Source organism: Singulisphaera rosea (genome assembly GCF_054877945.1).
The window spans coordinates 57,672-156,666 of sequence record NZ_JBTYIP020000025.1 but is presented as its reverse complement, the minus strand read 5'-3'; the positions used below and the strand labels follow the sequence as shown (position 1 = coordinate 156,666).

Sequence of the window (98,995 nt, the reverse complement as noted above, 5' to 3'; positions counted from 1 at the left end):
CCGGCTGCTGGCCCGGCTCTGCCGGACGGGATTGGTTACCCGCAGGGTTCCGATGAAAGGTTTCACATTCGCAATGATTCCCCTTTCCCGAGCTTCTTGGCGCAAGGTCAGACCTAGTTTCTAGTTTTTTCGCTTGCTTCGTATGACGTCGTGCTTCGCGAAGACCGCCCGGGTCACATGTCCTTCAGCCATAAGCTCGAAGGCCTGGTTTTCAAACCCGGCGAGGCCCGAGACCTTGGTGACGTCCGCACCAAGACGCCTCGGGAATGAGCATGGCCTTGAATCGGGTGGGAAATCGGACGGGTTGAGCGAGGTCTCTTGCGACGGGAGGCCCTGGCGTTCTCGGTGCCAGAAACCCGGCTTTGCAGAAAAGCCGGGTGTGGACTTGGGACGTCAAGTCAAGAAAAAAAAGATGGATTGTCATGACTTGTCGATCATGACCTCGGTCGACTTGACGATCGCGGTCACGCTGTCGCCGGCCTTCAGGCCGAGCTGCTCGGCCGAGGTCCGGGTGATCGCCGATACGAACTCGAGGCCCCCCGCCGACACGACCACCTCCGCCATCACCTCGCCGAGCTTGACGGATTTGACGGTCCCGGGGAACTGGTTGCGTGCGCTGATCGTCGCCGCCTCGCGATCGTGATGTGTTGAGCCGCCCTGGCTTTGCATTGAAGCGGGCCTCAACCCCCGATGATCTCGGGGAACCACGTCGAGATCAAGGGCCCTCACGCGGAGCACGAATGCCCCGCGCAGGCTCCCGACGGCATAACACCCCTGCCCCGTGCCGGTAGGCGGGACACTCCTGCCCCGCGATCAAAATGCGTCGGCGCTGACGACCTCGCCGCCGTTGCGGCTGCCGAGGGCCTGCCAGATGGGGACGCTGACGGTGTTCTTGACGAACTGGACGTGGCCGTCGCACATCAGGGCGTTGACGCCGCCGGAATGGCGGCTCCTCGTGGTGATGTTCAACGAGAGCTGGCTCCAGGTCGCGGGCGTCCGGTTGCTGTGGGGCAGCCCGCCTCGGCAATCGTAGCGCGGGTCGTTGGGGGCCCGGACGTTGTTATACAGGCTGTGGCCCGGGGCGCCGTAGTGCCAACGCACGCCACGAGTGGCCTGGAAGCCCACGGGCGTGTTCGTCAGGCAGAGCGACGCGTACTCGGCGTCGGAAGCGATCGACGGGCCGGTCGTCGAATTATCTCCCGTGATCACGAACCCGCTCAGGGGGTTCTTCTGGAAGAAGGTGAGCGAGTTCACCCCGGTGGGCGACCCGTCGGTCGATCGTAAGGTCTCCGCGACGGCGACGGTCCCCGAGGTCCCGTCGGTGATCCCCGAGATCGGCACGGCCGAGTTCTCGTACAAGACTCCGTTGGGGATGATCCCCGCGAGCGAGCTCGACGCGCTCGGGTTCTGGACGACCGAGTAGTTGGAGCCCGTGCACATCGGGTAGTTGTGCGTCGCATAATAACCGTTCGAGACCAGCACGAGCGAGGTCGGGGCCGGGTCGGACGGGCAGATCAAGGAGTTGATCGTGACCATGAACCCGGTCGAATTCGCCGCGGCCGCGGTGGTCGTGGGGTCGGTGTCGGGGGGCAGGTTGAAATTGAAGCTGTTGAAGACCGACTGCTGCTCCATCTGCGGGAGGATTTCGGCATACGCCCCCCAGCAGTTCCCCGCCTTGGAGATATACGTGTTGACCCGTCCCGGCGGCAGGACGTTCGTCGACGAGATGTAGTTGTGCAGCGCCAGGCCGATCTGCTTCAGGTTATTCACGCACTGCGCACGCCGGGCCGCCTCGCGCGCCGCCTGGACCGCCGGCAGCAACAGCGCGATCAACACCGCGATGATCGCGATCACCACGAGGAGTTCGATCAGGGTAAAGCCTCGGGAAGGCTGACGGCGCGAGTCTGACACGGTCTTGCTCCGGTTGATGAGTCAAATGGTATGAGCTTGCGATTTCAGCGAAAAGTGTATTCAGTCCTCTCGGCCAAGGCAAGGATCCGCCCGTCGAGGTGAGGTCGCTCGACACGTCTTTATGAAGGGTTGAGAGGGAGAAATCGGCCTGTCTTGGCGGTGCTTGGGACGGAGGGTTGGTGTCGAGCTCGGGAGGTTCGGCGAAGCCGTCATCCGGGTCGTGGGAATGCCGCGAAGGGCTCGCCGAAGATTCCAGGACGAGGGTGTTCAGGAGGGTGGTGGCTCGGGAGGGCGGCGGGCGAATTCCTCGTCCATGACCTCGATCATGCGGTTCCGGATCGCGAGGAAGTCGCCGATGAGTTTTCGGGCGGCGTCGCTCAGGTCGCTCCGGTTCGTCCCCTGGCCGCCGACGTGGGTTTCGACCAGGGGGGTGCCGAGGCCCTTCTCGGCCTCCTTGACACGTCCCCAAATGTGTCGATAGCTCTGCCCGAGGTCCACGGCCGCCTGCTTGATCGAGCCGCTCCGCTCCACCGCCTGGAGGATGGCGATCAGTCCGGAGCCGAAGCTGTACCCCCCCTCGGCCTCGAACCAGACCTTGATCCGCGGCGAGAGCCGGGCGGGCGTCGAGGATGTTTGCGGGGCCTTGGCTCGTGACATGCCTTCCAGGCTATCCGAGGAGTCGCCCGGCGCGAACGCGCTTGACGTCGAATCGCTGCGGGCCGTCCATCGACAAGGGCCCGGAGGGCCGCTAGCTTTGGGAGACGAGACCGAGGTCGCCGCGCGAACCCGAAGCCGTCGCCACCACTCCGATCCGTAGGTGAGGTGGCTCGATTGGCCTCGCGCGAGCCCGAGGACTCCTCCTCAACGAACGCCGCTGAAGGGATCCCGCCCATGGGACAGTCGATCGTCCAGGTTGATGCGTTCTCCGACCGCCCGTTCGCCGGAAACCCGGCGGCGGTCTGCGTCATGCCCGGCCCGAGGGACGAGCGCTGGATGCAGGACGTGGCGAGGGAGATGAACCTCTCCGAGACCGCCTTCCTCCACCGCGAAGGGGACGGCTTCCGGCTCCGCTGGTTCACCCCGACCGTCGAGGTCGACCTCTGCGGCCACGCCACGCTGGCCTCCGCCCACGCGCTCTGGGAGCAAGGGGCCCTGTCGCCGGGGGAGACCGCACGGTTCTACACCAAGAGCGGCCTCCTGACCGCGACCCGCGAGGGCGACTGGATCGAGCTCGACTTCCCCGCCAAGCCGATCGGGCCCGCTCCCGTGTCGAGCGATGAGCTCGCCCGAGCCTTGAACACTCCGGTCCGTTTCGCGGCCCTCAACGAGTTCGACTGCCTCGCCGAGGTCGAATCCGAGTCCGCCGTGCGTTCCCTCGCGCCGAACATCGCCCTGCTGGCCGCGATCCCGGTCCGCGGCGTCATCGTCACCGCCCGCGCCTCGACCTTCGAGTTCGACTTCGTCTCACGCTTCTTCGCCCCCCGCCTCGGCGTCGATGAGGACCCCGTTTGCGGCTCGGCTCACTGTTGCCTCGGCCCGTATTGGGGCAGCCTCCTGAACAAGATCGACCTCGTTGGCTACCAGGCCTCCCCCCGCGGCGGCGTCGTCCGCGTCCGCCTCCGAGGCCCCCGCGTCCACCTCGGCGGCCACGCCGTCACCGTCCTCCGCGGCGAGCTCGCGTCCTGAACAGGACGACGACGAATTCGACGATCCAACATCAGGCCAAAATCCGCCAGGGATGGAAGACGGATCAATCAGGGATCGGAAGATCTATCAACAGATAACGCAGATGGGCACAGATTGGAAAATCGGCAAATTGTCAAATTTCGGAATAAACTGTCTGTGTTAATCTGCGTCATCTGTTGATTGTTCTCTTTCTTTACTTATCCGTGTTCCATCCGTGTTTCATCCGTGGCTAAAGAATCCTTTGAGAATCGCGTTCGGCGGCCTGGCCTTCTCGGATGCGGTCTCCTCCGGGTTTGGCCCCCTGTGAGGGGGGCTTCGAATCGGATAGGGTTGTGGATGGGGCCGTTCCAACGGAGTCCTCAAGGGCTCGACGAATAAATTAAAGGATGTCGCACGGTGCCGATCGACGGCGAGTCGGATATGTCTGGGCACGACGGCCCTTGGGATCGCGGCCGGGTGGTGATCGTCGCGGTGCTATTCGAAGGGGGGCTGGCCCCGCTGGCGTTGCTGGTGGGGTGGTGCGTGGGGCTGGACCCGCTCGAGAAGATGGCGTGGGACGTGCGCGGGGCCGTGTGGGGTGTGCTGGCCACGGTGCCGATGGTCGCGATGTTCTTGGCCGGGCTCCGCTGGCCGGTCGGCCCCCTGGAGCGGATCAAACGGTTCTTCGACGAGGAGGTCGTGCCGCTCCTCGGCGGCCGGCCGGTCTCGGACCTTGCTTTGATCGCGCTGGCGGCGGGGGTCGGAGAAGAGATGCTCTTCCGAGGCGTCATTCAGGGGGCCCTGGTCGGTTGGCTCGGCACCTGGGAGGGCCTGATTCTCGCCAGCGGGGTCTTCGGCCTACTGCACCCGATCACGCGGGCCTATGCCGTGATCGCGGCGGTCCTGGGAGCCTACCTCGGCGTCCTCTGGATCGCCTCGGGCAACCTGCTCTCCTCGATGATCGCCCACGCCCTCTACGACTTCTGCGCGCTATGCGTCCTGCTTCGGGGCACCGGCTCGGACCGAGAATTGCAGGATTGAGTCGTCCAGATGGCTTTGCGAGCTTTCGCGAAGATGGCTATCCTCTGCGGACGCGGGAGCGTCCCTCGGGAACGAGGCCTTTCGCGGCAACCAAAGGATACGGTTCGGCTGGGCCTTCGACGGAAAGGACGATGGACGATGCGAGGCACGTCAAGGGAGGCGTTGCGGTGGGTCCTGCTCCTCGTCGTGGCGATCGGCGGCTCCCCCGCCTCGGCCGCGACCCTGCGCTGGAAGTTCAAGCCCGGCGAGACGCTCCATTACGAGATGAATCAGAAGACGGTGACCAGCGTCAACGCGGGGGGAGATGAGCAGAGCAAGGAAACGGTCACCATGATCACCAACATGACTTGGGCGATCAAAAGCGTCGACGCCGAGGGTAAGGCCGAGCTGACCCAGACGATCGACCGGGTCCGGATCAAGATCGAGGCCGCGCTCGGGACCTTCCAGGTCGACTCCAAAGAGACCAAGTCTCCGCTGAACCCGCTCGAGCCTTATTTCAAGGCCCTGATCGGGACCCCCTTCCCGTTCAAGATGGATGCACAAGGGGTCCTGAGCGATGTCAAGGTGCCCGAATCGGTCATCCAGTCGCTCCGGGAGCTCGGCGGAGGCGCCGCCGGCGGCAACGCGATGTTCACCGAGGACGGGCTCAAGACGATGATCACCCAGTCGAGCGTCCCCCTTCCGAAGGAGGACCTCGCCGTGGGCAAGACCTGGAGCCAGCAGGAGAAGATCCCGACCCCTCCCCTCGGGTCGATGACCCTGTCCAAGACCTTTCGCTACCAGGGCCCGGGGACGGTCGCGGGCGCCGAGCTCGAGAAGGTCGGCGTCGAGGTCGTCGCGGGCGTCGAGTCGGAGCCCGGGGTTGCCTCACAGGTCAAGATCGCGGCCCAGGACATCAAAGGGGAACTTGCCTTCGACAACACGGCCGGCCGGATCGCCCAGTCGAACCTCTCCGAGAAGATCGAGCGGGTCCTCTCGATCCTGAACGCCGACAAGAAGGTGAACATCACTCAGAAGACAGATACCACCTTGAACATGAAACTCGTCCCAGATGCCCCGGCCGACGCCGCCAAGCCGGCGAAGTGAGCCGCTTGAAACCCGATTTCTTCCGAGAAATCGGGTTTCTGAGCCGGGTGACGTTGCAAGTGCAAGTGGGCCAGCCGATGACCGCGGCAGAAACCCGGTGTTGAAGAAAGCACCGGGTTTCGGAAAGCTCGAGTTCCAGATATTCCTCAAAGCATGCCGTGCTTCTTGAGCTTGCTGCAGAGCGTGCTCCGAGGCATGCCCAGGAGCCGGGCGGCTTCGCTCTTGTTGCCGTCGGCCTCCGTGAGCGCGTCGAGGAGGCGCTGGCGTTCGAAGGCGACGAATTCGGAGTCCCAGCCGTCGTCGCCGGAGGGGGCGGCCGGCGAGGTCCAGGCCGACCCCGCTTGTGTCGCGGGGCGCGAGGAGGCCGCCGACGCGGCTTTGACCGCGATTCGAGGCCGTCGCCGACCGGGCTGTCGGATCTCGGTGGGGAGGTCGTCGGGGGTCACGGCAGGGCCGTCGGCGAGGACTACGGCACGCTCGATCGCGTTTTCCAGCTCGCGGATGTTGCCCGGCCAGTCGTACGCGACGAGCACTTCCACGGCCTCGTCTTCGAGGTGCGTCACTGTTTTGCCGATCCGGCCGGCCTGCTGGCCGAGGAAGTACAGGGCGAGCTCGAAGATGTCCTCCTTGCGCTCGCGGAGCGACGGGGTCCGCAAGGGGATCACATTGAGCCGGTAATAGAGGTCTTCCCGGAACTTCCCCGCCCGGATCAACGACTCGAGGTCCTGGTGCGTCGCGGCCAGGATCCGGACGTCGACCGAGATCGACTGCGAGCTCCCGACTCGCTCGAACGCCATCTCCTGCAGGACGCGGAGGAGCTTGGTCTGCACCTCGAGGTTGATGTCGCCGATCTCGTCGAGGAACAGAGTGCCCCCGTTCGCCTGCTCGAACCGGCCCATGCGGTCGCGGTCGGCGCCCGTGAAGGCTCCTTTGACGTGGCCGAAAAGCTCGCTCTCCAGCAACCCTTGAGACAGGGCCGCGCAATGGACCTTCACGAACGGCCTCGAAGCGCGAGGGCTCGCGGCGTGGATCGCTTCGGCCAGGAGCTCCTTGCCGGTGCCGCTCTCCCCTCGGATCAAGACGGCCGACGAGCTGGCCGCGACCTTGCGGGCGAGGTCGATCATCCGACGGACCACCTTGCCCGTCCCCTTGATCTGGTCGAAGACTTCCGGCCGCGCCGGGGAGTCGAGTCGGCGGGGGGCATCGCCACGATCCATCAACTGGTCCTGGAGGATCAGGATCCGGCGCTGCTGCTCAGCGATCTTCTCGACCTTGTCGCGCAGTTCCTGGTTGAGCTCCTCGAGCGTCTGCTGGATACCCGCCGAGTGCAAGGTCAGCGTCGCGACCGAGCTCAAGGCGCCGAGGAACGCGATCTCTTCATCCTCATAAGGCATCCCGCTCCGCTTCGGCCCCAGGATGAGCAGGCCGGCGAGCTCGCCGTCCGCGTCGAGCGCGTTGGCCGCCTCACCCCCGAGGGCGATCATCGCGTCCGTCGCCGCGTCGGAGGTCGTCGAAAGCGACATCGCGTGCGCGACCCGGATCGAAGTCGTCTTCCGAAGCCGCTCCACTAGCGGGTTGTCGGCGGCCAGGACGGTTTCGTCGGGGGTGACTCCCTGGCTTGCCATCAACCGGAGCGGGTTCCCGGGCGCCTCGCAGAGATAAATCGCCCCCCACTCGATGCGGAGCACCTCGGTGGCCGCTTCCAGCAGTCGACGTCCCAGGGTCGAGCGGTCGACCAGGCTGTCGACGGCCACCCGCATCTTCTGCATCGCCTGGTCGAACTTGTATTTCTCGCGGTAGAAGCGACGGTCGATCGCCTTCTGATACCGCTCGCGGAGGACTTCGGACAGGATCAGCACCCCGACGACCGAGATCCCCGCCGCCAGGGCGCCTCGCCAGGTCTGGTTGGCCGTGAAGAGCTGGTCACCGATCATCGCCCCGCCGAGCAGCAGGACGCATGAGTAGAGCAGCCCCGCCGAGACGCTGATCGCGAAATAGACCCCGCGCCGGTTGATGATCTCCTCGACCAGCATCAGCTTGTAGCGAGTAATGCTCCAGGCGTAGGCCAAGGTGTAGAGCAGCGAGACCCCGAACATCGGCCAGGCCGAGCTGTCCCGTCCCAGCGTGGCCGGGTCGAACCAGACGTGCCAGAGGAGGTAGGCGATCAGGAACGATGAGATCACCGAGGCCAGGAGGATCCACTGCACCTGGTTCCGCTCGGAACGCGTCCGGGCCGATCGGAAGCTCACCACCATGCAGACGATGCAGAGTCCGAAGAGGACGACCGCAAGGGCGATGTAGCCCAGCGCCAGGGCGCGGAGTAGCCGCAGGACCGTCCGGACGTGCTCGCCCCCCGCGTGGTATCCCAGGTATCGAGACCAGAGCATGCACGACCAGAGGAGGACGAGATAGGTCGTGGGGATCCCGTAAAGGGCCGCCAATACCCGCCGACGGTGCGTGACGAAGATCGGGTTGAGTTGCGGGAAGACCAGGTAGAAATGGACGCTGACGACCGGGACGAACACCGCGAAGGCCGCGAACGGATAGATCAGCGCCGGCTCGACGACGATCTCCGTCCAGTGGTATCCCCCCATGTACGCGCCGACGGTCACGATGCAGAGCCAGAAGAAAAGCCGCGCCGAATCGTCGTACGGCCGTTTCCAGAAGACGCGCGCCCCGACGGCGAAGATCAGCATTTCCTGAAGGAACCAGACGACCGACCACAAGTAGGTCGCGAAGGGCCGGTAAGAGACGCGCGCCCGACCCGCCCTTGAGGACCCGTCGAGTCGGTCCTTCCACCGGACCTCGACTGTCTCGCCCTGTCGGTTGCTCAGGTCACGCAACGAACGAATGTAGTCCGTGTAGTTCGCAATCTTCGTCGACCCGATCGCCGTGAGCACATCCCCCTTCTGAGGACGCCCCTCCGGCCACTCAAACTTCTCGGGAACCGGCTCCTTCAGGTCGACGTTGAAAACGCAGCGCAGCCCAATGTCGCCCATGTAGGCGACCTGGAAGAGTACGGCAAATGAATAGAGCAGGACAATCAGCGAAAGCCCCATCAAGAATCCGCGCTGGGGCTGACGCTGCCCGTGGAAGTTGGTTGACGAGCCCCCAACAGGAGGGACGAAGTAGCGGTCTTCGTCCCGGCCGTTCCGTCTGGAGGTTGGAGGATGGTTCATGGTGCGACATTCGGATCAGGGAGACCGCCGAGCCGTTGAAATCGGGTGTTCACTGGTTCGAGCTTAACGGATTCGTGGCGAAAGGCAAGATTTCGTTAGCGAAAACTTGTCGACGCGTCCGTTTGTCGTTAACGAACTCTTCGTTAGCGAGACAGTTTATGAAGAATAGATGAATCGGGGTGACTGCGGAAAACGGGCGAATCTTAGAGACAGATCATGGGTTTTGGGTGGTTTGGGGAATTTGGTAAAAGTCATCCCCTTTGTTGATCTCTAGATTTGTCTCCCTCCCTTCCCTATTTCGCCCTTTTCGGCGCCGAAATTTCGTCAGTTTCAAGCGGGAGCAGGTTTCGTCGTTAGCGACGAATCGGTGAGCACGCCAGCCATTCTCCCGGATTTGAGAATCGAGAGGGTCTTTCCACCTTGGGTACGGAAGCTGCCTTTCCTTTGAAGTCGTTAATCGCACCGGCGACCCTGATGTTCACCTAGTCTTTGAAGAGCCGGAGTCGAGGAGGATTCATGCGGATCGCGGCAAAGCGTCGTCAGGATTGGTTGATCTCGTCTTACGCTCATGAAGGGACGCGCCAGCAGGTCCGCCTAGGGGGCGAGTGGGTCGACGTGGTGCAGTGGGGCGAGGGGGACCCGATCGTCCTCGTGCCGGGCCTCGCCGGGGGCTGGAAGCTGGTGGCTCCCTTGGCCGCGAGCCTTGCCCGTCATCATCGGGTGATCGTGCCCGGCTTGCGCGGGGATCGCTTCCCCGGCGGCGTCGCCTGGCCTCGGGATCTGGCGGAGCATGCCCACGACCTCGCGGGCCTCATCGACATGATGGGCCTCGAGCGCCCGACGGTCATGGGGGTCTCGTTCGGCGGGGCGATCGCCCTGGAACTCGCGGTCGAGTATCCCCAGAAGCTTGGTGCGTTGGTTGTCCAGGGTGCCGCCTCTCGGTTCCGGACCAACCTCGGATCGAAGATTGCCCGGCGCGTCCTCGAGCGGTTCTCCCTGCCGAGCGACAACAGCTTCGTGAACCAGTTCTTCAACCTGCTCCACGGCGGAAAGCCGGAGTCGGCCGGTCTGGCCGAGTTCGTCGTCGAATGCTGCTGGCAGACGGACCAGAGCGTCATGGCCCAGCGGATCGGCCTCCTCGAGTCGTTCGACGTCTCCGACCGCCTCTGGCAGGTCGAAAGCCCGACCCTCGTCCTCGCCGGCTCGCGAGACGCGATCGTCCCTCATGCCCGTCAACGGGCTCTCGCCGAGTCGATCCCCGGCGCCCGTTTCCTGACGCTCGAAGGGGCCGGTCACGTCGGCTTTCTCACCCATCGCCTCGAAGTCGCCCGGCAGGTCCGCGTCCTCCTGAGCCAGATCAAGCACTCGCCCTGCTGAAGGGGAGTGGGCGTCCATGGAGCGGTCGTCCGACCTGTTGAGCCCGAGATTGGAACTCGCCCTCCGCTGGGCGGCCACCTGCCATCACGGCCAGGTCCGCAAGGGGGGCGAGATCCCCTACATCCAGCACCCGATGGCCGTCGCGATGATCCTCGACCGGCTCGGGTTCGAGGAAGACGTCGTCATCGCCGGACTGCTCCACGACGTGGTTGAGGACACGGATGCAACCCTCGACGACGTCCTCGACCGCTTCGGCGACGCCGTGGCTCGGATCGTGGCGTATTGCTCGGAGATCAAGACCGACGCCCAGGGCGCACGCCGACCCTGGATCGATCGGAAACGCGACCACATCGAGGCCCTCGTCTCGGCGCCGACCGAAGCGAGGGCGGTGATCCTCGCCGACAAGTTCCACAACCTCGCCAGCATCGAATGCGACCTCCGCCTGGGCCGGCCCGTCTGGTCGATCTTCAACGCCGGGCGGGCGGACGTGCTCTGGTATTACCGGACGACTCTCGAACGCTTCGGCGTCGGCGACCCCCGTCTCGAAGCACTCGCCGACCAATGCCGACGCGTCCTCGCGGTGATCGAGGGCATCGACGCCGCAGCCCTCCCCGAAGGGTCGGATGCTTGATGGTAAATCCTAGCCATCAGACCTGGTGGGCACTGCCCACCAAGCCGCCGAACCCCGCCGACGCATAAGGACTTACCAGAGAAATCACCAAAGTCCGGAGGAAGGTGGTTGATCCGAAGGGTCGGCACGCCTATATTGAAGTGTCGGTCGAAGGCACGCCTTTTGACCGATTACGGGTCGTACGAGCGTGGTACGACGGGCTAAAGCCCGCTCCCGTCCGAGGCTGGACTCCCACGGGACCGGGGTGGCTTAACGTAAAGGGGGTGACTGCGTGTGTAGTGATAACCAGAGGCGGCTCGCCTAACGGCAGCCGACGGGTTGCCCGTCGGGCAGCCGCATCTCTCTGCTTGATTGATTGGTCGGCCAGGTCCGATTCGGTCGGACCTGGTCGCATTTGACTCGATACGTTTCTTCTTACATTTTGGGAATCGAAGACCTTGGCTCGTCTCTCCGCATCGTATCCCAGCCTGTTTGAGTATCGTGATTGGCGGTGGTCCCCGGTGTTTACGGGGTCCATCACAGGTCACCGGGCTAGGTGCGGAGTCTAGATGTAAAGGCTCACGTTCCATCGAAGCGTCCACCGAGGCCCCGGGACCTGTTTACAACAGGTCCCGGGGTTTTTTTGTTGCTTGGGGTCGAGCGCCTGCGGTTCTTCCTTTATCCAACGGGCGTTCGGCATATCGACGGGTGATTCAGATCTTTGGGGAGGGCGGGGTACCGTGATCGTTGTCATGAAATCCGACGCGACGGCTGAGCAAGTGGATCATATGGTCAAGCACATCACCTCGCTCGGCCTGTCGCCGCAGGTGATCAAGGGGACGCACCAGACGGTGATCGCCGCGATCGGCGAGGAACGGCCGGGCCTCACCGAGGCGCTCGAGCCGGGGGCAGGAGTGGAGAAAGTCTTGCCGATCATGGCACCGTACAAGCGGGCCTCGTCGGAGTTGAAGACCGACCGCACCGTCGTCCGTGCCCGGGACCTGATCGTCGGCGGCTCGCACGTCGCGGTGATCGCGGGCCCCTGCTCCGTCGAGAACGAAAAACAGATCGTGTCCATCGCCAAGCGGCTCAAGGCGCTCGGGGCGACCGGCCTGCGAGGCGGGGCGTTCAAGCCCAGGACGAGCCCGTACAGCTTCCAGGGCCACAAGGAAGAAGGCCTGCGGATGCTCGCCGCCGCCCGGCAGGAGACCGGCCTCGCGATCGTCACCGAGGTCATGGCCCCCGAACACGTCCCGATGGTCGCCGAGTATGCCGACGTCCTCCAGATCGGCGCCCGCAACATGCAGAACTACCAGTTGCTCCAGGCGGTCGGCGACTCGGGCAAGCCGGCCCTCCTCAAGCGAGGCATGAGCGCGACGGTCGACGAGTTCTTGCTTGCTGCCGAATACATCCTCGACCGCGGCAACCCTCACGTCATGCTCTGCGAGCGAGGGATCCGGACCTACGAAGAGCACACCCGGTTCACCCTGCCGCTCGCGACTGTCCCCTACCTCAATCAGAAGAGCCACTTGCCCGTCGTGGTCGACCCCTCCCACGGCACCGGCAAGGCCCGACTCGTGCTCCCGATGTGCAAGGCCGCCGTCGCCGTCGGCGCCGACGCCTTGATCGTCGAGGTCCACGAGGACCCCGAGCACGCCATGAGCGACGGCTCGCAGACGATCACCCCCGAAGCCTTCTCCGACATGATGGCCCAGTGCCGCCGCGTCGCCGAGGCCGTCGATCGGACGATGTGAGCACGCTCCGAGGCCCGGCCCAGGTCCCTCCCTTCCGATGGCGGAGTCTCCACCTTCGAGGCTCCGCCACTCCTCGCTTGCGACCCGGCCCGGCGCCGGGTAGATCATTCCTTGCGATCCAACGGTGAGGGAAACTCATTCGCCGACGCTTCGGGCCTATGGCCGCGAGGCCTCTTTCGTTCGATGACCACTTCGAGGAGTGGTCGTGGAACGTCAAGATGAAGCATCCGCGAGGCGGGAGCGTAAAAGGCTGCGGCGTAAAGTCTGTACGCTTCGGAATGCGTCGGACACATGCGGATGAATCGCCGAATGGCTCGGATCTCGACTGAAGGGAGGACCGTCGTGCCTACAGACCGTGAGCGGACGAGCATCACCAAGAGCATCCTCGGGATCGCCGTCCTTGCGGCGATCGCGAGTGCGGGACCGGTCATCACCTCGGCCCGAGCCGGCGCGGACGAGACCCCCGCTCCGTCGCGGAACTCACCCGACGAGCCGGTGGCGAAGTCGCTCTCGTTTCAGAAGGCGGCGAGGTTCCTCGACGCCGTCTCGCAGAACTGGACCGAGACGCGGCAGTGCGGAACTTGCCACACGAATTACGCCTATCTCATCGCGCGTCCGTCGTTGCGCGAGGTCGACTCGGCGGCCATCTCGGAGATCCGGGCTTTCTTCGAGGACCGGATTGAGAACTGGGACGGGCCGGAGAAGTCGGACAAGCCGAGGTGGGACACCGAGGTCGTCGCGACCGCCTCGGCCCTGGCTCTCAATGATGCAGCCACCACCGGTAAGCTCCATCCCCTGACCCGCAAGGCCCTCGACCGGATGTGGGGCCTCCAGAAGCCGGACGGTTCCTGGGATTGGCTCAAGTGCAACTGGCCCCCCTACGAGCATGACGACTACTACGGCGTTGCCTTCGCCGCCCTCGGCGTCGGCGCAGCCCCCGATGGTTACGCCACCTCAGACACCGCCAAAGCCGGCCTCGAGCGGCTCCGCTCGTACCTGAAGACCACTCCCCCGCCCGACCTCCACCACAAGACGATCCTGCTCTGGGCCTCGACCAAGCTCGACGGCCTGATGGACTCGGCCGCTCGCTCCCAAACCATCGACGAGTTGCGATCGCTCCAACGCCCCGACGGCGGCTGGAGCCTCCCTTCGCTCGGGACCTGGAAACGTCACGGCGGCACGCCTAACGACAAGGAGGCCCCCAGCGACGGTTACGCGACCGGCCTTGTCATCTATGTGCTGCGCCAGGCCGGAGTGCCGGCCCGCGACGAGGCCCTCCAACGGGGCGTCGGCTGGCTCAGGTCCCACCAGCGCGAGTCGGGACGCTGGTTCACGCGATCCTTGAGCAACGACAAATTCCACTACATCGCCAACGCCGGCACCGGCTTCGCCGTCCTGGCGCTGAAGGCGTGCGACGTGGAAGAATGAGATCCTCACCGGGGTGATCGAAGAGGGGGAGGATTCACCACGAAGACACAAAGGATTTCAAGAGCAATTGCTGATGATTCCTTTGTTTTATTTTCCCCTTTGTGCCTTCGTGGTGAATCCTCCTCACGAATGCTCGCCGATGAGCGTGGCGAGCGTGACCTGGCAATCCGCTGCGATTCGCCGAAAGCCTTCGCTCAACGCACCCTCGTCGCCGAGTCGGGCCCAGTATTGAATCGCGAGGGTGGCCACCTCGTGCCAGATCCGGTGGTTCAGGGCCGTCGGTGGCCGCGGATGGAATCGTCGCTCAACCAAGTTGACGCCAGCCGGTGCGAAGACCATCGGCAGCATGTCGTAGACCGGCGTCGGGGTGAGCGTCAGTGTCTTGGCCTCCTCGGCGAAGAAGCTCAGGTTGCCGAAGTGTCGGTCGGTGTTGCCGATGAGGTCGCCGAAGGTATCCAGCCGGATTACGCGGTCGACGTCGGCCTGGCTCAAACTCAATGCCGGCTCATCGATGATGCGATGGCTGGCTCGGCTCCAGTTATCGGGATTGTCGCCGAGGAAATGGCAGTTGAGAGCGAATAACGAGATAACCCCGCGACGCCCCCTTCGGCCGACCCGGTCGAAGCGATCCACTTCTAGATATCGATTCCCTTCATAGTCGAACCATTCCGAATGGGGCGTTTGGACCCCGGCGGAGCGAAGCACTTCCAGAGAGAGATGCTCGGCGACGAGCAGGTCACGCCAACGGTCCGCCGAGGCGCCGTCGCCGCTGGCGAACTTGACCAACAAGTGTCGATCTCCAGCAGCCGCGATGGCGAACTTGGGGTGTTCGCCACCGGCCGACGACCCGGGCTGACCGGCGATCACGCCCGAGGCCAAGCCGGGATAGTCCGCTCTGGTGTATGACTCCACGCGCCGGGCGAGGAAGCGGTTGAGCGACTCTTCTCCGATGATGAGGTTGCCGACACAGTCCTCGCCGCGCAGAGCCAGGGCGATCAGTTGGTGGTCTTCGTTCCAATCGGTGATCCGTCCCGGCAGTCTCAACTCGGGGTAGAGGGTCGGGAAGCCGCGCCCGATGTATCCCTGCGGCCGCATGTCCTCCACGAAGGGTGGTAATTCAGGGAACGACTGACTGTCGCCCGAGGACCGCTCCAACCAGCAACCGCCCCCCGCGAGGAAGTGCAGGATCCCATGATCGTTGAGCTTGCCTTGCTCGTCGATTCGGAAGACGGACGCACGTAGCCCGAGGCCAGCGATCTCACGAGTCAAGGCATAGCGAGTCGCTACGCTCCGCCCAACCCGGATCAGGCGCGAGCCTGCCTCTTGTACGAGGCGCGACATCACCGGCTGAGAGATGCCAAGCTCGCGCTGGATCTCCTTCCCACTCAGAAATCCGCGACGCAGGACACCGAGGAGCCGATCGACCTCTCGCACAAGACGCTTCCCGAATAGCTTCCCGAATCGCTTATTTTGCCTGATATCCAATCTTAGCAACAATTTCTGAGAAGTCGATGCGGAGATCTGGAATGGCTTTCAGGATGTTCCGCGCCGTACGGATCGGTCTCTGGGTGGACTCGCCAGACTTCACCGAGTGCTTACTTACCGATGCAGAACCGCCGGAAGATCCGGTCGAGGATGTCGTCGGTCACGACGGCGCCGACGACTTTGCCGAGCTCGTCGATGGCCTGGCGGAGGTCGATGGCGACGAGCTCGTCGCCGCCGTCGAGGAGGACGGAGGACGAGGCGGAGGACAGAGCCTGGCTGGCGAGGACGAGGCTTTCTCGGCAACGGGCGCCGGTGGTGGCGGGGAGGTCGCCGTCGACGGCGGCCTGGTTGCGGAGGGCCGAGGCGATGGCCTGACGCAAAGCGTCGATGCCCTCGCCGGTCTCGGCACTGGTCGATAGGGTCGTGGTCGGGTCGTTGGAGGATCGGAGGTCGCACTTGGTTCGGACGATGAGTCGGGGGCGGTCCGGGGAGATGGGGCCGGCGGGGATCGTGTCGCTCGACCGGCACTCGAGGAGCAGGTCGGCGCGGGCGGCCTGCTCGGCGCGGAAGGCCTGGGCCTGGTCTTCGATGGATCCGGTCGCGGGCTCGAGTCCTGCCGTGTCGACGAGCTCGATGGTAAGTCCGTCGCAGTCGCAAGGGGCCGAGAGGTAGTCGCGGGTCGTCCCTGCGCGGGGGGAGACGAGGGCCCGGGCCTGGCCGAGCAAGGCGTTGAACAGCCGGCTCTTGCCTGCGTTGGGGGGGCCGACGAGGACGACGCGAGGGTGCCCTTCCGGCCGTTCACGGCTGCTCAGACGCTCGGCCAACGCGGCCATTTCGGCCGAGGCTTGATCGAGCTCTCCGGCGAGGGCTGCTCGGCCCAGGAGGTCGACGTCGGGCTCTTCGGAGAAGTCGAGGTTCGCCTCGAGGTGGGCCAGGACGTCGAGGAGCCGGTCACGCGCCTCGGAGATCGGCCCGGCGAGGCCGCCGGCGAGCTGCTGCAAGGCCGCGTCGAGCTGCGCGGGGGATCGGGCGTCGATCACGCCCAGGACCGCCTCGGCGCGGGTCAGGTCGATCCGGCCGGAGAGGAAGGCCCGGAGCGTGAACTCGCCCGGCTCGGCGTGTCGAGCGCCTCGGGTCAGGCAATCGGCCAGGACGAGATTCACAAGCGGCGGGGAGCCGACCGTGTGGATCTCGGCGAGGGGCTGACCGGTGTAGGTGCGAGGCCCCGGCCAGAGCGCGATGGAGGCGGGCAAAGTTGGACGCAGGCCGCTTACGGCAAGCTGCCCGGTCCGCCACTCGGCACGCGTGGGTAACGGGGATTCGTCGTTATCGGCGAATTTCGCGAGGGCGATCGACCAGGCGTCTGGCCCGGTCAGGCGGATCAGGCCGCGGAAACCGGGGCCGGGTGGGCTCGCGACGGCGACGATCGTGTCCGACGGGTCGAAGGTGCTCAATGCTTGCCGCCTTTTGACCTTTGACAAGCCCGAAACGCAAGCGAGTGAATCTTGCCCCAAAATATTGAGAAAGATTCACTCGCTTGCGCTTTGGGTTTGTATCGGAGGGTCGATTTCCCGCGAGCAAAGGGCTAGCGGCGTCGAGCCCATCAGAAACCCGGTTTTTTTGAGAAGAGACCGGGTTTCGAGGGAGCACTCAGCGGCGGCGGCCGGGGCGGGACTTGGGGTTCGCCTTGCCTCGTTCCTTGTCCTTCTGGGGATCCCTGGCCTTGTCGCGCTCGTCGAGGAGGTTCCGATAGGTCGGATCCTTGGTGGCCTCTTCCTGGACCCGCTTCCAGAACTGGGCGAGCTTGCCCGGGGGCTTGGGCGGGGGCGGAGGGTTTCCGCCGGGTCCACGGCCATTACCGCCGGCACCCCCCTTGCCTCCCGCGGGCGGGTTCTTGTCGTCGCCGGTTTGGTCGACCGCGACGTTCGACGTCACCTTGGGGAGCAAGAGGCGTTCGCAGATCTGCCAGGTGCTGCTGGTGATGAAGTAGAGGCCCAGGCCCGAGGGCACCTTGTAGAACATGAAGCCCATGACGACCATCATGTACTTCATCATCTTCTGCTGCATCTCGGCCTCGGGCGTGGTCGCCGGGGGCGCGAACAGCTTCGTCTGCACGATCATCAGCGAGACGACCAGGAGCGGCAGCAGGTTGAAGTACTGGCCGAGGAACGGAAGCTCCGTCGGGAACCGGAACAGCATGTCCGGCGCGGCGAGGTTCTGGATGTACAGGAACGAGGCGTGCCGCAGGTGGACGCTGTTGTTGAGCGCCTGCCAGAGGCCGACGAAGATCGGCAACTGGATGAGTGCGGGGAGGCAGCCGCCGACGGGGTTGACGCCGTGCTTCTTGTAGAGGCCAAGCGTCTCTCGGGTCTGCCGCTCCTTGTCGTCCTTGTATTTCTCCTGGAGCTCCTTCATGAGCGGCTGGAGATCCTGCATCTTCTTGGCGGCGAGCGCCTGCTTGCGCCCGAGCGGGAACATGAACATCCGGACGAGGAGCGTGAGCAGGATGATCGCGATGCCGTAATTCCCAGTCTTGCCGCCGAAGAGCTGCGAGACCTGGGCGGTCAGGGCGTAGATCCGGTCGAGCAACGGGGCGATGACGTTCATCGACAACCAGGCCGCACCCGGGATGCCGATCCACTGGTATTTGCGGTACGAAGCGAGTCCTTCGGCCCCGTAGGGGGTGAGCGACTCGATCGTTTTGGGTCCAGTGTAGATGCGATACGACTGCGAGACTGTGCGATTCGGCCCGAACTTGACCGGCTTCGAGACGATCTCGACCGAGATGTCCGCCTTCTGGGGGGCGTCGGGCCGGGCGTCGATCACGGTGGCGAACGCTTCGCGATCCCAGCGGTCCTCGTTTGTCTTCGGGGCCGGGAATGGCTCGAGGAAGGCGGCGAAGTATTGGTTCTCGACCCCCGCGAAGTGGAGCGGCAGGGTCGTGTTCTCGAACCGCTTCGCGCCGGCCTTGATGATGTCGGCGGCCGGCCTGGTGTCGATCTCGGTCCCCTTGTTCCGGACCTGCCCGAAGAAGGCGTCGCGGAAGGTGCCCGTGTACGATTCCCCTTCGATCGGGATCCCGTGCGGTCCCATCAACCGGTAAGAGAGCGACTGCTCCTTCTGGGGGCTCTCGAACCCGAGCGCCAGCTCGAAGTCGTCGCGCCCTTTCCAGATTCGGAACCGCTTCGTGAGGGTCGCCGAGCCGTTGTAGGCGGTCGTGCGGAACGTGATCTCCTGTCCCTCGAGCTTGGCGTTGGTGGCCTTGTCGAGCTCGGAGATCTCGCGCACCGCGCGTCCCTTGTCGTCGCGGACGACTTCCCAGAGGGTCGTGTCGAGGGGGATCTCTCCCGGCCCGGCCACGGCGATCGGGGCGTTATCGTCGTCGTCAGGGGCCGCCGGCCGCTCGCCGGTGAAGACGCTCATCGCCAGCGACGGGGGGGACTTCGGGTCGTACTTGAGGATCGAGAGGGGCCGCTTCACCTGCCGTCGGCCGTCCACGTCGGCGTCATATCGCGACGACAGGACCCAGGCGACGCCGGCTCCCTTCTGCTCGAGCTGGACCTCGAGTCGATACCCGTTTTCGGGCTGGTCTTTCGCCGAACCGATGACGAGCTCCGAGAGCTTGGCCAGCGCAATTTCCGGCTCGGGCGCCTTCGCGGCGTTGCCCGGCTTGGGGGGCTCGTCGGTGGCCTTCTTCGCCGCGGCGTCTTTGTCCTTGGCGGGTTCGCCCGGCTTCGCGGCGTCGGCGACCTTGGTGGCCTCGGCCTTCGGGTCGAGCTTGGCCTTGGCCAGGGCCTTGCCCCGACTCTTGGGGGGGGGCGGGTTCAGGCCCGTCACGTCCATCACGTACTGGACACCCAGAAACGAGAAGAACGTGAGGATCATGAACATCACGAGCCGCTTCTCACTACTCATCGGTGCGGGGACCTTCGGGCCGTGGCGGTGTGGCACATCGGGAGAGGGGAGGAGGTCGGTTGAAGGGGGGCCCGACGCGCGGAGGCGCCGGGGCCGCTCCGAATTATCGTCCTTGACGAAGCCGGTCGCCGAGGAACGGCTCGAGCTCGGAGATGGAGTAAATCTTCCGGATCGTGGTCTCGAAGTCGTACGCCAGGCGGCGGAAGGTGACGCGGACGGGGCCTGTCGGGACCGTCGTGTCCTCCAGGGCCGCGGACCCGTTCGACGGGGCGGGACGCCCGTCATCGAGGATCACGTAGCAGGCGCGAGGGTCGCCGTCACGAGGCTGGCCGACCGAGCCGACGTTGATCATCAGCTTACCGTCGCCCAGCGTGTATTCGTTGTCGATCTCCTCGGGCGCGTAGAACTGGTATCCTTCCGTGAAGACGCCCGGGACGTGGGTATGCCCCTGGAAGCAGTAGCGATCCACCAGTTGGAACAGCCGTCCCATCTTGCGGTGGTCGTAGATGTCTTCGGGGAAGATATATTCGCTGAGCGGGTTGCGTGGAGAGCCGTGGACGAACAGGAAGGGTTCGTCGCGGTGGGTCCTGGGCAACTCGCCCAGGAACTCCCAGCGCCGCTCGTTGTTGACACGGTCGCTGGCGCTCTCGAGTTGTTCGCGAGTCCAGAAGATGGCTCGCTCGGCGCCGATATTGAACCCATCCGGGTCGAACATCGCCCCCTGGTCGTGGTTGCCAAGGAGGGTGACCCGGCAGTTATCCATCACGCGGTCGATGCACTCGCGCGGGTTGGGGCCGTAGCCGATGATGTCGCCGAGGCAGAAGATGTCGGTGATCCCCTGCGACTTGATGTCGTCGAGGACGACCTCCAGAGCTTCGAGGTTCCCGTGAATATCACTGATCAGAGCACGACGCACCGGAAGCGACCTCCGAGGACGCCAGAGGCGGGAAACCAGGCCCTGGAAAAGTCAATCACAACCGCTCACAATCTCTCTAGGATAGAGAGTTCGGAGTCCGGGGGTCAAGGTCAAGGCCATGCCTCCATGCCCCGAATGGGAGGTTTCCCTGGCCTTTCGCCCGGGGTTGAGGGACGGGGACGGGTATGGCTTCGCGCATGAATCTCCTGGCAATCGACACCTCGACCGAACGCGCCGCCTTGGCGGTCGCCACCGCGTCGGGCGACATCCACGTCGCGACCCCCGACCCCGCCCTGCGGCATGGCCGGAGCCTCGTACCGACCCTCGCCACCCTGTTGCGTGACGCGGGGCTGGCCCTCTCCGCCCTCGACGGGCTCGTGGTCGGCCTCGGCCCAGGCTCGTACACCGGACTCCGGATCGGCCTGACCGCGGCCAAGACCCTGGCCTATGCGTCCCGCAAGCCGCTCGTCGGCCTCGACAGCCTCGAAGTCATCGCCCGGAATGCCCCCCCCGACGCCCTCCTCATCTCCGTCGTCGCCGACGCCCAACGCGGCGACGTCTACTCGGCCGACTTCGCACGCACCGGACCCTCCGCCCCTCTCCTCCGGATTTCGCCGACGAGAATCGAGCCCCGAGCCGAGTGGGCCGCCCGCCTCGCCGAAGGGACCCTGGTCCTCGGCCCAGCCCTCGACCGCAACGCCCCTCCCCTACCCCATTCCTTGCGGATCCTCGACCCCGCCCTCAACCGGCCCGACCCCGAGCATCTCGCCCACCTCGCCCTCGAAACCTGGGAGACCGGTCGTCGCGATGACCCCTTCTTCCTCGAACCCCTCTACCTCCGCCGCAGCTCGGCCGAGGAGCAGTGGGATCGGAAAGCCAAGGTGGTTTGACGGCTCGGGGTGAGTGCCTGTCTCGAAACCCGGTTTCTCTTAAAAACCGGGTTTCTGACGCACTCGATGTCGACAACTCAGCCCCGGGATGTCGTTGTCTCTCCCGCAGAAACCCGGTTGGCTCAAGATGCGAAATTAGTGCTGGATGTAGCGGGTCAAGGGTGGCACCGGTTGGAACAACCGGTGTCGCGTTAGCGACAAGAGGCCCATCGTCCGTGACATCGGCCTACCCCGCAAGGGAATGCGGTCCACAGAGGCGATCAAGCGGGCTGGGACGAGGCATAAGTCCATGCCTGGCGAGAACTTTCGATCCCGATGACTTGCCTGCGACCTCTTGTCGCTGCGCGACACCGGTTGTTCCAACCGGTGCTACCCGAATTAGGTGGGAACCACATTGCATGGTGGACACGTGTGGCAGCACCGATCTCGCTTCATGAGCCAACCCGGTTTCTGAGAAGAAACCGGGTTTCGGGACGGGCCGTTGAGAATCACACTTCCAGACATCGGGCGGAAAGCCCAGGTTTGCGGGAATCGCCGGGTTATGGGGCCAACGATTCGCGTCCTTGATCGGCCTCGAGCTCGGCGAGCATCTCAGCAGCTTTCCGGTGATTGGCTTTCAGTCGCAACGCAGTCCGGAGGTGGTCCATGGCCCGCAACTCTTCACCTTCGAGGCAGGCCAAGGCATTTCCGAGCCTGTAGTGGGATTCGGCGTCACGGGGATCGAGAGCGACGGCCCGCTCGAAGAGTTCGATGGCTCTCTCGAGGTTGTCGTCCGCCTCGGGGTTGTGGTTCCTCAATAGGCTCCGTCCATAATCTCGGACCGGCAGAGGATGGCTTGGATCCTGCCGCATCGCCTTGAGGAAGAGGGCTTCCGCCTCGGCGAACTCGCCCCAGTCCGCCAGGGCGTCGGCATAAAAAGTCAAGACCAAAGGGGAATACCTGTCGAGGACGATCCCCCGCTCGAAGGCCGCTCGCGCCTCGGCCTGCCGACCCTCTCTCGACAGGGCCAACCCGAGAAAAACATGGGCATCGAATAGCGACGGATCCAGACGAATGGCCCGGCTCAAGCGCTCGAGGGCCGAGGCGTTGGATGGGGCCGTCCCGACGCCGGAGTAGGTCAGCACGCCGAGCCGCTCCAGGGCGAATGCGTGGTCCGGGTATCGCTCGACGGCTTTGGTGAAGAGCAACACGGCGTCTTCGTGACGCTTCGCATTCTCGCGGAGCAGCCCCGTCTTGTACCCACCATTCGAGGCGACCCAGTCACATCGGAGGGTATTGATTTCCTCGGGCGTCGGCGGCCCGTGAACCGGATCAGGATGTCCTGAAGGGCGCGACCACAACTCGCGGCACCAGTACTCGGCGAAGTCCTGGGCTCGCGTTTCGTGGGCGAACTTTCGCCGCTTCGACTTGGCATACTTGTCGACGATCTGGAGGTGACCCAACTCGTGAAGGAAGACGTCATACAGCATGAACCGTCGGACGGCGAGGGTGGGCCACTGACAGCCGCGGACCGCACCGAACCGAGCGGGCGATCGACTGCGTCCCAAGGACGACGACAAGCTCACCCGAGGGGGCAAGCCACACAGGGCTATCTCATTTCTCCCCCATGTCACATAGCCGAGAAGACGTCGACCCCTTGAATGGTCGTTGAAATGGACCCTCACGAGCCGATCCCATAATCGCGTCGGGAGTCGCTCGAGGAGGAACCGGACCTCGGCCTCCGTGACGAAATGCCGACGATCGCTCCCCGGAGCGTGATGCGAGAAGGTGATCGGTCGCATGGGTTCGGCTCGACTAGATTCCGATTTGGGTCGAAGCGGTCTCACCCCACGAGAAACCACTTAGACGGGCTCTCACTCCCCGGACAGATGTCAGGATAACGAGGTTCGCACTCCTTCGGTCCTTGGCCGTCGAGATGAATCGTGTGCTGGCTCGACAGACCTTTTTCCTCCTCGCCAAACAAACCGTCGAACACCTTGGCGAAAATCACGGTCTTACTCCTCGGATGACGCGGTTCGGGCCGAGATCAATGGTCCGGCAACGGGAAGACCTGGTGTGGGCGGCGGGATGTTATGGCCACAGACCGCGAAATCTTCCTCTCCCTGGTGGACCGTCACGGAGCGGTGGCTTTGGCGATGTTGCGGCGGCTTTGTGACAATCGACATGACGCTGAGGATGTCTTCCAGGATGTCGCTGTACGGGTCTGGAAGCATCTCGGGGAACGGCCTCGGTTGAGGAACGACCGTGCCTGGTTGATGACCATCGCCTACCGCGCGTATCTCGACCACCAGTCCCGTCGTCCCCAAACGCACACTCCTCTGTTCGAACACGAGGCAATCGCAAGCTCAGGAGCGGATCGCGACCCCGTTGCCGTTGCCGAGCGGGTCGAGAGTGCCCAGCGAGTGAACGAGGCCGTCTCGACTCTCAACGCCACACTCCGGGAGGTTGTCGTGCTTCACTACACCGCGGGACTCTCGCTTCGAGACGTGGCCGCGGCCACGGGCCTTTCTGTCGGGACCGTCAAGAGCCGGCTCAACGCCGCTCTCGAACAACTCCGGAGGCGACTCCAATGAGCCGGGCTTGCGAGCTGCTGCCGGCCGACCTGACCACGGGCGGGTGGATTCGAAGGTGGCGGGCGAGGCGTCACGCGGCCCGCTGCCCTCGATGCTTTGCGGCACGAAGCCAACTCGAAGCGATCGCGGACACGCTCGCCGGGGCCATCCCGCTCGCCGACCCGGACCGCCGCCTCTGGCTGGCGGCCATCCCGGAAGCCTCGGTCGAGGTCCGTCGCCCCTCCCGGCTCGCGCCGGCGCTTGCGGGGTGTCTGGCCACCGCGCTTGTGGCCGGTCTCCTCGGCCGGTGGATGCTCCGGTCCCCGGCGCCCGGGCCAGAGAGGCCCCGGGGCGCCGAGGTCGTGATCTCGCGCGTCGAAAACCGACGCGATTCGTCCCGGGGTTTGGAGGGACTCGAAAAGGAAGTCGTCGCACTCCGGCGTGAACTCGATGACCTAACCCGGCGTGCCGATCTGCTGGACGTCCGGCGTGACGTCGCGGCGCTCGAGGCCCGTCTGCCTGTACAACGTCCGAACGACTTTTAGGTCGAATCACACTCGGGTTGCACCCGCCAAGTGGCGACCCGAACGACCCTTGACCCACCCGATGCGCGAGCGAGTGAATCTTGCTGAAAGAAATCGGGAAGAATTCACTCGCTGACGCTTCGAGCTGGTATCCGTGCGATGCGTCCCGGGTCTTAACCGCCTGACAGAGGCCGCTCCTCAGCGTGAGGAGGCTCGTTCGAGGCTCGCGCCTATCCCTCGATTTCGGAGGTCGACATGCATCTCTGGGCCCCTTTCGTGCTCCTGTTGGCGGGTCATCTGACCACCGCGTTTGCAGACGAACCGAAAACGAAGAGAGTAGGCCTAAACAAGGCTCCGGCGAACTACTCAATCTTCGAGCACACGCTGGGGGCAGCCTATTTCATCGATGACACGATCCTGAAATCGTATGATGACTTGAAGGGGCGTATCCGCAGCCTTCGCGGTCGGATCAACGACGGAGACATCGACTCGAAGCGAGCCCGACGTGAGATTACGGAACTTCAGGGGAAGCTCGAAACCCTGCTCCAAACCATCGAGAAGGCGAAGCTCTACATACCCGGCGCAGAGATTCACAGGCGGACCGAAACCACCCGCCTGGCGCTCAAGCCCGATGACCTCTTGCTGGTCGACATCGCCGAGATCGAGATCCGCGGGCACGACGGCCCCGACCTCGAATGCATCCTCGAAAAGACGGTGCTCGACGACGGCAAAGGTGGTGTGGAGGACGACTTCAAGGGGATCGAGCTCATCGCCACGAAGAGTTCGGGGAAAGAGCGATTCGGCTTCTATCGAAACGTCCGCGACGACCCGAAGTTCAAGGACGTCGAGGAGCTCCAAGGGGAGTTGCGGTCGTTCCCCTTCGCCGAATATCTCGATTGCGAGTTCCCCTATGTCTCCCTGAAAGGCCTCACTCATCAGGAAGGGAATCGCCAAATTGACATTCAGTTAACGAACGAGCAAGGCGCCGGCTCGTATGGCTCGGAATGGCGGCGACATGCCAGGCTCACATTGCTCGTGCCGAAGTGCCGGAAGGTGGCCGTGACGGGGGGGCTGGGTCGGATCAAGGTCCACGACCTGAATGCACCTTTGTCGGTGTCCGGCCAGGGAAACCGCCGGTATGAGAGTGTCTACGAGGTGGTGAATCTCGGCGGCTCGCTCGAAGCGACCAACCTCCCCTTCGAGCGCGTCGAGGGGATCCACGGGAGCGTGAAGGTCATCGCCACGGCGTTCCAGCAGGCCGGTTCGGCGAACTCCGGGCCCGGTAGTGCGGTCACCCAGCCCTCGAAGCCCTTCCCGTCGGTCTATCGCAACATCGATGGCGATTTGCAGCTTCGATACTGCAAGGGAAGTCTGACGATCGGCGACGTGGGAGGGAAGGTCGACGTCGAGAACGACTTCGGCGAGACCCTCTGGGAGCCTACCCGCGAGTTATCGCAAAAGGCCGATCACCGGATGATATCACAGGGAGGTAAGATCCAGGTGCATCTCGGGCCAAAAATCCCCGGCGCTCTCCCGCTCGAGCTGTTCACCCAATGCGGCGAGCTTCGGCGCGGGGACGGCGTGGAGAAGGGCCTAGACGCCTGGTTCGGGGACATGATGTTCAACTCCAGTTCGGGGGATACGGTACGACGCTCCTGGGTCTCCTGGACCCGTCACCCCGGCCCGAGAAACGGTCGAACCCAAAGTCACGACGACCTCTACGAGCGATCTCGACGCGTCGCCGACGCGCTCCACAACCGGCCGCGATCACCCGGGATCGATATCATCAACCGCGGGGGGACCGTGATCGTCGGCCTCCCAGAGGCCAGCCAATCTCCGGCTAAATGAGACACACCTCACCAATCTCTGTAGTGCGCCCTCAAGGCTGGGCGCTCATCGGACGAGCGTTGGCGTAGGGACCGGAGTCGAGTGCGGATGGCCCGGTCGATGGGCTGCGACAAGGGTATGCTCTGGACGTGTCGCGGTGGGCTTTGGGGACGGTCGGAGCGAGGGAGCGATCCGGGGCGGAGATGCCATGATCTACAGCGGTTGTCAACGGCATCGCACACAATTAGAGTTGGCTGCGCTTTGGATTTCGGGCGAAACCGTTCACCTCGTGCGATCTGCCTACGTCAACCGCTGTAGGGGCACGGCAAAGGTCTCCCAGCGAACGCGTTTCCGGGAGCTCTGACGTCAGGCTAGCGTTTATGGATCGGGCCGACCATTTCAATACTGATGGGGACACCGTCGATCGACTCGGGGAGGCTCGTACCGGTCGGGGCGGATTCGCTCAGGTTTACCTTTACGCCGAAGCCGCCGTCGACTCGGTTGATCCCGACGCCGACGAGCGAGGGTATGTGGCCCCAGAGTTCCTTGACCCGTTCTTTCGCCGCGCAGGCCTGTTCCAGCGAGGCGGTGCTCATGGTTGAAGGTGCCCTCCCCTTTTGATTGAAGGGGACGCGCGGTCCAGCCCCTTCGCGGCCTGGGATCATTGTAGCGGGCGGACGGCGAATCGGGACGGGTTCTCGTGGGATTGGGACATAACGGCGCACGAGTTAGCCAACGGTTCGATGATTGAATGCCGGAGTGCCTCGTTCAACTCCCTGACCGATGCGAGTTCCATGACTGCCCTCAATCGCCGGTATGCCAGTGGATGGCCGGACACCAATGTCGTTCTCATCTTAGCGGGGCCACGATCATGAGGCGAAGCCATCCTCTCAAGGCATTGGCCCGTCGTATGCACCGAAATTCGATTCCTCCGGCAGAGCGTGGATATCGAGGGAAGGACGTTGAAGACGCTTGTGGCAGGAGGCCCGGATGTTTGCCTCGCCGGAAATCCGGCTCAGAAGAAAAAATCGAGTTTCGAAATCGGGGGAAACCGGGCCTAGAGATTGGGTGGAACTACGATGGATTTGAGGGAGCCCTGCTTGGGGATTTGATTTGACAGAGGATGAGACGTCGTTTTTGAACAGAATTTTGGATTTTACAAGATTTTAGTTGAATGATGCGATTCGGCGGGTTTAACTAAATGCGCTAAATTGACGTACGCTTCTTGATTCGGCTTCGCCATTCCGACCTCGAATTTGCTCGTCACCAGCCCGGTCCGGGGCTGGTGCGTTGGGCCTGGCGGTCGTCCGCTTTCACCATCTTCGCTCCGGGGCGATGTCGCCCGCGGGAGAGTCTGTGCGCCGAGATTCTGCGGTTAAGGCCGGTCTGCGCCTGGATCGGCCGCGGCTGTCTGTCAATCACCTTCGGAGGTCGTCCCGTGGCCGTCCCGTTGCCCATCGACTCGGCGGAGCGTCGCAAGCGGATCCTGCAGGCCGGCTCGCTCCAGGCCGTGCTCGAACAACCCGACGGCCTCGCACTCCTCGAGGCTGAGGCGGCCGACCCCGACGAGTCGCAGAAGCTCCTGACCGAGGACCAACTCGCGCACCTGCGGCTCGTCCACGACGAGCAGAAGCGGCAGGGGATGCGGCTTGGTCTGTTCGCCAGCACCGATGACGTGATCATCGTCCCGGGCTTCCTGGGGAGTGCGCTCACCGACGATGTGGGGGGGAACGGCCTGATCTGGGTCGACCCTGGGCTCGTCCTGCCCGGTGGCGGGGCGCAGCTCTCGGCTTTGAGGCTTGGAGCCTTCGACAAGACGAAGCCTGACAAGGATGCCGACCCGAGTATCCGGATCGCGTCGCATGGGGCGATCCCGGTCATCTATGATTTGTTGCGGGGCGACCTCGAGATCCGCCGCTACTCGGTGCAGATCTTCCCGTTCGACTGGCGCAAGGATATCGGCCGCTCGGCGGACCTGCTCACGGACCTGATCCGCGGGCGAATCGGCCAGCGGCCCAGGCCCCTCCACATCATCGCACACTCCCAGGGGTCGCTCGTCGCGCGACGCGCCATCCAGAACCTCGGCGCCGACCAGGCGCGACGGCTGGTCAGCAACCTCGTCCTCCTCGGCCCGGCGACCTTCGGGACCTTCTCGGCGGCGCTGGCGATCTCCGGCGATCACGGGTCGATCGACACCTTGCGGCGTCTGAACGTCGACATCCCGGCCGATTTCAACGAGGTCCTCCGGTCCTGGACCGGGGCGTACCAACTCCTGCCATGGGATGAGTCGAAATTCCCTGTCGGTGGTTTCAACCCCAAGGCAATGAAAGACCCGGACTTCTGGCAGTCGAAGGTCGATAAGGACCGCCTCTCCTCGGATTTTGGCTGGGGAGGTAGCGTCGACACGGTCTTCTTCAACGACCGGACTGCGATCATCCTCGGCGACCAGGGGCCCACGTCGACGGTGGGGGCGGTCGCGTTCGCGAATGGCAAGCTCAGTGCCACCATCAATGTGCAGGGCGACGGCACCGTCCCCGACAGTCTCGCCCGATTGAAAGGCGTGCGGACCTATCGGGCCCAAGGGGCGGAGCACTCGGTCTTGCCGATGCAGCTCGCGGTGATGTCCGCGGTTCGCGCGATCCTCAGGGGCGATGCACCCGAGATCGAGAAGGTCGTCAGCCCGGGACTCGCCGCTGCCGCCGGAGGCAACAAGGCCGCGAAAGACGAGCCAGTGTCGCTGTTGAAGACGCCGGCGCCGCCCCCATCCGCCACGGCCCGGGCGGTGGCACAGGCAACTCAACCGGCACCGACACGATCGTTGGTCGGCGACGGACTTACCGCACCGGTCGAGCTTCCTCCCAGCCGGATCGAGCCGCCGACCCCGTCCTGTCGACGCCTGCGCGTGTTCTCATTCGACCCCCTGCTGGCGATCCGGCTCGAGACGCTCGAGATCGCCAAGATCACCATCGAGATCCCCTGGGAACCTGAGGGCCAACTGAATGAGGGGCCGGTGGGCGAATACCTCGAGGTGATCGACTACGACCCGGCGAGCGGCTGCTTCTATCCGCCGGTCAACCTGAGCCACGCCCGGCTCACGGCGCAGGACGGACTCCCCCCGTCCGAGTCCAACCCGCAATTCCACCAGCAGATGTGCTATGCGGTCGCGATGGCCACGATCTCGACCTTCGAAAAGGCCCTCGGCCGGGTCGCCCTCTGGGCTCCTCACCTGGAACGCGACGCGACCGGCACGGTCATCCCGGTGGCCTCGGACGAGTCGACCTACGTCCCTCGGTTGAGGATCTATCCCCACGCCCTGCGCGAGGCCAACGCGTTCTACGACCCCACCAAGCACGCCTTGCTCTTCGGCTACTTCCCCTCGCGCGAGCAGGCCGGCGGCGAGACCCTGCCCGGCGGGACGGTGTTCACGTGCCTCTCGTTCGACATCGTCGCGCACGAGACGACCCACGCCCTGCTCCATGGCCTGCATCGCTACTATCTCTATCCCAGCAACCCCGACCTCCTGGCCTTCCACGAGGCGTTCGCCGACGCCGTGGCCTTGTTCCAGCACTTCTCCCACATCGACGTCGTCCGTAGCCAGATCGCAAAGACGCGGGGCGACCTGAAGCAGGAGAACCTGCTCGGCCAACTCGCCCAGCAGTTCGGCCGAGCGATGGGAGACCATCGCGGCGCTTTGAGACGGTACCTCGACACGAAGCCCGATCCGACCCTGTACGCTTCCACCGTCGAGCCCCACGACCGCGGGGCGGTGCTCATGGCGGCCCTCTTCCTGGCGTTCCAGAATATCTACGCGCGAAGGGCCAAGGACCTCTACAGGATCGCCACCGGCGGGACCGGTAAGCTCCCCGACGGTGACATCCACCCCGACCTCGTGAACCGCCTGGCGATCGAGGCGTCCAAGTCGGCCCGCCACATCCTGAACATGTGCGTGCGGGCGCTCGACTATGTCCCTCCCATCGACCTCCGCTTCGGAGAATACCTGCGGGCGCTCATCACGGCCGACTATGACCTGGTGCGTGACGACGACCTCGACTATCGCGTCGCCGTGATCGACGCCTTCCGGAGTTGGGGGATCTATCCGCCCGACGTCAACGTCCTCGACGAGACGTCCCTCCTCTGGGGCCCGCCAACCTCCTATGAACGGGACGTGCTCCGGGGGATCGTCGCCGAGCTCGACTTCACCGATTGGACCCTCCACGCCGACCGTCGGGCCGTCTTCCTCCAGATGAATCAGGCCGAACGGCAACTCCGGTCATGGATCTATACCTACGCTCGTCAGGCGATCGGCGACGACAACCCGCTCGGGCTCTACGTCCTCGGGGACGACTTTCAGAGCATCCCCCGCAACAGGTTTGGCCGGCCCAAGTTCGAGGTCCACTCGATCCGCCCTTGCACCCGGATCGGGCCCGATGGCCAGCAGCGCGTCGACCTCGTCGCCGAGATCGTCCAACGTCGCGCCGGGTACTTCGACCCTGAAATCCAGAAAACGATCGACGATGCCAAGACCCCCTGGTTGTTCTCGATCGACGACGACAAACCCCAATCGAGTCGAACGCCCCCTCCGCAACCACCCGACTTCTGGTTCCGAGGCGGTTGCTCGCTGATCATCGAACGCGAGAGCGGCGATATCCGCTACTGCGTCCGCAAGTCGGTCCTGAACGGCGATCGCTTCGATGCCCAGCGCGAGTTCGAGCAGACCGGGGCCCTGGTCTCGGCCTCCATCACCTATTTCGGCTCGCGCGATCGCAACCCGTTTGCCCTGCTCCACACCTTGGACGATTGATCCGGCCATCCGCGACGTTGGCCCGTTGAGCCTTGAGACGCCGAACCCAAGCATCGTACCGCCCCTCTCGAGGATTCACCGATGGCGAAAAAGAAAACTGCCGCGAGAGTGCCCGAGGTGGCGGCAGGCAACAAAACGGCAACGACCAAGTCCAAGTCTCAGGCCTCGGCGGGTGCCGCAAGGGGGGCAAGTCGGAAGGGAGCGAAAACCGCCGAGGCGACTGTCGTCTCGCCGCCTGGCGTCACGATCCGAATGTACTGCCAGGGGCTGGGCGACTGCTTCCTCCTGACCTTCCGCGACAGTAAGCAGGCCAAGCCAACTCGCGTGCTGATCGACTGCGGCGTCTTCCTCAACACGCCCGGCGAGCCGGAGCGGATGCGGGCCGTGGCCCAGGACATCCTCCAGGAAACCGGCGGCACGATCGACCTCCTGATCGTGACGCATGAGCACTGGGATCATATTTCAGGATTCTCTCATGCCAATGACATTTTCGAGGGCTCGTTCACGTTCGAGCAAGTCTGGATGTCCTGGGCCGAGAACCCCGACGACGCCGACGCTCGCTCGGTGAAGGCCGAGCTCGGCAAGAAGAAGGCCAAGCTCGTGGCCGCCCTCGGTGCCGTCCGAGGCCACCTCGGGTTGGCCGACGAGGACGCACTCCCCGACGACCTGGTGTCGTCGCAGAGTGTCCTCGACTTCCTCGGCCCTAACTTCGAGGCGGCCGAAGGGCTCGGCGTGGCGGCCGCTGGGGCCGTTGCGAAGCGGATGGACCTGGGCACGACCATGGATTGGCTGCGGGAGAAAGTCGACGCCAAGAATTTCTTCAGCCCAGGCGATCGCCGATCGGTCCCCAAAACCGAGGGGGTCAACGCCTATGTCCTTGGCCCTCCGCGGAGCGCCTCGCAACTTCGCAAGATGGACCCGACGGGCGACCAGGGATATCAACTGATGGTCGCCCAGGTCTCCCTGCTCGGCGCGGTCGACGCCCTCGACGCTGAAGGGACGAAAGCTCGTCAGACGTCCCTCGGTCCGTTCGATGCCCGTTATCGACTCAGCGAGGAAGAAGCGGCCAATGACCCGTTCTTCCGCCAGCGCTACGGCTTCGCCAATGACCCTCTTTTCGACCCGGGCTCCGCGTGGCGGCGGATCGACCAGGACTGGCTCGTCGGCGGACTCAGCCGGCTGGCCTTGCAGCTCGACGTGGCGGTGAACAACACGAGCTTCGCCGTGGCATTCGAGTTGGCCGACGGCCGGACGCTGATCTTTCCCGGCGACGCCCAGATCGGCAACTGGCTTTCCTGGGGATCGCTGACCTTCAAATACAAGGATGCGGCAGGGCGCGACGTCGAGGTGACGTCGAAGGATCTGCTCAATCGTGCCGTGTTCTACAAGGTCGGGCATCACGGCAGCCACAACGCGACGATGAGGGCCGGTGGCCTTGAAGAGATGACGAGCGGCGAGCTCGTGGCGATGATCCCGACCGACCAGGCGTACGCAAGCACCAAACGGCCACCGAAGACCGGTTGGCAGATGCCGGCACACGGAGTTTACGAAGCCCTCCACGGGTTTACGAAGGGGCGAATCATCCGCGCCGACCACGGATCGCCGGAGGGGTTGGACGAGGAAGCCGACCCGTCGCTCCTCGGGTCTCGGGCCTGGACCGACTTCCGCGGCCGGGTCCGGTTCGGGGGTAAGTTCCCCGCCGATGCCGAGAAAGACCCGGATTTTCCGCTCTACGTCGAGTACACGATCCCCGCCGAGACGTGATCGAACCGAAGGAGGGCTCGGCCGTCCGGGGACAATCGGGGCCGAGGGCCGATCACGACGGTCGGGGAAGCTTGCCGTCGGGGTGGCGTTGCTGAGAGACTGTCAGGGGGGATGCACGCGGACGCATGGGAGCCGCCAAAGGATCGTTCCCCCTGCCGGAAGTGACGACGAATGACCGCCACCGACCAGACCCGGACGAAGTCGACGTATGGGCTCCAGTGGAACCGGTTCCGGATCCTCCGGCCCGAGGAGGATCGGGCGACGTTCCGGAATCGGACCGGGCTGGGGCCCGCGGAGCTGTCGGGGGCGACGGTGCTCGACGGCGGTTGCGGGATGGGGCGGTATCTGAGGATCGCGGCGGAGTCGGGGGCTCGGGTCGTCGGGCTCGACCTCAGCGAGGCGACGCTGGCGGCGCGCGAGCTGACCGCGGACTTGCCCGGGGTGTCGGTGGTCCGGGGGGACCTGCTCCGGCCGCCGTTCGCCGAGGGGAGCTTCGACCACATTTATTCCCTCGGGGTGCTCGACCACACCCCCGACCCTCGCGCGGCGTTCCTGGCGATCGCCCGGCGGCTCAAGCCGGGGGGGCGGATCGTGATCTGGGTGTATCCCAGGGAGCGGCCCATCCTCGAGCGGATCGTGGCCGTTCACCGGGCGGTCTCGACCCGGCTCCCCTTGTCGGTGCTCCTGGGCCTGAGCCGGCTCATGGCCCCCGTCGGGGGGCTGAAACGCCGGCTGATGGCGAGCCCCAATCGCCTGGTGAATCGCGCCGGGGTGGCGCTGCACCTGTCGACGATCGGGGTCTCGATGCACCCCGACCCCGAGGTCCGGGTCTGCGACACACTCGACTGGTATGCTCCGAAATACCTCTCGCGGCATACCCACGACGAGGTCGCCGGCTGGTTCGAGGAGGCGGGGCTCGTCGACGTCGTCGACCTTTCGCGCTCGCAGACGTTCTACCATGCCGGCCAGGGGCACGGGATCAACATCGCCGGACGACGGCCCTCGTGAACCCTCGTCCTCGCGCAGTGCCGCGAGGCTTGCTTGACCCTGAACCGCGACGGTCCTTAAGATCATAGTATCTTCCGAGGCACGTCCGTGCTCGATACGCCCTCATCGTTTTCGACTCGATCGGAGTCACCTCACCATGTTGCGATGGATTCTCCTGGCGGTCCTTGTGGTCGCGATCACGGCGACGGCGACGATTGTCATGCAGAGCGTGCCGGCGAATACGAAGGGGACGAAGGTCGACTTTCCGGTCCCTCCCGCATCCAAGCCGACGGGCCCATTGCCTCACGCGGTGATCGATGGGGACTTGACCTACAACTTCGGCGCAAAGGCCCAGAAGATCACCCTCGAGAGGGATTGGACCGTCCGGAATGAAGGGAAAGGAACCCTGATCGTCGAGCTGGAGGCCCCCGCCTGCTCCTGCACGGTGGCGAACTTCCAGTCGAAGGATGGGAAGGCCACCCTCAAGAAGCTCGAGATCCCGCCAGGCGGCGAACACAACGTCCACTTCACCTGGGAGACTCGGGAGAACACCGGGCATTATCGCAAGCCGGTGAACCTCCTGACCAACGACCCCGAGCATCCGAAGTTCGTCTTCGCCGCCGAGGGCGAGGTCCAGCCCGCGATCATCGTGTACCCCGACAACCGGGGCATCAGCATGCTGAACCTCTCGACCGACGTCGAGGAACACCTGGCCAAGATCGCGATCTACTCGCCCGACCGTCCCGAGATGAAGCTCACCGAGCTGACGAGCTCGAAGCCGGAGATCATCGTCCTCGCCAGCGAGCCGCTGTCGGAGGACGAACAGAAGCAGTTGAAGGCGAAGGCCGGGCACCGGGTCATCGTGAAGGTCAAGCGGGGCCTGCCGTTGGGCTCGTTCCGCGAGGACGTCATCATCAAGACCGACCACCCGAACCAGCCCGAGATCACGTTGCCGATCACCGGGAAGATGGTCGGGCCGATCACGATCATCCCCGAGAAGCTGACGATGCACGACATCTCGGCCAAGGACGGGGGCATCGGCAAGGTGACCTTGCTCTCCCGAGGGGGTCGCGAGACCGTGTTCACGATCGCGAAGAAGCCGGAGAACCTGAAGGTCGAGGTCGTGCCCGGCGAGAGCGTCAGCAAGACCCGGAAGTATGACCTCACGATCACGATCCCGCCCGGGGCGTCGCCGGGGAGGATCGAGGACGTGATCATCCTGAAGACCGACCATCCGCAGGCCCCCGAACTTCGCGTCCCGATCAACCTCTTCGTCCGGGACGCCGGCTGAACGACGCCTGACGCACGGGCGGGATTGCCGAAACCCCGAGGTTGGTCTTATCTCGGGGCCTTGGTGACGCTATAACTCTCCCCCGGCCGCCTTCGAGGGAGGCGACGGGGGATGCGTCGTCATTCAACACGTCATGTTCTTTCGGGCACGAGGCCCGGGACCTCCTCCCCTGGTTCGGAAAAGGAATGCGATGCCCCGTACCTACTACCGGCCGCCGGCCGCGCTGGCCTTGGTCGTGGCCGTCTTCGCCTACGTCGGGTGCAACTCGGGGACGTCCACGCCGACCAAGAATTCGACGGCGCCGGGGGGCCCCGCGGCCTCTTCAACGGGTGCGAAGCTGTTCGCCGACTGGCCGAAGCCGGCCGGCACGCTCCTGATCTCGGGTGAGCAGGACGGCTACCTCGAGCCTTGCGGTTGCGCGATGGGGCAGCTCGGCGGCCTTCGTCGCCGCTTCGACCTGATCAAGCGTACCGAGCAGCAGGGCTGGCCGATGGCCATGATCGACCTCGGCAGCCTGATCAAGGACCCCGCCCTGGCCCGAGGCGGACCGGAGCAGGAGAAGGCCACCTTCGAGGTTGCCCTCAAGGCCTTGTCGCTCATGAAGTACGACGCCCTCGCCCTCTCCGCCGAGGATCTCAAGGTCGGGGTCGACGAGGCGCTCGGACAGTTCCTCAACATGCCCGAACAGCCCAAGGTCCTCGCCGCGAACGTCACCGCGGCCCAGGGCTTCGAGAACACGGTCAGGAAGAGCCTGAAGACCGCGTCGGGCCCGGTCAAGATCGGCGTCACCGCCGTGATCGACCCCGAATCCCTGAACAAGCTCTCCGACCCCGCCAAGGATCTCCTCCTCCCAAGCATCACGCCCCCCGAGCAAGGGCTCGGCGAGATCCTCGCCGACCTCGAGAAAGACACGCAGACCCAGGTCCTCATGGTCCAGGGGTCGACCGAGCTCGCCAAGTCGCTCGCCGGGAAGTTCCCCGGCTTCGACATCATCGTCGCGACCTCGATCCTCGACGCCTCCGAGGACGCGGAACCGCTCAACGGCGGCAAGACCATCCTGGTGAGCGTCGGCAAGAAGGGGCAGTATGTCGGCGTCATCGGGCTCTACCCGGACGGTGTGCCGAAGTATCGCTACCAGCGAATCGCCCTGAACGACAAATACAACGGCGACGCCGAGCCGATGCGAAAGCTGATCGAGGATGACTTTCAGGAGATGCTCAAGCAGCGAGCGATCGTCGAGACCTTCCCTCGCCGCGACTTCGTCGGCGGGGCGCCGGGGGCCACGTTCGTCGGTGCCGAGACGTGCAAGTCGTGCCATCCGAAGACCTTCGAGAAATGGGCCGCGAGCAAGCACGCCCACGCCTTCGAGGACATCGTGAAGGATCCGAAGGGGCGTCGAAGCGACCACCAGTTCGACGCCGAGTGCGTCAGTTGTCACACGACGGGCTTCGAGTACAACTCGGGCTGGTTCTCGGCCGAGAAGACGGCCAACCTCAAGGGGAACCAGTGCGAGAACTGCCACGGCCCGGCGTCCAAGCACGTGGCCGAGCCGACGAACCCCGAGTTCCGCCGTGCGATCGCCCGCAAGGCCGACGAGGTGAACAAGTCCGGCTTCTGCGTCCGCTGCCACGATATGGACAACTCGCCGCACTTCAAGTTCGAGGTCTACTGGGAAAAGATCGCGCACAAGCATCTGGATTCGTACCCCGATGCCAAAATCAAGGGTGCGGCCGCGAAGGTTACTCAAGGGGCCAAGTGACCGAGACCGGCGTGTCGTAGGTCGAGACTCGAGTCGAGAGGTTGATAGCTTCCCTTCTGTTTGGAAAGGAATTCCGCGATGGGCGATCCCTCGAAGTTCGACCGGTTCGTGGAGAAGTATCGCCAGGACCACACGCACCCGGTCAACCACGTCTTGCACGTCGGGGTCGGCTGGCCGATGGTCGCGGCGGCGGTCATCCTCCTTCCGTTCAAGCCGCTATGGTCGCTCGGACTGTTCCTCGGCGGGTACGCCCTGATGTTCTTCGGGCACTTCGCCTTCGAGGGGAATCAGCCGACCGTCCTGAAGCATCCGAGCACCCCCTTCGTCATCGCCTGGGCGGTCATCCGCGGCCTCTTCGGTGGCCTCCTCCGCCTGGCGACTCCCAACCGCGGCCGATAACCCGAGGCGGGGTCAATGGCCCCGACGACCGATGGCCACCGCCACACGCAGGATCGGCCCCGCCGACCACGGTCGGCGGATGAGCCTGGACGAGTTCATCGAGTCCGAATTCGACGACGGCTGGCTCTACGAGCTCGCGCGAGGGGTCATCGACGTGACCGAGGTCCCGGGCCCGTCTCACGGGCGGATGGTGCGTCGGTTGGCTCGGACGTTCATCCTCTACGAGGAATCCCATCCGGGCGTGATCCAGTATGGCGCGGGGGGAAGCGAGTGTCGCCTCCGCCTCCCGGGGATGCAGTCCGACCGCCATCCCGACCAGGCCATCTATCTCGATCCCCAACCGCCCGGGACCAACATCTGGGCCCGCTGGGTGCCTCATCTCGTGGTCGAGGTGGTGAGTGTCGGCGGGGAGTCGCGCGACTACGTCGAGAAGCGCGACGAGTACCTTCGCGCGGGCGTCGCCGAATACTGGATCCTCGACCCGTCGCGACGCGAGATGCTTGTGCATCGACGGGTCGGCGACGTGTGGGAGGAGTCGACGGTATCGACGGCATCAACCTATCGCACCCATCGGTTGCCCGGGCTCGAGGTGCGGCCGTCCGAGTTGCTCGAAACGCCCGAAGATGACTGAGATCAAAGACGTCACAGGGCGATTGCCGGATGATCTCGGGATTGGGATGCTGGAGGCCGAGAGCGTTCCAAAGGTCGAGACGGGCCTTCCATCGTTCGGTAGAGCCGTTTGATACGGGACGCGGTCTTCCATGGAGCGTCAGGTCATGGCCACCGCCACTCGCAGGGTCGGCCCGGTCGATCACGGCCGGCGGATGAGCCTCGACGAATTCATCGAGGCCGAGTTCGAAGGGGGCTGGCTCTACGAACTCGCGCGAGGGATCATCGACGTGACCGAGGTCCCGGGCATTCACCACGGGCGGATCGTCGGGCGGATCACCGAGCTCTTCGTGGTCTACCATCTCCAGCATCCGGGGGTGATCAATTATCGGGCCAACGGCAGCGAGTGCCGACTGCGGCTGCCGGGGATGCAGTCGGATCGCCACCCCGATCAGGCGCTCTACTTGAAACCTCCCCCGCCTGGTGCCCGGCCCTGGACGAGCTGGACGCCGGAAATCGTGGTCGAGGTGGTGAGTCGTGGTGGCGAATCGCGTGATTATGTCGAAAAGCGAGAAGAGTATTTGCATGTCGGTGTGACCGAATACTGGATCCTCGATCCGGCGCGACGTGAGATGCGTGTCCACCATCGAGCGGGGGATGCCTGGGAGGAGTCGACGGTGTCGTCAACATCCAGCTATCGCACCTATTTGTTGCCCGGGCTCGAGGTCGTTCCTGGGGCCCTTTTCGGGGATCCCGGGGTCGAGTGAACGCGGGTACAGGAAACCGCTTGACAAGGCCCGAAGGCCCTGGCTAGGATGCCCAATCGCAAGCATTGAACCGGGGAACGACACGAGGATCGCCGATGTCCGAGCCGATTTTGTATGAGGATTTCGCCAAGGTTGAGCTGCGCGTCGCGAAGATCTTGGAGGCGCGACCGCACCCGAACGCCGATAAGCTGATGCTGCTCCAGATCGATGTCGGCGGGGAGACGAAGCAGATCGTCGCGGGGATCCGACAGCATTACACGCCCGAGCAACTCGTCGGGAAGCTTATCATCGTCGTGAACAACCTCGCGCCGGCGATGCTCCGCGGTGAGACGTCCAACGGGATGCTCCTGGCCGCGACCTCGGGCGAGCGCGTGATCCTCCTGACGGCCGACGACCCCGAGTGCATCCCCGGGGCGAAGATCAAGTAAGTTAGCCCCCACCGTCGGATCGCGAACCTCTTCACCGCACGCGAATCACGTTCCCGCGAGGATTCCGATGGCGTTCGCCACGATCCAGTACTTCAGCCATTCGCTGGGGAAGGCCTCGGCGTTCAATATCGTCTTCCCCGACGACCCGAAAATCCCGAGGCCCTGGGCGGTCTTCTACCTGCTCCACGGGCTGTCCGACGACCACACGATCTGGATGCGGCGGACGAGCATCGAGCGTTACGTCGCCGGGCTCCCCCTGGCGGTCGTGATGCCCGACGGCGGCCGAGGTTGGTACACGAACTCGGCCGACGGCTCGTACCCTTATGAGGACGACCTGGTCAAGGACATTATTGGGCTGGTCGACCGGACGTTCCCCGTCAAGGCGGAGCGCGGGGGCCGAGCCATCGGGGGCCTCTCGATGGGAGGCTATGGTGCGGTCAAGGTCGGGTTGAAGCACCACGACAAATTCGCCAGCATCAACTCCCACTCGGGGGCCCTGGGCTTCGTCCGACAGGATCCCGAGAACTACGCCAAGTTCGTCCCGGACGCCGTGAGGATCTTCGGGCCGAAGGGTGCCGGCGGTCCCGAGGATCCTTTCGCAATCGCGGAACGGGTCGACCACGGCCAGATCCCCCCGATGCGGATCGACTGCGGGGTCGACGACGGGCTCATCGGGCAGAATCGCGACTTCCACAAGCACCTCGAAGGTCTGCACATTCCTCACGAATACCAGGAATTCCCCGGCAAGCATGACTGGGAATACTGGGACTTGCACGTCCGCGAGGCCTTGGCGTTCCACGTCAAGAACTTGAAGCTCGAAAAGATTTCTTGATCTTCGCTTCCGATCGGCCGTTCGTCGGGCGGGCCCGTCTCGCCCGACGGAGGACGTATCCCCGGGAGCGGGCCGTGTCCATTCCGTACGCTCGCGGGGCAGGAGTGCCACCGGCCTGAACTCTCGGCGGTCGGTTTCCAGAGCATCGTCGCAAGAGTCAACCAACCAGGTCTCGTAGAAGAGTCGCTCGCGAGAGGGAGGCTCGAAGGCCGTGCTGCGCGAACTGTCGGTCCAGAACTTGGCTCTGATCGAGGATATCCGGGTCGACCTTCAAGAGGGTTACTGCGCCTGGACGGGCGAGACCGGGGCGGGTAAGAGCCTGTTGTTGACGGCGCTCGGGCTGGTCCTGGGGGGCAAGGCGTCGGCGGAGTTCGTCCGAGCCGAACGCGGCGAGGCGAGGGCGGCCGCGGTGTTCGAGATCCGCGAGGCCCGGCTCCGCGAGGCCGTCGAGTCGATCCTTGGAGGGCCGCTCGACGACGACGAGCTGATCCTGACCCGACGAATCTCGGCGCAGGGGCGAAGCTCCGCACAGGCGAACGGCCTCCCCGTCACGGTGGCCACCCTCCAGGCCCTGGGCCGTCGGCTCGTCGACATCCACGGCCAGCATGAAGGACTCGCCCTGCTCGAACCCGACTGCCAGCGAAGCCTCCTGGACGCATACGGCGGCCTCGAGGGCCTGCTCGGCGAATATCGACGCCGTCGCAAGGTCTATGACTCCCTCCGTCGCCATCGGCAGGAATTGATCCGCGACGCCCGCGAGCGCGAGCGTCAACGCGCCTTGCTCGAGTTCGAACGCGACGAGCTCGAGGGGGCCGAGCCCCGCCCCGGCGAGTTCGACGAGCTGGCTCGGGAGGCGCATGGCCTCGCCAATGCGGAGCAGATCCGTACGTCCGCGGTCGAGGGGTACGCCCAGCTCTACGAGGCCGACCACTCCGCCCGGGAGATCCTCCAGCGCGTGGCCCGGAGCCTCGAACCCGTTGCCGACGCCGTCCCCGAGTTGGCCGAGGTCTCGGCGTTACTGGAACGCCTGGCGGACGAGACCCGAGAGGCGGCCTACGTCCTCCGCAAACTCGGGCGAGACTGGGACGGCGACCCCGGTCGGCTCGACGAGATCGAGACTCGCCTGGCCCTCTACCGACGGCTTGCCGGCCGGTTCCACTGCGCCCCCGACGACCTCGCCGCCCGTCGTGACGAGGTCGAGACCCTCCTCGGCGGGATCGAGCGCGACGACGCCGACCTCCTCGGCCTCGATGAGCCGATCAGGCAGGCCTGGGGTGCGTTGAAGGAGGCTGCGGAGTCGCTCTCGCTCGCACGCCGGAAGACGTGCAAGGCGTTCGCCAAGGCGATCCAGGTCCGGCTGAAAGCCCTCGGGCTGGCCGGGGCGAGGCTCTCGGTGGAGGTGGAATCCCTCGACCCGGGCGATGACCCCTTCGTTGCAACTCCCGGGGACGATGGCATCGACCGCGTGGAGATGCTCTTCTCGGCCAACCCCGGCGAGGCCCCCCGCCCCTTGCGCAAGATCGCGTCGGGGGGCGAGCTCTCCCGGGTCACTCTCGCCATCAAGGCCGTGCTGGCGGGGGCCGACTCGGTCCCGACCCTCGTCTTCGACGAGATCGACACCGGCGTCGGCGGAAGGCTCGGGGCGGTGTTGGGCCGGACCCTGGCCGAGCTCGCCGAACACCATCAGGTCGTCTGCGTGACCCACCTGCCGCAGATGGCCAGCTTCGCCTCGCGACAGTGGGTCATCCGCAAGCACGTCGAGCGTGGGCGGACCCGGACCACGATCACGCCCCTCGCCGAGTCGGACCGAGTCGACGAGCTCGCCGCGATGCTCCGGGGCGACTCCGCCGCCGAAGGGACCCGCCAAGAGGCCCTCTCGATGCTCCTCGAGGCTCAGGCCGTCCGTTGATGTCGGGCGCGAATCGGCCCCCAGAGGCGAAGAGGCCTGGTTGGCAAGGGCGACCCTCGGCGTATGATATGCGGAGATCCTTGACACCCGCCGTTGCGGTGGGACGACACGTCGCCCCGGATCCCCATGGCCCCGATGATCATCGTACGTCGACTGCTGCTGGTCTCGTTGCTTCTCCTCGGCGTGATCCGGCTCCTCCGATATCTCGAATTCGCCTCGATGATGCTGGCGTACCCGCTCGAGTCGTATTTTCTCGAGGCGAAGATGGTCCTCCTCGCCTACCGGGTCGAGCTCGGGGAGAGCCTCTACCCCGCCTGGAGGGATTATCCACACGTCGCCAACTTCTTCGGACCTCTCTATTTCGGCCTGGTCGGGATCCTGGGCCGATGGTCGGGGGCCGACATCCCGGGCTTATTCTCGATCGGACGAGCCCTAACATTCGGCTCGGCGGTCTTGACCACGCTTCTGATCGCCTGGGTGGTCGCCCGGCGTTCCGGCTACCTTGCGGGAATCACGGCGGGCGTCTTGAGCCTCGGCGCCTCGCCGATGTACGGGTTTTCGGTGATGGTGCGCCCCGACATGCTGGCCGAGCTGCTCGGGATCGGCGGGTTCTTGCTTTCCTCGCTTCGGCATCGCTCGGGGGTGATCCTCGGGGGTCTCCTGATCGTCCTGTCGATTCTGAGCAAGCAGACGGCCGTGGTTTTCCTCGCCGCCTCGTGTCTTGCCCTGGTCGTCGAGGGGGAGCGAATCCGGGCTCGCAACCTGCTCGGGGGCGTCCTAGCCGTCCTGGCCGTCGTCTTCGGCATTGGGTCTCTGGTCGAGCCCAACTTCGTCCCCTCGCTCCTGGCCGAGGGGAAGACGCCCTGGGACCTCCTCGGGTGGGCCCTAACGCTGCGGATGATTCGCGACACCTCGCCCGACCTCCTGCTCCTGCCGATCGTGGGGCTGGGCCTGTGCCTCCGGGGCTTGAAGCGGCCGGGGAGTGCCCGGATCGCCACGATGACGATCGTGCTCCTCGTGGGGAGCCTCGGCCTTGCCGGGAAACGGGGCGCGGAGCAGAACTACTATCTCAGCCTCCGCATCGCCGAGGCCTTCGCGGTCGGCCTCCTCTTCGACGAGGCCCGGCTGATTCGAGATCGGCGCGGGGCGGTCGCCTGGGCGGGAGCCATCCTCCTCGCGATCGCCGCGATCCTGCCGGGGCTCCGGTACGCCTCCCGGCAGGCGACTCGCGCCGGCGAGCTGACGCGCGACGTCTCGGGGCCGATGGGACGGTTGGCCCTCAATACGTACGATCAAATATTTGCATTGGCCAAAGACGAGAACATGCGATTGCTGACGGATTCCGGACTGGTCGATCTCTATCAGGGGAAGCGTGCGGCCTTCGGAGACCCCTGGCTGTTCCGCATGCTCGTGGAAACGGGACGACTGGACCCTCGGACGATTCGGGAGCGGATCGATTCGCAGGACTACGACGCGATCGTCACGACCTCCGACCTGTTGGCGCCAGAGTATGTCGACAATCCTATGGGATTGCCGAAGGTCCTGGTCGAGCGGGCCCGGTTGCGTTATACCCAGGTGCGGACGCTCGGAACGTTTCGCATCTATGGCCGTAATCGGCCGCCGGCGACCGGGTCCGCTCCGGTCGTTCCACCCCGAGCCTCCTGATGCGGTGTTCTCCGATCGGTATCCTTTGCAGCCTGGCCCGGCGTGGGCCCGAGGGAACGGGCGGGCGGTCGTGTCCGACGATCGACGCGATAGAGATCGCCTTGCCAGACGGGTTCGCAGCCGTCGAGGGCGTCGGCCAACTCGGGCCAGAGGGTGAAGCCCCGCCAGTCACGTGGGATGAACCGGACGATCATCTTGGCCGACGCGAGTTGGTCCGCCTTGCGGCGGATCTCGCCCGGGAGGGCGTAGCCGGGGTCGAAATACCCGCTAATCGGGGGGGCGAAACCCGGGGTGAGCAAGGCCGCCCCGTCATGCAACGCAAGGAGGGCGGGCTCGCTCCCTCGGGTGAGCTCGAGCACCTTGGACCATTCCGCCCGTTCCTTCGGCGACGCCCACAGGTTGAGAGTCTCGGCGCTCGGACGCAACTCGGACCAACTTCGGGCGGTCTCGACGAGCTTCGAGCGATCGCTCACGAGCAGCAGCAAGGCAAGTCCCCAGGCCGCGACCGCGTGCGGCCGATTTCGCTTGGCCAGGGTCGCCAAGCCGAGGATCAGGACCGAGAAGTAGTAGGCCCAGGATCCGCGGTTCCCGAAGAAGAGCGTGACGAAGGCGACGTGCAGGAATGCGCAGGAGGCGATGAGCTCGTCGTCGAGCACGCTACTGTTCGCCTCCGAACGCGTCGAGGCCACGCGTGTCCGTCTCCAAAGGGGGGTGAGGGCACCTTCGATCAGGAGGAATGTCCCGAGGAGCCAGAAGCCCACCTCATATCGGAAGTAGTCCCGGATCCCCGCGCCGGGGAGGACCCAGAACGCCCGGCCGATCCCGTGGAAGAAGCCGTAGTGGCTTTCGCGATAGAGCTCGAGTCCGCCCGAGGGGACGAGCGTGTTGAAGAGAGGGACGGGCCCGAAGGCCAGGGCGAGCAGCGCCGACAGTCCGATCCCCGTCAGGGCTGCGGGGGCGAAGGCGCGGGCCAGGGCCACGGGGCCCTTCCGCCACGTCGCCACTCCGATGGCGATCACCAGGCCTAAGCCGTAGAAGTACGCCATCGACGGCTTCACGAATAAGCAGGCCGTCATGATGGCGATAGCCGATCGGCGTCGTCCTCGGGCGTGTTCGGACAGGGCGATGACGAGCAAGGCTTGCTCCAACGCGTGGACGAGCGTGATCGCGGCGGAGAGGAGGGTATCAGGGATCGCCAGGAGGACGAGCGCGACGCCAGCCAGCCCGAATCGCCGGGCCGCCGCGAATCGGGCGAGGCCCCAGGCCGTCGCGAGGCTGCACGCGAGCATCAACCCGCGGAAAGAGCCCGGTGAGAGGCCGAACGTCCCGTACCAAACCCGGCCGACGAGCAGGGGCAAGAGCCCGTAGACGTGGCCGAAGTCGATCGTGGGCTGTCGCCCCTGGCGCAGTTGGTCCTGCACCACGAGCTCGGCACCCGAATCCCAGAACGCGAACCGCCGGAACCGCTCCTCGGGAGTCCGGAAGGCCGCGAGTGCGAGCACTTCGACGATCACGATCACCTGGAGCACGAGCCACCACCAGGCTTTTGTCGACGCCTTGTCCGTGGCCCCCCCCTGCCCTGGCGCATCACCATTGGGCAAAGGTTCCGCGGAAGATCCCGACTCGCGTGGTCTCCCCGTCAGGTCGTCCATCATCGCGATCCGCCCGGGGTTGTCGGACGCGAGCCACCGAGCCACCAGAGGAGTCCGCAGACCACCAGCGAGTGGTCGATCCGGCCGTCCTGGATCATCGCCGGGATCTCGGCGGTGGGGACGAGCTCGACGGCCACCTCCTCGTTGTGGTCGAGCTTGGGCTCGGCCACGCGCCGGGCGTTGGTGATGAGGACGGTCGTCGACTTCGAGGTCATGATCGAGGGGTTCGACCACACGGTCCCCAGGGTGACGGGGGGATCGCCCGCGTAGCCGGTCTCCTCGAGGAGCTCGCGCGCCCCGGCCTCGGCTGCGGCTTCGCCCGCATCGATCAGGCCGCCGGGTGTCTCGAGGCTGTCCCTCCCCGACCCTGCGCGAAACTGGCGGGCGAGGACGACCTGCTGGTCGGGGGTCACCGCGATGACGTTCACGGCGTCCGCCAAGTGCATCACGTAGTAGTGATGCACCCGCCCCGAGACTCGGGAGAGGAACCGTTCGCGGCGGAGGCGGAAGAGCCAGTTCTCTTCCAGGGTCCGGTCCTCATCGACCCCCGGTTCGCGGACCCAGGAGGCTTCGGGTAGGGATTCCTGCACGACGCTTCAGACCTCCGAAAGGGACAAGGACAACCCCGGGAGCCGAGCTCGAGGGACCGGGAGAGATTCGCCGGAGGCGCTCAGTCCTCCAGGAGCGCGATCTCGTCGATCCGGAACGCGCCGGGTTGGTTGTCGGGCTGGATCCGGAATTCACTGAGATTGTCGTCGACCCAGATGGTTGTCTCCTTCCCTTCGCCGGTGGGGAAGTTCCAATTGGCGTAGCGTCGTTCGGGCGAGTCGTCGTACTGGCCGGGCCCGCGCCAGTTCATGACGAATCGAGCCGGAGCCTTCTGGTTGTTGCCGTGGCTGTACTTGATGCGGATCCCGGCGACGTGGCGAGGCTTCGCGAGCACATAGGTCAGTTGGGGGTCGACTCCCGTGAGGAGGGCCGTGTTCCCTTCCCAACGTGCCATGGAAATATGTGAGGGCATGGGCGGGATTGTCGTCGTGCGGAAGGCCGGGGATTCTCGCAGCGACTTGAACGGGCCGAAGCCGGCGTCCCGGAGCATCGGGAGGTAGACGGCGACCGCATCCTGGGCCGGGCAGAGGTACGGGGTGTATTTCCGGACGAGCCGGTAGGCCGGCATGCCGGCGGCGAGGTCGTGCGAGAGTGACGAGGCCTGGGCGGCCCCCTCGCGTCCTCGATCCAGGGCCTCCTCGGCGTTAGGCCAGGCCAGGACGCACGCGAGCACAAGCAGGACGTTGGGCACAACTCTCGCGGTTGCCGGGGGCGCGTAGAGCCGGAAGGCCAAGGCGAGCCAGCACCAGCACGGCGTCGCCATCGTCACGTATCGGGGCTGGAACCCCGCGCGATCGCCGGCCCAGCCCCGCCCCACACCGACCGCGGCGGCGAGCGCCGAGAGCCCCGCGAGGAAGGCCAGGAGGCCGAAGATGCGGGAACGCTCCTCGGGGTGCTTGCCCCAGGCCCGTAGGAGGAAGACCCCGGCTGCGACGATCAATCCGAGTGTCACGCCCCCGGACCAAGGCCAGGCCGTCGCCGATGTCATCCCGAGCCCCCCCGTCAGGAACTGGAGGGCCGTCCGGGCGATGCGGAAGGCGAAGTCGGGGACCTCGGGGTTGACGGTCCGGTGCAAGTCCTTGAAGTAGAAGGCCGTCAGGGCCACGCCTGGACCGGTCGCGAGGACGATGGCGACCGCTCGGATCCAACGGCCCGAGTGTGTTGAGCGGACCTCGGCCACGGCCGCCCCGAGCAGCCAGATTGCGAAGGCCGGGACGAAAACCAGCCCCGTCCCTCCGCAGAGCGGGAGCATGGCCATCGCCAGACCCACGACCCAGGCTTTGCCCAGGCCGGGCCAGGCGGGACGCGCGAGCATCGGGGCGAGGACGAGCGTTGCCAGGACGGTCGGGAGGACGACCGCGAACTGGATGCTCCAGAGCAGGTTCGCGGCCTGTCCCAGGCTGAGCAAGACGAGCGGAAAGAGGGCGTCGGAGGGCCGAGGCCCCCCCGGCAATCGCCCGGCGAGGGCGATCATCGCGGCGGCCAGCACCGCGAGCGCCGCGACGCTCAGGACCATCCCGGCCCGGATGTCGTCGCCCGCGAGTCGGTCGGCGCCGAGGAGGATCAACTTCGGCAAGGCGTTCCGGTGCTCATTGTTCTGCTCCCAGAGCCATCCTGTCGTGAGCGGCCGGGCGCGGACGAGCGTCGGGATGAGGTTGTAATCGTCCCAGAACGGGATCTTCGTCCCGAAGGCGGCGACGAACGCGAACGCGGCCAGGACCGTGAGGCTCCAGATCCCCCAGGCGAACGCCCGGGCCCCCGGCTCGGGAACCTCGGTCGGCCGACTGCCAGGGGCATCCTCGAATCGACTTGGCGTCATGCCCCCTCCGCTGCCCCGGGCGACCGGCGAGGGTGCCCCCCCTTTGGCGTCGTGGGTCGGGAACGGCTCCAGGAGCTCGTACTGGTTCGATCCGGCGTCGCGGTTCTCGTCGGCAACCCGGCGCTCTGCTGGCGTTGGCATGTTCGCACTCGGTCTCGCCTGTCCCTGAGGAGCCCGCGCCCGAACCCGTCGCCGACGTCCCCTCGCGAACGTCCCGGCCGGCTCCGGCGCGGCCGAGGCGCGTTCACCAGTATCGTTGACGGCGTCCGACTTCGATACCACGTTCCGGATCGAGTCCTGGCCTTCACGCGCACTCGGCAAGTTTGCGGACTCGGAGGTCGTCGGCGGGATTCCGGAAAAAACCTGGATAAGACCGCCGGTTCCGTGGCTTTACACTCTGGATAGGGTTGAGACAAGTCGACCGCGAGGGGGACGGGCTCGTGGCAGAGAATCCCAAGGGGCTTCCTCGCGGCCAGATCCGCATGCTCTTCAGCGTGGGGACGGCCGCCGGGCTGACCGACGGCCAGCTCCTGGAGCGGTTCGCGACCCGTCGCGACGAGGCGGCCGAACTCGCGTTCGCCGCCCTCGTCGAGCGGCACGGCCCGATGGTCCTGCGGGTCTGCCGCGGGATCCTCCGCGACCACCACGAGGCGATGGACGCCTTCCAGGCCACCTTCCTCGTGCTGGCACGCAAAGGAGGGTCCCTCTGGGTCCGCGACTCGATCGGCCCGTGGTTGCACCGGGTCGCGTGTCGGGCCGCCGGGCGTGCCCGGGGCGCGGCGGCACGTCGGCGGTCGGTCGAGTCGAGGGCGGCCGAGATGTGGATGAACAAGGACGACGGCAAGAACCTCGGGGAACTGGCCTCGGCCGTCCACGAGGAGATCGACCGGCTCCCGGAGCGTTATCGCGAGCCGGTCGTGCTCTGCGACCTGGAGGGGCACACCTGCGAGGAGGCCGCGAGGCACCTCGGCTGCCCGGTCGGGACGATTGGCAGTCGTCTGGCCCGGGGCCGCCAGCGCCTTCGGGACCGCCTCGGCCGTCGCGGCCTCGTCCCCGGGGCCGGTTCCGGCCCTCTTACCGGCGCCGCCGTCCCGCTGGGGCTGGGGGCCCACGAGGCCCTCTCCGCCGAACTCGTGAGCTCGACGGCACTCGCCGCCGTCCGATTCGTCTCAACCCGGGCGGCCCTCGAAGGGGTCGCCTCGTCTCTCGCCCTGGAGGTCCTCAGGACCATGGCCATGAACCGTTGGTGGAAGGCCGCATCCCTGCTCTTCGTCCTCGGCGCGTCCACGTCCGGGGTCGTCACCATCGCCGCCCGAGGCACGGCGGTCGCCGAGGCCCAGACCGCCGAGCCTCCGAAATCCTCACCCGCTGCCGGCGTCTTCGCCGAGGTCAAGCCCGGCAAGCTCGTCGTGAACGTCCAGGAGCGTGGCAACTTGGAGTCGACTCGGGTCGCGAGCGTTTTCAACAAGGTCATGGGCTCCAGCACGATCATCTCAATCCTCCCCGAAGGGAGGAGAGTCAAGGCGGGCCAGCTCGTCTGCGAGCTTGACTCGGCGCCGCTCAAGGATCGGCTGGTCCTCCAGGTGGAGCAGACCAAGAAGGCCGAGTCCGCGTATCGAATCACCCAAGGCGAGCGTGAGGTGGCCGAACTCGCGCTCAAGGAGTATGAGGACGGGATCTACCCCCAGGAGCTCCTGGCCATCAAAGGGGATGCGTCGCTGGCGCGTTTGGCGACCGTGAGAGCCGAGGAACAACTGAAGCGATCACGGGACGCACGCGAGCAACTCGAAGATGCCCGACTCGGCCAGGCTGGGAACAGGCCACCTCCCACCGTCACGACTGTGCTCGACGTTGAGGATCGCATCGCTGCCGCCGAGCAGGCCATCGAGCGAGGCCGCGTCGCGCAACAGGTCGAGCAGGCGAAGCAGGCGACCCTCGAAAAATACACCAAGGAGAAGTCTCTCAAGCAACTCCGCAACCGGCTCGAGAAGGCCCACGCGGTTGAGGCGGACGCGAGAGCGGCCTGGGACGCTGAGCGGTCGAAAGTCGCGGGCCTGGAGAAACAGATCGGCTATTGTCAGATGTTCGCCCCTGCCGACGGCGTGCTCGTCTATGCGAACGACCCGAGCCGGATCGGAACCCAGATGCAACCTCAGATCGAGGAAGGGGCGACGGTCCGCGAGCGGCAGATAATCTTCACCGTCCCCGACCTTTCCCAGATCCAGGTTAACTCCAAGATCCACGAGTCGATCGTCGATAGGCTGAAAGTCGGACTCCGGGCGCGGATCCGTGTCGACGCCTTCTCCGACAAGGAGTTTACCGGCGTGGTGAAGGACGTTGCCCCCCTGCCCGACCCGTCGAACTTCTTCAATCGCGATATCAAGGTCTATACGTGCCACGTCTCGATCGATGAGCCGATCTCCGGCCTGCGACCCGGCATGACCGCCCAGGTCGATATTTTGGTAACAGAGCTCGACAACGTCCTCAGCGTCCCAGTTCAGGCGGTGGTCAGCTACGATCGCAAGGACCATGTCGCCGTGAAGCGGCCCGACGGCGGGGTCGACTGGCGCGAGGTCACGCTGGGAATGACGAATGACAAGAGCGTCGAGGTCAAGGAGGGCGTGAAGCCTGGAGAGAGCGTCTCCCTCGAGCCCGCCTCGCTCTTGAGCGACGAAAAGAAGCGGGACGCGACCTTCTACCCGGTGATCCCAGCCCCAACCCCAACCCCCAGGGTGAAGGGTAAGACAGCCCTCGGCATTCCCAACGAGATCCGCACGAAGTTGCAGGCCCTCTCCCCCGAGGACCGCCAACAGCTCCGCGAGGCCTCACCCGAAGACGTTCATTCCATCCTCAGTCGGAAAGCCGGCCTCACCGAAGACGAAATCCAGCGCTATCTCCGAGTCCTCCGGAATCCCAGTTCCCCCCGCTGAGCATTTAGCCTTGGGGCTCGCTCCTCCCCGGACGGGATCAGAATGGCACGAGACAATACCCTCGCTTCACCACAGGCCTGATTAGTAAGCTTGTGTCGAGGGCCCCAAGGCGGCCCGGATTTGAAGGATGAGCCTTCGTGTGGATTTTCGCGGCTGGGCGTTGAGGGTCCTGACCTGGGACGCTGCCCTGCCCGCCTGCATCATGCTCATCCCGATGGGCGTCAAGTCGCTGTTTCCCGGCCGACGCGGGGCGATTGAGCTGACCGCCATCATCCTGCCGATCGTCGCCTTGCTCATCCGTTTTCGGGCGGGCAAGCGGCATATCAATGCCAACCATTGCTCACATCGGATCAAGCTCTTACAGCTCGGCGTGTTCTGCCTGGGCGTCCTTCCTCTCGTCCTCACGGATTGCTTTTTCATCCTTTCGGATCTGATGCCTGGAGGAGCCTTTGCAGCTCCAGGTGATCGCGTCATCCTCGCCAGCCTGTATTCCCTCTACCTGGTTACGATGATCGTCGCGATGTACCCGGGCCGGCCGGACCCGTCCGATGTCTTTGTGGAATCCTTCGATCCTCACGACTCTTGGGTTGAAGAGTTTGAAATGTAAAATAAATTAATCAATAAGTGTAACTCTTCTATTGGGATAATTCTCTCGAGGCCTGTGAGAGTCTTTCCGCACTCCTCTTCCGAATCGGGGATCTTGCAAACACTGGGGCAATCCTGTGGGGCCGATTGGCGCTGGGCGTGTCTCTTATTCCGGCAGTGGGGGCGTCCCGAGGAGGACGCCGACTGCGGCGAGGCAGACGAAGGCGAGCAGGACCGTCGTCCACACCTTTTCGTCGTCGCGAGGTCCCATGAACTCGCGGATCGCCGCGGCGAGCGGAATCGCCGGGGTGAACAGGACTGGCTCGATGAGATTCCCCAGGCTCTTTCCTGAGGAGGCAGTCGAGAACATCAGGACGGACCAGAGGCTGAACGGGAGCAGGAAGACCATCAAATCCACGGCATTCCAACGAACGTGATTGCCGGCGAAGTACACGATGGGGGCGGAGAGGATCACGGCGGGGATCAAGTGGAGCACCCAGATCCAGAGCAGCGCCAGCCACTCATTCGTGTCCGATTGATGAGTGGCGGCGAGCAGGATCGCCACGCCCAGGACGAGAATCGTCGTATCGGTCGTCGATGGCCGGGACATGTCGGCGACTCCAGGGGCGCGACTATCTCCTTCGATTGTTCGTCCCCTTGAGTCTGGTTGCAACCATCATGGTGGGCTCCATCCTCTCGCTCTCGTGGAGTTCGAGGACGAACCCGGGCCTATTCGGCCAGGAGCCGATCGACGAGCATGGCGACGCCGTCGTTGTCGTGGTCGCCGGTGACGTGGTCGGCGATGTCGAGGACTTCGGCGGGGGCGTGGCCCATGGCGACGCCGAGGCCAGCCCCGGCGATCATCGGGAGGTCGTTCATGTCGTCGCCGACGGCGCAGATCTCGGCCGGGTCGACGCCCCAAAGTTCGGCCAGGTGGAGGAGGGCCGACCACTTGCTGGCGTCGTGCCGGAGGACCTCGCACATCGTCCCGGAGTACTTCGGGCTCCGCTGGACGAAGGTCTGGACCCGGCCGGGGAGTCGGCCTTCCACGGCTTTCTGAAACGCGAGCATCGCCGGTTTGGTGCCGATGGCGGTGATGTGGTAGTGGACGCCGCCTTCGATCCGGTCGGCCCAGCCGGGGTCGACGTGCGCGTGGGGACGGTTCTTGGCGAGGTAGTCGTCGAAGTGTGAGCGGCCCGTCGATTCGACCGAGACGAGGAAGTCGAGCTCGTCTGGGGAGCGGTCCGTGAAGGAGACGGCCGGCTCGTCGTGGATGCGGAACAGGTCGAGGATCTCGGCGAGGAGATCGGCGCCGAAGTCGGCGCGCCAGAGCGTGCGGTGGTCGGCGGGGTCCTTGACGATCGCCCCCGAGTTGCACACGAGCGGGGCGTCGAGACCGAGCTGCTCCGCGATCGGCCTCGCCCGGCGGTAGCGTCTCCCCGTGCAGAGCACCGGCCGGATCCCCGCCCGCTCGGCCCGCGCAACCGCCTCGACGGTGCTCGGACGCAACGTCCCCTCGCGATCGAGGAGCGTCCCGTCCACGTCGAGCGCCAGGATCCGATATCGTGATGTCATCGGAGTGGTTGAAAAAGAGGATTTATCCACAGATGGCGCAGATGAACGCAAATAGAAAACTCGAATTCTTATATTTTAAGAATTCCCCATCTGCGTTCATCTGCGTCATCTGTGGATCGATTGTCTTCATCCCTGATCGATCAATGACCGGCGTAGGCGGCGCCCTTGGCGCGTCGGCCGCGGACGCTGTCGGGGAAGAGGGACTCTTGGTCGAGGAATCCGTCGCTCGAGAATGGGATCGGGGCGAAGTCGGTCTCGAGCTCGAGGTGGGGGTGGGCCTTGACCTCGTCGGCGAGCGCGGGGGAGACCCACAAGGTGCTCAGCTCGAGCGTGTTCGGGATGACGACGAGGCGGGCCTGCGAGGGCTCGATCCGCCAGCAGGTCTGGAGGGCCGAGTCGAACACGTCGCGGTCGGTGGGCAGCGTGATCGGGATCCGGGCCCGCTCGAGGCAGCACGAGGTCAGGACGTTGATCCGGAACGCGTCGATGTCGAGCTTCGAGACGAGTCGCTCCGTAGTCAGGTCGGCGAAGCCGACGCCGACGATGTTGCCGTGCGACTCTTCCGAGACGTCGAGCACCGCCATCCTCGTGACGACGGGGCGTTCGAAGTCGTTCTGGGTCTCGATCATGAGGCGGCCGGTGACGTTGGGGTCGATCCCCGCGCCAGAGTAGTTCTTGCCGAGCTCGCCGATGACCAGGACGTCGATCTGGTCGAACGGCAGGCGGGCCATCAACTCTCGTGCGCGGTTGAGGAGGCCCGGCTCGACCTCGAGGATCGTGTCGGGGTCGACGGGGACGATCTCGGCGGGGACGTCGTCGGCGTTCTCGAGGATCGCCAGGCCGAGGGCGAACTTGGTGTTCTGGATGAGGTGGCGGCCGACGGCCGGCAGGACCTCCTTCATCCCCCGGAGCCCGAGCTTGTGGACCTGCTCGGCCCCCTGGCGCTTGCCCAGGCCGATGACCATCATCTTCAGGACGCCCGACTCGAAGGTCGCGTGGAAGTCGGTGTGCGGCTTGACCCGGTTCAGCAGGACGATGCCGTCGGCTTCATAGGCGTTCTTGTCGAAGTAGATCGGCAGGCCGATCGGGCTGGTGCCGACGACGACGGTGTCCATGTCGGTGCGGACTTCGACGCCCATGGCCTCGGGCGTGACGCCGTAGCCGGCCAGGAGCTCGCGCTGGCCTTCAGGCGTGGCGCCGCCGTGGCTGCCCATCGCCGCGACGATGAACGGCTTGAAGCCCATCTCCTTGAGGGCGTCGACGGCGGCCTTGGCGACCGTCGGAATCACCGTGATCCCCCGGCTGCCGACCCCGACCGCGATCGACCCGCCCGGCTTGACCCGCTCCTTGAGCCGGCTCTCCAGGATCAGGCGGCGGACGGTCCCGGGGACGTCGGCGAGGCGAGGCTGGGGGATCGATTGGCGGACACGCGCCAGCGAGGGAAATGACATCCGACGAGATCCTCTGTACGATGACCGTGCTTCTTCGACGACCGGGTTTGAGGTCCGAGCCGGGCCCTGGCCCCCTGCCCTCAACTGTAAGAGACGCTCGGTGGGGCCGTCAATCGCATGAAGATCGCCGTATTGGTCCTCTCCACGAGCGGACTCGCCCTGGCCCGTCGGCTCCGCGACGCCCGGCCCGGCGAGATCGCCATCTTCGGCCCCTCCTGTGTTGTGGGCTCTTGCGGAGGGCCCGCCGACTCGGAGAGTGCTCCGGCGGATCGGACGCCTGGTTCCTGTTTCGAGACTCAGGAACCTGGGATCTCGGGCTGGCTCGGTCCGCTCCGCCTGGCCTTCCCGACTATCTGGGAGGGTCACGACGCGATCGTCGCCGTGATGGCCCTGGGGATCGTCGTGCGACTTGCCGGCCCGCTCGCCGTCGACAAGCGTCGCGACCCGGCCGTGGTCGTGGTCGACGACGCCGGTCGGTTCGCCATCAGCGTCCTGGGGGGGCATGGGGGCGGGGCCAACGAACTTGCCGACTCGGTCGCCGGGATCCTCGGGGCCGTCCCGGTCATCACCACCGCCAGCGAGTCGCAACGGCTTCCCGCCGTCGACCAGATCGGCCGCGAATTCGGCTGGACCCTCGAGCGCACCCAGAACCTGACCCGAGTGTCCGCGGCGGTCGTCCGTCGAGAGCCCGTGGCCGTCTGGCAAGATGCCGGCTCGACCGAGTGGTGGCGTCGCTTCGGACCCTGGCCCGACCACTTCTTCAGGCTCCGATCCTGGGCCGAGCTCGAGCTGCTCCAACCCTCGGCCACGCTCGTCATCAGCGATCGGAGCATCCCCGAAGCTCTCCCCGAGGACTCGACCCTCGTCTATCGTCCACCGACGCTCGTCGCGGGCATCGGATGCCGCCGAGGGGTGGACGTCTCCACCATCGCCGGTTGGGTCGACGAGGTCTTCGCCGCTCGAGGGTTTGCGGTCAACAGCCTGGCGGCCGTCGCGACCGTGACCCTCAAGGTCGACGAACCGGGGCTGCTCGCCTTCGCCTCGGGTCGAGGTGTCCCGCTCGTCGCGTTCCCCCCCGAGCAACTCGACGGCTTCCCTGGGATCGAGTCGCCGAGCGACCGCGTCCGCAGCAAGATCGGGATCGCGGCCGTGGCCGAGCCGGCGGCCTTGCGAGCTGCCGGGGCCTCGAGGCTCCTACTCCCGAAACAGAAAGGGCCGGGCGTGACCTTGGCCTTGGCACGCCGGCCCTCGTGATTGTGCGCTTCGAACGACGGCCCGGTACGTTACCAGCCGTAGAAGCTCGGCGGCCCGAAGCTCGGGGCATACAAGCCGACCGGGGGCAAGGTCCCTCCGACACCCGGCAAGGCGAACGTGTTGTAGTACGACGCGCCGTAGGCATAGCCGGGCGCGACGAATCCCTGACGCCAGAGGCCGACCCCGTAACGTCCCGGCAGCAGGCCGTAGGGGGCGTAGCCGTAACCGTAGCCCGCGCCGTAGGGGGACGAGAATTCGGAGTAAGTCCGCGGCATCCCGAAGCTGGCGGATCCGTAGCTCATCCCGTATTGACCCGGTGCCGCGAGGTAACCGTTCATGCGATACGGCGTCCCCACGCTGGCTACTACGGCCTGCGCACGAGCCGACGCGGGCGCGAGCGCCAAGACGGTACCGACGATCGCTACCCAAAGTCGTGGACGCATGACCTCTCTCCCGGTGATCGGACCTGGCAAGGGTGCTCCCTCGCCGTGTTGCGCTCGACGATATTCATTCTACGGCACGTTCCGGCCGGCGCTCGCGACTTGCCAAGAAAAAGGCGGAGCGGGAAGCTTTCGCTTCTCGCCCCGCCCGTCGCAACCGTCGTCGAATGGTCGAGCGTGGACGACGCTCAAGGCCGGTGGCCGAAACTCGGCATCGACAACGTGGGGGCGGACGTCATGGGAGCGGAGCCGAGATAGCCGGACGGAGAATACCCGGTCGTCCCGTAGCCACCGGCGGAACCGACGCCGATGCCTCGGCTCGCGTTCAGGGCCGGCCCATAGCCGTAGGCGGCGGCGTTCTGGGAGGAGTAATTGACACCATTGGCATACATGGTCGTACCGGGGACCGCGCCGTAGTAGTTCGGGCGATAGGTCATGGTGCCGGGGACCGCGCCATAGTATCTCGGCGCGGCGTACGTGGTCCCGCCGAGGGCCGCGTTGTAATAGTTCGGGTTGTAAGTCGGGGTGCCGGGGACCGCGCCATAGAAGCCCGAAGGATAGTACATGGTCCCGGGCCTCGGGGCATATCCAGGGGCCATGGTTGTGACCGAGGGAGCGACCTGGTATCCCCCGGGATACACGCCGTAGGTCGACCCGGTCGTGATGCCGGCCGGGAAGCCGCCGAACGAGTTGATCGACACCTGGGCCTGCGCGGATGTGATCCCGACGAAGAACAACCCCGCGAACAACGGCCCGACAATGCGACGCATGGCTTCCTCCCTGTGGTCAATCGAAGGGTGAATGGAAAGACGGGGGAACCATCATTCCCCCGTCATGTCTGCATGCGTTGGCGAGCGGCGGTACCTCACCAGCCCCGCAGGCCGCGGCGACCGGCCCAATAGCCTCGGGGGCGGATCACGGCGGCCGGATAGCCGTAGGCCGGGGCATAAACCGCCGGGCTGTAAACCGCCGGGCCATAATACCTCGGGGCGTAGCCGATCCCATAGGCCCCCGGTCCTACATAGGCCGGCGAGTACCCGACCGCGGCCGGGCCGACCATCCCCGTGTAACCCGAGCTGTAGCTCGTCCCGACCAGCGGCGAACCGTAGTACGACGAGTACATCGAGTAGCTCGAGTACGGGGCCCCCAGCCCAAGGCCCATGCCCAACGGTTGGCCGACCGAGATCCCGATCTGGGCCTTCGCGTCCGACGTCGTCCCCAGGAACATCCCGCCGGCGAGCAGCAATCCGAGCAGTGAATGACGCATAAGTTCTCCTCGACTTCCAGAATCCATCGATGACACGCCAATCCTTGCGGAGACTCGACAGGACGTCTCCGCTCCCGAGCATTCTACAATGCAGGTCGTGTGCCGATCCCTTTGATATCGACGGAATCTTGCCAATTTTTGGTCGTCCTAAATTGTGATGAATATCCGGTCGAAAAAGAATTGCGGTGGTTCCAAATGGGGAATAAGATGGTTTCGACGAGCGAGCGTTGCGAAGAGACGGGAGGAGTCATTCCTCCGGAACCGTGCGACGGGGATGGGATTCGGCCCGGGAAGGATTGAGGCTCATGTCATCGGAGATCGAGGTTGGCGGGGGGCGGCGATCGCTCGAGGAGGTCCATCGATCGGTCTCGGTGACGCAGAGTAATCCGTTGAAGCGGCTCTTCGCGTTCATGGGCCCGGCCTACCTCGTGAGCGTGGGCTACATGGATCCGGGGAATTGGGCCACGGATCTGGAGGGGGGCGCCCGCTTCGGCTACGCCCTCGTCTGGGTCCTGTTGATGTCGAATCTCATGGCGGTCCTCCTCCAGTCGCTCTCGGCGAGACTGGGAGTGGTGACGGGGCATGATCTGGCGCAGGGGTGTCGCGCCGAGTACTCGCGCGGGGTCAACGCGGTGCTCTGGCTGCTCGCCGAGGTCGCGATCGCCGCGACCGACCTGGCCGAGGTGCTCGGGACGATCATCGCGCTGAAGCTGCTGTTCGGCATGCCCCTGCTCTGGGGGTGCCTGGTCACCGCGTTCGACACGTTCGTGCTCCTCTGGCTCCAGCGCTGGGGGATGCGGACGATGGAGGCGATGATCCTCGCGCTGGTGGCGACGATCGGGGGGTGCTTCCTGCTCCAGATCTTCATGGCGAAGCCGGACGTCGTCGGGATCCTCCACGGGTTCCGGCCGAGCCTGCCGCCCGGGGCCCTGTTCGTGGCGATCGGCATCCTTGGCGCAACCGTGATGCCGCACAACTTATATTTGCATTCGGCGCTGGTGCAGTCGCGACGGATCGGCGGCGACCTCGCGAGCAAGGCGAGGGCGTGCCGTTACAACCTCATCGACTCGGTGATTGCGCTGAACGCGGCCTTCTTCGTGAACGCGGCGATCCTGGTGCTGAGCGCGGCGGTGTTCAACCGCAGGGGGGTCGCGGTCGCGAGCATCGAGGAGGCGCATCGGCTCCTCCCCGCGGTTCTCGGATCGGCGGCGCCGGTGCTGTTCGGGATCGCCCTGCTGTGCGCGGGCCAGAGCTCCACGCTGACCGGCACGCTCGCGGGGCAGATTGTGATGGAGGGCTACCTCCACCTGAAAATCGCCCCCTGGCTCCGCCGCCTGGCGACCCGTTCGATCGCACTCGTCCCGGCGGTCCTGGTCATCTACTTCGTCGGCGACGGGGCGACGCAGGAGCTGCTGGTCTTGAGCCAGGTGATCCTGAGCTTGCAGCTCTCGTTCGCGGTGATCCCGCTGATCCACTTCACCTCGAACCGGAAGAACATGGGGACGCTCGCGTCGCCTCGGTGGGTCCAGGCTTTGGCCTGGATCTCGGCGGCGATCATCGTCGCGCTCAACGGCAAGCTCGTCTTCGACAAGATCGGCGAGTGGGTGGCGATGTCGCAGGGGTCGGGATTGGCGCTCGGGCCGATCCCCGTCTCCTGGCTCGTGGCGGGTTCGCTCTACGGACTGACTGGTGCGGTCGCGGGGCTCCTGTTCTGGGTGACCTTGAAGCCCTGGTTCCGCCCCGCCCCGCCGTGGACCCCCGCGCCGAGCGTCGAGCTCGACTGGAACGACATGCTCCGCCCCCGGACGATCTCGACGATCGGCGTGGCCCTCGAGCACGACCATGGTGACGGCGAGATCCTCAACCGGGCCCTCAGCCTGGCGAGGTCCGGGGAGACCACGCTGGTCCTGCTCCACGTGGTCGACACGCCGATGACCCAACTCTACGGCGACGAGACCGCCGATCGCGAGACGGGGGCCGACAGCCGCTACCTCGACGAGGTCGTGGCGGCGCTCGTCGCGATGGGATACCCCGCGCGATCGGTCTTGCTCTACGGGCCCGACCGGGCCGGGCAACTCGTCCGGCAACTCAGGCGCGATCCCGTCGACCTGCTCGTCGTCGGGTCGCACGGCCACGGACTCATCCGCGACCTTCTTTATGGCCAGACCGTGGACAAGGTCCGACACGGCCTGGACATCCCGATGCTGATCGCCAGGCCCGATCGGGGGGCGTCCTCCCCCGACTCGTCGAACGCAACCCCCTCGGCGAGTCCCCTGGCGTGACCGACGAGAATCCGACACCGTCCCGAGGCGTGCCCCTCGGGACGCCACCCGGCGGACCCGCCTGACGCGGCCGCCGTATCGTCGTCGAGGTGGTCGGTCCAGAGACCCGGCCGTTGAGGCTCCGGACTCGGTGAGGGGACGGGCCTCCGTCACATCGACAGGGCCCAGACGATGATGACAATGATCAGGACGACGCCCAACGCCACCGACAGGGCGATGAGGGCGCGGACCCTGTCCTGGAGTGCTTTCACATCGTTGGCGTTGAGGTAGCCCGTGTCGCTGCTCTTTTGACTGCGACTACTCGAGTGGCTTGATTTCGATTTACGGCTTTTTCGCGAGGAGCCTTCTTTACGCCTGTCGACCCAGCGCTGGTAGGACTCGCCACATTGCGCACAGATGCTTAATCGAGGCCGATCGGCGTGGAGTGGCCCGGATTCGATAAGAATAAGCGACGGCTCGTCCGTGACCGATTCGCCGCAACGATCGCATATATCTTTGCTTTCGTTCATCGGATCCATGGGTTACAAGGGGTGGGCGAGATTGTGCGTCGACCACGATGGTTTAGTCGGCATACACGGGGCGCCAGGGCGAGGTCGATCGCGGGGATTTCGCAAGGGGGACGACGTCGCCCCTGGGGATTTCTCCCGCCGTGGATGACGTTGAATTTCAAGGAAATACCCCGACCGTGGGCACACCTTGGGACGCCCATTTCTAAATCGACCCTACGCCAAGAATCCCGTTGTCGAAAAGGAATTAGCGACAGAAGGGACGCGACCGGCACACTCCCGCGCGAGGTCTCGGTCGAATCGGGAGGGATCCGCCAAGACGTGAGCCTTCGCCGGAGCCGAGGAGCGGTCCGTCCGGCAAGCCGCCAACCCCATGAGAGGCAGTACGTAAACACTTCGGGACTGTGACAAAATCGCGGACCAGGCCGGTGCCGATGGCCTGGTTGAGGCGGGCAATGGAGAATCCTGCCGGTTTGGAGCGTTGACCGAGGGGCGAAACCTCTCTTAGAATGGGTCGAAGGGCTCCGGCGATAAGAATGTCCGGAGCGGGCCGCCTTCGAACCGTATCAGACGCGATGGCGATCACGTATTACAAGCGGTTCCGGATGGAGATCGATCTCGACGGCGCGCCGGCCCCGGCCGAGCTGCCGCCGAGATTTGCCTGGATCTCTTGGGAGGAGTCGCTCGTCGATCAGCACGCCGAGGTCAAATACCTGAGCTTCCGCGGTGAGATCGACGCGTGTGTCTTCCCTTGCCTGGGCGACCGACACGGATGCCAGCGCCTGATGCGCGAGATCCGACGCAAGCCGGGGTTCCTCTCGGCGGCGACCTGGCTCATCGGGGGGCCCGAGGGCTACGTCGGCACCGTCCAGGGGGTCATGGATCGGGGGCCGATCGGCGCAATCCAGAATCTCGGCGTCCTCCCCGACTATCGCGGCTTCGGCCTTGGTCGGGCCCTGGTCCGGCAGGCCCTCGCCGGATTCTACCGAGCGGGACTACGCCGGGCCTACCTCGAGGTCACCGCCGAGAACTCGGGCGCCGTCCGGCTCTACCGCGACGTCGGATTCCGACGCGCCAAGACGCTTTACAAGGCGGTAGACGGCTGAGCCTTCTGACTCGCAACCCGTTTTTTCTTGAAACCGGTTGGCTCGTCGTGCGAAGTCGGTACTGAGCTCCTGGCAGGGAGGGCACTGCCCACCAGCATTTCGGGAGGCCCGGTAGACGTCAACAGGCATCAAATTGCGCCCGGAGAGCGTCGATGACGTTCCTCCCCTTGATCGTCACCCGGTAAAGACAGGTGGGCTATGCCCACCCTATGGGATGACTTCGGCATCGATCTCGCCGCATGGGCCGACCCGCTTTTTTTGAAGAATCGGGATTTGAGACAGGTTTTGAGCGATCGGGCCGGATGCCTGCCGGTCCGAAGCCGACCGTTCAGGAAGCTTCATCTCGATCTCGATCCCAATCTCGGTTATGGATAGGGATTCCAAAACGGCCCCCGACTACCGGCCCCTAGCTGCCCCGAGGTCCCCGTGCCCGACGCCCCGCTGATCGCCCAACACGAGTATCCGAACGGCCTGGTGCTGGTCGCCGAGTCGATGCCCGGCGTCCAGTCGGCGGCGTTCACGCTGCTCCTGCCCGCCGGGGCGGCGTACGAGGCCGCCGACCGCGCGGGGGCCGCGACGATGCTCTCGGAGTGGATCACCCGAGGCGCCGGCGACCGCGACAGCCGAGAGCTCCTCTCGGCCCTGGACAACCTCGGAGTCAGCCACGGCGAGAGCGCCCAGACGCTCCACACCAGCCTCGCCGCCGCGACTCTGGGCCGCAACCTCGTCCCGGCGCTCGAGATCTTCGCCGACGTCGTGCTCCGGCCCCGCCTCGATGACGAAGAGGTCGAGCCGATCCGCGCCCTGGCGCTCCAGAACTTGCGGAGTCTGGAGGACGACCCCGGGACCAAGGTCATCTACGAGCTCCGTCGCCGCCATTTCCCCGACCCCTGGGGACGCCCGTCGCCCGGCACTCCCGAAGGCCTGACGGCCCTGACCCCCGACGACCTCCGCGCCTTCCGGCAGGCCGCCTACCGGCCGAACGGCGCGATCCTCGGCGTCGCCGGGGCGATCGACTGGCCCTCCTTGCGCGACACGGTCGGCCAACTGTTCGAGGGCTGGGAATCCCGACCGGCGCCGACCGTCGTCGAACGCCCGACCGGCCCGGCACGCGACCACATCCTCCGCGAGACGCAGCAGATCCAGATCGCCCTGGCTTATCCCTCCGCCACGGTCTCCAACCCCGACTACTACCGCGCCCGGGCCGCCGCGGCGATCCTTGGCGGGTACTCCTCGGCGCGACTCTTCACCGAGGTCCGCGAGAAGCGCGGGCTCTGCTACTCGGTGTACGCCAGTTACGAGAGCCAGCTCGACCGCGCGGCGATCCTCTGCTACGCGGGGACCTCCGCCGACCGCGCCCAGCAGACCCTGGACGTCACGCTCGCCGAGATCGAGCGATTGGCCAAGGCGGGCGTGGAACTCGAGGAGCTCGAGACCATGCGGGCCGGCCTGAAGAGCTCGCTCATCATGGCCCAGGAGTCGAGCATGAGCCGCTCCTCCTCCCTCGCCTCCGACTGGTTCCACCTCGGCCGCGTCCGCTCCATCGACGAGATCTCCTCGGCCCTCGACGCCCTGACCCCCGAGTCCGTCAGCAGCTACGCCGCCACCCAGGGCGCCCGCGACATGACCATCCTGACCCTCGGCCCGAATGCCTTGACGTTCCCGTCGGCGTGAGGTCGATCAGGGGATTTCCTTCACCACTAAGGCACAAAGACACAAAGGGAAGAATTGGATGATTTCTGAATAAATAAAATATTTTTGTTCCTTTGTGTCTTTGTGCCTATGTGGTGAATACCGATTTCGTTCCCCGCACCCTTGCTTGAGGATATCCCTGAGATGCGCTTCCACCAGACGGTCCTGGACAATGGCCTGCAGGTCATCGCCGAGCTCAATGACCGGGCGCACTCGGTCGCGTCGGGGTTCTTCGTCAAGGCGGGGAGCCGGGACGAGGCGGCGGAGGTGGCGGGGGTCTCGCACTTCCTCGAGCACATGATCTTCAAGGGGACCCCGAGGCGCGACGCCCTGGCGGTCAACCGCGACTTCGACCGCGTCGGGGCCAAGCACAACGCGCAGACCTCGGAAGAGGACACGTTCTACCACTTCACGTGCCTGCCGGAGTACCTCCCCAAGGCGTTCGAGGTCCTCTCCGACATCCTCCGCCCGACGCTCGCCGAGGCCGACTTCGACACCGAGAAACAGGTCATCATCGAAGAAATTCGAATGTATCTGGATAATCCGATGTCGGTCGCCTACGAGGCGGCCAAGGCCGCCCACTTCGGCCCGCACCCGCTCGGCCAGAGCATCCTCGGCACGGTCGAGTCCATCACGGCGCTCCGCGTCGAGAAGATGCGCGAGTACTTCGCCCGACGGTATAGCCCGTCGAACATCGTCCTCGCATTCGCGGGCAAGACCGACTGGGACCACGTCGTCGAGCTGGCCAAGGCCCATTGCTCGGACTGGCAGGGCGAGGATGCGACCCGGCAGGCCGTGGCGCCGAAGGGGACGGGCTCGTTCCAGGCGTTGCTCCGCGCCGACGACCAGCAGCAGACCGTCATCGGGGTCGCCGACGGCCCGCCGCTCGAGAGCGCCGACCGCTACGCCGCGCAGCTCCTCGCGACCGTCCTCGGCGACCACACCGGGTCGCGCCTGTACTGGACGCTGATCGACCCCGGCTACGCCGACGGCGTCGACGTCTCGTACCAGGACTACAACCAGGCGGGGGCCTTCTTCACCTTCCTGAGCTGCGAGCCGGACTACACCCAGGAGAACCTCGAGCGGGTCGCCGAGGTCTTCCGCGAGGCCATGGGCGAAGGGATTACCGAGGAAGAGCTGACCCAGGCGAAGAACAAGGTCCTCGCCCGCTCCGTCCTCCGGAGCGAGCGGCCGATGGGCCGGCTCGCCTCGCTCGGGTTCCACTGGACCTACCGACGCGAATACCTCTCGGTCGCCGATGAGCTCGAGGCCTTCTCCCGCGTCACCCTCGACGACCTGCGCCGGGTCCTCGACCGCTGGCCGCTCCTGCCGATGACGCTTGTGTCGGTCGGGCCGACGACCGACGTGCATCCCCCGAAGTGATCGGGCGGGGCAGGTAAGAGCGTGTGCCAGCCCCGAAACCTGTTTTTTCTTAAAAAACGGGTTTCTGACGCACTCGACGTTGGTAACCCGTCCCGGGATGCCGTCATTCACTCCTGCAGAAACCCGTTTTTTAAGAAAATAACAGGTTTCGGGATTGGATTCTGAGCGTGGTCGATGGGGGAGGCATGAGCACAACGACTCGGATCACCCTGGGGCAATTCGACGAGATGATCCGCCAGGGCATCTTCTTACCCCGAGAAGACCATCGCGTCGAATTGATTCACGGCGAGATCTCCCCCATGAGCCCGATCGGCCCTCCCCACGACTCGGCCGTCGACCGGTTGACGGAGTGGAGCTTCGAGTCACTCCCCCGAGGCGCCGCCTGGGTCCGCGTGCAGGGGTCGTTCGGCATCCCCCTCCTCGATAGTGCCCCGCAGCCGGATGTGGCGTGGTTGCGTCGGAATGACTATTCGTCCCGACGCCCAACACCCGAAGACGTCTTCCTCGTGATCGAGGTCGCCGACAGCAGCCTCGAGAAAGATCGGGGCGAAAAGGCCAGGCTTTATGCAGCGGCCGGGAGTCGGGAATACTGGCTCGTGAATCTGCCGGGCCGCAGCCTCGAAGTCCGGCGCAATCCCCAGGCTTTGTCCTATCATAGTCTCGAGGTCCTCCGCCCTGGGCAGGAGGCCCGTCCCTTGGCGTTCCCACAGGTCGTCCTCGACGTCTCGAGGCTTTTCCCCGGATGAAGGGGCTCGTCACGGAATGCGTATCGTCAGCCTGCTCCCGTCCTTGACGGAACTCGTCTGTGACCTGGGTTGTCGGTCTGAGCTCGTGGGGGTGACGCACGAGTGCGACTTCCCGCCGGGCATCGAGGGATTGCCCCAACTGACGCGTAGTCGGATCCCGACGTCGGCGTCGAGTGGCAAGATCGACGCCATGGTCACCGAGCAAGGGGGGAGCCTCTACGACCTCGACGGCGATTGGCTCGCCTCGCTCAAGCCCGACCTGATCCTGACCCAGGAGCAATGCGACGTCTGCGCCGTCAACGAGATGACGGTACGGCAGGTCGCCGCGGCCTTGCCCGGCCAGCCTCGGGTCGAGAGCGTCAATCCGACCGACCTGGCGGGGGTCCACGCGATGTTCCGCCACGTGGGCAAGCTCTGCGGTGCCCCCGAGATGGCCGAGGCGCTCATCGCCGAGTTCCAGGAGACGGCCGCGAAGATCACGCGTTGGCGACGGGACAAGCCTCGGCCTCGAGTGCTCGTGCTCGAATGGTTCGACCCCCCCTTCTCCGCCGGACACTGGAACCCCGAGCTCGTCTCGCTGGCCGGCGGGACCGACGTCCTCGGCGTCGCCGGGGAACGATCGCGCCGGCTGTCCTGGGACGAGGTCGCCGCGGCCGATCCCGAGGTCATCGTGCTCTCGCCGTGCGGGTTCACCCTCGAACGTTCCGAGATCGAGTGGGCCGGGCTCAAGGCTCGTCCGGAGTGGACGCGACTCTCCGCGGTGCGCTCCGGGAGGGTGGTCTTGGTCGACGGCTCCGCGTTCTTCTCAAGGCCGGGACCTCGGCTCGAAGCCAGCTTGCGGATCGCCGCCGCGGCAATCGACCCGGACACCTGCGACGACCTCGCCCCGGCAACAGGCTGGCGGCGCGTACCCGGACTCGGATAGGCTCTGCGACGTCGAGCGGGTTTGCTCGGCAGGACGATCGTCGAGTCGGGGGTGACTCCATGGCACAAGGTCCGGGCTCGGGACATTGGCTCGTGGTCCAGGAGCTGCTCCAGCGCGGCGACCCCACGTTCGTGGACGAGATCCGCCGGGTCAGCGACGGCGATGCGCTGGCCGCGTTCGCCGAGCGTTGGTATACCGACCGGCGATCGGCGTCGCGTCGACTCCTGCTCGAGTATCTCGACCGCCCCCTGAACGCCTATCGCCATGAAGGCCTGGTCAAACGCCTGTTCAAGCTCGCCGAGGCGTCCGGCGACGACCAGGTCATGGCCCGATTCCTCGTCCTCTTCGACCGATCGATTCGGCGGATCTGGGGGCGGAAGCGCCACCAGGAACGGCGTGAGGTGAAGGGACGAGACCAGGCCATGGCACTCGCGGCCGACTGGCAGGCCCAAGGGTTCCAACAGGTCAACACCTGGGTGGCTCGTGGCGGGATCTTCCACATCTGGGGGACCTGGACCGAGCCGGTCATTCGGCTCCCTCGCTTCACGACGATGCCCCGAGGCAAGGCGCTCGAACGGTACGACAATTGGGCAGCCGGCCGACGGACCCGTCCCGACTGGGTTTATCGGCTCAATCTTGACCCGAGGGAATATCGGGTTGAGGCGCAACTCACGGACGCGATTCGCGAAAAGCTCGGGCGATTCCGGCTCTTCTCGATCCACACCCGCCACTACCTCCGCCGCCGTGCCTGGCGGTATTTCCGAAGACTCGGCAAGCAGTCTCCCGAGCGATATGTTGCCGCCGTCTCCGAGGCCTTGCTGCGATACGATGACGCGGATGTCGCCGACGGGCTCGCGCTCCTGGACAACTGGGGACTGGTTCACATCCTCTTCCACGGGAGCGCGACGATCGTCGCCAAGGTGACGGGGTGGGTACCGGCGGAGGGCCGGGCCGTTGGGGAGATCCAGGTCGCGCCGATCTTCGAGCCCCTCTGGGCCGCCGCCCCCCGGAGCCTGTTCCGCCTCCTCCTCGAAGGGCGGAGCCGGACGGTGCGCCGCTGGGCCTCGGTGATGATGCGGCGCTACGCCCCCGCGGTCGCACCCGTCGTGGGGCTCGAGGACTGGCTCGCCCTGCTTTCGCACGAGGACTCCGAGGTCGTTGCCCTTGCGTCGGATGCGCTCCGAGAATTGCCGGGGTTCGGTGAGCTCGCGCCGGAACGTTGGCTGACCCTCCTGGCGACGGTCAACCCCGACGCCCTGGAGCTCGTGGCCGAATTGATGCACCGGAACCTCCGGCGCGATCGGCTCGACTATGCGACGATCGTCCGGCTCGCGGCGAGTCGTCCCCTACCTGTTGCGAAGCTCGGCCTCAATTGGCTTCGCACCCGGCCCCCGGTGGACGCGGATGAGTGCCGGCTGCTGCTCGGGCTGGTGGAGGCCGAGGCCGAGCCGCTCCGGAGCGAGATCGTCGCGTGGGCGCGAGGGGCCTTGAGCGTGTCACCCGAGTTCCGCCCCGAGTGGGCCCTCGAGTATCTCGACAGCCGACATGGGGACGTTCGCGCCGAGGGGTGGCGATGGTTCCTCGAAGACTCGAGGACGAGAGACGATGTCGAGCTCTGGCATCGTCTGCTCGAGTCTCCTTATGACGACATCCAACTCGCCCTGGTCGCCGAGCTCGAGCGCCGCGAGGCGGCCCGCGGTGACGGTGCGACAGTGCGTGTGGGGCTCGACCCGGAGCTTCTCCGCTCACTTTGGGCGTCGGTTCTCCTGAACGTCCGGCGAGGGAGCCGGGCCAAGCCCAAGGTCGTCGACCAGTTGGTACGCCGGATCGAGGCGAGGCCGAAGGACGCTCCGAGCCTCCTGCCGCTCCTGGCGGTCGCCCTGCGGTCGACTCGAGGGACGGAGTGGCGGGCGGGCCTCTCGGCGGTCGTCCGGCTCGCGGGGCGAGGGCCCGAGGCGGCGAGCCTGGTCCGGGCGTCCTTCCCGGAGTTGCAATGGGCGTGAGGATGTGAGAGCATCCGTTGGATCCGACCCCGGGGGCGGCCAGGTCGCTACCCGAGACTACCTTGCTGCGGCGTTCCGCCGCGGTCGACCTCGCCCCGGAGATTGCGTCCCCAAGGCCGTTGTTCTTTTGGCCCACGGCGATGGTTGTCGCGGGCCTGAGTCGACGTGGTCCTCCGCGACAACCATCGCCGTGGGCCATCGTGAACGACCTTGGTCGTCGCCTCGAAGTCGGGGCGGCCTGGCCGCCCCCGTGGTCGGATCATGCGCGAAGGCGGAGGTGCCAGTACGCAGGAAGCGGACCCTGGCCCATCGCGGCCGAAGCGTTGCAAGACAATGTGAGGATGTGAGAGTATTCCGTTGGATCCGACCCCGGGGGCGGCCAGGTCGCTACCCGAGACTACCTTGCTGCGGCGTTCCGCCGCGGTCGACCTCGCCCCGGAGATTGCGTCCCCAAGGCCGTTGTTCTTTTGGTCCCCGAGGCCTTCTCTCGCGGGACTGAGTCGACGTGGTCCTCCACGAGAGAAGGCCTCGGGGACCATCGTGAACGACCTTGGTCGTCGCCTCGAAGTCGGGGCGGCCTGGCCGCCCCCGTGGTCGGATCGTGCTCGAAGGCGGAGGAGCAAGGGCGCATGAACCTGACCCTGGCCTATCGCGGCCAAAGCGCGGTCGTCTCCGGGCCCTCCGGCCTGGCCATCTCCCTCGCCCCGAATCTCCGACGCGACCGCGTCGCCTTCGACGGCACGCTCCGCCACCCCCTCCGCTTCCGCGAGGCCGTCGCGGCCCTTCACGACGTCGTCGTCAGCGACCTCCGCTACAAGCCCAAGGACCGGTCGGCCTACGAAGCCTACATCGCCGAACAAAAACGGCGCAATGCCGAGCTCCGCCAGGCCGTCACCGCCGAGGCGAGGAAGTCGATCCACGAGTCTTTGCCGATCCTTTCGAAGTCCGAAGTTCGGGAGCTGGAACAACGTTACAAGGGCATGCGGACGCTCTATTGGAACGCCCGGCTGAAGTACTCGAACTACCTCATGACCCACGACCCGCAGCTCTGGCGGATGCTCGTCCCGTGCGATCCCGTGGTCACCGTGGCGCCCGAGTGCCTCTTCTTCGAGTGCTTCAGCGTCGATGAGAGCAGCTACGGCTGCCTGACCGTCGACCGCGACGCCTTCGCGCACGAGCGCGACGCCGCCCTCGGGACGACGAACGTCGACTACTCGTGGGCCCTCTACGAGCACTTCCAGAAGCTCCGGAGTTATCGAGAGACCCGGTTCCTGGTCGACCCCTCGGGCTTCGAGGTCAAGACCGGGCACGACCCCGCCTATCGCGAAGAAAAGATCGACCTCCCGCCGAGCTGGCTCCGCGGGTTCATGCAGCTCCAGGCGGCGATGAGCCTGCCGATGCGGCGAGTCTCGATCAGTCGCGAGGGGCTCTATGGCATCCTCGCCTTCCTCAAGCGACACCGGGCGGCGCGAAGCCCTCGGGCAGTCAGATTCGAGCTCGAACCCGGCCAGCCCGTGACGATCGTTCTGGAACCCTGGGAGCGCCGGATCGTCCTCCACTCCACGCCTTACGACGGCTCGAGGTCCGAGACGATCCGCGTCTGGGGCCGCGATCGACTCCATGTCCTGGCCCGGCTCTTGCCCCTCTTGGACGAGGCCGAGGTCTACCTGCTGGGGTCGGGACTTCCTAGCTTCTGGTCGATCCGGATGGGCGAGATGCGGCTCCTCCTCGGGCTCTCGGGCTGGACGGCCAACGACTGGTCAGGAGGCTCGGCTCTCGACCAGATCGCCCCTCCGGCCGTCCCCAGCGACGAGCTCCTCGGCGACATCGCCGCGTCCTTCCGAGAATCCCCCGCGCAGACCTTCGAGCAGGTCCGCCAGCGCACCGGCGCGGCCCCGGCCTACGTCGCCGCCGGCCTGAATCGGCTCGCCCTCCTCGGCCAGATCATCCACGACCTCCACGCCGGGCTCTACCGCTGGCGGTCGCTCTTGCCCGTCTCCCTGTCGCTCGACCAGATCGGCCCCGAGTCTCCCGAGACCGTCGCCGCCCAGCAACTCGTGGCCCAGCACAAGGTCCGCGTCTCCTCGAACCAGGCGAGGCCGGACGGCCTCCGGATCCTCGAAGGCGAGGTCTTCAACCAGACCGTGTCCCTCCTCCTCGACGCCGACGGTCGGATGCTCCGGGGCAAATGCAACTGCTCGCACCACTTCCGAGGCGGCCTCCGCAAAGGCCCCTGCCGCCACCTCCAGGCCCTCCGCACCGCCGCCATCTCCCAGCCCGCTCCCTCGAGCCTCGAAGCCTGGTTTAAAGCCGCCCGAGACTGGTGCCAGCCCTGACCGCTAGAACCTCGGTGCTCTCATGCTGCAGGACTATGCTCACGATTTGGCGTTCGCGCCCAATCGCATTGTCGCAGGTTGGCTGAGGTGTCGGTCCGTGTGTCCGTAGGTGACAGCAGCGACCGAGGCGGACCTATCGACGTTCGCTTGCGCGAATGGCCGCAAGGGACTTCGCCCGGCTGCCCGATCGTTGGCGCCGGAGCGCCGTCGTCGAACGAAGCCCAGATCAGGATGACCCATCGGGCTTGTCGAGCTTGGACAGCGCCCGGACCTCGTCGTCGGTCAGCAACCTTGGGATCACTCGGACGTGCGATGCTCGCCCTTGCATCGTCGTTCCCGTGAGCCTCGACCCGATCACGAATGGCTGCCTGACCCGAATCGAATGCGACAGGTTGTCGATGTGCTTGAGCAAATCGGCTTGCGGCTCGCCATCGACGTAGATCTTCACGCCGGATGCCTTCGCACTGCCGTCATAGGTCATGAAGATGTGATGCCAGCCCGTCAGATGGCTCGGCGTGGTCTGCACGTCGATAGCGATCTTCGGGTCACGGTCCCAATCGTGGATCAAGAGGACCTCGAAGCGTTCGCCGTCGTAGCTTAGCTCGTAACCCCGATGCGGACCGGACGGATACATCTTTGAGAGGAACACCTCATTGCGCCACGGCATCCAGTTGTACCAGCCGCCGGCCGAGAAGGGCTCATTGGCCTCGAAATCGCCGGCCGATCCGCAGGCGATTCCACCCAATCCGCGAATCCTCGCCACGCGGCCCGGGCCTTCGGCGACGATCACCGAATGCCCCTCGTACAACTCGGGCCTCGCCAGGTGTCCCCCGCTGGCGTCGCGAAACGCGGCCTCGCCACGCCCTTCGAACGTCCAGGCGGCGGCAAGTCCAGCTTTGAGGTTTGGGGTGAGCGAGAGGTCGGCACTGCGACCCCTCGCGAACCAGGCGGCCACCTCGTCGGGCCCTAGCGCCCGGCGGTAGACGAAGATGTCGTCCAACTCCCCGGTGAGCGGATCCCTGCCGATCCTGGAGCCGATGACGAAGGGCCCGCCGGTTTTCGTCGTTTCGGTTAAGCCGTCGGGTCCGTCGTCGTGGGGCGTCTCGACGCTGTTGACGTAGATTTTGACCCCACGCGCCGATGACGAACCATCATAGGTGCTGACGACGTGATGCCAGGTGTCGTTAGGGTAGGTCGATCGGGTCCTGGTGCGGATCGCGTTGTCGCCGTCGTGGGCGAGGTGGGTCAAGAAGCCGACCTCGGTGCCGAGGTCGAAACCCCGGCTCCGGGGGCCGTTGGTCGCGAGCAAGGTGTTGAAGCCAGAACCTTGCGGCTTGACCCAAAGGCCCAGCGAGTACGCGTCGGTGCGGTCGAAGTCGACGAGTGGGCCGCAGTTGAGATAGCCGTTGCCGGTGAACCGAGCCGCGTGCCCCCCTTCGCTCACGACGATCGTGGGAGTCCCCTCGTCGGCGACCGGGTGGCTGTCGTGCCCCTGGCCGCTCCGATCGCGGAATGGCTCGGCGCCCGACCCCTCGAAGGTCCAATATACCGTCAGTCCTTCGTTCAGGGGCGATCCGGGTTTGGGAGCGAGCCCCGATCGATTGAGGTCATAAAGCTCGAAGATCTCGTCGGCCGAGAGTGCCCGATTGTACGCCCGCGCCTCGTCAATCCGGGCCACGGTATGGTCGCGACGCTCGCGACTACCGATCATGAACGGGACGTCGTTGCGAATCGAGCCGTGGAGCCGGTCATAGATGATCTGCGTGGTCGCGGGGCCGCCGTCCTGAAAGAGCTTCAACCCGTCGGCGCGGCTCGACCCGTCGTAAGTCACCGCGATCTGGTGCCAACTCCCGGCCTCGAGTGGCTCGAGCGAGGTGACGCGCATCCCGTTTTGATCGTCGGTCGAAATCATATGGGCTTGCAAGGCGCCATCGAGGAAGCTCAGATCGGTGCCCTTGTAGTTATAAGTCATTTTTGAAAAGAAGGCGCCTTGACTCGCGGGACCTCGCTCGACCCAGCCGACTATCGTGAACGGGTCGCTGCGGTCGCCATCGAGTACGCCGGGGCAAGCGAGGGTCGCGCGGTTCATGTCGAGGGCGTTGCCGATGATTCCCCCTTCGACGCTCCTCGGCGACGAGAGATGCCCTTCATGCTTCCCTTCGCCGAGGTCGGCCAGGCTCGCCGGGTCGGCATCGTCGAGCGGCCAGTGTGATTCGGCCACCGTTTCCTTGCGAATGGGGAGCGCCGCGACGATCTCTCGGATCGGGTTGAAGGCGATCGCCAGGACTAGCCGGGTCGGCTCCGGGGCGTTGTTGCCGATTGTTACGGTCGCAAGTTGATTGTCCCCCCCTGACTGGGAGTCGAACGCGATCCGACCGCTATCGTGCGGCTTGCCTACCCCGGCGCTTGCCGATAGGACGTGGACCTGCGTCACTCGCCTTCCCAGGGCGATTGGCAACTCGGCGACCTCTTCCCCTTGAGTGGTCCGGGATCGGAATCGTGACAGATCGGGATACCAAGGGTGACCATCGACAAGCAGATAACGACCGCGATCATCGTTCATGCCCGGCGCTTCCCCGTCGGCGGGCAAAAGGCCGATCCCTTTCGGTGTGACTTGGAATTTGATCGACTTGCGCAAGACCGTCTCGATCACGATCGGCCTGGCGATCTCGTCGCGGCCGATTGGCCGGTCGTAGCTCGGGGCGAGGGGTAACGGGGTGTCGACCACCTCGAAGGCCCCCTCGATCGGCGGCATTTCTTTGCCGCCCCGGCTGGCGATCAGTTCGTAGGTAATGCTCATCCTCGTCTCTCTGGCGGCCCGGACCTCGATCCGGTCGGCGGTCGATAGGGCGGTCGACCGCCCACTGCCGTAGGTAACGGTCGGGAGGGAAACCTTCTCGGCCTCGGCGGCAAGACGCTCGCCTCCGAGCATCGTCGCGACCCATGTTCTGTCGTCCTTCACGAGAGACGCGATCCGCGACCAGGCCAGTTCACGAGAGCCGAAGGCGAGGGAGCCCTCGGGCAATCTGGCCTGGACCTTGCCGCGACCCTTGTGGATCACCAAGGTCATATCGGGCGGGGCGACGCCTGGCGGGGCGGGCTCTGCCTCGAAGGCAAAGCGATCAGCCTGGTCCTGACGGTCGGCCTTAAACGTCCGGCGGTCGTCGTCCGTCGACGAGAAGGCCGCCTCGATGGTTAGGTCGTCGAGCCCCTTGCGGTCGAACGAGTATGCCTCGATTTCGAATCGGAGTTTCCGATCGCGATCACCATATCCGATCCTGGGGACGCGCAGGATCAAGGCAGGGCGGGCGAGGAAGTCGCGGAGGCGACCGGCGGGAATAGCGAAGCCGATTCGTGTCCCCGGGAGGCCACGGACGACAATACCGACGATCTCGCCGCGGTTGTCGACCAAAGGGCCCCCTGAATTGCCAGGGTTCACCGCGGCGTCGATCTGGAGCGCCGAGAGCACGCCGTCCTTGTTGCGCAACGCCGCGATCGCACCGCGGTTGACGCTCACCGCGGGGTGCTTTGCGCCTTCGGCGAGCATCCGGCCGAACGGAAAACCGAAGGCCGTGATCGGCATCGTCTCGAAGAGCGCCTCGTCGGCACCAATCGACAGAGGGACGAGGCCCTTGGGGGCGTCTGCCTTGAGCAGCGCGAGATCGATTTCGGGGTCGATCTTAACGAGCACGGCGTCGAGGGTTCGTTCGGTCTTCAGGCTCGGGTCGAGGATGAGTCGAACCTTGTCGCCGGGCTTCTTCGTCGCGACGACGTGTTGGTTGGTGACGAAGAACCCTCCGGCCGAGATGTAGGCCGCCGACCCGGTGCCGCGCCCGATCAACTCGACCAGCGCCGTCGCTGACTTGCAACGCTTGACGACGACCTCGCCCAGCCCCCTGGATTCAGCACCCTCGTCCTGGTAGGCCTCGGCCGTCGACCCGAACGCGACGCTTGCCGCGATGAACAGGACGCCCAAGCAAACGCCGAAGCTAGGCCCTCGAACGCCGTCCCGCATCGGTCGATCTCTCCCGGAAGTTCACGTGAAGTGGCCCCGATCGTCGGCAATTCACGAGGTCCTCCGCAAGGACTCGTCGCATCTGACCGTAGCATAGGTTATCATGCAAGCGTTCGGGACCGCCACTACCCCTACCCCGACCTCCACAAGTACGGCGCCTTGGGTTGTCGCCGTTGCGGACCTACGCCGGAGCGAATCTCCGACCCATGAACACGCGAATCGGGCAACATTCCAAATGGATCCGCGGTTTCGTCGTCGCGGCAATGATTGCGACGCTGGCCGGTGCCGGTACCCCCGAGTTCCGCAAGCTCATCGACGACGCGGAATACGCCCGCCTGGCCGCCCCACATGCCGACGCCCTGAAGAAGGGCGTCCGTGAAGCCGCGACGAAAACTCCCGATCACGGACTAAAAGTGAGCGGGGTGCTCGCGCCGACCCCGCTAGAAGCACGCGGCGTAGGGCGCGACGACATCGTGGTCGCTGCAGACGGCAAGAACCTCTGGGGACGCCAGATCGACGCAGAGAAACCCGAATCGGTCCGCCTCCGCGTCTACTCATCGGCGCAAGACCGTACCCGGGAGCTTCGCCTGACGACCTCGCTGCAAACCGCCTTCTCGATCGTCCGGCGACCCGAGCTGGTCCATCTCCGGAGCAAGAATCGGAATGCCGCCTATGACCTGGATGTCTTCATCGCCCTAACCACCGCGACCACCGCCCCCGACTTCGCCGAGACCGCCTGGAGCCGCGCCCTCAAGGCAGGCTACCCTCGGAACCGCCTCGTTGAGGCCTCCGGCTCCGAGATTGCTTTGGCGCAGGGGCGCGCGGCGGATGCGCTCGACTTTTGGCAACGTGCCACGGATGCGAAAGGGTCCGAACCGCTCGATCCGTTGCTCGCCTACCGCGTGTTCCTCGCCAACGGCGAGTGGGGGCGGATCAAGACGCTTGCGTCCGAGAATCCCAGGATGCTGGCGGGGGTCACCGCCACCGCGGACGCGCTGATCGCCATTCGTCAAGCCTTGCCGCAGAAAGAACGCGACCTCCCCGCGCCCAGCGTTCGGCTTGCCGCTTTCCACCCACAGGACGCCAGAGGGGACTGCTTCGGCGCCGACGGGCATTCCGAGAACGAATTCCTCGATCGCTTGACGCGCGGCGAGTTCGTCAGTTTATCCACGCCGACCGACCACTTCGTTTACCTCGAAATCGTTCACCGTCCTGGTCTGGCCGATTTCGACTTCCAACTCGCGCTGACCCTGAAGCCGACCGACGATCATCGCTCCAACTTCGTCAAGCTCGCCCGGCTCCAGCTCACCGGGGTCGTCTCGACCGACGACCCCAAGATTACGATCCCGACGCGGCTCTCCCAGGTCGAAATAGAGGTTCCCAGCGGCTTCGCGATCGCGAATGCCGATGCCGAACCGATGATCTATCTACCCGACAGACAGGTCATCGCCGATGGTCGTCGCAAGAATTCAGTCCGATTTCTCAGGCTCGGCGGGTTCCTCGAAGTCTTCGTCAACGGCCGCCGGGCCGTCTATCGCCCGGTCGATCCTACCTTCCGCCTTCACTTCATCAAACTTCAGACGATCGGCCTAACGGCCGAGGTTGATGAATTTGATCTTGATGATTTGATTTTGAAATATTGATTGTTATTGAATGGTAAATTGGGGATTCGGGCCGGAGTCTTTTCGTGAACCGATCTTGAAAACAGATGTATTGTCCACGAGCGGAGAGAATTCGTTCCCGGTTTGGAATCCGCTCCTTGGTATTGTTTCGACAAAAATAAATAATGTATTTATATTTTTTAGTACGAAAAATTATATATTGTTTCGTGAGATGATAGATCTGGGGCGTGATCAGTTCGAAACGGGGCGGCCTCCACTTCCTCTCGAGCGGTTAACTCGCCGAAGCCCAATCCCCCTCGTGAGGCGACAATGCCGGGGTTAGAAAGGCCCGGAAGTCGTCGATACGAACTCCCAAGTCGAGGATACGACCAAGACGCCGAGTTGAAACGCCGAAGGGCTCGCACGCGAACTTCTCATCCGAACTCACCCAGCCCTGCCCAGGGGCCTAGGAAGTCCTCCATGAAGTCCCACCTACGAACTGGCCTCCTGTTCGCAACGATCGTCTTCGCTGTTTCAACTGCAACAGGTGCATCGGCCGACGAGCCGCGCTGGGATGTGATGTCCGACTCCTGGATCGCGACCGACGGACTCGGCCGGAGGACGCCGGGGTTCGACGAGGTTGGGCCGCCTCGGGCAAACAAGACGGTCGGGATCTTCTACTTCCTCTGGAGCGAGGGGCAGAACCCGGTCTACGACCTCTCGAAGATCCTGGCGGGAGGCCCGGAAGACCCGAAATTCGGCCCCGTCGGTGCGTTCCACCACTGGGGACAACCCCTGTTCGGCTATTATCGCGACGATGATCCGTACGTCATCCGTAAGCATGTCCAGATGCTCACGGACGCCGGCGTGGACGTTTGGTTCTTCGACGTCACCAACGCCCTGACCTACGACTCGGTCCGGGACGCGATCCTCAAGGTTCTCGACGACGTGAAGGCGTCCGGCCAAAGGACACCTCGCATCGCCTTCCTGGCGAACTCCGTCCACGTGAGAACGGTCACGCATCTTTATGAGACCTTCTACAAGCCGGGCAAGGGGCGCGACCACTGGTTCCTCTGGGACGGCAAGCCGTTGATCCTGACCCCGCCGGATCGATTGAGCGACGAGATCAAGGGTTTCTTCACCATCCGTCACTCCTGGGCCTGGACGAAGGGGCAAGCCTGGTTCGGCGACGGCCGCGACCGCTGGCCCTGGCTCGACCACACGCCCCAAACCCCCGGCTGGCACGCATCGCCCGACAAGCCCGAGCAAATCACCGTCGCCACGGCCGAGCATCCGATCAGCGACATCGGTCGCAGCTTCCACGACGGCCGCGAGCCGAAGCCCGAAGAGCAGCGCCCCGAGCAGGGCCTCTTCTTCGCCGAGCAATGGAAGCGGGCCCGCGAGGTCGACCCGCCGTTCGTGTTCGTTACCGGTTGGAACGAATGGGTCGCCCAGAGGTTCATCCATACCGAAGGCCCGGCGGCGATGGGGGGCGTGCCGGTGAAGCCGGGCGGCACGTTCTTCGTCGATCAGTATTCGCCCGAATACAGCCGAGACATCGAGCCCATGAAGGGGGGCTTCGGCGACGCGTACTACTATCAGTTGGCCTCGGAAATCCGCCGCTACAAGGGCGTCCGCCAGCCGATCGACGTCGCCAAGATGAAGGTCCGCGTCGACGGCTCGTTCGACGACTGGAGGGCCGCGGCGCCCGAGTTCCGCGACACCCTGGGCGACCCCGCGCGTCGGCGACACCCCGGCTGGCAGGGTGAACCCGAGTTTGTCAATGGAACCGGTCGCAACGACCTGATGACGGCCAAGGTCGCGCCCGGGGGCGAGTTCGTCGACTTCTACATCAAGACCCGCGAGCCCCTGACGTCCCCGGCCGAACGCTGGATGACCCTGCTGATCGACGTCGACGCCGACGCCCGCACCGGCTGGCTCGGCTACGACCTCGTCGTCAACCGCGAGAAGCCGGCCGAAGGCATGGCCACGATCGAACGTCTCAAATCTGATGGCTCCCGCGAAGCAACGGAGACCCCGGCGGCCGTCGCCTTCTCCGGAAGCGAGTTGGAACTCGCCGTGCCGCGATCGGTGTTGGGAGCGGTCGGCCGTAATCGCATCGTGCTGGACTTCAAATGGGTCGACGGCATCGAAATTGGCGGCGAATCATGGGTCCTGACGACGGATGGAGACGCCGCACCAAACGACCGATTCAACTTCCACGCCGCCTGGGACGAGTGAGTCGAGACCTTATCACCGCGGGGACGCGACCCTAGCGAAGACGGCCAGGTACGGCTCTCGGTGCGGGTGCAGGACGGCACGGTTTGGCTGTCGCAGCGCTACCCACGACAGCAAGGTCACCCAGACACTCGCCGAGGAGCACGCCCAAGACGAGTTAGGCAAGTTCGAGGCCGAACGCCTCCGGATCGAGGCAAGTCAACCCACCCGTGACCTCGACCGGGCCGTCGAAGGGTCGAGCGCCTCGAGAAGGAGCAGAAGGGCGCCAAATCGACTCCCCCAAGACATCGAAGCGAAAGGCCCCAGGCGGAGGGGAGTAAATGAACGATGATTTGAAATATGCGTTGGTCGAGTCGACCGCACGTCGGCTTGCTATCCTCGGTCGGTCGGCTTATGTTTGAGAATTGACAAACGAGGAGCCGACGGCCTGGCGCCCGAACGCCCCTATCGCGGAGCCAGGCAAGGACGATTGGATATGTCAGTCAGCCGTCGGCCGCTCGGATATTGCACCAACGTGCATCCCGCACAATCCCTGGCGGAGCTCTTGACCGGCCTCGATCGCTACACCGTTCCTATTGGTCAACAGGTCGGCCGGCCCCTGGCCGCCGGGCTCTGGCTCGCGCAATCGGTGGTCGATGAGGTCCTCGCCGCCCCCGACGGGATCCGCCGGCTGGCCGAGGAACTGGCGTCGCGGTCGCTCACAACCTACTCCCTGAACGCCTTCCCCTACGGCGACTTCCACGCCAATCGCGTCAAGGAGCAGGTCTACCTCCCCGACTGGACCACTCCCGAGCGGTCGGCATACACGGAGCGTTGCGCCCGGATCCTCTCGGGGTTGTTGCCCGAGGGAGAAGAGGGCTCGATCTCAACGCTGCCGATCGGGTTCAAGCGGGCCATCCCGCTCGCCTCTCTTGAGGCGGCGGCGGAGCAATTCGTGGCCTGTGCGCTCGCGTACTCGCGCCTGGCCGTCGAGACCGGCCGCACCATCCGCCTGGCCATCGAGCCCGAGCCGTTCTGCCTGATCGAGACGACCGACGAGGCGATCGGCTTCTTCCAACTCCTCTGGGGCGTCGCCGCCGGGCACAAGGCCGAGGCCGCGGTCCGTGAGCATATCGGCGTTTGCTACGACGTCTGCCACCAGGCGGTCGAGTTCGAGGATCCCGCCACCTCGGTCGAGGAACTCGATCGGGCCGGGGTGCGGGTCGTGAAGGTGCAGGTCAGTTGCGCGATCGAGCTCGAACGGCCCGCGGAGAACCCCGAAGGGATCGCCGCCCTCCGGAACTACGTCGAGCCTCGATACTTGCACCAGGTCTTCGGACGCCTGCCGGACGGCCGCAAGGCGGGTGTCTCCGACCTCTCGGCCGAGACGCTGGCGAACCCGGGCCCCGACCTCCTGGCCGCCGAATCTTGGCGGATCCACTTCCACGTGCCAGTCGACGTCGAGCGTCTCGGCCCCCTCGGCACTACGCGCCCCGCGATCCTGCCCGCCCTGGAGGCCGTGGCTCGGCTGGGTTATGCCCCGGACGTCGAGGTGGAGACCTACACCTGGAACGTCCTCCCCGGAGCAGAGACGCCCGACCTGGTCTCCGGCCTGGCTCGCGAGGTCGCCGCGACTCAGGAGCTCCTCGATGAGGCCTCGGCCGTTAGCACTTCGCGTTGAGGGGTGTCGACGTCGCTCGTTCGACAATCGCGCTGGGTAAAGTGGGGAAATCTGGACTCGCGGAAAAACGCAAACGGAATAAGATACCGAGCCTTAGGAGGAGCCAGACTCGCGACGGAGGGCGAGGCGATGTGCGCCGAACGATCATCGGAACGCCCGCAAAGCCCCTGGCTTATCCTGTTCGCGGCGGCCCTGGTCGGTACTCCGGCCCCGTGCGAGGCCCAGCAGCCCAGCACCAACGCCGCTGCCGGGCCTCGACTCGTCCGCCTGGTGCCGGGGGGCTCGGTCAAGGATGGGCCTCCGGTGGGGTGGAGCCATCGGATCATCCGCTCGGTCCCGCGGCTCGCGTCGGGGGACCTCTCGAGCCTGCCCCGCTCGGCGTCGACCACGGCGAGCCTCTTTCGGACCGTCATCGTCGCCGATGTCGTTGCGAGGGGCGGGGCGTACGAGCTTTCCAAAGTCGGGATCGGGAACGCCGTGCCCGTGGGGCGTCGCGAGCTCGTCGTGACGCCGGACGGCCCTCCGGAGGCCCTCGACACGCTCGGTATGGTCGACAAAGTCGTGCTGAAGAAGGCCGAGGCCGAAGTCGACCAGGGGAGGCTCGTCGCGAGCACGACGACGTTTGCTTTGCTCAAGGCCACGGCAACCATGGTCGTCGCCGGCAAGCATCAGCCGGTCGACGTCTACTACGCGATGCTCGTCGACCCTCGGACCGGCTCCCTGACGACGTACACCTGGACCTTGCCCGCCGGCAAACGCATGGTCCCCACCCAGGTCGTCGAGCTGCCCCAGGACGTGACCTTCAACGTCGCCCTCGACGCCAGGGCCACCAAGTGGCTGGGGCCCATCGCCCTGTCCTGGTCGTTCGCGATGTCGACCCTCCCTCCCGGCCGTCGCGTCCCCGTCCCCGCCCCGTTCGCCCGGGCGATCGCCGAGGCCCAGGCCACCGCCGACCCGAGCTTGTTCGAGAACGCCTTGCGCGTCCTCCCGAGTCTAGTGGAACGGCGCTGAGCGACACGCCCGCTCGAGGTGCGTGTCCCGCGGACTTGGGGGGCTCGACCTACCCGATTTTCGCGGCGACCGACCTCGATGGGATGGACTCATGCCCCGGGTTTTCGACCCCGTTCTTCGGGAAGCACGATTATGATGTGGATATAAGTATAAAAGCGGATCTGAATCTCGAGCAAGAAGGGGCGGGACTTCGTCCATTCGCCTCGGCGGAGGGACAACCTCTCAAACGGGCTTCGCCGGCCTACCGGTTTCGGCCGTTCTTGCTGGATGTCAGTCGCAACCAATTGGTTCGATATTGGTGGAAGGCCGTTCGGCCGGCTTCGGTGAGTCGATACTCGGTCAGTGGCTTGCGATCGACGATCCGTTTCGCTTCCTCGACGTATCCGGCCGCGATCAGCTTGCTCGCGTGGGTTGAGAGATTCCCTCGCGTCAGCCCGGTGGTGCCGAGCACGAAGTTGAAGCTGGCCGAGGCGCATTCGCTGAGCACAGACATGATCGTCAGCCTCGCGGGTTCGTGGATGACCGGATCGAGCAGGAGCGGCGATTCAGGCTCGGTCACGACGCCACCTCCTCGCCTGTCCGCTCGCTCGCCGACTCGCCCAGCGAACCCGACCAAACTTCCCAGCGATGATACAGCGAAGCTGTGCCAACGATCACAAAGGCCAAGGACAGGAAGCTCAATCCTGTGACCGGCCCGGGCGGGAGGAAAATCGGCATGTATGCCAGCGCGATGCACATCGCGAAGAGGCAATCCTCCCAGAATGCGTACCTCACGACGCGGTGGACGAAATAGCCGATGCCCATCAGCGGGAAAATCGCCAGGCTCGCGAGGATGGAAGTTTTTGACATGTGCTCGTATGATATCGGCCATGCGATGCGGCATAGCGCTTGCCACGTCATGATCCCAAAGATGTAGAGGGCGGCCTTGAGGGGGTTGGCGGCGACTTTGAGGATCAGCTCGTCGCCACGATCGGTCACCTTGACGAGGCTCTTGAGGCGTGGCCCCCTGATGCGCCGGAGCGCCCAGAACAGGCACCCGAGATAGCCGAAAAGCAAACCGGCCGCGACGAAAGGCGCATTCGTCCCGAGGCGGTGTGTCACGACCAAAGTCGTTCCAGACAAACAAACGAAGAGCGCGAGATGGCCCGTGACGAGTGCGCGTGACGCCTCGCGCATCCGGACGGCCTGCCACGTGGCCCGATTCGCTTCGTTGAACGCCCGCATCTCAGCGGGCATCGGCGCCTCACTCGATTCTTCAATCATGAAACCAGCCTCCGGTCCCGAAGGGTTGCAAACCTGTTTGTCGCAAAAACAAGTCTACGAAGCAGGCTGGAGGGCGTCAAGCCAGGGCGAGGGCATTCAGTTTCTGGGCAAATGAAGTCTCGGAAATAGAGATTATGAATTGTTTATATTTATAGTTTTGAAGAATTAATTGTGTGATAAAAGAATGTTTTTACGATTCCTGTATTTCCTGGGATTTGGTGCATTCTGACGGTCGCCCCTGGCGTGGGGCTGGCGGGCCGATGGCGTTGTCCATGGCCTAGCAGCACGATTCCTCGAAGTGGCACGGCCACTCCGGTGGCCCGCCCTTGGCGTTCGTGGCCGCGAGCCGCCGACCCCCTCCAGGGAGAACTCCGGCCGTCTCGGGGCGGGGCAAGGCATTGCATTCGCGGCGTCGGGGCTTACCATCGAGTGAGGCGTGGCTCGAGTCTGGGGCGTTGGGCCAGGAGAGGTGATCATTTATGCGATCGGTGTTCTCTCGCAACTCGCGACGGCTGCTGGGGTTCCTGCTCGTCTGCGCGATCCCGGCCGTCGGATCCTCGGCCGAACCCGAGTGGATCGACCTCTCGACGCTCGACGGCTGGAAGGCCCCGGCCGGCGATTGGAAGGTCGTCGGGGGCGTCGCGCCGGGGCCCAAGAACCCGAGGTTTTTGGTCTCGGAACCCGGTTCGGGCATCCTCGTCAATGGGCCGATCGGGCGGACGATCAACCTCTTCAGCAAGGAAGACTTCGGCGACGTCGAGGCCCATTTCGAGTTCATGATCCCCAAGGGGTCGAACTCGGGGGTCAAGTTCGAGGGCCTGTATGAGATCCAGATCTTCGACAGCTTCGGGGTCAAGGAGCCGGATCTGAAAGGGAGCGACAACGGCGGGGTCTACCCCAGGGCCGAGCTCCTGCCGATCTACCACCACATCGACGACGGCCACGCCCCGAAGACGAACGCGTCGAAGCCCTTCGGCGAGTGGCAGACCCTCGACGTCGTGTTCCGGGCCCCCCGGTTCGACGCCTCGGGCAAGAAGGTCGCCAACGCCAAGTTCGAGAAGGTCGTCCTCAACGGCCAGGTCGTCCACGAAGGGCTCGACGCCGAATATCCCACCGGGAATGCCTGGCGGCTCAAGAAAGAGATGCCGACGGGGCCGATCATGATCCAGGCCGACCACGGACCGGTGGGGTTGAGGAACATGAGGGCGAGGCACTTGAAGGAAGGGACGGCTCGTTGAAAGGGTTTGGGGATCCTTTCAGCCACGGATGGAACACGGATGGGAGATTGATCAACAGATGACGCAGATTTACGCGGATTGGAAAAACTGATCGTTGCCTGAAAATTTAATTTGTTTTATTTATGTAAATCTTTGTTGTATGCTGATCGGTCTCCTGCTTTGACGGGAAATCGGCGTACTCCAGGAGATCAGGCGCTCTATGGGTTTCTTCGGACGAGTCTTGCGCTGGTTCCTGGGAGTTCCTCGACTCGAGGAGGTGGTGAACCGCGTCGATCCGGTGGAACTCGCCGACGAGGTTCCGTCGGTGGGCGGGCCGATCCTGGCGCCCGAGGTCGCGGTGTCGGAGGATCCGTACTTCGCGCCGGAGGCCGTCAAGAAACAGGCGGCGATCGGGAAAGTGCCCGAGTTGGACACGGGGGATTTCCTGCCGATCTCCCGGGCGGAGCTCAAGGAGGGGATTGGCGGGAGGAATCCGCGGGCGAATAACCCCTGGTTTGGGCGCCAGGACCAGATCCCCCCGGCGTCCGACGAGCGGACGAAGCTCATCGACCGCGCGATGGTGACGCAGGGGCTGCTCACGCCCGAGCAACTTGTCGAGATTCACAGCGTCGGTTCGGAGATGGATCGGCTCCAGCCGACGCTCCAGATGATCGAACTCGAGGCGACTCTCGAAGGGGCCGCCGCGGTCCAGGCCCGGGCGGATGAGAAGGCCAGGCTCAAGGCGAGGAAGAAGGAAGAGGCCGCCGCGCGCAAGCGGAGCCGCGACGAGGCGATTGCGCGCCGACACGCCACCGACATCACCTTCCTCGGTCGGGGGGTCTCGGGACGGCTGGGCGATCGCCGGTGTCGCGTCGACGCACTCGAGGCCGCCGGACTCCCCGTGCTGAGCACGCCCGCCGAGCTCGCCCAGGCGCTCGGGCTCTCGGTGCCCAGGCTCCGCTGGCTCGCGTATCACAACGAGGTCGCGACCCGGATCCACTACGTCCAGTTCTCGGTCCCGAAGAAGAGCGGCGGGACGAGGACGCTGAGCGCCCCGCATCGGACCCTGGCCGAAGCCCAGCGCTGGATCTTCGAGCGGATCGTCTCGACCCTCCCCGTCGAGCCCGCCGCGCACGGGTTCGTCGCCGGGAAGAGCATCCTCTCGAACGCCTCGGCCCACGTCGGCCGGGCGTTCGTCGTGAACATGGACCTCGAAGGGTTCTTCCCCAGCATTGGCTTCGCCCGAGTCCGGGGCGTCTTCCAACGCCTGGGCTATTCGCCCGCGATCGCGACGATCCTCGCCCTGCTCTGCACCGAGTGCCCCCGCCGCCTCGTCCAGTACGACGGCGCCACCTATCACGTCGCGACGGGGCCCCGAGGCCTGCCGCAGGGGGCGTGTACCAGCCCCGCCCTCTCGAACCAGGTCGCCCGACGCCTCGACCGTCGCCTCCAGGGGCTCGCGAACAAGCTCGAGCTGATCTATACGCGCTATGCGGATGACCTGACGTTCTCGGGTGACGATTCCATGAAGGATCGCGTCGGCTACCTCATGGCCAGGATCCGCCACCTCGCCCAGGATGAAGGCTTCGCCGTCAACGAGCCCAAGAGCCGAGTCCTCCGTCGCAACACCGCGCAACTCGTCACCGGCTTGGTCGTCAACGATCGGCCGGGTGTTCCTCGCGACGAGATCCGGCGCCTCCGGGCGATCCTTCACCGTGCCCGGACCGAGGGTCTGGAGAGTCAGAACCGCGAGCAGCACTCGAACTTCCCCGCCTGGCTCCGCGGCAAGATCGCCTATGTCGCCATGTCCCGCCCCGAAGTTGGCGCACGCCTCCTCGCGGAGCTCAACGCCCTCAACGGCCCGGCCTGATCCCCTAATTCGCTTGTCGGGGAAGTCTGAAGCGGGTAGCTTGAGAATTGTTAAACGTGGAGCCGTCACATAGCGAGTCGGTGTCTGGAGACTTGGCGAACGATGCGGACGACGTTGCCGTGGGCGGTCGCGGGTAGCCTGATCGCGGGGATTGGCGGGTTGCGGACGGTCGCCGACGACCGGCCGGCGGCTCGCATGCCGAGCGAAGCGTCGGTCGAGGCCCGCTTCCGAGGCGAGGTCCGGCCGTTCCTCGAAGCCCATTGCCTCCAGTGCCACGGTAAGGACAATCCGAAGGGCGACCTGGACTTGAGCGGGTTCACGACCGCCGAGTCGGTCGCGAAGGACTTGCCTCGCTGGGAGCTGGTGCGGGAGCAGCTCGACGCGGGCTCGATGCCCCCCGAGGCGTCGAAGGTGCAGCCCTCGGACGAGGCCCGTGAGGCGATGATCGCCTGGGTCGGCGCGGTCCGGGCGCTCGAGGCGGCCCGGAACGCGGGCGACCCGGGGCCGGTGCCGCCTCGGAGGCTGAGCAACGCCGAGTATGACAACTCGATCCGGGACCTGACCGGAGTGGACCTGCGGCCGACGCGGACGTTCCCGGTCGACCCGGCGAACAAGGCCGGGTTCGACAACTCGGCCGAGTCGCTCGCGATGTCGCCGGCCCTGGTGAAGAAGTACCTCGAGGCCGCACGCGGGGTCGCCGACCACCTCGTGCTCAAGCCGGACGGCCTCGCCTTCGCCTCCCACCCGATGATCGCCGTCACCGACCGCGACAAATACGGCGTCAAGGCCATCATCGACTTCTACAAGCGGCAACGGACCGACCTCGCCGACTACTTCCTCGCGGCCTGGCGGTTCCGCCAACGGGCTGCGCTCGCGACTCCGGGACGCACCCTCGACGACTTCGCCGACGAGTTGAGGATCAGCCGCAAATACCTCGCGACGATCTGGTCGACACTCGAGGACGGCTCCGAGGAGGTCGGCCCGATCGCCGCGCTTCGTGCCCTCTGGCGGGAGTTGCCGACGCCCGGACCCGGGCAGGCCGACGCGGCGAAGGACGGCTGCAATCGGATGAGGGATGTGGTGATCCTGCTCCGTCGCCCGTTGGTGCCGGAGGTCAAGAACCTCGCGGCCAAGGGGGTCGACGAGGGGTCGCAACCGTTCGTGCTCTGGAAGAACCGCGAGCTCGCGGCGAATCGGAGGCGTTACGCCGGCGGCTCGGCGAAGATTGCGATCGACACGCTCGGCCTGTCGGGAGCGGCACTTCAGGCGCTCGAGCCGCCAAAGGGCTCGGAAGAGAACGCACATTACGAGGCGGGTTTCGAACGCTTCTGCCGGACCTTTCCCGATGCTTTCCTGGTCTCGGAGCGGGCCCGGATCTACCTCAATTCGGATGAAGATAAGAACAATACTGGGCGGCTGCTGAGCGCCGGGTTCCACAGCATGACCGGCTACTTCCGCGACGATGGCCCGCTCTATGACCTCGTACTCGACGAGTCGGGACAGCGGGAGCTCGATCGGCTCTGGCGCGAGTTCCAGTTCATCACCGACGCCCCGAGCCGGCAGTACTCGAGCTACCTCTGGTACGAGCGGGCCGAGTCCCGATTCCTGAAGGACGAGCCCGACTTCGACTTCGTCAGGGCCGAGGACAAGGACGCGACGTCCGAGGCCAAGATGGGTCGGTTCGAGTCGGCCTACCTCGCGAAGGCCCGCCGGCTCAAGGCGAGCGACGAGGCCCTGCGGGCCATCGAGGATCATTTCACGAACATCGCCCGGGACATCCGGCAGGTCGAGCGGGATCGCGTCGAGGCCGAGCCTCGCCAACTCGAGGCCCTTCAACGCCTGGCCGAACGGGCCTACCGTCGCCCCCTATCGGACTCGGAACGCCGGGGGATCGTCGACTTCTACAAGGCTCTGCGCGAGCAGGACGGGATCGGCCATGAGGAGGCGGTCCGCGACTCGGTTGTCGGCATCCTGATGTCCCCCCACTTCTGTTTCCGGGTCGACCTGCCCGGCGAGGGTGTCGGGACGGTCCGCCCCTTGTCGGGCTACGACCTCGCGAGCCGCTTGAGCTATTTCCTCTGGTCGGGCCCGCCGGATGACGAACTACTCGCCTGTGCCAAGGCGGGCGAGTTGCACTCGCCCGAGGCGCTGGCGCGGCAAGCTCGGCGGATGCTTCGCGACGACAGGGTGCGAGGGCTCGCGACGGAGTTCGCCGGCAACTGGCTCGACGTCCGCCGGTTCGAGGAGCACAACAGCGTCGATCGGGGCAAGTTCCCTACGTTCGACGACACGTTGCGAAGATCGATGCTCGAAGAACCGATTCGGTTCTTCCTCGATGTCGTGCGGAATGATCGCCCGGTCTCCGAATTCCTCGAAGGTCGTCATACGTTCGTCAATGCCCCCCTGGCCCGCCACTACGGGATGCCCGTACCAAGGTCTGGTCCCGACACCTGGGTACGCATCGATGATGCGGATCAGTTCGGCCGAGGCGGTTTGCTGCCGATGGCCGTCTTCCTGACGAAGAACTCCCCAGGGTTGCGGACAAGCCCGGTCAAGCGCGGGTATTGGGTGGTCAAGCGCCTCCTCGGCGAGAACATCCCCGCCCCGCCGCCCAACGTCCCCGACCTGCCCGACGACGAGTCGACGCTCGGCGACCTCACCTTGCGCGAGGCCCTGGCCCGACACCGCGCCGACAAGGCCTGCGCCGGCTGCCACGAACGGTTCGACGGGATCGGGCTGGCGTTTGAAGGGTACGGTCCCGTGGGAGAGGCCCGGACGCTCGACCTGGGCGGCCGGCCGATCGACACCAAAGCGAGCCTCCCCGGCGGCCGCGAAGGGGTCGGCGTCGAAGGGCTCAGGGCCTATCTGACCTCCACACGCCGCGACGAGTTCGTCGACAACCTCGCCCGGAAGCTCCTCGCGTTCGGGCTGGGGAGGAGCCTGATCCCCTCCGACGATACCACGGTCGAGGCCATGCGCAAGAGGCTCGAGAGCGACGGGGGACGCTTCGGCGCGTTGGTCGAGGCGGTCGTCACGAGCCCCCAATTCCGAAACAAACGTATCGAAGTCGCCGAGGCGGAGAAACCGCGATGACTCAGGGAGCTTTGCCGGGTTCTGAGCGAGAGTCGGGCCGTCCCGGGGCGACTCGCCGGGCGTTCCTCCGAGGCGCCGGAGTGACCCTGGGGCTCCCCTGGCTCGAGTCGCTCTCCGCCTTCGGCGCGTCGGCCTCGACCAGTGGCGCGGCGTTGGCGTTCCCCAAGCGCTATGCCGCACTGTTCATGGGATGCGGCGTGAATCCCGAGCATTGGTGGGCCAAGGGGTCGGGGGCCGAGATGGAGCTCGGGCGTTGCCTCGAGCCGCTCGCTCCCCTCCGCGCGAAGATCAACGTCATCAACGGGCTTTACAACAAGCACGCCAACGGCGTCGGCATCCACCCCGGCCAGACCGGGAATATCCTCTCGGGGGCCGCCTTGCAGAAGGGGGCCGAGCTCAAGGGGGGGATCAGCATCGACCAGGTGCTTGCCAACCACCTGGGCGAGCAGACCGTCCAGCCGAGCATGGTCCTGGGCTGCGAGCAGCCGATCACGGGCTACCACGAGACGAACTTCTCGATGGCGTACAGCTCCCACATCTCGTGGCAGAGCGCGACGTCCCCCGTTCCGATGGAAGTCTATCCGTCCCTGGCCTTCGACGCCCTGTTCGAAAACCGGGGCAACCGGCGCAACCAGAGCATCCTCGACCGCGTCCGCGAGGAGGCCGCGGGCCTGAGCCGGAAGGTCGGCGCCGGCGACCGGGCCAAGCTCGACGAGTACCTGACGAGCGTCCGCGAAGTCGAGCGCCGGATCGTCCCCATCCGCAAGGAGAAGGAAGCGGGTGACGCCCGTGCGGCCGATAAGGGTCGCCCGGCGTTGACGATGCCCCGCCCCGAGAACGGCCTCCCCGAGGACATCCGCCAGCACATGCGGCTGATGTGCGACCTCGTCGCCCTCGGCTTCCAGACCGACAAGACGCGGGTTTCCACCCTCCTGCTCTGCCGGGATATCTCGGGCCTCTTCTACCCGTTCCTCAACGTCAGCGCCGCCCACCACGGGGCCTCGCACGACGACCGATCCGAGGCCTACGAGCGGGTCACCCGGTTCTACGTCGAGCAGTTCGCCTACCTCGCCACGCGACTCGACGCGATGCCCGAGGGCGAGGGGACCGTGCTCGACAACACCTGCCTCCAGTTCGTCAACAGCATGTTCTCCGGCTCGAAGCACGAGGCGGGCCGGCTCCCCCTCGTCCTCGCCGGCGGGCTCGGCGGGACGATCGCGACCGGCCGTGCCCTCGACTACAAGGGCAAGGGCGACGACCGCCGCAAGCTCTGCAGCTTGTACCTCGGGATCATGGATCGCATGGGAGTCCACCTCGACGAGTTCGGGGATGCCCGCGAGCGCCTCGCAGGTTTCTGACCGGCCGCGAGGGACCCTGTTCAAGCCGGTCGTGGGCGTGCGGGTGCCACGGGCTCGTCTTCGACCCCGTGTCCGCCCCGACCGCGAGACTTGGCTCACGGGTTCGAGGACAAGCCGCGTGACACCTCGGCGACCTCGGTGGACGGCGTGTAATTTCCGGCTTTGGTCTTGAATGGCGGGTGGGGCTTTCGCATAATCGCTCGATGCGCGGTCCGCAGGGCCGCATTTTTCGATTTTCGGGAAGATTCCGGTGCGTCGAGCAGGGGGATCGGATTTCCCTCGAGCGAACCCCCGGCCCTTCGGATTCTCCAGAGGACCTCGTGGCGGGGTCAGGCAAAGGCGACTTATGGCGGACGCGGTGAAGATTGCGGTCGAAGCGCGTGACCCCCAGAAGAACAAGGGGACGGGTTCCCGAGTGTCCCGCAAATTGCGGGCCCGCGGGCGGATCCCGGCGATCATCTACGGTCACAAGCAGGCCCCGGTGCCGATCTCGCTGACGCGAGACTCCGTGTGGGAGATGGTCAAGAAGTCGACCCACCTCGCCGAGCTCAGCTTGGACGGGGGGGCGACCGAGATGGTCATCGTCCGGGAATTGCAGTGGGATCACCTCGGCAAGGAAATCATCCACCTCGACTTCGCACGCGTCAGTGCTGAGGAGTCGATCGAGACCGAAGTCCGGCTCGACCTGCGGGGCACCTCGCCCGGCGTGGCCGAGGGGGGGATCCTCGAGCAGCCGATCCACACCCTCTCGGTGACCTGCCGCGCCAACGCGATCCCCGACTCGATCCGGATCGACGTGAGCAACCTGCACCTGAACCAGACGATCCACGTCCGCGAGTTGATCCTCCCCGAAGGCGTGAAGGCCAACGTCGAAGGCGACCTCGTGGTCGTCCACGTCGTTTCCCAAGCGGCCGAGTCGGCGACGACCGGCGAAGAGGGCTCCGTGACGCAGCCCGAGGTCATCAAGCCCGAGCGGAAGGACAAGGACGAGTGATCCCGGCCGCCGCGACCACGTCGGGGGCCTAGGGGATGTGGAAACTGGTCGTCGGGCTGGGCAACCCCGGGAGCAAGTACCAGGGGACCCGGCACAACATCGGCTTCGATGCGGTCGACCGGATCGCCGAAGGAGGGACGGGGGCGACCTTCACCCGGAAATTCGACGGCCTGCTTGCCGAGGCCGAGATCGACTTCCGGCGGGTCCTGCTCCTGAAGCCCGAGACGTTCATGAATCTGAGCGGACGATCGGTCGCCCAGGCCATGCGGTTCTACAAGCTGGACCTGGCCGACCTGCTGGTCGTCTGCGACGACCTGAACCTCCCCCTGGGGAAGTTGCGGATTCGCGGCGGGGGCTCCGACGGCGGTCAGAAGGGGCTCCGCGACATCTCGGCCCAACTCGGTGCGGACCAGTACGCCCGGCTCCGGATCGGGATCGGCGACCGAGGCCCGATCGATGCCGCCGACTTCGTGCTGAGCCGGTTCCGAAGCGCCGAGAGGCCGGTCATCGACGACGCCATGATCCTCGCCTCGCAGGCCGTCGCCGTCTGGACCGCCCAGGGCCTGGACGCCGCCATGAATCGATTCAATGGGCCGTCGAAATGATGGCCCTCCCTCGACCTTGGCCCAGAGAGGGCCGGTCGGGACGAGACGGAAGACGCGAATCCTTGGTTTAAGCCATTAGTCACGAGCCAGATGCGGAGGGATGCGACTTGCCAGCCAATACGTACGAGGCGATGTTCCTGCTCGATAGCACCAAGGTGGCCGTCTCGTGGGACGAGTCGGTCAAGCACGTCCATGACATCCTCACGAAGCACCAGTCGGAGATCGTCGCCAGCCGCCAGTGGGATGAGCGTCGGCTCGCCTACGCGGTCGACGGCCACAAGAAGGGGACGTATCTCCTCACCTACTTCAAGACCGACGGCTCGGCCTTGAAGGAGATCGTCGCCGACTGCCACCTGAGCGACGTGGTCCTCCGCGAGCTGATCCTGAAGGTCCACCCGAAGCTGGTCGACCACCTGGTCAACCAGGCCATGACCTCGACCCCGAACATCGAGGCCGAGGAGCGGGGCCGTGAGGAAGAGCTCGACGAACGGCCCCGCCGTCGCCGCCGAGACGACTGAGCCGACGACCGGCCCGACCCCTCGGTTCCATCGCGTCCGGGTCACTTCGGATCATCGCCGTCGGTTCCGTAGGCCGATACCTAATCCATGGTGGGCGTAACGCTTCCGATTTGTTGCTTGAGGGCGAAATCGGAATGTGGTACGTTTCTCCTAGGGAACAATCGTTTAGGCCCCTGCGATGGGACCGGAGTGGACCGGCTTGCCGTTGGCCCTGGGGAGGGACCAGTCGATGGCCGATTTGAACAAAGTTTATTTGATGGGTCGCCTGACCTTCGATCCGGAACTGCGCTACACGCCCAGCGGTTCGGCCGTCACCGACCTCAAGATGGCGACGAGCCGTACGTGGACCTCGAAGGACGGCGATCGCAAAGAGGAAACCCTCTTCATCGACGTCACGGTGTGGGACCGCCAGGCGGAGAATTGCTGCCAGTACCTCAAGAAGGGGAGCAGCGTCCACGTCGAAGGATCGTTGAAGCTCGATTCGTGGGACGACAAGACCACGGGCGAGAAGCGGACGAAGATCCGGGTGCAGGCCGACCGCGTCCAGTTCCTCGACCGCCGAGGCGACTCGGGGGGCGGGGGTGGCGGCGGCAGCCCGGATGGCGAATATGCAGCGCCCCCTACGCGCGAGTTCCAGCCCAGGCGGGGCAGCCCGCCGGCACCCGATACGCGCGGCCGAAGCTATCCGTCGGCGAGTAGCGCACCGAGTCGTCGGCCCGCCGAGCCGGACGGCGATGATGAAGATATTCCGTTCTGATCAAATTCGATCGAAGTGAATCGGATCGGGAACCTGTGAACGTGATCGTGACGAGGACAGGGATCGATTCGGATAAGGCTGAGCGGCGGACCTCGACCTTCGCTACGCGACGCCCCACCCCAGGAGTGTGTACGACATGGCCAAGATGACCGACAAGAAACCGGCCAAGGCCAAGGCGAAGGTCAAGGCCAAGGCGTCGACGAAGGCGAAGCGGGCCGCGGCCGCGGCCGAAGCGCATGCCAAGACGATGACGGCCCTCGTGCCCGAAATTCGCCAGCCCGGCGTCGAACGCCGCAAGAACCACCCGACCCGTTCGAAAGACGGGTACATGCAGGTCCTCCTGACTCATACCGTCCCCTACTGCGGCCAGCCCGGCGACCTCGTCAAGGTCCGCCCCGGCTTCGCCCGCAACTACCTCCTCCCGCAAGGCCTGGCCACCTTCGCGACCCCGCACAACCTGCGGATCGTCGAGAAGCACCGCCAGCGAATCCGCGAGCTGGAAGAGGCCCGTCGCGCCGACTTGCTGAACCTCGCCGCACAGATCGCCCAGCGTTCGATCACGATCGAGGCGAACGCCAACGCCGAAGGGCACCTCTACGGCTCGGTCACCGCCGACCAGATCGCCCTCGCCCTCCGCGCCGACAACTTCCCGATCGACGGCGAGCACGTCAAGATCGAGGGGCCCCTCAAGGAACTCGGCCTCTACACGATCAAGCTCTCCCTCGGCCAGGACGTCAACACCGAGGTCAAGCTGTGGGTCGTCCCGACTCACACCGAAGAAGCCGCCTCTTGAGGTCACCGCGTCCGAGTCCCCTGACGGGGACTTGACCGGACCCAGGATCCACGAAGGCCGACGGTCTTGCCCGAACACGGGCGGCGACCGTCGGCCTTCTGCGTTCCCTCCACCTCCCACCCAACTCGGACTCAACCGACGCACCATCCAGGGAGTGCCAACCTTTTTTTTAATGGTCAACCCCTAGCCCGGCCGATACGATTGTTCAGATCGGCACGCACTGAGATCGCGAGCCGCGAGTGACGGAACACTCAACCCAGCCGGTCGGAGATCGGTCCTCAGGGATCCGGCGGAATGCCGGGATCCTGGCTTCGCAAGGTCGCTAGGAGCGTGGTCGCACGATGTCGGACTCGTTCAATGGAAACGGAAAGGGCCACGGCCGCTCAACAAAGGCCGAGGCTCCGCCCCTGTTCGATCGACTCCCTCCCCAGGCCGTCGAGGTGGAGAAGGCCGTCCTCGGGAGCATCCTGCTCGACAACATGATCCTCCACGACGTCGTGCCGCTCCTCAAGGTCGAGGACTTCTACCGCGACACGCATCAGATTATCTACAAGGCGATCCGGGACCTCTACGACCTCGGGAAGGCGATCGACGCGATCACGCTCTCCGATGAGTTGATCCGACGCGACCAGCTCAAGTCGATCGGCGGGGACGAGGTCCTCTCGGAGATCCTCTCCAGCACGCCTTCTCCCGCGAACGCGAAATATTACGCCGGGATTGTCCGCCAGAAGTCGATCCTCCGTCGAGTCATCGAGTCGAGCAACGAGAACCTCCGCGACGGGTACTCCGACCAGTTCACCGCCGAGGAGGTCCTCGAGAAGGCTGAGCGCCGAATCTTCGAGATCGCGGAGGACCAGACCAAGGGCGATACGGTCGACCTCCGCGACGTCGTGAGCACGGCGATGGAACGCATCGCGATGCGTGCCGAGCAGAAGCATCCGACCACGGGCGTGGCCACCGGCTATTACGAGCTCGACGACATCACCGGCGGCCTCCAACCCGGCAACCTCGTGATCCTGGCGGCCCGTCCGAGCATGGGGAAGACGGCGTTCGCGCTCAACATGTGTGAGCACGCCGCCGTCACCCTCAAGACGTCCATCCTGTTCGTGAGCCTCGAAATGGGCCAGCTCGAGCTGGCGGAGCGACTTCTTTGCTCCAGATCCCGGGTCGATGGCCACAAGCTGCGGACCGGCCAGGGGCTCGGGTCTCGCGAGATCGCCATGCTCGGCAAGGGGTTCGACGAACTCCGCCAGACGCCGATCTTCATCGACGACACCCCGTCGCGGACCATGCTCCAGATCACCGCAAACGCGCGCCGGCTCAAGCTGCGGCAGTCGATCGGGATGATCGTCCTCGACTACATCCAGCTCGTCGACAGCGATGAGGCTCGCGACAGCCGGCAGGAACAGATCGCGAAGATCAGCCGGCGTTTGAAGGGCCTGGCGCGCGAGCTGGAAGTCCCCGTCGTCGCCCTCTCGCAGTTGAACCGGGCCGTCGAAAACCGCGAGGACCGTCGGCCCCGCATGGCCGACCTCCGGGAGTCGGGTGCGATCGAGCAGGACGCCGACCTCGTGCTCCTCCTGCACCGACCCGAATATTATGATATCAATGACCAACCCGGTATCGCCGAGCTGATCATCGCCAAGAATCGCGCCGGGGCGACGGGGACCGTGAAGCTCACCTTCCTCAAGAACTTCACCCGGTTCGAGAACCTCGCCTCGGTCGACCCGATCGACCCCGCGGCGTTCTGACCTACCGCGAGGCAAAGGCCCCAGCCCAGGCGTCAGGGCGATCCGGTGCGCATTGCCCACCAAATCACCTGGCGACATTCTGTCGTTTTTGCGGAGCTTGAAAACGGGATGAAGTCGTGTCGAGTCCGCCCCCCGGCCTTGAAGGAAAACCGGGGGGCGGAACGGACGATTACAGCGAGCCGAGGCCCAGGACGGGGACTTCGGCGGCGGGCGGGATCTTCAGGTCGGCGAGGTCGGTCTGATCGCCCGACTTGAGGAACTTGAGGCGGACCGACCGGTTCTGCGAGTCGGGGACGCAGGCGACGACGTAGGATTGTCCGATCACGCTGAGGTGATGCTCGCGGACGTCCACGACCAGGGCGGTCTCCTCGTCGATCCCGAGCCCGACGAGGTTGGGGTGCGAGGAGAGGACGCCGACCAGACGCTCCATGCGGTTACGCTTGAGGAAGTGCTGATCGATGACGGCGCCGGAGATCAGGTCGAAGCCCTTGCCGATGTCGGCGCGGGTCTGGCCCCCTTCGATCATCACGCCCGACATCACCGCCGCGCCGGCCGACGTGCCGGCGATCACCCCGCCGCGTGCCAGCAGTGCTTTGAGCTGCTTCTCGACGGCCGTGCCGAGGTAGGCCTGCGTCAAGTACGTCTGGTCGCCGCCAGTGAGCCAGACCCCCGTGGCGTCGGACAAGGGGCTGACGAAGGACGGCTCGTCGGCGGTTGCCCGCGAACGCGTATGGAGCAAGCGGACCGAGCCGACGTTGCAAGACTTCCAGTCGTCGAGCAGGTGGGCGAGGTACTCCTCGTGGTCGGCTCGAGCCGTCGCGGTCGGGATGACGACGATCTTCGCCTTCGGTCCGCCGGCGAGCGTGCAGAACCGATCTCGGATGACTGGCGGCAGGTTTCCGCCGCCGCAGATCAACAGCGCCCCACCGGCCGGAGCGCGCAGCGCGGACAGGTCAGTCGCGACCGTTTGAGGCTTCGCGGCCGTCTGGGTGACGATCGGCGCGGCGTTCGTGCCGAGCTTGCTGGCGACGGCGACCGGCCCGGCGCCAAGGTCGGTGGCGATGGCGGCCGGCTTGCCGCCGACTTGGAACGCCGCGGCGATCGTCGCGGCGATTCCAATACCAAGGACCGAGAAGGCAACTCGACCGGGGCGTCGCGACGTGAGGTCTCGCAGTTTGACGAACATCTTGTCACCTCATTCTTGAAAGGACAAAGATGCATGAATGAGAGAAGACGATCGTTTTTGGCGAAGGGTCGCTCAAGTCCGGCCGCGTGTTCCCTCGAATCCATCCAACACGCCTAAGTCCGGACGCACCTCGTCTTTCGATCGCCTCTACCGGAACTATATCCCATCGAACTCGGTGATACAAGCCGGGGAAACTATTGGATATTCTAATAGTGTAATGGGCGAGGCGAGTGCGTCAGGCAGACCTATGGCGTGGCTGCCATCATTGTAGGCATTTTTTATGCCACGTCCTGATTTTTGATGAGTCGACGTCGAGCATCGCCGATGCGGGACCCGGCGTCGGGTCGTAACATTTGAGTAAAGTTTAACTTGGGGAATCAGCCTGCCCACGCGTCGATGGCGACAGCAGTCTGGCCGAGGGTCGCCAGGTCGGCCAAAACGCTCCCGATCAGGCAGGAGAATTTGAAGCCGTGCCCACTACATGGGCTGGCCATGATCACTTTCGGGCAGTCGGCAAGCGGGGCGACGCGGAACGCTTCTTCGGGGGCCACGGTATAAATGCAGGCCTCGGTCCGGTCGATCGGCGAGTCGGCGACGCCAGGGATGTGTTTGCGGAGGAAGCTGCGGACAACCTCGCGGTACGCGTCGCCGACCTCGGGATCGTTGGAGTCGGGGTCGAGCTCGGGCCCGCCGTGCCTGGCGACTTTCACGCCCATCCCGAGGAATTCGGGCATGCCGTAGAAGGCGTCGAGCTCCTCGTTCCCCTTATAGATGAAGACCGGGAAGCGTCCGGGGTTGTAGGGGAGTGGGTCGGAGGGGCGGAAGTAGAGCACCTGCTGGCGAGTGGGCGTCAGCGGGACGTCGAACTGCGGAACCAGGCGCTTCGTCCAGGCCCCGGCCGTGACGATCAAGCGATCGGCGACGATCCTGTGGTTGTCGGTGAGAATCGTCGGTCGGTCGCCTTCGAGGTCGATGCGACGGACGGGGCATGACTCGAGCACCTGGGTGCGTTCGCCACCAAACTCTCGGGCGAGGGCCACCTGGAGCGCGACGCAGCGGGAGGCGGCGAGCATCCCGGCGTCGGGCTCAAACACGATGTCGTAGTCGTCGGGGAACTGGAATACGGGCAACGTCCGTCGGAGGGCCGCGGAGTCCATCCGGCGGTGCGGGATTCCCATCGCTTCCAGGTTCGCGGCGATCCTGGCCACGTAGTCGATCTGCGAGGGGCAGAAGGTGATGCCGCCGGTCCGGAGGTAGAGGTTCTGCCCCGCGTCGGCCTCGAGCACCTTCCAGGCCCGGAAGGCGTCGAGCATGAGCCTGGCGTAGCGGGGGTCGGCGTACGAGTGCCTCGTGATCCTCGCCGCGCCATGGGAACTGCCCCGGTCGTGCCCGATCGCGAACTGCTCGATGAGGAGGACGGGCTCCCCCCGGCGGGCCAGGTGATAGGCCGTGGCCGCGCCCATGGCGCCGGAACCGATGACGACGTTACGCGCGGAAAGGTGTTCCATGGTCTCTCGCCGGGGGCACGGACAGACTGGTTTCAACAAGCCGACAACGAGCCAAGAAAGGGATGCGGGGAACGATCCCGCAGATGACGCGGATCGACGCAGATGAAAATCTTAAAAGGTTGATTTGATCTGCGTCGATCCGCGTCATCTGCGGATAGATTCGCTTTCTCTTAACGCGTGTTTCATCCGAGGTTGGATTTCGCCCGATGTCTGGTCGTTGACTGATCTAGAGGGCGGTCAGATAGCGTTGGAGCTCCCAGGACTCGACCTGGGAATGATACTCACGCCATTCGTCCCGTTTCAACTTGAGGAACTCCTCGGCGATCGGCCCGAGCCCCTCGCGGACGATGGGGTCGGCCTCGAAGTGGTCGAGCGCGGCCGAGAGTGACTGGGGGAGGGTCTTGATCCCCCGCTCGGCCATCGCGGCGAGGCTCGACTCATAAAGGTTGCCGAGGTTCGGCTCGCCGGGGTCGAGGTTGCGGGCGATCCCGTCGAGTCCTGCGGCGAGGTATGCGGCGATCGCGAGATAAGGGTTGCACGCGCTCGAGATCGTGCGATCCTCGACGTGCCCCGGCCCGGGGACGCGGAGCATTTGCGTCCGGTTGTTGTCACCGTAGGTGATGAACGCGGGGACCCAGGTGAAGCCCGAGCGCGAGCCCGTCAGGGCGGCCCCGAGTTGGAGCCGCTTGTAGCAGTTGACCGTTGGCGAGGTTACCGCACACAGCGCGGGGGCATGTTCGAGGATCCCGCCGAGGAACTGGTAGGCGAGCCGGGAGAGCCCGAGGCCTCGGGGGTCCGAGGTGTCTTCGAACAGGTTCGCCCCGGTCTTGGCGTCGGCCAGGTGGTAGTGCATGTGCGCGCCCGAGCCGGTGCGCGTCGAGAACGGCTTGGCCATGAACGTGGCGATGGCGCCGAAACGTCGGGCGACCTGGCCGGTCATCATCCGGAAGAAGGTCAACCGATCGGCCGTCGTCAGGGCTTCAGCGTATTTGAAGTTGATCTCATACTGGTAGTTTGCGTCCTCGTGATCGCTCTGATAGACGCCCCAGCCCAGGGTGTTGAAGCCGTCGTTGAGGGCGCGGAGGAACTCGAGGGCGGCGGACATCCCCTGGAAGTCGTAGCAGGGTTTGCGCAGGTCGTCGACGCCCGAGGGGTCCCAGCCGGCGATCGAGCCGTCGGCGTTCTTGGTGACGAGGAAGAATTCGGGCTCGATGCCGACGTTGAAGACGCAGCCGAGCCCTTTGGCCTTCGCGATCATCCGGCGGAGGTTGACGCGGGGGCAGTACGGGTGGGGCTCGTCGTCGACGTAGAGGTCCGAGGCGAACCGGGCGACCCCCGGCTCATAAGGGAGCGGGGTGTATGTGTCGAGGTCGGCTCGCGCGTTCATGTCGTGCGAGTGGGGCCCCTGCCCCGACCCCCAGACCGCTCCTCCGGCGAACCCCGCGCCGACCTCGACGGCCGGGCGGAGGCCGTCGGCCGGCACGAGCTTGACCTTGGCGGCGCCGTGGATGTCGACGAATTGGATCAAGAGGTAGGTGATGCCGTCGGTCTCGAATTGACCCTGGAGGGCCGTGAGACGGGCGTCGGACTGGGCCATCGAAGTCGACTCTCCTGCGAAAGGGGCC

Annotated in this window: 75 protein-coding genes; 48 read left to right on the top strand and 27 right to left on the bottom strand. The window is 65.4% G+C overall.

Annotated elements, in window-relative coordinates:
• Nucleotides 1-420 precede the first annotated feature (420 nt).
• The 3 genes from ACYOEI_RS31135 to ACYOEI_RS31125 form a co-directional block, all read right to left on the bottom strand.
• The gene (locus ACYOEI_RS31135; RefSeq protein ID WP_462853671.1) at nucleotides 421-669 is read right to left on the bottom strand and encodes a TOBE domain-containing protein; all 249 of its coding nucleotides are present in this window, start codon (nucleotides 667-669) and stop codon (nucleotides 421-423) included.
• A 144-nt stretch (nucleotides 670-813) separates the two neighbouring features.
• On the bottom strand, nucleotides 814-1,911 hold the full coding sequence (locus ACYOEI_RS31130) for a DUF1559 family PulG-like putative transporter (RefSeq protein ID WP_462853670.1): 1,098 nt from the start codon (nucleotides 1,909-1,911) through the stop codon (nucleotides 814-816).
• A 267-nt stretch (nucleotides 1,912-2,178) separates the two neighbouring features.
• Nucleotides 2,179-2,568: a winged helix-turn-helix domain-containing protein gene (locus ACYOEI_RS31125; RefSeq protein WP_462853669.1), complete on the bottom strand. Its 390-nt coding sequence runs from the start codon at nucleotides 2,566-2,568 to the stop codon at nucleotides 2,179-2,181.
• 234 nt (nucleotides 2,569-2,802) lie between these two features.
• On the opposite strand from ACYOEI_RS31125, the gene ACYOEI_RS31120 reads away from it, so the two are divergent.
• The 3 genes from ACYOEI_RS31120 to ACYOEI_RS31110 all read left to right on the top strand — a co-directional run bounded on the left by ACYOEI_RS31120 (nucleotide 2,803) and on the right by ACYOEI_RS31110 (nucleotide 5,703).
• On the top strand, nucleotides 2,803-3,597 hold the full coding sequence (locus ACYOEI_RS31120; protein WP_462853667.1) for a PhzF family phenazine biosynthesis protein: 795 nt from the start codon (nucleotides 2,803-2,805) through the stop codon (nucleotides 3,595-3,597).
• 396 nt (nucleotides 3,598-3,993) lie between these two features.
• Nucleotides 3,994-4,617, top strand: coding sequence for a CPBP family intramembrane glutamic endopeptidase (locus ACYOEI_RS31115; protein ID WP_462853666.1), 624 nt, complete (start codon nucleotides 3,994-3,996; stop codon nucleotides 4,615-4,617).
• A gap of 138 nt (nucleotides 4,618-4,755) precedes the next feature.
• Nucleotides 4,756-5,703, top strand: a complete 948-nt coding sequence (locus ACYOEI_RS31110) for a DUF6263 family protein (RefSeq protein ID WP_462853664.1) — start codon at nucleotides 4,756-4,758, stop codon at nucleotides 5,701-5,703.
• Between the two features lie 146 nt (nucleotides 5,704-5,849).
• On the opposite strand, the gene ACYOEI_RS31105 is transcribed toward ACYOEI_RS31110, so the two are convergent.
• Nucleotides 5,850-8,882, bottom strand: a complete 3,033-nt coding sequence (locus tag ACYOEI_RS31105) for a sigma 54-interacting transcriptional regulator (RefSeq protein ID WP_462853662.1) — start codon at nucleotides 8,880-8,882, stop codon at nucleotides 5,850-5,852.
• A 516-nt stretch (nucleotides 8,883-9,398) separates the two neighbouring features.
• On the opposite strand from ACYOEI_RS31105, the gene ACYOEI_RS31100 reads away from it, so the two are divergent.
• The 4 genes from ACYOEI_RS31100 (at nucleotide 9,399) to ACYOEI_RS31085 (ending at nucleotide 14,051) form a co-directional block, all read left to right on the top strand.
• Nucleotides 9,399-10,259, top strand: a complete 861-nt coding sequence (locus ACYOEI_RS31100; protein ID WP_462853660.1) for an alpha/beta fold hydrolase — start codon at nucleotides 9,399-9,401, stop codon at nucleotides 10,257-10,259.
• 16 nt (nucleotides 10,260-10,275) lie between these two features.
• Nucleotides 10,276-10,890, top strand: coding sequence for an HD domain-containing protein (locus ACYOEI_RS31095; RefSeq protein WP_462853658.1), 615 nt, complete (start codon nucleotides 10,276-10,278; stop codon nucleotides 10,888-10,890).
• 719 nt (nucleotides 10,891-11,609) lie between these two features.
• Complete coding sequence (aroF, locus tag ACYOEI_RS31090) at nucleotides 11,610-12,623, top strand: 3-deoxy-7-phosphoheptulonate synthase (protein ID WP_462853656.1); 1,014 nt, start codon at nucleotides 11,610-11,612, stop codon at nucleotides 12,621-12,623.
• A gap of 342 nt (nucleotides 12,624-12,965) precedes the next feature.
• Nucleotides 12,966-14,051, top strand: coding sequence for a prenyltransferase/squalene oxidase repeat-containing protein (locus ACYOEI_RS31085; RefSeq protein ID WP_462853654.1), 1,086 nt, complete (start codon nucleotides 12,966-12,968; stop codon nucleotides 14,049-14,051).
• A 123-nt stretch (nucleotides 14,052-14,174) separates the two neighbouring features.
• On the opposite strand, the gene yjjJ is transcribed toward ACYOEI_RS31085, so the two are convergent.
• The 4 genes from yjjJ to ACYOEI_RS31065 form a co-directional block, all read right to left on the bottom strand.
• The gene (gene yjjJ, locus ACYOEI_RS31080; RefSeq protein ID WP_462853652.1) at nucleotides 14,175-15,485 is read right to left on the bottom strand and encodes a type II toxin-antitoxin system HipA family toxin YjjJ; all 1,311 of its coding nucleotides are present in this window, start codon (nucleotides 15,483-15,485) and stop codon (nucleotides 14,175-14,177) included.
• A gap of 161 nt (nucleotides 15,486-15,646) precedes the next feature.
• Entirely contained in the window at nucleotides 15,647-16,990 is a 1,344-nt protein-coding gene (locus ACYOEI_RS31075) for a tRNA modification GTPase (protein WP_462853651.1), read from the bottom strand.
• Nucleotides 16,991-17,186: 196 nt separating this feature from the next.
• Complete coding sequence (gene yidC / locus ACYOEI_RS31070; protein ID WP_462853649.1) at nucleotides 17,187-19,451, bottom strand: membrane protein insertase YidC; 2,265 nt, start codon at nucleotides 19,449-19,451, stop codon at nucleotides 17,187-17,189.
• Between the two features lie 103 nt (nucleotides 19,452-19,554).
• Nucleotides 19,555-20,367 carry a metallophosphoesterase family protein gene (locus ACYOEI_RS31065; protein WP_462853647.1) on the bottom strand — a complete coding sequence of 271 codons (813 nt, stop codon included), beginning with the start codon at nucleotides 20,365-20,367 and terminating at the stop codon, nucleotides 19,555-19,557.
• 185 nt (nucleotides 20,368-20,552) lie between these two features.
• Here ACYOEI_RS31065 and tsaB point away from each other — a divergent pair, with 185 nt between their 5' ends.
• Nucleotides 20,553-21,257, top strand: a complete 705-nt coding sequence (gene tsaB / locus ACYOEI_RS31060; RefSeq protein WP_462853646.1) for a tRNA (adenosine(37)-N6)-threonylcarbamoyltransferase complex dimerization subunit type 1 TsaB — start codon at nucleotides 20,553-20,555, stop codon at nucleotides 21,255-21,257.
• Nucleotides 21,258-21,796: 539 nt separating this feature from the next.
• Here tsaB and ACYOEI_RS31055 read toward each other — a convergent pair.
• Both ACYOEI_RS31055 and ACYOEI_RS31050 read right to left on the bottom strand, forming a co-directional pair.
• Complete coding sequence (locus ACYOEI_RS31055) at nucleotides 21,797-22,804, bottom strand: tetratricopeptide repeat protein (RefSeq protein ID WP_462853644.1); 1,008 nt, start codon at nucleotides 22,802-22,804, stop codon at nucleotides 21,797-21,799.
• Nucleotides 22,805-23,079: 275 nt separating this feature from the next.
• The gene (locus ACYOEI_RS31050) at nucleotides 23,080-23,247 is read right to left on the bottom strand and encodes a hypothetical protein (RefSeq protein ID WP_462853643.1); all 168 of its coding nucleotides are present in this window, start codon (nucleotides 23,245-23,247) and stop codon (nucleotides 23,080-23,082) included.
• A gap of 82 nt (nucleotides 23,248-23,329) precedes the next feature.
• Here ACYOEI_RS31050 and ACYOEI_RS31045 point away from each other — a divergent pair, with 82 nt between their 5' ends.
• From ACYOEI_RS31045 to ACYOEI_RS31035, 3 genes are all read left to right on the top strand, one after another.
• Nucleotides 23,330-23,830, top strand: coding sequence for an RNA polymerase sigma factor (locus tag ACYOEI_RS31045; protein WP_462853642.1), 501 nt, complete (start codon nucleotides 23,330-23,332; stop codon nucleotides 23,828-23,830).
• Nucleotides 23,827-24,354, top strand: a complete 528-nt coding sequence (locus ACYOEI_RS31040; RefSeq protein ID WP_462853640.1) for a hypothetical protein — start codon at nucleotides 23,827-23,829, stop codon at nucleotides 24,352-24,354. Before ACYOEI_RS31045 ends, ACYOEI_RS31040 begins: the two co-directional genes overlap by 4 nt.
• Nucleotides 24,355-24,588: 234 nt before the next feature.
• Nucleotides 24,589-26,181 carry a hypothetical protein gene (locus tag ACYOEI_RS31035; protein WP_462853639.1) on the top strand — a complete coding sequence of 531 codons (1,593 nt, stop codon included), beginning with the start codon at nucleotides 24,589-24,591 and terminating at the stop codon, nucleotides 26,179-26,181.
• A 350-nt stretch (nucleotides 26,182-26,531) separates the two neighbouring features.
• Here ACYOEI_RS31035 and ACYOEI_RS31030 read toward each other — a convergent pair whose 3' ends face one another.
• A complete protein-coding gene (locus ACYOEI_RS31030) occupies nucleotides 26,532-26,756 on the bottom strand; it encodes a hypothetical protein (RefSeq protein ID WP_462853637.1) in 225 nt (74 codons plus the stop codon).
• Between the two features lie 842 nt (nucleotides 26,757-27,598).
• Between ACYOEI_RS31030 and ACYOEI_RS31025 the strand changes: the two genes are divergently transcribed.
• The 12 genes from ACYOEI_RS31025 to ACYOEI_RS30970 all read left to right on the top strand — a co-directional run bounded on the left by ACYOEI_RS31025 (nucleotide 27,599) and on the right by ACYOEI_RS30970 (nucleotide 43,371).
• Nucleotides 27,599-30,961 carry a hypothetical protein gene (locus ACYOEI_RS31025; RefSeq protein WP_462853635.1) on the top strand — a complete coding sequence of 1,121 codons (3,363 nt, stop codon included), beginning with the start codon at nucleotides 27,599-27,601 and terminating at the stop codon, nucleotides 30,959-30,961.
• Nucleotides 30,962-31,042: 81 nt separating this feature from the next.
• Complete coding sequence (locus ACYOEI_RS31020) at nucleotides 31,043-32,725, top strand: MBL fold metallo-hydrolase (RefSeq protein ID WP_462853633.1); 1,683 nt, start codon at nucleotides 31,043-31,045, stop codon at nucleotides 32,723-32,725.
• A gap of 171 nt (nucleotides 32,726-32,896) precedes the next feature.
• Complete coding sequence (locus tag ACYOEI_RS31015; protein WP_462853631.1) at nucleotides 32,897-33,733, top strand: class I SAM-dependent methyltransferase; 837 nt, start codon at nucleotides 32,897-32,899, stop codon at nucleotides 33,731-33,733.
• Between the two features lie 136 nt (nucleotides 33,734-33,869).
• On the top strand, nucleotides 33,870-35,003 hold the full coding sequence (locus ACYOEI_RS31010) for a DUF1573 domain-containing protein (protein WP_462853629.1): 1,134 nt from the start codon (nucleotides 33,870-33,872) through the stop codon (nucleotides 35,001-35,003).
• A gap of 190 nt (nucleotides 35,004-35,193) precedes the next feature.
• Nucleotides 35,194-36,762 (top strand): multiheme c-type cytochrome, encoded by a 1,569-nt coding sequence (locus ACYOEI_RS31005; protein WP_462853627.1) that lies wholly within the window; start codon nucleotides 35,194-35,196, stop codon nucleotides 36,760-36,762.
• A 78-nt stretch (nucleotides 36,763-36,840) separates the two neighbouring features.
• Nucleotides 36,841-37,161, top strand: coding sequence for an Mpo1-like protein (locus ACYOEI_RS31000; protein WP_462853625.1), 321 nt, complete (start codon nucleotides 36,841-36,843; stop codon nucleotides 37,159-37,161).
• 31 nt (nucleotides 37,162-37,192) lie between these two features.
• Entirely contained in the window at nucleotides 37,193-37,792 is a 600-nt protein-coding gene (locus ACYOEI_RS30995) for a Uma2 family endonuclease (RefSeq protein WP_462853623.1), read from the top strand.
• A 145-nt stretch (nucleotides 37,793-37,937) separates the two neighbouring features.
• Complete coding sequence (locus ACYOEI_RS30990) at nucleotides 37,938-38,537, top strand: Uma2 family endonuclease (protein ID WP_462853621.1); 600 nt, start codon at nucleotides 37,938-37,940, stop codon at nucleotides 38,535-38,537.
• Between the two features lie 65 nt (nucleotides 38,538-38,602).
• A complete protein-coding gene (gene metG, locus ACYOEI_RS30985) occupies nucleotides 38,603-38,965 on the top strand; it encodes a methionine--tRNA ligase subunit beta (protein ID WP_462853619.1) in 363 nt (120 codons plus the stop codon).
• Between the two features lie 67 nt (nucleotides 38,966-39,032).
• Complete coding sequence (locus tag ACYOEI_RS30980) at nucleotides 39,033-39,797, top strand: alpha/beta hydrolase (protein WP_462853617.1); 765 nt, start codon at nucleotides 39,033-39,035, stop codon at nucleotides 39,795-39,797.
• A 211-nt stretch (nucleotides 39,798-40,008) separates the two neighbouring features.
• Nucleotides 40,009-41,706 carry a DNA repair protein RecN gene (recN, locus tag ACYOEI_RS30975; protein WP_462853615.1) on the top strand — a complete coding sequence of 566 codons (1,698 nt, stop codon included), beginning with the start codon at nucleotides 40,009-40,011 and terminating at the stop codon, nucleotides 41,704-41,706.
• A 126-nt stretch (nucleotides 41,707-41,832) separates the two neighbouring features.
• The gene (locus tag ACYOEI_RS30970) at nucleotides 41,833-43,371 is read left to right on the top strand and encodes a hypothetical protein (RefSeq protein ID WP_462853614.1); all 1,539 of its coding nucleotides are present in this window, start codon (nucleotides 41,833-41,835) and stop codon (nucleotides 43,369-43,371) included.
• Here ACYOEI_RS30970 and ACYOEI_RS30965 read toward each other — a convergent pair.
• The 3 genes from ACYOEI_RS30965 to ACYOEI_RS30955 all read right to left on the bottom strand — a co-directional run bounded on the left by ACYOEI_RS30965 (nucleotide 43,308) and on the right by ACYOEI_RS30955 (nucleotide 47,592).
• Nucleotides 43,308-45,068 (bottom strand): hypothetical protein, encoded by a 1,761-nt coding sequence (locus ACYOEI_RS30965; protein ID WP_462853612.1) that lies wholly within the window; start codon nucleotides 45,066-45,068, stop codon nucleotides 43,308-43,310. The genes ACYOEI_RS30970 and ACYOEI_RS30965 overlap by 64 nt on opposite strands.
• Entirely contained in the window at nucleotides 45,023-45,613 is a 591-nt protein-coding gene (locus ACYOEI_RS30960) for an NUDIX hydrolase (protein WP_462853611.1), read from the bottom strand. The genes ACYOEI_RS30965 and ACYOEI_RS30960 overlap by 46 nt, the downstream gene beginning before the upstream one ends.
• A gap of 80 nt (nucleotides 45,614-45,693) precedes the next feature.
• Nucleotides 45,694-47,592, bottom strand: coding sequence for a hypothetical protein (locus ACYOEI_RS30955; RefSeq protein WP_462853609.1), 1,899 nt, complete (start codon nucleotides 47,590-47,592; stop codon nucleotides 45,694-45,696).
• 299 nt (nucleotides 47,593-47,891) lie between these two features.
• Here ACYOEI_RS30955 and ACYOEI_RS30950 point away from each other — a divergent pair, with 299 nt between their 5' ends.
• Nucleotides 47,892-50,381: an efflux RND transporter periplasmic adaptor subunit gene (locus ACYOEI_RS30950; RefSeq protein WP_462853607.1), complete on the top strand. Its 2,490-nt coding sequence runs from the start codon at nucleotides 47,892-47,894 to the stop codon at nucleotides 50,379-50,381.
• A gap of 127 nt (nucleotides 50,382-50,508) precedes the next feature.
• On the top strand, nucleotides 50,509-50,988 hold the full coding sequence (locus tag ACYOEI_RS30945) for a hypothetical protein (RefSeq protein ID WP_462853605.1): 480 nt from the start codon (nucleotides 50,509-50,511) through the stop codon (nucleotides 50,986-50,988).
• Nucleotides 50,989-51,132: 144 nt separating this feature from the next.
• Here ACYOEI_RS30945 and ACYOEI_RS30940 read toward each other — a convergent pair whose 3' ends face one another.
• The 3 genes from ACYOEI_RS30940 to ACYOEI_RS30930 all read right to left on the bottom strand — a co-directional run bounded on the left by ACYOEI_RS30940 (nucleotide 51,133) and on the right by ACYOEI_RS30930 (nucleotide 53,992).
• Nucleotides 51,133-51,576: a hypothetical protein gene (locus ACYOEI_RS30940; protein WP_462853604.1), complete on the bottom strand. Its 444-nt coding sequence runs from the start codon at nucleotides 51,574-51,576 to the stop codon at nucleotides 51,133-51,135.
• A 119-nt stretch (nucleotides 51,577-51,695) separates the two neighbouring features.
• The gene (locus tag ACYOEI_RS30935; protein WP_462853602.1) at nucleotides 51,696-52,541 is read right to left on the bottom strand and encodes an HAD family hydrolase; all 846 of its coding nucleotides are present in this window, start codon (nucleotides 52,539-52,541) and stop codon (nucleotides 51,696-51,698) included.
• A 140-nt stretch (nucleotides 52,542-52,681) separates the two neighbouring features.
• Complete coding sequence (locus ACYOEI_RS30930) at nucleotides 52,682-53,992, bottom strand: nickel pincer cofactor-dependent isomerase, group 22 (RefSeq protein ID WP_462853600.1); 1,311 nt, start codon at nucleotides 53,990-53,992, stop codon at nucleotides 52,682-52,684.
• Between the two features lie 117 nt (nucleotides 53,993-54,109).
• Between ACYOEI_RS30930 and ACYOEI_RS30925 the strand changes: the two genes are divergently transcribed.
• On the top strand, nucleotides 54,110-55,246 hold the full coding sequence (locus ACYOEI_RS30925) for a cobalt-precorrin 5A hydrolase (RefSeq protein WP_462853598.1): 1,137 nt from the start codon (nucleotides 54,110-54,112) through the stop codon (nucleotides 55,244-55,246).
• Nucleotides 55,247-55,275: 29 nt separating this feature from the next.
• Here ACYOEI_RS30925 and ACYOEI_RS30920 read toward each other — a convergent pair whose 3' ends face one another.
• The 3 genes from ACYOEI_RS30920 to ACYOEI_RS30910 form a co-directional block, all read right to left on the bottom strand.
• A complete protein-coding gene (locus tag ACYOEI_RS30920) occupies nucleotides 55,276-55,689 on the bottom strand; it encodes a hypothetical protein (RefSeq protein ID WP_462853597.1) in 414 nt (137 codons plus the stop codon).
• A gap of 185 nt (nucleotides 55,690-55,874) precedes the next feature.
• Nucleotides 55,875-56,456 carry a hypothetical protein gene (locus tag ACYOEI_RS30915; protein ID WP_462853596.1) on the bottom strand — a complete coding sequence of 194 codons (582 nt, stop codon included), beginning with the start codon at nucleotides 56,454-56,456 and terminating at the stop codon, nucleotides 55,875-55,877.
• 95 nt (nucleotides 56,457-56,551) lie between these two features.
• Nucleotides 56,552-56,953: a hypothetical protein gene (locus ACYOEI_RS30910; RefSeq protein ID WP_462853595.1), complete on the bottom strand. Its 402-nt coding sequence runs from the start codon at nucleotides 56,951-56,953 to the stop codon at nucleotides 56,552-56,554.
• A gap of 305 nt (nucleotides 56,954-57,258) precedes the next feature.
• Here ACYOEI_RS30910 and ACYOEI_RS30905 point away from each other — a divergent pair, with 305 nt between their 5' ends.
• The gene (locus ACYOEI_RS30905; protein ID WP_462853593.1) at nucleotides 57,259-59,235 is read left to right on the top strand and encodes an Nramp family divalent metal transporter; all 1,977 of its coding nucleotides are present in this window, start codon (nucleotides 57,259-57,261) and stop codon (nucleotides 59,233-59,235) included.
• A 149-nt stretch (nucleotides 59,236-59,384) separates the two neighbouring features.
• Here ACYOEI_RS30905 and ACYOEI_RS30900 read toward each other — a convergent pair whose 3' ends face one another.
• Complete coding sequence (locus tag ACYOEI_RS30900; RefSeq protein WP_462853592.1) at nucleotides 59,385-59,744, bottom strand: hypothetical protein; 360 nt, start codon at nucleotides 59,742-59,744, stop codon at nucleotides 59,385-59,387.
• 572 nt (nucleotides 59,745-60,316) lie between these two features.
• On the opposite strand from ACYOEI_RS30900, the gene ACYOEI_RS30895 reads away from it, so the two are divergent.
• From ACYOEI_RS30895 to ACYOEI_RS30865, 7 genes are all read left to right on the top strand, one after another.
• Nucleotides 60,317-60,847, top strand: coding sequence for a GNAT family N-acetyltransferase (locus ACYOEI_RS30895; RefSeq protein WP_462853591.1), 531 nt, complete (start codon nucleotides 60,317-60,319; stop codon nucleotides 60,845-60,847).
• 426 nt (nucleotides 60,848-61,273) lie between these two features.
• Nucleotides 61,274-62,521, top strand: coding sequence for a M16 family metallopeptidase (locus ACYOEI_RS30890; protein WP_462853589.1), 1,248 nt, complete (start codon nucleotides 61,274-61,276; stop codon nucleotides 62,519-62,521).
• A gap of 162 nt (nucleotides 62,522-62,683) precedes the next feature.
• Entirely contained in the window at nucleotides 62,684-63,922 is a 1,239-nt protein-coding gene (locus tag ACYOEI_RS30885) for a M16 family metallopeptidase (protein ID WP_462853587.1), read from the top strand.
• A gap of 185 nt (nucleotides 63,923-64,107) precedes the next feature.
• The gene (locus ACYOEI_RS30880) at nucleotides 64,108-64,668 is read left to right on the top strand and encodes a Uma2 family endonuclease (protein ID WP_462853585.1); all 561 of its coding nucleotides are present in this window, start codon (nucleotides 64,108-64,110) and stop codon (nucleotides 64,666-64,668) included.
• A 16-nt stretch (nucleotides 64,669-64,684) separates the two neighbouring features.
• Complete coding sequence (locus ACYOEI_RS30875) at nucleotides 64,685-65,593, top strand: cobalamin-binding protein (RefSeq protein ID WP_462853583.1); 909 nt, start codon at nucleotides 64,685-64,687, stop codon at nucleotides 65,591-65,593.
• Nucleotides 65,594-65,652: 59 nt separating this feature from the next.
• Nucleotides 65,653-67,596 (top strand): hypothetical protein, encoded by a 1,944-nt coding sequence (locus ACYOEI_RS30870; protein ID WP_462853582.1) that lies wholly within the window; start codon nucleotides 65,653-65,655, stop codon nucleotides 67,594-67,596.
• Between the two features lie 629 nt (nucleotides 67,597-68,225).
• Complete coding sequence (locus tag ACYOEI_RS30865) at nucleotides 68,226-69,932, top strand: hypothetical protein (protein ID WP_462853580.1); 1,707 nt, start codon at nucleotides 68,226-68,228, stop codon at nucleotides 69,930-69,932.
• Nucleotides 69,933-70,158: 226 nt separating this feature from the next.
• On the opposite strand, the gene ACYOEI_RS30860 is transcribed toward ACYOEI_RS30865, so the two are convergent.
• Nucleotides 70,159-73,947, bottom strand: a complete 3,789-nt coding sequence (locus ACYOEI_RS30860; RefSeq protein ID WP_462853578.1) for a LamG-like jellyroll fold domain-containing protein — start codon at nucleotides 73,945-73,947, stop codon at nucleotides 70,159-70,161.
• Between the two features lie 206 nt (nucleotides 73,948-74,153).
• On the opposite strand from ACYOEI_RS30860, the gene ACYOEI_RS30855 reads away from it, so the two are divergent.
• The 4 genes from ACYOEI_RS30855 to ACYOEI_RS30840 all read left to right on the top strand — a co-directional run bounded on the left by ACYOEI_RS30855 (nucleotide 74,154) and on the right by ACYOEI_RS30840 (nucleotide 80,457).
• Entirely contained in the window at nucleotides 74,154-75,590 is a 1,437-nt protein-coding gene (locus ACYOEI_RS30855) for a hypothetical protein (RefSeq protein ID WP_462853576.1), read from the top strand.
• Nucleotides 75,591-76,028: 438 nt separating this feature from the next.
• Nucleotides 76,029-77,789: a glycoside hydrolase family 71/99 protein gene (locus ACYOEI_RS30850; protein WP_462853574.1), complete on the top strand. Its 1,761-nt coding sequence runs from the start codon at nucleotides 76,029-76,031 to the stop codon at nucleotides 77,787-77,789.
• Nucleotides 77,790-78,261: 472 nt separating this feature from the next.
• A complete protein-coding gene (gene eboE / locus ACYOEI_RS30845; protein WP_462853572.1) occupies nucleotides 78,262-79,446 on the top strand; it encodes a metabolite traffic protein EboE in 1,185 nt (394 codons plus the stop codon).
• A 129-nt stretch (nucleotides 79,447-79,575) separates the two neighbouring features.
• Nucleotides 79,576-80,457, top strand: coding sequence for a hypothetical protein (locus ACYOEI_RS30840; RefSeq protein ID WP_462853571.1), 882 nt, complete (start codon nucleotides 79,576-79,578; stop codon nucleotides 80,455-80,457).
• Between the two features lie 241 nt (nucleotides 80,458-80,698).
• Here the strand turns inward: ACYOEI_RS30840 and ACYOEI_RS30835 are convergent, their stop codons facing one another.
• Both ACYOEI_RS30835 and ACYOEI_RS30830 read right to left on the bottom strand, forming a co-directional pair.
• The gene (locus ACYOEI_RS30835; RefSeq protein ID WP_462853569.1) at nucleotides 80,699-81,016 is read right to left on the bottom strand and encodes a transcriptional regulator; all 318 of its coding nucleotides are present in this window, start codon (nucleotides 81,014-81,016) and stop codon (nucleotides 80,699-80,701) included.
• On the bottom strand, nucleotides 81,013-81,720 hold the full coding sequence (locus ACYOEI_RS30830) for a hypothetical protein (RefSeq protein WP_462853567.1): 708 nt from the start codon (nucleotides 81,718-81,720) through the stop codon (nucleotides 81,013-81,015). Before ACYOEI_RS30830 ends, ACYOEI_RS30835 begins: the two co-directional genes overlap by 4 nt.
• A gap of 479 nt (nucleotides 81,721-82,199) precedes the next feature.
• On the opposite strand from ACYOEI_RS30830, the gene ACYOEI_RS30825 reads away from it, so the two are divergent.
• The 10 genes from ACYOEI_RS30825 to dnaB all read left to right on the top strand — a co-directional run bounded on the left by ACYOEI_RS30825 (nucleotide 82,200) and on the right by dnaB (nucleotide 94,676).
• Nucleotides 82,200-82,958 carry a 3-keto-disaccharide hydrolase gene (locus tag ACYOEI_RS30825; protein ID WP_462853566.1) on the top strand — a complete coding sequence of 253 codons (759 nt, stop codon included), beginning with the start codon at nucleotides 82,200-82,202 and terminating at the stop codon, nucleotides 82,956-82,958.
• Nucleotides 82,959-83,157: 199 nt separating this feature from the next.
• A complete protein-coding gene (locus ACYOEI_RS30820) occupies nucleotides 83,158-84,807 on the top strand; it encodes a reverse transcriptase family protein (RefSeq protein WP_462853564.1) in 1,650 nt (549 codons plus the stop codon).
• A gap of 102 nt (nucleotides 84,808-84,909) precedes the next feature.
• The gene (locus ACYOEI_RS30815; RefSeq protein WP_462853563.1) at nucleotides 84,910-87,900 is read left to right on the top strand and encodes a DUF1592 domain-containing protein; all 2,991 of its coding nucleotides are present in this window, start codon (nucleotides 84,910-84,912) and stop codon (nucleotides 87,898-87,900) included.
• Nucleotides 87,897-89,258, top strand: coding sequence for a DUF1552 domain-containing protein (locus ACYOEI_RS30810; RefSeq protein ID WP_462853561.1), 1,362 nt, complete (start codon nucleotides 87,897-87,899; stop codon nucleotides 89,256-89,258). Before ACYOEI_RS30815 ends, ACYOEI_RS30810 begins: the two co-directional genes overlap by 4 nt.
• A gap of 346 nt (nucleotides 89,259-89,604) precedes the next feature.
• Nucleotides 89,605-90,252 carry a 50S ribosomal protein L25 gene (locus ACYOEI_RS30805; protein ID WP_462853559.1) on the top strand — a complete coding sequence of 216 codons (648 nt, stop codon included), beginning with the start codon at nucleotides 89,605-89,607 and terminating at the stop codon, nucleotides 90,250-90,252.
• Between the two features lie 35 nt (nucleotides 90,253-90,287).
• Nucleotides 90,288-90,857 (top strand): aminoacyl-tRNA hydrolase, encoded by a 570-nt coding sequence (gene pth, locus ACYOEI_RS30800; protein WP_462853557.1) that lies wholly within the window; start codon nucleotides 90,288-90,290, stop codon nucleotides 90,855-90,857.
• A gap of 107 nt (nucleotides 90,858-90,964) precedes the next feature.
• Nucleotides 90,965-91,375: a 30S ribosomal protein S6 gene (gene rpsF / locus ACYOEI_RS30795; RefSeq protein WP_462853556.1), complete on the top strand. Its 411-nt coding sequence runs from the start codon at nucleotides 90,965-90,967 to the stop codon at nucleotides 91,373-91,375.
• A gap of 229 nt (nucleotides 91,376-91,604) precedes the next feature.
• A complete protein-coding gene (locus ACYOEI_RS30790) occupies nucleotides 91,605-92,132 on the top strand; it encodes a single-stranded DNA-binding protein (protein ID WP_462853554.1) in 528 nt (175 codons plus the stop codon).
• Between the two features lie 136 nt (nucleotides 92,133-92,268).
• Nucleotides 92,269-92,925: a 50S ribosomal protein L9 gene (gene rplI / locus ACYOEI_RS30785; RefSeq protein WP_462853553.1), complete on the top strand. Its 657-nt coding sequence runs from the start codon at nucleotides 92,269-92,271 to the stop codon at nucleotides 92,923-92,925.
• 341 nt (nucleotides 92,926-93,266) lie between these two features.
• Complete coding sequence (dnaB, locus tag ACYOEI_RS30780; protein WP_462853551.1) at nucleotides 93,267-94,676, top strand: replicative DNA helicase; 1,410 nt, start codon at nucleotides 93,267-93,269, stop codon at nucleotides 94,674-94,676.
• Nucleotides 94,677-94,845: 169 nt separating this feature from the next.
• On the opposite strand, the gene ACYOEI_RS30775 is transcribed toward dnaB, so the two are convergent.
• The 3 genes from ACYOEI_RS30775 to glnT all read right to left on the bottom strand — a co-directional run bounded on the left by ACYOEI_RS30775 (nucleotide 94,846) and on the right by glnT (nucleotide 98,967).
• Nucleotides 94,846-95,862, bottom strand: a complete 1,017-nt coding sequence (locus ACYOEI_RS30775; protein WP_462853549.1) for a cyanophycinase — start codon at nucleotides 95,860-95,862, stop codon at nucleotides 94,846-94,848.
• Nucleotides 95,863-96,239: 377 nt separating this feature from the next.
• Nucleotides 96,240-97,370, bottom strand: a complete 1,131-nt coding sequence (gene solA / locus ACYOEI_RS30770; RefSeq protein ID WP_462853547.1) for an N-methyl-L-tryptophan oxidase — start codon at nucleotides 97,368-97,370, stop codon at nucleotides 96,240-96,242.
• 226 nt (nucleotides 97,371-97,596) lie between these two features.
• A complete protein-coding gene (glnT, locus tag ACYOEI_RS30765) occupies nucleotides 97,597-98,967 on the bottom strand; it encodes a type III glutamate--ammonia ligase (protein ID WP_462853545.1) in 1,371 nt (456 codons plus the stop codon).
• Nucleotides 98,968-98,995: the final 28 nt, after the last annotated feature.

Excerpts from the sequence above, each read along its gene's own strand:
- ACYOEI_RS31135 (WP_462853671.1), bottom strand. The coding sequence starts at position 669 with ATGCAAAGCCAGGGCGGCTCAACACATCACGATCGCGAGGCGGCGACG.
- ACYOEI_RS31125 (WP_462853669.1), bottom strand. The coding sequence starts at position 2,568 with ATGTCACGAGCCAAGGCCCCGCAAACATCCTCGACGCCCGCCCGGCTC.
- ACYOEI_RS31120 (WP_462853667.1), top strand. The coding sequence starts at position 2,803 with ATGGGACAGTCGATCGTCCAGGTTGATGCGTTCTCCGACCGCCCGTTC.
- ACYOEI_RS31110 (WP_462853664.1), top strand. The coding sequence starts at position 4,756 with ATGCGAGGCACGTCAAGGGAGGCGTTGCGGTGGGTCCTGCTCCTCGTC.
- ACYOEI_RS31105 (WP_462853662.1), bottom strand. The coding sequence starts at position 8,882 with ATGAACCATCCTCCAACCTCCAGACGGAACGGCCGGGACGAAGACCGC.
- ACYOEI_RS31100 (WP_462853660.1), top strand. The coding sequence starts at position 9,399 with ATGCGGATCGCGGCAAAGCGTCGTCAGGATTGGTTGATCTCGTCTTAC.
- ACYOEI_RS31095 (WP_462853658.1), top strand. The coding sequence starts at position 10,276 with ATGGAGCGGTCGTCCGACCTGTTGAGCCCGAGATTGGAACTCGCCCTC.
- yidC (WP_462853649.1), bottom strand. The coding sequence starts at position 19,451 with ATGAGTAGTGAGAAGCGGCTCGTGATGTTCATGATCCTCACGTTCTTC.
- tsaB (WP_462853646.1), top strand. The coding sequence starts at position 20,553 with ATGGCTTCGCGCATGAATCTCCTGGCAATCGACACCTCGACCGAACGC.
- ACYOEI_RS31045 (WP_462853642.1), top strand. The coding sequence starts at position 23,330 with ATGGCCACAGACCGCGAAATCTTCCTCTCCCTGGTGGACCGTCACGGA.
- ACYOEI_RS31040 (WP_462853640.1), top strand. The coding sequence starts at position 23,827 with ATGAGCCGGGCTTGCGAGCTGCTGCCGGCCGACCTGACCACGGGCGGG.
- ACYOEI_RS31035 (WP_462853639.1), top strand. The coding sequence starts at position 24,589 with ATGCATCTCTGGGCCCCTTTCGTGCTCCTGTTGGCGGGTCATCTGACC.
- ACYOEI_RS31030 (WP_462853637.1), bottom strand. The coding sequence starts at position 26,756 with ATGAGCACCGCCTCGCTGGAACAGGCCTGCGCGGCGAAAGAACGGGTC.
- ACYOEI_RS31020 (WP_462853633.1), top strand. The coding sequence starts at position 31,043 with ATGGCGAAAAAGAAAACTGCCGCGAGAGTGCCCGAGGTGGCGGCAGGC.
- ACYOEI_RS31015 (WP_462853631.1), top strand. The coding sequence starts at position 32,897 with ATGACCGCCACCGACCAGACCCGGACGAAGTCGACGTATGGGCTCCAG.
- ACYOEI_RS31010 (WP_462853629.1), top strand. The coding sequence starts at position 33,870 with ATGTTGCGATGGATTCTCCTGGCGGTCCTTGTGGTCGCGATCACGGCG.
- ACYOEI_RS31005 (WP_462853627.1), top strand. The coding sequence starts at position 35,194 with ATGCCCCGTACCTACTACCGGCCGCCGGCCGCGCTGGCCTTGGTCGTG.
- ACYOEI_RS31000 (WP_462853625.1), top strand. The coding sequence starts at position 36,841 with ATGGGCGATCCCTCGAAGTTCGACCGGTTCGTGGAGAAGTATCGCCAG.
- ACYOEI_RS30995 (WP_462853623.1), top strand. The coding sequence starts at position 37,193 with ATGGCCACCGCCACACGCAGGATCGGCCCCGCCGACCACGGTCGGCGG.
- ACYOEI_RS30990 (WP_462853621.1), top strand. The coding sequence starts at position 37,938 with ATGGCCACCGCCACTCGCAGGGTCGGCCCGGTCGATCACGGCCGGCGG.
- ACYOEI_RS30980 (WP_462853617.1), top strand. The coding sequence starts at position 39,033 with ATGGCGTTCGCCACGATCCAGTACTTCAGCCATTCGCTGGGGAAGGCC.
- ACYOEI_RS30970 (WP_462853614.1), top strand. The coding sequence starts at position 41,833 with ATGGCCCCGATGATCATCGTACGTCGACTGCTGCTGGTCTCGTTGCTT.
- ACYOEI_RS30955 (WP_462853609.1), bottom strand. The coding sequence starts at position 47,592 with ATGCCAACGCCAGCAGAGCGCCGGGTTGCCGACGAGAACCGCGACGCC.
- ACYOEI_RS30945 (WP_462853605.1), top strand. The coding sequence starts at position 50,509 with ATGAGCCTTCGTGTGGATTTTCGCGGCTGGGCGTTGAGGGTCCTGACC.
- ACYOEI_RS30940 (WP_462853604.1), bottom strand. The coding sequence starts at position 51,576 with ATGTCCCGGCCATCGACGACCGATACGACGATTCTCGTCCTGGGCGTG.
- ACYOEI_RS30935 (WP_462853602.1), bottom strand. The coding sequence starts at position 52,541 with ATGACATCACGATATCGGATCCTGGCGCTCGACGTGGACGGGACGCTC.
- ACYOEI_RS30930 (WP_462853600.1), bottom strand. The coding sequence starts at position 53,992 with ATGTCATTTCCCTCGCTGGCGCGTGTCCGCCAATCGATCCCCCAGCCT.
- ACYOEI_RS30925 (WP_462853598.1), top strand. The coding sequence starts at position 54,110 with ATGAAGATCGCCGTATTGGTCCTCTCCACGAGCGGACTCGCCCTGGCC.
- ACYOEI_RS30920 (WP_462853597.1), bottom strand. The coding sequence starts at position 55,689 with ATGCGTCCACGACTTTGGGTAGCGATCGTCGGTACCGTCTTGGCGCTC.
- ACYOEI_RS30915 (WP_462853596.1), bottom strand. The coding sequence starts at position 56,456 with ATGCGTCGCATTGTCGGGCCGTTGTTCGCGGGGTTGTTCTTCGTCGGG.
- ACYOEI_RS30910 (WP_462853595.1), bottom strand. The coding sequence starts at position 56,953 with ATGCGTCATTCACTGCTCGGATTGCTGCTCGCCGGCGGGATGTTCCTG.
- ACYOEI_RS30905 (WP_462853593.1), top strand. The coding sequence starts at position 57,259 with ATGTCATCGGAGATCGAGGTTGGCGGGGGGCGGCGATCGCTCGAGGAG.
- ACYOEI_RS30900 (WP_462853592.1), bottom strand. The coding sequence starts at position 59,744 with ATGAACGAAAGCAAAGATATATGCGATCGTTGCGGCGAATCGGTCACG.
- ACYOEI_RS30895 (WP_462853591.1), top strand. The coding sequence starts at position 60,317 with ATGGCGATCACGTATTACAAGCGGTTCCGGATGGAGATCGATCTCGAC.
- ACYOEI_RS30885 (WP_462853587.1), top strand. The coding sequence starts at position 62,684 with ATGCGCTTCCACCAGACGGTCCTGGACAATGGCCTGCAGGTCATCGCC.
- ACYOEI_RS30880 (WP_462853585.1), top strand. The coding sequence starts at position 64,108 with ATGAGCACAACGACTCGGATCACCCTGGGGCAATTCGACGAGATGATC.
- ACYOEI_RS30875 (WP_462853583.1), top strand. The coding sequence starts at position 64,685 with ATGCGTATCGTCAGCCTGCTCCCGTCCTTGACGGAACTCGTCTGTGAC.
- ACYOEI_RS30870 (WP_462853582.1), top strand. The coding sequence starts at position 65,653 with ATGGCACAAGGTCCGGGCTCGGGACATTGGCTCGTGGTCCAGGAGCTG.
- ACYOEI_RS30865 (WP_462853580.1), top strand. The coding sequence starts at position 68,226 with ATGAACCTGACCCTGGCCTATCGCGGCCAAAGCGCGGTCGTCTCCGGG.
- ACYOEI_RS30860 (WP_462853578.1), bottom strand. The coding sequence starts at position 73,947 with ATGCGGGACGGCGTTCGAGGGCCTAGCTTCGGCGTTTGCTTGGGCGTC.
- ACYOEI_RS30855 (WP_462853576.1), top strand. The coding sequence starts at position 74,154 with ATGAACACGCGAATCGGGCAACATTCCAAATGGATCCGCGGTTTCGTC.
- ACYOEI_RS30850 (WP_462853574.1), top strand. The coding sequence starts at position 76,029 with ATGAAGTCCCACCTACGAACTGGCCTCCTGTTCGCAACGATCGTCTTC.
- eboE (WP_462853572.1), top strand. The coding sequence starts at position 78,262 with ATGTCAGTCAGCCGTCGGCCGCTCGGATATTGCACCAACGTGCATCCC.
- ACYOEI_RS30840 (WP_462853571.1), top strand. The coding sequence starts at position 79,576 with ATGTGCGCCGAACGATCATCGGAACGCCCGCAAAGCCCCTGGCTTATC.
- ACYOEI_RS30830 (WP_462853567.1), bottom strand. The coding sequence starts at position 81,720 with ATGATTGAAGAATCGAGTGAGGCGCCGATGCCCGCTGAGATGCGGGCG.
- ACYOEI_RS30825 (WP_462853566.1), top strand. The coding sequence starts at position 82,200 with ATGCGATCGGTGTTCTCTCGCAACTCGCGACGGCTGCTGGGGTTCCTG.
- ACYOEI_RS30820 (WP_462853564.1), top strand. The coding sequence starts at position 83,158 with ATGGGTTTCTTCGGACGAGTCTTGCGCTGGTTCCTGGGAGTTCCTCGA.
- ACYOEI_RS30815 (WP_462853563.1), top strand. The coding sequence starts at position 84,910 with ATGCGGACGACGTTGCCGTGGGCGGTCGCGGGTAGCCTGATCGCGGGG.
- ACYOEI_RS30810 (WP_462853561.1), top strand. The coding sequence starts at position 87,897 with ATGACTCAGGGAGCTTTGCCGGGTTCTGAGCGAGAGTCGGGCCGTCCC.
- ACYOEI_RS30805 (WP_462853559.1), top strand. The coding sequence starts at position 89,605 with ATGGCGGACGCGGTGAAGATTGCGGTCGAAGCGCGTGACCCCCAGAAG.
- pth (WP_462853557.1), top strand. The coding sequence starts at position 90,288 with ATGTGGAAACTGGTCGTCGGGCTGGGCAACCCCGGGAGCAAGTACCAG.
- ACYOEI_RS30790 (WP_462853554.1), top strand. The coding sequence starts at position 91,605 with ATGGCCGATTTGAACAAAGTTTATTTGATGGGTCGCCTGACCTTCGAT.
- rplI (WP_462853553.1), top strand. The coding sequence starts at position 92,269 with ATGGCCAAGATGACCGACAAGAAACCGGCCAAGGCCAAGGCGAAGGTC.
- dnaB (WP_462853551.1), top strand. The coding sequence starts at position 93,267 with ATGTCGGACTCGTTCAATGGAAACGGAAAGGGCCACGGCCGCTCAACA.
- ACYOEI_RS30775 (WP_462853549.1), bottom strand. The coding sequence starts at position 95,862 with ATGTTCGTCAAACTGCGAGACCTCACGTCGCGACGCCCCGGTCGAGTT.
- solA (WP_462853547.1), bottom strand. The coding sequence starts at position 97,370 with ATGGAACACCTTTCCGCGCGTAACGTCGTCATCGGTTCCGGCGCCATG.
- glnT (WP_462853545.1), bottom strand. The coding sequence starts at position 98,967 with ATGGCCCAGTCCGACGCCCGTCTCACGGCCCTCCAGGGTCAATTCGAG.